Origin of the sequence: Gallibacterium genomosp. 1 (genome assembly GCF_001678575.1) — a bacterium.
Taxonomy (GTDB): domain Bacteria; phylum Pseudomonadota; class Gammaproteobacteria; order Enterobacterales; family Pasteurellaceae; genus Gallibacterium.
The window spans coordinates 1-114,801 of record NZ_JTJP01000037.1; the positions used below are offsets into that span (position 1 = coordinate 1).

99 protein-coding genes and 1 pseudogene are annotated in these 114,801 nt (G+C 38.2%); 60 read left to right on the forward strand and 40 right to left on the reverse strand.

Annotation, left to right across the window (positions count from 1 at the left end):
• Positions 1 to 72 precede the first annotated feature (72 nt).
• The 5 genes from QV04_RS07280 to QV04_RS07300 form a co-directional block, all read right to left on the reverse strand.
• Complete coding sequence (locus tag QV04_RS07280) at positions 73 to 783, reverse strand: OmpW family outer membrane protein (protein WP_039135829.1); 711 nt, start codon at positions 781 to 783, stop codon at positions 73 to 75.
• A 179-nt stretch (positions 784 to 962) separates the two neighbouring features.
• Positions 963 to 1,328, reverse strand: coding sequence for a DUF488 domain-containing protein (locus tag QV04_RS07285; RefSeq protein WP_039135828.1), 366 nt, complete (start codon positions 1,326 to 1,328; stop codon positions 963 to 965).
• 1 nt (position 1,329) lies between these two features.
• Positions 1,330 to 2,469 carry a hypothetical protein gene (locus QV04_RS07290; RefSeq protein WP_039135827.1) on the reverse strand — a complete coding sequence of 380 codons (1,140 nt, stop codon included), beginning with the start codon at positions 2,467 to 2,469 and terminating at the stop codon, positions 1,330 to 1,332.
• Positions 2,470 to 2,604: 135 nt separating this feature from the next.
• A complete protein-coding gene (locus QV04_RS07295) occupies positions 2,605 to 3,234 on the reverse strand; it encodes a response regulator (protein ID WP_039135826.1) in 630 nt (209 codons plus the stop codon).
• A 174-nt stretch (positions 3,235 to 3,408) separates the two neighbouring features.
• Entirely contained in the window at positions 3,409 to 5,880 is a 2,472-nt protein-coding gene (locus tag QV04_RS07300; RefSeq protein WP_065230711.1) for a class I adenylate cyclase, read from the reverse strand.
• A gap of 211 nt (positions 5,881 to 6,091) precedes the next feature.
• Here QV04_RS07300 and hemC point away from each other — a divergent pair, with 211 nt between their 5' ends.
• The 6 genes from hemC to QV04_RS07330 all read left to right on the forward strand — a co-directional run bounded on the left by hemC (position 6,092) and on the right by QV04_RS07330 (position 15,666).
• The gene (hemC, locus tag QV04_RS07305; RefSeq protein WP_065230712.1) at positions 6,092 to 7,021 is read left to right on the forward strand and encodes a hydroxymethylbilane synthase; all 930 of its coding nucleotides are present in this window, start codon (positions 6,092 to 6,094) and stop codon (positions 7,019 to 7,021) included.
• Positions 7,022 to 7,780 (forward strand): uroporphyrinogen-III synthase, encoded by a 759-nt coding sequence (locus QV04_RS07310; RefSeq protein WP_065230713.1) that lies wholly within the window; start codon positions 7,022 to 7,024, stop codon positions 7,778 to 7,780.
• A gap of 27 nt (positions 7,781 to 7,807) precedes the next feature.
• Positions 7,808 to 9,337: a uroporphyrinogen-III C-methyltransferase gene (locus tag QV04_RS07315; protein ID WP_065230714.1), complete on the forward strand. Its 1,530-nt coding sequence runs from the start codon at positions 7,808 to 7,810 to the stop codon at positions 9,335 to 9,337.
• A gap of 15 nt (positions 9,338 to 9,352) precedes the next feature.
• Positions 9,353 to 10,618 carry a heme biosynthesis protein HemY gene (locus tag QV04_RS07320; protein WP_065230715.1) on the forward strand — a complete coding sequence of 422 codons (1,266 nt, stop codon included), beginning with the start codon at positions 9,353 to 9,355 and terminating at the stop codon, positions 10,616 to 10,618.
• A gap of 110 nt (positions 10,619 to 10,728) precedes the next feature.
• Positions 10,729 to 12,591, forward strand: coding sequence for a site-specific DNA-methyltransferase (locus tag QV04_RS07325; RefSeq protein WP_231924864.1), 1,863 nt, complete (start codon positions 10,729 to 10,731; stop codon positions 12,589 to 12,591).
• A 9-nt stretch (positions 12,592 to 12,600) separates the two neighbouring features.
• Complete coding sequence (locus tag QV04_RS07330; RefSeq protein ID WP_065230716.1) at positions 12,601 to 15,666, forward strand: type III restriction-modification system endonuclease; 3,066 nt, start codon at positions 12,601 to 12,603, stop codon at positions 15,664 to 15,666.
• 84 nt (positions 15,667 to 15,750) lie between these two features.
• Here the strand turns inward: QV04_RS07330 and QV04_RS07335 are convergent, their stop codons facing one another.
• Positions 15,751 to 16,959, reverse strand: a complete 1,209-nt coding sequence (locus QV04_RS07335; RefSeq protein WP_039135819.1) for an aromatic amino acid transporter — start codon at positions 16,957 to 16,959, stop codon at positions 15,751 to 15,753.
• 243 nt (positions 16,960 to 17,202) lie between these two features.
• Here QV04_RS07335 and prfA point away from each other — a divergent pair, with 243 nt between their 5' ends.
• From prfA to aroG, 9 genes are all read left to right on the forward strand, one after another.
• Entirely contained in the window at positions 17,203 to 18,285 is a 1,083-nt protein-coding gene (gene prfA / locus QV04_RS07340; protein ID WP_039135818.1) for a peptide chain release factor 1, read from the forward strand.
• A gap of 7 nt (positions 18,286 to 18,292) precedes the next feature.
• On the forward strand, positions 18,293 to 19,159 hold the full coding sequence (gene prmC, locus QV04_RS07345; protein ID WP_197494812.1) for a peptide chain release factor N(5)-glutamine methyltransferase: 867 nt from the start codon (positions 18,293 to 18,295) through the stop codon (positions 19,157 to 19,159).
• Between the two features lies 1 nt (position 19,160).
• Entirely contained in the window at positions 19,161 to 20,003 is an 843-nt protein-coding gene (locus QV04_RS07350; RefSeq protein WP_039090390.1) for a SirB1 family protein, read from the forward strand.
• A gap of 16 nt (positions 20,004 to 20,019) precedes the next feature.
• Positions 20,020 to 20,874 carry a 3-deoxy-8-phosphooctulonate synthase gene (gene kdsA, locus QV04_RS07355; RefSeq protein ID WP_065230718.1) on the forward strand — a complete coding sequence of 285 codons (855 nt, stop codon included), beginning with the start codon at positions 20,020 to 20,022 and terminating at the stop codon, positions 20,872 to 20,874.
• Positions 20,875 to 20,969: 95 nt separating this feature from the next.
• Positions 20,970 to 21,911, forward strand: a complete 942-nt coding sequence (locus QV04_RS07360) for a 2-hydroxyacid dehydrogenase (RefSeq protein WP_065233346.1) — start codon at positions 20,970 to 20,972, stop codon at positions 21,909 to 21,911.
• Positions 21,912 to 22,020: 109 nt separating this feature from the next.
• Positions 22,021 to 23,205: a lipoprotein-releasing ABC transporter permease subunit gene (locus QV04_RS07365; protein WP_065230720.1), complete on the forward strand. Its 1,185-nt coding sequence runs from the start codon at positions 22,021 to 22,023 to the stop codon at positions 23,203 to 23,205.
• Positions 23,198 to 23,917: a lipoprotein-releasing ABC transporter ATP-binding protein LolD gene (gene lolD / locus QV04_RS07370; RefSeq protein WP_065230721.1), complete on the forward strand. Its 720-nt coding sequence runs from the start codon at positions 23,198 to 23,200 to the stop codon at positions 23,915 to 23,917. The genes QV04_RS07365 and lolD overlap by 8 nt, the downstream gene beginning before the upstream one ends.
• On the forward strand, positions 23,917 to 25,167 hold the full coding sequence (lolE, locus tag QV04_RS07375) for a lipoprotein-releasing ABC transporter permease subunit LolE (protein WP_065230743.1): 1,251 nt from the start codon (positions 23,917 to 23,919) through the stop codon (positions 25,165 to 25,167). Before lolD ends, lolE begins: the two co-directional genes overlap by 1 nt.
• A 77-nt stretch (positions 25,168 to 25,244) precedes the next feature.
• Positions 25,245 to 26,333 carry a 3-deoxy-7-phosphoheptulonate synthase AroG gene (aroG, locus tag QV04_RS07380; protein ID WP_065230722.1) on the forward strand — a complete coding sequence of 363 codons (1,089 nt, stop codon included), beginning with the start codon at positions 25,245 to 25,247 and terminating at the stop codon, positions 26,331 to 26,333.
• 267 nt (positions 26,334 to 26,600) lie between these two features.
• Here aroG and tsaB read toward each other — a convergent pair whose 3' ends face one another.
• Both tsaB and QV04_RS07390 read right to left on the reverse strand, forming a co-directional pair.
• Complete coding sequence (gene tsaB, locus QV04_RS07385; protein WP_039135813.1) at positions 26,601 to 27,314, reverse strand: tRNA (adenosine(37)-N6)-threonylcarbamoyltransferase complex dimerization subunit type 1 TsaB; 714 nt, start codon at positions 27,312 to 27,314, stop codon at positions 26,601 to 26,603.
• Entirely contained in the window at positions 27,311 to 29,245 is a 1,935-nt protein-coding gene (locus tag QV04_RS07390; RefSeq protein ID WP_065230723.1) for an ATP-dependent DNA helicase, read from the reverse strand. Before QV04_RS07390 ends, tsaB begins: the two co-directional genes overlap by 4 nt.
• A 135-nt stretch (positions 29,246 to 29,380) precedes the next feature.
• Here QV04_RS07390 and QV04_RS07395 point away from each other — a divergent pair, with 135 nt between their 5' ends.
• On the forward strand, positions 29,381 to 30,208 hold the full coding sequence (locus tag QV04_RS07395) for a D-hexose-6-phosphate mutarotase (RefSeq protein WP_065230724.1): 828 nt from the start codon (positions 29,381 to 29,383) through the stop codon (positions 30,206 to 30,208).
• A gap of 50 nt (positions 30,209 to 30,258) precedes the next feature.
• On the opposite strand, the gene QV04_RS07400 is transcribed toward QV04_RS07395, so the two are convergent.
• The 4 genes from QV04_RS07400 to ppc all read right to left on the reverse strand — a co-directional run bounded on the left by QV04_RS07400 (position 30,259) and on the right by ppc (position 34,411).
• A complete protein-coding gene (locus QV04_RS07400; RefSeq protein WP_039135810.1) occupies positions 30,259 to 30,579 on the reverse strand; it encodes an HI1450 family dsDNA-mimic protein in 321 nt (106 codons plus the stop codon).
• 22 nt (positions 30,580 to 30,601) lie between these two features.
• Positions 30,602 to 31,102 (reverse strand): GNAT family N-acetyltransferase, encoded by a 501-nt coding sequence (locus QV04_RS07405; RefSeq protein ID WP_065233347.1) that lies wholly within the window; start codon positions 31,100 to 31,102, stop codon positions 30,602 to 30,604.
• A 15-nt stretch (positions 31,103 to 31,117) separates the two neighbouring features.
• Positions 31,118 to 31,666, reverse strand: a complete 549-nt coding sequence (locus QV04_RS07410; RefSeq protein WP_065233348.1) for a PadR family transcriptional regulator — start codon at positions 31,664 to 31,666, stop codon at positions 31,118 to 31,120.
• 108 nt (positions 31,667 to 31,774) lie between these two features.
• On the reverse strand, positions 31,775 to 34,411 hold the full coding sequence (gene ppc, locus QV04_RS07415; RefSeq protein WP_065233349.1) for a phosphoenolpyruvate carboxylase: 2,637 nt from the start codon (positions 34,409 to 34,411) through the stop codon (positions 31,775 to 31,777).
• 195 nt (positions 34,412 to 34,606) lie between these two features.
• Here ppc and QV04_RS07420 point away from each other — a divergent pair, with 195 nt between their 5' ends.
• A complete protein-coding gene (locus QV04_RS07420) occupies positions 34,607 to 35,047 on the forward strand; it encodes a YcgN family cysteine cluster protein (protein ID WP_039135806.1) in 441 nt (146 codons plus the stop codon).
• A gap of 80 nt (positions 35,048 to 35,127) precedes the next feature.
• On the opposite strand, the gene QV04_RS07425 is transcribed toward QV04_RS07420, so the two are convergent.
• From QV04_RS07425 to purE, 3 genes are all read right to left on the reverse strand, one after another.
• Positions 35,128 to 36,318, reverse strand: a complete 1,191-nt coding sequence (locus tag QV04_RS07425) for an amino acid aminotransferase (RefSeq protein ID WP_065230728.1) — start codon at positions 36,316 to 36,318, stop codon at positions 35,128 to 35,130.
• Positions 36,319 to 36,415: 97 nt separating this feature from the next.
• Positions 36,416 to 37,504, reverse strand: a complete 1,089-nt coding sequence (gene purK / locus QV04_RS07430) for a 5-(carboxyamino)imidazole ribonucleotide synthase (protein WP_065230729.1) — start codon at positions 37,502 to 37,504, stop codon at positions 36,416 to 36,418.
• Positions 37,505 to 37,506: 2 nt separating this feature from the next.
• Positions 37,507 to 38,007, reverse strand: coding sequence for a 5-(carboxyamino)imidazole ribonucleotide mutase (gene purE, locus QV04_RS07435; RefSeq protein WP_065230730.1), 501 nt, complete (start codon positions 38,005 to 38,007; stop codon positions 37,507 to 37,509).
• Between the two features lie 205 nt (positions 38,008 to 38,212).
• Between purE and pepN the strand changes: the two genes are divergently transcribed.
• The 12 genes from pepN (at position 38,213) to nanA (ending at position 50,098) form a co-directional block, all read left to right on the forward strand.
• Positions 38,213 to 40,825 (forward strand): aminopeptidase N, encoded by a 2,613-nt coding sequence (pepN, locus tag QV04_RS07440; RefSeq protein ID WP_065230731.1) that lies wholly within the window; start codon positions 38,213 to 38,215, stop codon positions 40,823 to 40,825.
• Between the two features lie 73 nt (positions 40,826 to 40,898).
• Positions 40,899 to 41,915 carry a quinone-dependent dihydroorotate dehydrogenase gene (gene pyrD / locus QV04_RS07445; protein WP_065230732.1) on the forward strand — a complete coding sequence of 339 codons (1,017 nt, stop codon included), beginning with the start codon at positions 40,899 to 40,901 and terminating at the stop codon, positions 41,913 to 41,915.
• 102 nt (positions 41,916 to 42,017) lie between these two features.
• Entirely contained in the window at positions 42,018 to 42,563 is a 546-nt protein-coding gene (locus QV04_RS07450) for a cell division protein ZapC domain-containing protein (protein ID WP_065230733.1), read from the forward strand.
• 16 nt (positions 42,564 to 42,579) lie between these two features.
• Positions 42,580 to 43,419, forward strand: coding sequence for a PHP domain-containing protein (locus QV04_RS07455; RefSeq protein WP_065233350.1), 840 nt, complete (start codon positions 42,580 to 42,582; stop codon positions 43,417 to 43,419).
• A 77-nt stretch (positions 43,420 to 43,496) separates the two neighbouring features.
• Positions 43,497 to 44,120: an L-threonylcarbamoyladenylate synthase gene (locus tag QV04_RS07460; RefSeq protein WP_013747022.1), complete on the forward strand. Its 624-nt coding sequence runs from the start codon at positions 43,497 to 43,499 to the stop codon at positions 44,118 to 44,120.
• 34 nt (positions 44,121 to 44,154) lie between these two features.
• A complete protein-coding gene (gene rluB, locus QV04_RS07465) occupies positions 44,155 to 45,048 on the forward strand; it encodes a 23S rRNA pseudouridine(2605) synthase RluB (RefSeq protein WP_065233351.1) in 894 nt (297 codons plus the stop codon).
• Between the two features lie 21 nt (positions 45,049 to 45,069).
• A complete protein-coding gene (gene cysB / locus QV04_RS07470) occupies positions 45,070 to 46,041 on the forward strand; it encodes an HTH-type transcriptional regulator CysB (RefSeq protein WP_065233352.1) in 972 nt (323 codons plus the stop codon).
• A 211-nt stretch (positions 46,042 to 46,252) separates the two neighbouring features.
• On the forward strand, positions 46,253 to 46,939 hold the full coding sequence (locus QV04_RS07475) for an N-acetylmannosamine-6-phosphate 2-epimerase (protein ID WP_065233353.1): 687 nt from the start codon (positions 46,253 to 46,255) through the stop codon (positions 46,937 to 46,939).
• Positions 46,940 to 46,949: 10 nt separating this feature from the next.
• Positions 46,950 to 47,834: an N-acetylmannosamine kinase gene (locus QV04_RS07480; RefSeq protein WP_065233354.1), complete on the forward strand. Its 885-nt coding sequence runs from the start codon at positions 46,950 to 46,952 to the stop codon at positions 47,832 to 47,834.
• Between the two features lie 9 nt (positions 47,835 to 47,843).
• Positions 47,844 to 48,311 carry an N-acetylneuraminate anomerase gene (nanQ, locus tag QV04_RS07485; protein WP_039171332.1) on the forward strand — a complete coding sequence of 156 codons (468 nt, stop codon included), beginning with the start codon at positions 47,844 to 47,846 and terminating at the stop codon, positions 48,309 to 48,311.
• 15 nt (positions 48,312 to 48,326) lie between these two features.
• Complete coding sequence (locus QV04_RS07490; protein ID WP_039090359.1) at positions 48,327 to 49,193, forward strand: MurR/RpiR family transcriptional regulator; 867 nt, start codon at positions 48,327 to 48,329, stop codon at positions 49,191 to 49,193.
• A 23-nt stretch (positions 49,194 to 49,216) separates the two neighbouring features.
• A complete protein-coding gene (nanA, locus tag QV04_RS07495; RefSeq protein ID WP_039155013.1) occupies positions 49,217 to 50,098 on the forward strand; it encodes an N-acetylneuraminate lyase in 882 nt (293 codons plus the stop codon).
• A 137-nt stretch (positions 50,099 to 50,235) separates the two neighbouring features.
• Here the strand turns inward: nanA and QV04_RS07500 are convergent, their stop codons facing one another.
• Both QV04_RS07500 and QV04_RS07505 read right to left on the reverse strand, forming a co-directional pair.
• Complete coding sequence (locus QV04_RS07500; RefSeq protein WP_065233355.1) at positions 50,236 to 54,054, reverse strand: filamentous hemagglutinin N-terminal domain-containing protein; 3,819 nt, start codon at positions 54,052 to 54,054, stop codon at positions 50,236 to 50,238.
• Positions 54,055 to 54,098: 44 nt separating this feature from the next.
• The gene (locus QV04_RS07505) at positions 54,099 to 55,802 is read right to left on the reverse strand and encodes a ShlB/FhaC/HecB family hemolysin secretion/activation protein (protein WP_039138734.1); all 1,704 of its coding nucleotides are present in this window, start codon (positions 55,800 to 55,802) and stop codon (positions 54,099 to 54,101) included.
• 146 nt (positions 55,803 to 55,948) lie between these two features.
• Between QV04_RS07505 and QV04_RS07510 the strand changes: the two genes are divergently transcribed.
• Genes QV04_RS07510 through hutZ form a run of 3 tightly spaced genes read left to right on the forward strand, consistent with a single transcriptional unit; the run spans position 55,949 to position 59,124 of the window.
• Entirely contained in the window at positions 55,949 to 58,081 is a 2,133-nt protein-coding gene (locus QV04_RS07510) for a TonB-dependent hemoglobin/transferrin/lactoferrin family receptor (protein WP_065233356.1), read from the forward strand.
• A 21-nt stretch (positions 58,082 to 58,102) separates the two neighbouring features.
• On the forward strand, positions 58,103 to 58,612 hold the full coding sequence (gene hutX / locus QV04_RS07515; protein WP_039134946.1) for a heme utilization cystosolic carrier protein HutX: 510 nt from the start codon (positions 58,103 to 58,105) through the stop codon (positions 58,610 to 58,612).
• Positions 58,606 to 59,124, forward strand: a complete 519-nt coding sequence (gene hutZ, locus QV04_RS07520; protein ID WP_065233357.1) for a heme utilization protein HutZ — start codon at positions 58,606 to 58,608, stop codon at positions 59,122 to 59,124. The genes hutX and hutZ overlap by 7 nt, the downstream gene beginning before the upstream one ends.
• Before the next feature lie 181 nt (positions 59,125 to 59,305).
• On the opposite strand, the gene ruvB is transcribed toward hutZ, so the two are convergent.
• Positions 59,306 to 60,304 carry a Holliday junction branch migration DNA helicase RuvB gene (ruvB, locus tag QV04_RS07525; RefSeq protein WP_039095558.1) on the reverse strand — a complete coding sequence of 333 codons (999 nt, stop codon included), beginning with the start codon at positions 60,302 to 60,304 and terminating at the stop codon, positions 59,306 to 59,308.
• A 22-nt stretch (positions 60,305 to 60,326) separates the two neighbouring features.
• Positions 60,327 to 60,935, reverse strand: a complete 609-nt coding sequence (gene ruvA / locus QV04_RS07530) for a Holliday junction branch migration protein RuvA (protein WP_065233358.1) — start codon at positions 60,933 to 60,935, stop codon at positions 60,327 to 60,329.
• 212 nt (positions 60,936 to 61,147) lie between these two features.
• Between ruvA and QV04_RS07535 the strand changes: the two genes are divergently transcribed.
• The 4 genes from QV04_RS07535 (at position 61,148) to gorA (ending at position 64,944) form a co-directional block, all read left to right on the forward strand.
• Positions 61,148 to 62,035: a DMT family transporter gene (locus QV04_RS07535; protein WP_039134938.1), complete on the forward strand. Its 888-nt coding sequence runs from the start codon at positions 61,148 to 61,150 to the stop codon at positions 62,033 to 62,035.
• Between the two features lie 57 nt (positions 62,036 to 62,092).
• The gene (locus tag QV04_RS07540) at positions 62,093 to 62,635 is read left to right on the forward strand and encodes a methylated-DNA--[protein]-cysteine S-methyltransferase (protein WP_013747038.1); all 543 of its coding nucleotides are present in this window, start codon (positions 62,093 to 62,095) and stop codon (positions 62,633 to 62,635) included.
• 10 nt (positions 62,636 to 62,645) lie between these two features.
• Positions 62,646 to 63,488 carry a 23S rRNA (adenine(2030)-N(6))-methyltransferase RlmJ gene (locus QV04_RS07545; RefSeq protein WP_065233359.1) on the forward strand — a complete coding sequence of 281 codons (843 nt, stop codon included), beginning with the start codon at positions 62,646 to 62,648 and terminating at the stop codon, positions 63,486 to 63,488.
• A gap of 106 nt (positions 63,489 to 63,594) precedes the next feature.
• Positions 63,595 to 64,944: a glutathione-disulfide reductase gene (gene gorA / locus QV04_RS07550; protein WP_065231187.1), complete on the forward strand. Its 1,350-nt coding sequence runs from the start codon at positions 63,595 to 63,597 to the stop codon at positions 64,942 to 64,944.
• 67 nt (positions 64,945 to 65,011) lie between these two features.
• Here the strand turns inward: gorA and fbp are convergent, their stop codons facing one another.
• Both fbp and cdd read right to left on the reverse strand, forming a co-directional pair.
• Positions 65,012 to 66,016 (reverse strand): class 1 fructose-bisphosphatase, encoded by a 1,005-nt coding sequence (gene fbp, locus QV04_RS07555; RefSeq protein ID WP_039089781.1) that lies wholly within the window; start codon positions 66,014 to 66,016, stop codon positions 65,012 to 65,014.
• 133 nt (positions 66,017 to 66,149) lie between these two features.
• A complete protein-coding gene (gene cdd / locus QV04_RS07560; RefSeq protein WP_065231188.1) occupies positions 66,150 to 67,067 on the reverse strand; it encodes a cytidine deaminase in 918 nt (305 codons plus the stop codon).
• 199 nt (positions 67,068 to 67,266) lie between these two features.
• Here cdd and QV04_RS07565 point away from each other — a divergent pair, with 199 nt between their 5' ends.
• From QV04_RS07565 to QV04_RS07585, 5 genes are all read left to right on the forward strand, one after another.
• The gene (locus tag QV04_RS07565) at positions 67,267 to 67,965 is read left to right on the forward strand and encodes a TIGR01621 family pseudouridine synthase (RefSeq protein ID WP_039136276.1); all 699 of its coding nucleotides are present in this window, start codon (positions 67,267 to 67,269) and stop codon (positions 67,963 to 67,965) included.
• A 235-nt stretch (positions 67,966 to 68,200) separates the two neighbouring features.
• Positions 68,201 to 69,184: a phenylalanine--tRNA ligase subunit alpha gene (gene pheS / locus QV04_RS07570; RefSeq protein ID WP_039089775.1), complete on the forward strand. Its 984-nt coding sequence runs from the start codon at positions 68,201 to 68,203 to the stop codon at positions 69,182 to 69,184.
• Between the two features lie 23 nt (positions 69,185 to 69,207).
• The gene (gene pheT, locus QV04_RS07575) at positions 69,208 to 71,595 is read left to right on the forward strand and encodes a phenylalanine--tRNA ligase subunit beta (protein WP_065231189.1); all 2,388 of its coding nucleotides are present in this window, start codon (positions 69,208 to 69,210) and stop codon (positions 71,593 to 71,595) included.
• 3 nt (positions 71,596 to 71,598) lie between these two features.
• Positions 71,599 to 71,895 carry an integration host factor subunit alpha gene (locus QV04_RS07580; protein ID WP_018347353.1) on the forward strand — a complete coding sequence of 99 codons (297 nt, stop codon included), beginning with the start codon at positions 71,599 to 71,601 and terminating at the stop codon, positions 71,893 to 71,895.
• A 68-nt stretch (positions 71,896 to 71,963) separates the two neighbouring features.
• Positions 71,964 to 72,458: a C40 family peptidase gene (locus QV04_RS07585; RefSeq protein WP_013747047.1), complete on the forward strand. Its 495-nt coding sequence runs from the start codon at positions 71,964 to 71,966 to the stop codon at positions 72,456 to 72,458.
• Between the two features lie 87 nt (positions 72,459 to 72,545).
• On the opposite strand, the gene QV04_RS07590 is transcribed toward QV04_RS07585, so the two are convergent.
• The 4 genes from QV04_RS07590 to grpE form a co-directional block, all read right to left on the reverse strand.
• A complete protein-coding gene (locus QV04_RS07590) occupies positions 72,546 to 73,493 on the reverse strand; it encodes a ribose-phosphate pyrophosphokinase (RefSeq protein WP_039136268.1) in 948 nt (315 codons plus the stop codon).
• A gap of 53 nt (positions 73,494 to 73,546) precedes the next feature.
• Positions 73,547 to 74,425 carry a 4-(cytidine 5'-diphospho)-2-C-methyl-D-erythritol kinase gene (gene ispE / locus QV04_RS07595; RefSeq protein ID WP_065231190.1) on the reverse strand — a complete coding sequence of 293 codons (879 nt, stop codon included), beginning with the start codon at positions 74,423 to 74,425 and terminating at the stop codon, positions 73,547 to 73,549.
• The gene (lolB, locus tag QV04_RS07600) at positions 74,425 to 75,051 is read right to left on the reverse strand and encodes a lipoprotein insertase outer membrane protein LolB (protein WP_065231191.1); all 627 of its coding nucleotides are present in this window, start codon (positions 75,049 to 75,051) and stop codon (positions 74,425 to 74,427) included. Before lolB ends, ispE begins: the two co-directional genes overlap by 1 nt.
• A 633-nt stretch (positions 75,052 to 75,684) precedes the next feature.
• Positions 75,685 to 76,275: a nucleotide exchange factor GrpE gene (gene grpE / locus QV04_RS07605; RefSeq protein ID WP_065231192.1), complete on the reverse strand. Its 591-nt coding sequence runs from the start codon at positions 76,273 to 76,275 to the stop codon at positions 75,685 to 75,687.
• 180 nt (positions 76,276 to 76,455) lie between these two features.
• Here grpE and QV04_RS07610 point away from each other — a divergent pair, with 180 nt between their 5' ends.
• Together QV04_RS07610 and recN are read left to right on the forward strand one after the other, a co-directional pair.
• Positions 76,456 to 77,376: an NAD(+) kinase gene (locus QV04_RS07610; RefSeq protein ID WP_065231193.1), complete on the forward strand. Its 921-nt coding sequence runs from the start codon at positions 76,456 to 76,458 to the stop codon at positions 77,374 to 77,376.
• A 70-nt stretch (positions 77,377 to 77,446) separates the two neighbouring features.
• A complete protein-coding gene (gene recN / locus QV04_RS07615) occupies positions 77,447 to 79,123 on the forward strand; it encodes a DNA repair protein RecN (protein WP_065231194.1) in 1,677 nt (558 codons plus the stop codon).
• 370 nt (positions 79,124 to 79,493) lie between these two features.
• Here recN and ettA read toward each other — a convergent pair whose 3' ends face one another.
• The gene (gene ettA, locus QV04_RS07620; RefSeq protein WP_065231195.1) at positions 79,494 to 81,164 is read right to left on the reverse strand and encodes an energy-dependent translational throttle protein EttA; all 1,671 of its coding nucleotides are present in this window, start codon (positions 81,162 to 81,164) and stop codon (positions 79,494 to 79,496) included.
• Between the two features lie 272 nt (positions 81,165 to 81,436).
• On the opposite strand from ettA, the gene QV04_RS07625 reads away from it, so the two are divergent.
• From QV04_RS07625 to QV04_RS07645, 5 genes are all read left to right on the forward strand, one after another.
• Complete coding sequence (locus QV04_RS07625; protein ID WP_065233360.1) at positions 81,437 to 82,615, forward strand: ATP-grasp domain-containing protein; 1,179 nt, start codon at positions 81,437 to 81,439, stop codon at positions 82,613 to 82,615.
• A gap of 17 nt (positions 82,616 to 82,632) precedes the next feature.
• On the forward strand, positions 82,633 to 83,385 hold the full coding sequence (locus QV04_RS07630) for an esterase family protein (RefSeq protein WP_065231197.1): 753 nt from the start codon (positions 82,633 to 82,635) through the stop codon (positions 83,383 to 83,385).
• 549 nt (positions 83,386 to 83,934) lie between these two features.
• Complete coding sequence (exbB, locus tag QV04_RS07635; RefSeq protein WP_018347365.1) at positions 83,935 to 84,384, forward strand: TonB-system energizer ExbB; 450 nt, start codon at positions 83,935 to 83,937, stop codon at positions 84,382 to 84,384.
• A 9-nt stretch (positions 84,385 to 84,393) separates the two neighbouring features.
• On the forward strand, positions 84,394 to 84,783 hold the full coding sequence (exbD, locus tag QV04_RS07640) for a TonB system transport protein ExbD (RefSeq protein WP_039136244.1): 390 nt from the start codon (positions 84,394 to 84,396) through the stop codon (positions 84,781 to 84,783).
• On the forward strand, positions 84,784 to 85,515 hold the full coding sequence (locus QV04_RS07645) for an energy transducer TonB (RefSeq protein ID WP_065231198.1): 732 nt from the start codon (positions 84,784 to 84,786) through the stop codon (positions 85,513 to 85,515). It begins immediately after the preceding gene.
• Here the strand turns inward: QV04_RS07645 and plsY are convergent, their stop codons facing one another.
• Positions 85,516 to 86,124, reverse strand: coding sequence for a glycerol-3-phosphate 1-O-acyltransferase PlsY (plsY, locus tag QV04_RS07650; protein ID WP_065231199.1), 609 nt, complete (start codon positions 86,122 to 86,124; stop codon positions 85,516 to 85,518).
• A gap of 91 nt (positions 86,125 to 86,215) precedes the next feature.
• Between plsY and folB the strand changes: the two genes are divergently transcribed.
• On the forward strand, positions 86,216 to 86,575 hold the full coding sequence (gene folB / locus QV04_RS07655; RefSeq protein ID WP_039136238.1) for a dihydroneopterin aldolase: 360 nt from the start codon (positions 86,216 to 86,218) through the stop codon (positions 86,573 to 86,575).
• 23 nt (positions 86,576 to 86,598) lie between these two features.
• Here the strand turns inward: folB and QV04_RS11330 are convergent.
• The 7 genes and pseudogenes from QV04_RS11330 to QV04_RS07685 all read right to left on the reverse strand — a co-directional run bounded on the left by QV04_RS11330 (position 86,599) and on the right by QV04_RS07685 (position 94,527).
• Positions 86,599 to 87,031: pseudogene (locus QV04_RS11330) on the reverse strand (GNAT family N-acetyltransferase).
• Between the two features lie 7 nt (positions 87,032 to 87,038).
• Positions 87,039 to 88,508 (reverse strand): cardiolipin synthase, encoded by a 1,470-nt coding sequence (gene cls, locus QV04_RS07660; protein ID WP_065231200.1) that lies wholly within the window; start codon positions 88,506 to 88,508, stop codon positions 87,039 to 87,041.
• A gap of 85 nt (positions 88,509 to 88,593) precedes the next feature.
• Positions 88,594 to 89,763: an MFS transporter gene (locus tag QV04_RS07665; protein ID WP_065231201.1), complete on the reverse strand. Its 1,170-nt coding sequence runs from the start codon at positions 89,761 to 89,763 to the stop codon at positions 88,594 to 88,596.
• Between the two features lie 95 nt (positions 89,764 to 89,858).
• A complete protein-coding gene (locus tag QV04_RS07670) occupies positions 89,859 to 90,878 on the reverse strand; it encodes an extracellular solute-binding protein (protein ID WP_231924170.1) in 1,020 nt (339 codons plus the stop codon).
• Positions 90,879 to 91,273: 395 nt separating this feature from the next.
• Entirely contained in the window at positions 91,274 to 92,329 is a 1,056-nt protein-coding gene (locus tag QV04_RS07675) for a YcjF family protein (RefSeq protein WP_065231202.1), read from the reverse strand.
• The gene (locus QV04_RS07680; RefSeq protein WP_065231203.1) at positions 92,329 to 93,738 is read right to left on the reverse strand and encodes a YcjX family protein; all 1,410 of its coding nucleotides are present in this window, start codon (positions 93,736 to 93,738) and stop codon (positions 92,329 to 92,331) included. The genes QV04_RS07675 and QV04_RS07680 overlap by 1 nt, the downstream gene beginning before the upstream one ends.
• Positions 93,739 to 93,924: 186 nt before the next feature.
• The gene (locus QV04_RS07685) at positions 93,925 to 94,527 is read right to left on the reverse strand and encodes a YagU family protein (RefSeq protein WP_039135781.1); all 603 of its coding nucleotides are present in this window, start codon (positions 94,525 to 94,527) and stop codon (positions 93,925 to 93,927) included.
• A 409-nt stretch (positions 94,528 to 94,936) separates the two neighbouring features.
• Here QV04_RS07685 and QV04_RS07690 point away from each other — a divergent pair, with 409 nt between their 5' ends.
• From QV04_RS07690 to QV04_RS07710, 5 genes are read left to right on the forward strand one after another with little or no spacing between them, the layout of a single operon-like run.
• A complete protein-coding gene (locus tag QV04_RS07690; RefSeq protein ID WP_065231204.1) occupies positions 94,937 to 96,631 on the forward strand; it encodes an ABC transporter substrate-binding protein in 1,695 nt (564 codons plus the stop codon).
• Positions 96,628 to 97,587, forward strand: coding sequence for an ABC transporter permease (locus tag QV04_RS07695; RefSeq protein ID WP_039135779.1), 960 nt, complete (start codon positions 96,628 to 96,630; stop codon positions 97,585 to 97,587). The genes QV04_RS07690 and QV04_RS07695 overlap by 4 nt, the downstream gene beginning before the upstream one ends.
• Complete coding sequence (locus QV04_RS07700; RefSeq protein ID WP_065231205.1) at positions 97,580 to 98,467, forward strand: ABC transporter permease subunit; 888 nt, start codon at positions 97,580 to 97,582, stop codon at positions 98,465 to 98,467. The genes QV04_RS07695 and QV04_RS07700 overlap by 8 nt, the downstream gene beginning before the upstream one ends.
• A 13-nt stretch (positions 98,468 to 98,480) precedes the next feature.
• Positions 98,481 to 99,536, forward strand: a complete 1,056-nt coding sequence (locus QV04_RS07705) for an oligopeptide/dipeptide ABC transporter ATP-binding protein (protein ID WP_039171409.1) — start codon at positions 98,481 to 98,483, stop codon at positions 99,534 to 99,536.
• A gap of 4 nt (positions 99,537 to 99,540) precedes the next feature.
• Positions 99,541 to 100,302: an ATP-binding cassette domain-containing protein gene (locus tag QV04_RS07710; protein ID WP_065231206.1), complete on the forward strand. Its 762-nt coding sequence runs from the start codon at positions 99,541 to 99,543 to the stop codon at positions 100,300 to 100,302.
• Positions 100,303 to 100,345: 43 nt separating this feature from the next.
• Here QV04_RS07710 and QV04_RS07715 read toward each other — a convergent pair whose 3' ends face one another.
• From QV04_RS07715 to QV04_RS07725, 3 genes are all read right to left on the reverse strand, one after another.
• Positions 100,346 to 101,272 (reverse strand): mechanosensitive ion channel family protein, encoded by a 927-nt coding sequence (locus QV04_RS07715; RefSeq protein ID WP_065231207.1) that lies wholly within the window; start codon positions 101,270 to 101,272, stop codon positions 100,346 to 100,348.
• A 212-nt stretch (positions 101,273 to 101,484) separates the two neighbouring features.
• Complete coding sequence (gene fabA / locus QV04_RS07720) at positions 101,485 to 102,030, reverse strand: bifunctional 3-hydroxydecanoyl-ACP dehydratase/trans-2-decenoyl-ACP isomerase (RefSeq protein WP_039135774.1); 546 nt, start codon at positions 102,028 to 102,030, stop codon at positions 101,485 to 101,487.
• A gap of 136 nt (positions 102,031 to 102,166) precedes the next feature.
• Positions 102,167 to 103,960, reverse strand: coding sequence for an AAA family ATPase (locus QV04_RS07725; protein ID WP_082985586.1), 1,794 nt, complete (start codon positions 103,958 to 103,960; stop codon positions 102,167 to 102,169).
• Between the two features lie 181 nt (positions 103,961 to 104,141).
• Here QV04_RS07725 and QV04_RS07730 point away from each other — a divergent pair, with 181 nt between their 5' ends.
• From QV04_RS07730 to cydC, 4 genes are all read left to right on the forward strand, one after another.
• Positions 104,142 to 104,990, forward strand: a complete 849-nt coding sequence (locus QV04_RS07730) for a co-chaperone YbbN (protein WP_065231208.1) — start codon at positions 104,142 to 104,144, stop codon at positions 104,988 to 104,990.
• A 35-nt stretch (positions 104,991 to 105,025) separates the two neighbouring features.
• Positions 105,026 to 105,988, forward strand: coding sequence for a thioredoxin-disulfide reductase (gene trxB, locus QV04_RS07735; RefSeq protein ID WP_065231209.1), 963 nt, complete (start codon positions 105,026 to 105,028; stop codon positions 105,986 to 105,988).
• A gap of 61 nt (positions 105,989 to 106,049) precedes the next feature.
• Positions 106,050 to 107,804, forward strand: coding sequence for a heme ABC transporter permease/ATP-binding protein CydD (cydD, locus tag QV04_RS07740; protein WP_065231210.1), 1,755 nt, complete (start codon positions 106,050 to 106,052; stop codon positions 107,802 to 107,804).
• A 10-nt stretch (positions 107,805 to 107,814) separates the two neighbouring features.
• Entirely contained in the window at positions 107,815 to 109,557 is a 1,743-nt protein-coding gene (cydC, locus tag QV04_RS07745) for a heme ABC transporter ATP-binding protein/permease CydC (protein ID WP_065231211.1), read from the forward strand.
• Between the two features lie 222 nt (positions 109,558 to 109,779).
• On the opposite strand, the gene QV04_RS07750 is transcribed toward cydC, so the two are convergent.
• Positions 109,780 to 111,072, reverse strand: a complete 1,293-nt coding sequence (locus QV04_RS07750) for an ammonium transporter (RefSeq protein WP_065231212.1) — start codon at positions 111,070 to 111,072, stop codon at positions 109,780 to 109,782.
• A gap of 44 nt (positions 111,073 to 111,116) precedes the next feature.
• Positions 111,117 to 111,455, reverse strand: a complete 339-nt coding sequence (locus tag QV04_RS07755; RefSeq protein WP_021461778.1) for a P-II family nitrogen regulator — start codon at positions 111,453 to 111,455, stop codon at positions 111,117 to 111,119.
• A 312-nt stretch (positions 111,456 to 111,767) separates the two neighbouring features.
• On the opposite strand from QV04_RS07755, the gene QV04_RS07760 reads away from it, so the two are divergent.
• Positions 111,768 to 112,571 (forward strand): MOSC domain-containing protein, encoded by an 804-nt coding sequence (locus QV04_RS07760; RefSeq protein WP_065231213.1) that lies wholly within the window; start codon positions 111,768 to 111,770, stop codon positions 112,569 to 112,571.
• A 73-nt stretch (positions 112,572 to 112,644) separates the two neighbouring features.
• The gene (locus tag QV04_RS07765; RefSeq protein WP_039092605.1) at positions 112,645 to 113,835 is read left to right on the forward strand and encodes an MFS transporter; all 1,191 of its coding nucleotides are present in this window, start codon (positions 112,645 to 112,647) and stop codon (positions 113,833 to 113,835) included.
• 85 nt (positions 113,836 to 113,920) lie between these two features.
• Here the strand turns inward: QV04_RS07765 and QV04_RS07770 are convergent, their stop codons facing one another.
• Complete coding sequence (locus QV04_RS07770; RefSeq protein ID WP_065231214.1) at positions 113,921 to 114,526, reverse strand: hypothetical protein; 606 nt, start codon at positions 114,524 to 114,526, stop codon at positions 113,921 to 113,923.
• Between the last annotated feature and the right edge of the window lie 275 nt (positions 114,527 to 114,801).

Below are 114,801 nucleotides of genomic sequence, written 5' to 3' on the forward strand. Positions count from 1 at the left end.
ACTATGCCAACTTTTAGGGGTCAGATCATTTTGCTATGGCTTTAATTGGAATATTTAAATATTAACAGTAAATCAGAAACGATAACCTAAACCAACGAAGAAGATGGTTGGGTCAAGAGTAACACGTGCTTCTTGAGAGTGCATTTTACCATTAGCCTCTTTCAAATCGAAAGTCGCTTTGGTCTTAATTTTAGCCCACCATACAGAGGTGTTGAAGAATAATTTATCGGTAATATTGATATCAATACCAGCATTTACAACTGGACCCCAAGAATCCTTCAATTTAAGATTATGTGCAGTAACACCTAATCCCGCATTGTCGATTGTTGAATTAAAGTGAGTATCAAAGAAATGAGTATAATTAATACCTGCACCGACATATGGGCGAGCCGGAGAATTTGCATCTAAGAAATAGTATTGTAAATAGAGACTAGGTGGTAAATGTTTGGTTTTCGCAATAGTACCGACATCTTTAATATCATTATTACCTACAGAAAGTGTATTTAATTTAATTTCGTGGCTAAATGGAGATGCTGCCAATAATTCTACCCCAAGGTTATCGGTAATCATATAAGTACCGGTTAAACCAAGTTGTGCATTACTGTTTACATCAAAATCATAAGATAATGGAAGATCACTTTTATAGTTGTGAGTATCGGTATTTGGAACAGCTAAAATTGGACCACCACGAACAAAGAATTCACCGGCTTGGTGAGCCATTGCTGCGGAAGAAGCTGCTAATAATGCAGCGGAAGTTGCAAGTGCTAGTGCTAATTTTTTCATAAAACCCTCCTTGAAAATAGGTATCTGAGACACTGTCTTAATGACGAAAACAAAGATACCTCTTTTTAGTAGGTGTTTTTTTGATAAATATCAATGAATTTTTAATTAATGTGGAACTTTTGAAATATATCAAAAATCAGAGAGTTGGCAGAAAGTATAAACTTGAATTTAGATCAATTTCATTTTAATTGAGTCAATAACCACTGTTTTAATACCAATGCGTGATTATATAGAGGATCTTTAGCTGCATAGAGTAGCGTAACATTTTGCTGTGATATTTGTTGTTTGCATATCTCTACAAATTTAACACCATAAGGATTATTATTTAATTCAACGAGATAGTTCTGCTTGAACTGTTCAAATTTATCAGCTTCGTGATTGAACCATTTGCGTAATTGCGGTGAAGGCGTAATCTCTTTTGCCCATAAATTAATTTCCGCTTCGGCTTTTTTTATGCCACGAGGCCACAGTCTATCCACTAAAATACGAAACCCATCGTTTTGATCGATGGGTTGATAAATACGCTTAATTTCTAAATTATTCATATTAGCAATGATATTGTTTTAAGAATGGCAAAATTGGATCACATTCAATTGCCGGTTCGATTGGTTCTTCAGCATCTGGCTCTTGCGCTTTTGATTGTTCAGTGTCTGAATCTTCCTGCTGTGATTTTTTGCTATCCGTTGTTGTGTTCGTCTTTTCTTCATTCACAGCGTTTTTATCGTCTGTTTGCGTGTTTGTTGCTGTTGATTTTGTGTCTGTGTTAACAGTTTTGGTGTCTGCGCTAACAGATTGGGTTTTCATATCGGATTCCTTCATTTTTGATGCCTGATTTGCATCGGCACTCTTTTTAGTTATCTCTTGCGTTGAAGAGGTTCGTGGTTGCGATGACTTAATTTTACTCTCGACATCGCTCGTTGTTTGTTCTACCGCACTATTATCTTGTTTTCTAACCTTATTAGTTTCTACTGCTGATTTGTCGCTACCGTTAGCTTTAGTTGGTTTTTCTTCTTTTGTACTTGAACTGTGAGTACTGTTTACACTGGAGTTATCCGCTTTTACTTTTTCCTCTGTTTCAGGTGTTTTAGCAGATTGTTGTGTATTTTCGGTAGAATTGCTATCAGCAGTTTGTGTGCTTGAATTTGCTTTGGTTGCATCGGCATTTTCTGTTACGGTTGTTGCCGTCTGTTCTTCTTTCTTTTCACCTAATAAACGCGGTTGTAACTGCTTGAAACTGCTTGGAGAATCCAACCAAATGGCAATAAATTCTCGATTAAATGTGGGATCAAATCGTTCAGTTAAAATAGTGTCATTTAAAACAAAATAACCTTCGTTATCCAAGGCAATATAATTCAACACGTCGTCAGGTTTAAAATCGGGAAAATTCTTTATAAGGCGTTTTCTTAAATTTTCTGCTTGATCAGTTGGCATTTTATCCAATGCCATCTCTTTGAAGAGAGAAATTGCAAAGTTTTTTCCTTCAACAGGTTTGGCAAATTTAATTCTTAACATAAGTGGGCGTTGTTCACTGCTGTAAGTACCGTTTTCAGTGAATAGAGAAACGGTATAAATATGGAATGGTCCCCAGTTATATTCAGCTTTACCAACCTGTTTCCAATTAGCATTGGCAGTAGTGGTATATAAAAGCAACAGTAGACTAAAAAAGCAGAAAGAGAATAACTTCATTTATTTACCTAATCTTTCGATGTGTGGTGTTATATGGCGAGCTATTATATCAAGAATTTGTAAAGCGTAATCAGGGTTACAGTGAATTTGTCTAATTTTTATCGAAAGTAACCCATTTAGCCCGTCAATTAAGTTTTAATCTAAATGCCGGTGTTCCAGATAGAGTACTGTGGCGGCAACACGAGAATGTACATTCAGTTTGCGTAATAGATTTCGGATATGTACTTTAACAGTTTCTTCAGAAATAAATAATTGATTAGCAATCTGTTTATTAGATAAACCGGTAGCGATAAGTTTTAATACATCCATTTCACGTTCGGTCAATAGTTGTAATGGATCATTAGCGGAGTGATTGTCTAACAGGCGTTGTTTAACAGCATCGCTTAACACAACCTGTCCTTCAGCAATTTTTTTCAACTGTATTAATAAAGTGTCCGGTTCGGTGTCTTTTAATAGATAACCATCAGCGCCGGCTTCTATCAGTGCAAAAATATCAGAACGAGCATCAGAGACAGTTAAGACGGCAATACGAGCATCAATATCATCAAGTCGTAACGCTTTTAACACATCTAAACCGGACATCCCTTTCATATTGAGGTCTAGAATAATCATATCCGGTGAGAATTGTTTGGCTAATGCTAACCCTTCAGTGCCATTACTAGCTTCAGCTAATATTTCAAAAGAATCATCTAATTGTAAGAGTTGAGTAATGCCTCGACGCATTAATGGGTGATCATCAATCACTAAAACTGTTGTTTTCTTCATCTAAAATAACCCCATTTTTTCAAAAATACGATACATACTATCACAAGATGAATATGAAGAGTGTTATTTTGCTGGGGAAATTTTATCTTAATGAAGATAAATATTGATTTAGGTTAAATAAAACCTTTCCCTGTCTTAGCGAAATTGCCGTCATTTAGGGGGGGGGGAGAGAAACTACTCTGAATGATATGGAGTGATTGTTGTTTTTCCTTGTAGATGATTAATTTGATAAAACTGTGGGTAATTAAATTTATTTTTTGAAATTTGGAATGGTGTATTATTATCTCCGTTTGAAGCGGTACGATAGATTTGATTGATTTCTTCAATTTTCTGACTTTTAACACCGTCACAATGATAATAAGCTTCGAGCTGATTGCTTTCATCAAGAATATAAATATTAAACGTATTGTCATTATTATCTTCAAAAAAGAATTGAAGAAAGCCTTCATTTGAATAGAACTCTATTGCTTGAGGATATTTTAATTCACCTCCTGCGTGCGGTTTTTGAGCAATGGCGATATTTTTATGTTGGTTTTCATTCAGAATTTCTTCTGTAATATTGAATTCATTTTTATGAAAAAAATGATTCCACGCTTCGCTAGCAACGTGCAGAGTATTAAGCTGATTGCTATTGATTAAATTACTGGTTTGAATGTTAATGCAACGCTCTATCAGTTCACTTACAAAACGACTAAGAATATTCCGATAATGTCTGCTATAACAGAATACACTGACAGAGTTGATCGGTACGGAACTTCGATAAATTTTGTTAGATAATACTTTTAATGCACGAAAAATAGCGCTTGGGCCTTCAAAATGCAGTGTTCTGATCTCATTCCATAAATTACGATAAGTAAAATCAATACTGCCAATTAATTTTGTCTGTTTACTACTTAAATTATTGAACAGATGTTTAGGCTGTAAACGGAAATGGTGATCGAGTAGTGAGGCTTCTTCTGTAGGATCGTTCACTAAATTGACGATAACTGCTAAATTGCGAATTTCGCAAGGTTGATACAAATCGGCATTGGTTGCAGGTTTAACTTGTACCGGGAAGGTGTTTCTTAAATCTGCAATGAATTGTTTTAAAGTTTCCAATGACACATTTTTGCTGATAATGTTAAATTCTGTCTCTTCAGTTAATACACCATTAAAATAAGCCCAACAGACCAGTTTATTGAGCTGTGGATTGTACTCAACGTGGCGATATTTTGATAATGAAGAAATTTTCGGTGCTTGATTTAACAGATACCAACCTTTGCTCATTGCTGAATTGCCATCGGTTTCAACAAAAGTGAGTTCTTTTTCCGCAATATTGGTGGAAATATTAGGGTTAAACAAGGTTACTTTGCCTGGTAACTCTTCAAATGCAGCGTAAAGTTTTCGAGTTAAGATACTGATATCTTCAGGAATAATGCCTACTCCGGAAATATTATATTTACGAGCAAACTCCATTAATTGGCGATAACTACACATTAATAAATTAACAAGACTGTTGTAACTTTTTCTTATCTGTTTGATCCGCCAATATTTTTTTTGGTTTAATTCTTGAATAGTATCATTATCCCACTGCCACTGACGTGCTAGTTTCATTAATAGGGTAATGCGCCAATTACCGGTTAATTCATTATTATCAATGTCTTCAATTGATTTGATATAAAAACAGCGGCGTACATTATCAAGGCGTTCCAGATCATTGATGCGTAACAGATAGTCGGTTACTTTGTCCAACATTGCCATATAAGGGTCAAAATGATGAATGACATTGCGATCTAGTAATAAGTCTAGTTTAAATTGGTGTGAAATTAGTTTAGTGTTAGGAAACTCCCACGAATAGCATTCAAGTAATAAAATTTTGATAACCGCTTTATAAGGTGAATCAATGCCTTTATAGAGATTCCATAAGGTTGCGCCGAAATATTCATTAGCAGAAAGATTACCTAAACCACCGAAGTCTACCCACTCATTTGGGTTTAATTGACCGTTATTTATAAGTTGACGCACGGTTTCATCGTATTTTGATTCATCTTCGACTGCTAAATGTAGCCACAATAAAGGGCGACCCGCAAGTCGAATGGCAGAACGATAAAATTCATCTAGCAATAACATATATTGACTTGAACCGCAATTATCGGCAGAAAGTGGATCGGCAGTTTGTTTATAACGAAACCGATCCTGATCGACTAAAAACAGATTTAATTCCACGCCAACGTTATGTGCCCATTGACAAATAAGAGAAAATTTTTGTTGTAATTTTTGTTGTTGAATTAGGGTTAAGCTACGAGTGGCACAAACCCACAAATCTAGATCTGAGCGAGAAGTTTGTGTAATTGATCCTAAGCTACCCATTGCATAAACACCACAAATATCGGCTTTATGAGTGTTGTTATGATTAAGGTTATAACGTTCTAAATTGGATAGTGTTGAAGAAAGATAATTTTCTTGATAACGGTTGAAAGAAAAATTAACAATACCGAAAGGGGCATCTTCTACATATCCCGGTAGCTCGGGAATATTATGATGCAATAAAACACAAACTAAATTTAGAACATACTGAAACTCGTTTGGTGCTCCAGCAAGCGCCCGTTCTAAACGTAGTTTATCTAGCTGTTCAACTTTCTTTTTGGCGACATCCAGATTGTTCATCAACGGCCTATTATCTCTTATGATAAATGATCTCAATACATAATTTGACAAAAACTTTAACACTTTAACCTTTATTGGTAAATAGTAGACCTATCACAGATGCATAGTTTTTGATAAATCTCAATGAAGTTGCCAAGGGGAAACACTGACAATGTCGGGCAACAATGGTAGGATATAGAGTAAATAATAATTTGAAGAAAAAGAGTTAATTATGCAAAAAAATGTTCTCCGAATTGCAACGCGTCAAAGCCCTTTGGCATTATGGCAAGCCAATTATATTAAACATAAACTGCAAGTTTTATACCCTGAATTAAAAGTGGAATTGGTTACAATGGTGACCAAAGGTGATGTGCTTTTAGATACACCATTAGCAAAAATTGGTGGTAAAGGGCTATTTGTAAAAGAGTTGGAATTGGCATTACTGGAGGGGAGAGCTGATATTGCTGTTCACTCTATGAAAGATGTACCTATGCAATTTCCACAAGGATTACACCTTAGTGTTATTTGCGAACGTGAAGACGCGCGTGATGCTTTTGTTTCTAATCAATATGCCGGTTTGGATGAATTGCCACGAAATGCAGTAGTGGGAACATCAAGTTTAAGACGTCAATGTCAGTTGAAAGCACTTCGCCCTGATATTCAGTTAAAAACATTACGAGGCAATGTAGGCACAAGATTACGTAAATTGGATGAGGGTGAATATGATGCGATTATTTTAGCTTCAGCCGGATTAATCCGTTTAGGGGAACAGCAACGTATTCGTAGTTTTATTGAGCCAGAAGTTTCTTTGCCAGCGGTCGGACAAGGTGCGGTTGGTGTAGAGTGTCGTCAGGATGATGAATGGGTGAATCAATTATTAAAACCATTGTTACATCAAGCAACTTGGGATCGTGTTATTGCAGAAAGGGCAATGAACAATAGGTTACAGGGTGGTTGTCAAGTGCCGATTGCCGGTTATGCGATTTTGAATGGTGATCAACTCTTTTTGCGTGCATTGGTTGGTTCGATTGATGGTAGCAAGGTATTAAGAGCTGAAGCAACTGCAGCTCGGACACAAGCGGATCAGCTGGGTGTACAAGTGGCGGAGTTGCTGTTAGAACAAGGTGCAGAAGCTTTATTATTACAAGCGATGAAATCATAAATGGGTATTTTAGTCACAAGACCGGAAGATGCTGGTCAGCATCTAACGGAGATGTTAAATAAAGAGGGAGTAGCGGCAATTTATGCGCCTTTCATTAAAATTGAAACAGGTGAACAATTAAATGATGTGCCACAAAAATTGCAACAACTTGCTGCCGATGATTATGTAATATGTGTTTCGCAATATGCGGTACAATATGTTCATCAAGTGTTACAAAATACTGGTTTCGGGTGGCGTAAAGATGTGCATTATTTTGCAGTAGGGCGAAAAACTGCCGCTTTGTTAAGTGAGGCGACACAACAACCTGTGCATTATCCCTTTGCTAATGAGAATAGTGAGGGTTTATTAGCATTGCCACAAATGCAAAATTGTAATGGTCGACGTGTTATTATACTGAGAGGGCAAGCTGGTCGAGAATTGTTACCGCATCAGTTACCGGAACGTGGTGCAGTTGTGGAAACAGTGGCGTGTTATTGTCGCCGAACACAGCAGTTAAGTGAAGCTGAATTGAAATTTTTTTCTCGTGCTGGTATTGATACAATTGTGGTGACCAGTGGTGAAATTTTGCGGTATTTGCTGGATTTTATTCCAAAAAGTGAACATAATTGGTTGAAGAGTTGTAAATTGGTACTGATTAGTAATCGTCTGAAACAGCTTGCGTTGGATGCAGGTTGGCAACCAGATAAGATTATTCTCTCTGAAAAGGCAGATAATCTTAGTTTATTAAAAACAATATTATCCTTTTATCCCCATTCTTGAGATAAATAATAGATAAGGTGTGTAGTGATGAAAAAACAACATAACGAAACTGATATTCAAACCAGTGCGGAAATAAACGAAGGCGCGTCGTTGACTACAGATGAGAATAGCAGTAAGGATCCTGATAAAAGGGAGCAGGTAGATTCTCAAGCGGTGGAAGCAGAAAAAACGGCAGAAAAAATTGTTGTTACTGATGAGAAAAAGGCTTCTGCAAATAAGAAAGAGGATAAATTAGATAAAAGAGTGGAAGTGGATACCACTGTGGAAGAGGATAAAACTTCGGTTAATTCAACTTCAACACAAGCGGAAAAAGCAATGAAAACAACAGAAAATAAACAAAAATCCAGTGGCGGCAAAGGATTAGCTTTGTTGGCATTATTGGTCGCTTTGGGTGTCGGTGCCGGAGGCTATTATCTTGGGCAGCAACAGCTATCTAACTTGCAACAACAGGTTTCAGCATTGGAATCCAGTCAGCAAGTAGTGATAAAAGCAGCATCGTCAAATAGTGTCGATATGACAGAAGTCAACTCATTAAAAGAAGCATTAACGAAAACTGAACAGGAGCTGAATGCAACCAAATCAACATTAGATGTGTTACAACAAAATAAAGGTATTACCGACCAGCAGATTATTGCATTACAGACGCAGCTTAATAAAACTATGGCAGAAAGATCACAAACTCAGCCAAATGAGTGGCTAATGTCGGAAGCGGATTTTCTATTGAGTAATGCACAGCGTAAATTGATCATAGATAATGATTTAGGAACGGCTATTTCATTATTAAAAGAGGCTGATTTAGTACTCAATGATGTTACCGATCCTCGTGCAATTACCGTGCGTACCGCAATTGCACAAGATTTAAAACGGTTGGCAAACGTGAATGATGTTGATCAAAATGCCATTATGCAAAAATTATCACAACTAGCTAATTCTATTGATGATTTGGAATTATTGGATTTATCTGCTAGTAACAGTGATAGTGGAAATAGTGATGAGCCTTCAAACTCTATTAGTGATTGGAAAAGTAATATTGAAAAATCTGCCAATTCTTTCTTAAATCATTTTATCCGCATTCAACCACGAGATCCGGTTGAAAAAGCACTGCTTGCTCCAAATCAGGATATCTATTTACGTGAAAATATTCGTTTACGATTGCAGATTGCTATCCTAGCTGTGCCTCGCCAGCAGAATGAGCTTTATAAAAGTTCACTTGAAGCTGTTACTAGCTGGGTAAGAAGTTACTTTAATGTTGATAGTGCTTTAACACAAAAATTCTTACAACAGCTAGATGAGTTATCAGAACAGTCTATTTACGTTGATGCACCGAATACCTTTGAAAGTTTGACCGTTCTTGATGAAATACTACATAAACAGTCACATCAAATTGAGAAAGTTGATTTGAAAGCTAATTCACAAATTCTAGAAGAAAATAAAGAGGAAGAGAAAGCAGCAAAAGACGTTGTGCCTGAAGTCGCTACGGATGATAAAACAGCTACACCACAACAACCTGTATCGGAAAATCCGAATACAGAACAAATTCCGGAAAAAACAGAATAGTGGGAGAGATACGATATGTTCAGAGTATTATTCTTAATGATTATCCTGCTGGTTGGTTTTATTAGTGGGCCTTATATTTCGGGTAAACAGGGTTATGTGCGTATTTTGACAGAATCTCACAGTATTGAGATGAGCATTACAATGCTGGTGATATTTTTTGTTGTCGCATTGGCGCTTGTTTATGGTATTGAATGGGTGATTTCTCGATTTTTCCGTTTAAGTAGTGGTACTTATAATTGGTTCTCTGTGAGAAAACGTCGTAAAGCTCAGCAACAGATTTTGCAGGGGTTTGTGAAGATGGATGAAGGAAATTACGCTAAAGCCGAAAAATTGATTGGTAAAAATGCGAAACATTCATCCGAACCAATTTTGAATTTTGTTAAAGCAGCGGAAGCCGCGCAACAACGTGGTGATGAGTTCAGCGCTAATAAATACTTAATTGAAGCGACAGAACTTGCCGGTTCAGATAATTTAATTGTTGAATTGGCTCGTACTCGTATTCTGTTACAACAGAATAAATTACCGACGGCAAGAACAGCGGTGGACAGTTTGCTAGTGTTGGCGCCGAAAAATGTCGAAGTGTTGCGTTTGGCGGTGGAAATTTATCTTCGTTCTCACGCTTATTTGGCGTTGGATAATCTATTACCGAAGATTGGTAAAAGCGGTTTATATGCTGAAGCTGAATTTATGCAATTACAACATCAGGTTGTTGATGGTCTGCTTGATGAAAAAATGAATGAAGAGGGTATCGACGGTTTATTGAAATGGTGGGAAGATCAACCGCGTTCACGTCGTCAAAACAGCTATGCAATTGTTGGTATGATCCGTCGCTTAATTGATAGTGATGATCACGATTCAGCTTATCGATTGGTATTAGATTCATTTAAACGTATTGAAAGCAGCGAAATGTTGGCTTTTGTCACGCAAATTGCTCGCTTGCAAGTGGCTAACAGCAGCAAAATACTGAAGTGGTTAGAAAAATCGGCTAAATTGCAGACTGATGCTAAATTGAATTGTGCTTTTGTCCGAGCAATTGGTTATCTTTCATTACGTGCTAATGAATTTGATAAAGCTCGACAGGCGTTTGCAAAAATTTTAGCAACAGAAGATAAAGCCGATATTGAAGTTCAAGATTATACTGTTGCGGCTTATTTGGCTGAGAAAGCAAATGATATGACCGCAGCTCAACAAATCCGTCAGCAGTGTTTGAAAGATACAATGAAGATTGATGGTAATACTGAACTAACCACAGATGATGTGTTGAGTTTAGAGAAAAAATAGTTTCGTTTTATTTAAGATTTAAAAATACGCTTTGATCTGCATCCCAAAAGTTGGATTAATTAGCCAACTGAGTAAGGTGCAGATTTTTATGGTTATCAAGGAATTAACAAATGAACAATATAGATAAGCTAAAAATGCACAGCCCTAATCTGACGGACAAAAACATTGCAAAAATCGCCGAAATTTTCCCTAACTGCACCACTGAAGTTTTAGATGAAAATGGTAAACCCAAAATAGCCATTGATTTTGAACTGTTGCAACAAGAACTTTCCGGCAGTCTGGTCGGGGGGGGGGTAGAACGTTATCAGCTTAACTGGCCCGGTAAGCACGAAGCACTTTTGACTGCCAACGCACCCATCGCTAAAACCCTGCGTCCTGTGCGTGATGAAAGCGTACATTTTGACACCACTGAAAACCTCTTTATCGAAGGCGACAACCTAGATGCCCTCAAACTTTTGCAAGAAACATATCTTGGCAAAGTTAAAATGATTTATATCGACCCACCTTATAACACCGGCAAAGATTTCGTTTATGCCGATGATTTTGCCGAAAACACTGAAGATTATCTGCGTCGTTCCAACCAAAAAGATGAAGACGGCAACCGTATGGAAGTTAACAGCGAAAGCAATGGGCGTTTTCATTCCGACTGGCTGTCAATGATGTATCCGAGATTAAAACTGGCAAGAAATCTGTTGGCGGATAACGGCGTGATTTTTATCTCAATTGATGATAATGAACAGGCAAATTTAAAAAGATTATGTGATGAGGTATTTGGGGAAAGGAATTTTTTTGCAGATATGGTTGTTATTCGTTCTGAAGGCGGTGGGTTAGCAAAAAAAGTTATTAAAGGTCATGATAGCTTGCTAACCTATGTTAAAAATTTAGGCAGTTTTAAAGGTATTTTTAAACCGAAAGATATTAGAGGAAAAGTAGTTGAAAAGGATGGTATTCAATATTGGATTGAAGAAGATTGGTTGCGTAGAGAATTTGGGAAATACGGAACATTGCTTTATGAAGAAATTGAAGAGGTTAAGGGAATAGATAAAAAAATAGAAATAGATGAAGGAATAAGACAAGGAAGCTATATTTTGATTCCTAAAAATGGAAAACACATTGTCGGAAGATTGCGAAGAGTTGATGAAGATGGTACTAAATTCTATAGCATTCTGAAGCATTTAAACAAGGAAGGTGTTAAAGACTTAGAACAAATTAAATTAAATAAATTTTTTGAATATCCAAAACCGCTTAGTTTAGTAAAAGAGTTAATTCAAGGGACTAGTCTTTTCACAAAAAATAATAATGAAATATTTTTAGACTTTTTCGCAGGTTCAGGCACAACCGCTCACGCCGTAATGCAGCTCAATGCCGAAGACGGAGGCAATCGCCGTTTTATTTGTGTGCAGTTGCCTGAAAAAACAGAGGAAAAATCTGAAGCTTTTAAAGCAGGGTTTACCACCATTGCTGAAATTACCAAAGAACGCATTCGCCGTGCTACCGACAAAATTCGCAACGATTTTGCCGATAAACTGCCTGAAAACTGGGACGGCGGTTTTCGGGTGCTGAAAACCGACACCTCCAATATGGCGGACGTCTATTACACTCCTGAAGAAACCCTCAAAAAAATACAACAATCTCAACAGGATTGGCTGAACCAAGTGAGCGACAACATCAAACCCGACCGCACGCCTGAAGATTTATTATTCCAAGTGATGCTCGATTGGAGCGTGGATTTGTCGTTGCCGATTGAGATCAAACAAATTATGGGGCGTACTGTCTTTTTCGTTGACGGCAATACGCTGATCGCCTGCTTTGATAAACAGACAGTGGATAATGATTTCATCACTGCATTGACTAAATACCGACCTTTGCGAGCCGTCTTCCGTGATGACAGCTTTAAAGACGATGCAGCAAAAATCAATGCCGGACAAATTTTTCAACAATATTCCGAAAGTACGGAAGTGAAGACGATTTAAGGAATGGCGATGAAACTGAAATTCAAAATTCAAGCTTATCAAAGCGAAGCGGTAAAAGCGGTGGTGGATTGTTTTGCTCATCAACCGCAATATGGCGAAACCAACTTTCATTACCGTATGGATTTGGGTAAGAAGAAACGTGCCGGAAATTCGCAACTTGCGATGAATTTTAACGATAACAATAACAGTGCTGCCTACCGCAATGCCGACATTGAAATCCTTCCTGAACAATTATTGGACAATGTGCAAAATGTACAGCAGCGGCAAAATTTGCCTGTTTCCGAAAAGTTGGTGAAAAATAAAATTGCCCCTATCAATTTAGATATTGAAATGGAAACCGGCACAGGCAAAACTTATTGTTATATTAAAACGATGTTTGAGCTGAATCGGCGATATGGCTGGTGTAAGTTTATTATTGTGGTGCCAAGCATTGCCATTCGTGAAGGCGTGAAAAAAACGCTGGAAATTACCGCCGATCATTTTCAAGAAACTTACGGTAAAAAAGCAAAATTTTTTGTATATGATTCCAAGCAGCTGCACCATTTAGAGAGTTTTTCCAGTGATGCAGGCATTAACGTAATGGTGATTAACGTGCAAGCGTTTAATGCCACCGGGAAAGACAATCGCCGGATTTATGAGGAATTGGACGACTTTCAATCACGCCGTCCGATTGAGGTGATCAGTGCCAATCGTCCTATTTTGATTTTGGATGAACCGCAAAAGATGGAAGGTGATAAAACGCTGAAATCTTTGGAGCAGTTTAAGGCATTGATGGTGCTGCGTTATTCTGCCACCCATAAAACCACTTACAACAAGATTTTCCGGCTGGATGCATTGGATGCCTATAACCAAAAATTGGTGAAAAAAATTGCCGTGCGTGGCATCAGTGTCAAAGGTTTGGCAGGCACAGCAGGCTATTTGTATTTAGAAAAAATTGAGATTTCCCCGAAAAAACCGCCGGAAGCGGTGATCGAGTTTGAGCAAAAAAATGCTTCAGGCAATATCAAACGCATTTGCCGAAAATTCAAGAAAGGCGACAATTTGTTTGATCTTTCAGGTGGTTTGGAACAATACCGTACGGGCTTTGTTGTTTCAGACATCAACGCCAATATCGATAGTGTCAGTTTTCTCAATGGTATGGAATTAAAAACAGGCGAGGCGATCGGCGATATCAATGAAACGGTGTTGCGCCGTATTCAAATCCGTGAAGCGATTGCCGCCCATTTTGAGAAAGAGCGTCAGTTGTTTGTACGTGGAATTAAAGTGCTATCGCTGTTTTTTATTGATGAAGTGGCGAAATATCGTGATTATGATCAACCTGACGAAAAAGGTGAATACGCTCGCATTTTTGAAGAAGAGTACAAAGCCTGTTTAAATGAATTGCCGTGGCTGGAACTAGGCGATTACGGCGATTATTTAAAAGGTATTTCTAGCGAAAAAACGCATAACGGCTATTTTTCTATTGATAAGAACAAGCGTTTGATTGATCCCAAAGTGAAAAAGAACAATGGGAATGAAGCCGATGATGTTGATGCCTATGATCTGATTTTAAAAGATAAAGAACGCTTGCTCTCTTTTGAAGAACCTGTGCGCTTTATTTTTTCGCATTCCGCGTTGCGTGAGGGTTGGGATAACCCAAATGTTTTCGTGATTTGTACACTGAAACATAGTGATAACACCATCTCTCGCCGCCAGGAAGTAGGGCGTGGTTTGCGCCTTGCGGTCAATCAAACGGGTGAACGTATGGATAATCCTGCCACTGTGTATGATATTAATGTGCTGACTGTAGTGGCGAATGAGAGTTATCAAGATTTTGTCAAAGGCTTGCAAAAAGACATCAGCGAATCGCTTTCCGCTCGTCCACAAAAAGCCGAAATTGCTTATTTCACCGGTAAAACCATTGAAAATGTACAAGGCGAAAAAATCAAAGTGGATGAAAGAACGGCGAAAAAAATCTATCAGTATTTGGTTAAGAATGATTATGTCGATGAAAATGATCAAATCACTGAGCAATATCATTCAGCGAAAAAAGCTGGAAACCTTGCGTCTCTGCCTGAAGATTTACAGCCTTATGCGCCGAGTATTCGCCATCTGATTGACAACCTCTATAATGCCGAAGCCTTGAGTGCTTTGGTGGATGATGACCGTGCACCAAAACTTAATGCACTTAATGAAAATTTTAACAAACAAGCCTTTAAAGCATTGTGGCAGCGTATCAATCATAAAGCTGTCTATACTGTGCATTTTGATTCTAATGAGTTGGTTGAAAAAGCGATTGGAGCATTAAATAGTTTACACGTTGCACCGTTGCAATACCGCGTGGAAAAGGGTGAACAAAAAGCACAGATCGCTTATGAAGACCTGCAAGGCGGCAGAAGTTTTCAGCTCAAAGAAAGCACACCACAAGAGAGCTATCATTCAGCGTATTCTGCCGTGCGTTATGATTTGATTGGTAAAATCACTGAAGGTACGCAGTTGACACGACAAACGGTAGCAAAGATGCTGATGGGAATGAAAAAGATCGCATTGGCGAAGTTTGCAATCAATCCCGAGCAATTCATTACCGAAGCGATTCGCCTGATTAATGAACAAAAAGCCACGACGATTATTGAGCATCTTGCCTATGACACGATTGAAGAAAAATTTGATCCAAGCATTTTTACCTTAGGGCAAAATGCGTCCAAACTGCAAAATGCGCTTGCTACGCCAAGACATCATATTTATGACTATGTAGTTACTGATTCCAAAATTGAACGTGAATTTGCCCAACATTTGGAAACCAGTGCCGAAGTTGTGGTTTATGCCAAATTGCCACGTGGCTTCTTTATCCCTACGCCGGTAGGTGATTATAACCCCGATTGGGCAATCGCTTTTAAAGAAGGAACAGTGAAACACGTCTATTTTGTCGCTGAAACGAAGGGATCGATGTCGAGTATGGATTTGCGCACTATTGAGCAGAGCAAAATCGAATGTGCTAAAAAATTCTTTGCCGAAATGAATCGCCGTTTTACACCTGAAAAGGTGCAATATGATGTGGTAGAGAGTTTTGAAAAGTTAGTGGAAATTGTGCAGTGAAAACCACATGAAAAGCAGATGCTGCATAAAAAACAAAGACCGCAATGTTCTGCGGTCTTTGTGTCATTTATTTGAGGAAAGTCGTTAACCGGCAACTTTTGGTAAATAGCCGGCATCAATTAAGAATGGCACATTGATGATTAATAATCCTAGCACCAAGGCAACCAATAAACCGATATTACCGCCGATAACTCGATATGGTAAATCTGGATATTTGCGTCTTAACATCCACACCATACCAACTGGTAGTACCAAACCATAGAATGTGAACATTTGACCAGCATAAGTTAATACCGCTAAGAAATCGCGATAGAACAATGCAAATAACAGCGTCGGGACAAAGGTTAATAGGCTTAAAGTGAAGCGATTTGCTGTAATGTGAACGCGTTTTAACAAATCATCTAAACAGTCAACTAATGCTAACGATACACCTAGGAAAGAGGTGATTAATGCTAAAGTTGAGAAGGTACGCACCGCACCACTGATTAAATCACTACCAGTTGCTTTGTAAGTAGCGTTAACCAAGCCGTTTAATGTTGGGTCATCACGAATAATTTGCACAAATTGTGATTGCTCAAAAACACCGTGAGTTGCCATTTGCCACACAATATACGCCACCAACGGAATAGCGGTTCCGCCGATAATGGCAATACGTAAACGGCGAATATCTCCATCTAAATAGTTGTTGATACTTGGGATAACAACGTGGAAACCGAAGGAGGTGAAAAAGACCGGGCTGGCGGAGATAATTAAAAAGTAATTAAGCGGTAAAGCACCCAAATTTTCAGCGGTTACTTTTGGCAACATTAAGAACAGCACTAAGGCAAACGCCACCAGTTTAATCAGGAATAATAGGCGGGTAAAACCATCAACGGCGTTTGTACCGATAGTGACCGCAATCGCCAAAATAACCACGAAACCGATGATCGCCGCAGTGGAGGCGTGTTCACCGAAAATCGTTAAAAACGGTGCAAAAAGATCACCACCGCCCAAAGAATAGACGGTTAAGATAGCATACATAAAAATCACAAGGGATAAGGTGGCTAAAACCCTACCAACCATACCGAAATGTTGTTCAGCCAAGGTGGCTATTCCGGCATCTTTGCGTTCCGCTTTCTGATAAACCTCAACAAACAACAACGCACTATAAGAAAGCAAAGCCCAAAGGATAAAAAGTAATAATAAAGTGTAACCGAACCCCATTTCAGCGGATGTAATCGGCATCGCCAACATTCCTGCGCCGATGGTGGTTCCGGCGACGATTAAAGCACTACCTAACGTTTTATTTTTCATAATAAATTCTCTTTGAGAGTGGATGAGAGCCTTGATTGTATATAAAAAGGTTTACAATGTAATCTATTTTTTACAGTTTCCGATTTTCATTGTTTTAATAGCTTATTTTTTATTCTTTTTGTAACAAAAATCGGGACGAAACGAGCGAAAAGAATGATGTGATTTACCTGTTCATCATTATGATTATTCGTTAGAATAAGCAGATTTTTCAGTTCAAGTTATAACATTTATAAAAGGTGAATGATGAAAGCCTCTATTATCAGTAAATTAGAAACATTAGATGAGCGTTATGAAGAGTTGCAGGCATTGCTTGGCGATCCTTCAGTAATCAATGATCAGGAGAAATTCAGAGCATATTCAAAAGAGTATTCACAATTGGAAGAGGTGGTGAAATGTTTTGCTCGCTGGAAACAGCTTAATAGTGATTTGCAAGAGGCACAAATTCTACTTGATGACCCGAGTATGAAAGAGATGGCGGAAGAAGAAATTGCACATTGTACTCAAGGCATTGAAGAGAGCGAACAACAGTTACAGATTCTATTGTTACCGAAAGATCCGAATGATGAGTATAACTGTTATTTAGAAATTCGTGCTGGGACTGGTGGCGATGAAGCTGGAATTTTTGCTGGTGATTTGTTCAGAATGTACAGCCGTTATGCGGAAAGTAAGCGTTGGCGTACGGAGGTGTTGAGTGCGAATGAGAGCGAGCAGGGTGGTTATAAAGAGATTATCGTCAAAATCAGCGGTGAGAATGTTTATGGTCAATTAAAATTTGAATCCGGTGGTCATCGTGTGCAACGTGTGCCAAAAACTGAATCGCAAGGTCGAATTCATACTTCAGCCTGTACTGTGGCAGTAATGCCGGAATTGCCGGAATCCGCCTTGCCTGAAATTAATCCAGCCGATTTGCGTATTGATACTTATCGTTCATCCGGTGCCGGAGGACAGCACGTTAATACCACCGATTCTGCGGTGCGTATTACTCATATTCCAACCGGTATTGTGGTGGAATGTCAGGATGAACGTTCACAACATAAAAATAAAGCGAAAGCGATGTCAGTGTTGGCATCCAGATTAGTGCAGGCGGAAGAGGAGCGTAAAGCCGCAGAGCAAGCGGATACTCGACGTAGTTTGTTAGGATCGGGAGATCGTTCCGATAAAATTCGTACTTATAACTACCCACAAGGGCGTGTTACCGATCATCGCATCAATTTAACCTTATACCGTTTGGATGAAATTATGAACGGAAAAATTGATGACTTAATTCAACCTATTATCACCGAATATCAAGCGGAACAGCTTGCTGCTTTATCTGAAAATGAGTAATTCGCACTTGAATTATCAGCAATGGTTGCGACAGGCGGTTGCACGATTAAGTGCCGCACAGAGTAGCGAGGATGCGAAAATAGATGCAAATGCCTTATTGTGCTTTGTGACAGAGAAAAACAAAGCACAAATTATGGCATTTGCAGAAACAGGATTAAGTGAAGCACAGCAGCAACGCTTGGAACTGTTGCTGCAACGTCGTCTACAAGGCGAGCCGATCGCCTATATTCTTGGTGAAAAAGGATTTTGGAGTTTGGATTTATTGGTTTCGCCGGTAACGCTGATTCCAAGAGCCGATACCGAATGTTTGGTGGAAACAGCGTTATCGCTATTGCAGCACTATTCAATCGAAGTGGCGTTATCAATTTTAGATTTAGGCACAGGAACTGGGGCGATTGCGCTAGCGTTAGCATCTGAATTAACCCAACAAAAGCGAGATTATCGCATTATTGGCGTAGATCGTGTGGCAGAATCAGTGCTGTTGGCAAAACAAAATAGGCAACGTAACCATTTAACCAATGTTGAGTTTATGCAAAGTGACTGGTTTTCATCCTTGTCAACACAAAAATTTGATTTTATTGTCAGTAATCCACCTTATATTGCCGAAAATGATCCTCATCTTAAACAAGGGGATGTGCGTTTTGAGCCGTTATCCGCACTGGTAGCAAAAAAGGAAGGATTAGCGGATATTGAACGAATTATTGAGCAAGCAACTGCCTTTATGAATACCGGCGGATATTTGTTGATTGAGCACGGTTGGCAGCAGGCGGATGCAGTGCAGGCACTGTTTAAACGTTATAATTGGTGTGCAGTAAAAACCGTTTTAGATTATGGTGGCAATCAGCGTGTCACCTATGCAAAGTGGGATAGGTAGTATGGAAAAAAATAGAATAATAGATAATGATGAGGCGCTTAGAATCGCTTTAGAAAGAGAAAAAGCAGGGAAATATTTATTAAATCAACTTATCTCTTTTAACCAAATTATTGATGCCGATTTCAAGAAAAGCAGTATCTATTCCAGATTAGGGCATTTGATTCGTGAATTTGGCAAATTTATTGAAGGGGAAACAGATGTCAAAATGCGAGTACATCTGTTGCTTCAGTTTTTCTATGGAGAAAAAGGCTTTTTTTGTGATCGTGAAACCTATTTTCACGCCTCCAATCTGATGTTGCCTCACGTCTTTGCCACCAAAGAGGGAACGCCGGCAGTGTTAGGGTCAATATTACTTTTTATTGCCGCTAATTTTCATTTGCCGATACGTGGTGTGAATTTCCCAACACAATTTTTATTGCGGGTGGATGTGGATGATGAAGTTGCTTTTATCGACCCTTGGAACGGTAAATATGTTTCTCAGGAAACCATTCAAACGTGGTTGGAAGGCTATCTTGGCTTTGGCACACCGTTATCGGAAGAGTATGTTGGTGTAGGTGATTTAATTGATTTGGAAGATAGAATGTATCAAGTGCTAAAAAGCGCTTTAATTCGGGAAGGACGTAATGAACAGGCGTTAGCGTTGATTGAACATCGTTTATCGGAAACGCCAGATGATCCTTATGAAATTCGAGATCGAGGGGTGGTTTATGGCAATATGGAATGTTTTCATTTGGCAGTTCCAGATTTAACCTATTTTATTGAGCAGTGTCCGCAAGATCCGGTAGCTCCGTTAATCAGATTACAATTACAGGATTTAAAACATATTCCTTATTCATTTCAATAAGTTATAGGAAATATTTATGCAAAATAAGATTATACAAGTAGGTAATATAGAAATTGCGAATGACAAACCGTTTGTGCTGTTCGGCGGTATGAATGTGTTGGAAAGTCGTGATATGGCGATGCAAGTTTGTGAACAATATGTTAAAGTGACAGACAAGTTAAACGTGCCGTATATTTTTAAAGCTTCTTTTGATAAAGCGAACCGTTCTTCAATCCATTCTTATCGTGGCCCTGGAATGGAGGAAGGTTTAAAAATTTTTGAAGAATTAAAGCAAACTTTCGGTGTTAACATCATTACCGATGTTCACGAAGTTTATCAATGTCAACCGGTTGCTGAAGTGGTGGATATTATTCAATTGCCGGCGTTTTTAGCTCGCCAGACCGATTTAGTAGAAGCAATGGCACGCACCGGTGCTGTGATTAATGTGAAAAAACCGCAGTTTTTAAGTCCGGGGCAAATGGGAAATATCGTTGAAAAAATTAAAGAGTGTGGCAATGATAAAGTGATTTTGTGTGATCGAGGTACTAATTTTGGTTACGACAATTTAGTCGTGGATATGTTAGGTTTCAGTATTATGAAACAGGTGTCGAAAGGTTGCCCAGTTATTTTTGATGTAACGCATTCTTTACAGTGCAGAGATCCATTTGGTGCAGCATCAGGTGGTCGTCGCGCACAGGTTACTGAATTAGCAAGATCTGGTTTGGCAGTTGGTTTGGCAGGATTGTTTTTGGAGGCTCATCCAGAACCAGCAAAAGCAAAATGTGATGGGCCTTCCGCATTGCCTTTAGATAAACTTGAACCGTTTGTAGCGCAAATGAAAGCGGTGGATGATTTAGTGAAAAGTTTTGCGGAGTTAGATACTTCAAATTAAGACAATTTGCGATCAATGCGATAGAAATACGTTTACGTTTACTAGTAACGTTAAATAAAAAGTGTATCATTTCTGACTAATATAAGGAGCCGAATATGAAAATTGTATTTTTAGACAGTACCGCTATTCCTAAGCATATCCCGATTCCTCGTCCTAAGTTTGAACACGAATGGGTGGAATATGAATATACTTCGGCAGATCAGGTGATTGAACGAATGCATAATGCAGAAATTGCCGTTACCAGTAAGGTGATTTTTAGTCGAGAAGTGATGCAGCAATTACCAAAATTGAAACTGATTACGATCACAGCGACCGGAACTAATAATGTTGATCTTAATGCAGCAAAAGAATTGGGTATTACCGTTAAAAATGTTAGCGGATATTCTTCTGTTACCGTACCTGAACACGTTCTTGGTATGATTTATGCTTTACGCCACAGTTTGATGGGATGGTATCGTGATCAGCTCACCGATAAATGGGGGGAATGTAAGCAATTTTGTTATTTTGATTATCCGATAAAAGATGTAAAAGGCTCAGTATTAGGTATTTTGGGTCGTGGTAATTTGGGTCGTGAGGTTGGACGTTTGGCAGAATTGCTCGGAATGAAAGTATTGTTCGCTGAGCATCGTGGAGCAGAAACACTCCGAGCAGGTTATACCAAATTTGAAGATGTTTTGGCTCAAGCCGATATTATTACCTTGCATTGTCCATTGACTGAAACCACACAAAATTTAATCAATCGTGAAACATTGGCACTTTGTAAGGATGGTGCTTTATTGATCAATACCGGTCGTGGTCCGTTGGTGGATGAACAGGCAGTGTTTGAAGCACTATCTTCCGGAAAATTGTCAGGTGCAGCATTGGATGTGATGCGTCAAGAGCCACCGGAAAAAGGCAATGTTTTAATGGAGGCGGCGAAACGTTTACCAAATTTATTGATTACTCCACATATTGCGTGGGCATCAGATTCTGCGGTAACCACTTTGGTGAATAAGGTTACACAAAATATTGAAGAGTTTGTCGCAACAGGTAAATGAGTATTGACACTATAACAGATACGAATGAAATAATGGGTGTGTTTTTGCGCCCATAATTTTTATTAAATTTAAACAAAAGAGCTATTTAGGGTAAAAAATAAGGAAAATTATGTCGGTAAACGTCCCATTAATGGTGGCATTACGTTATTGGCGTTCTAAAAGCGGTGATCGTTTTGGTCGCTTAGTTACACGTTTGGCAGGTGTCGGAATTACTTTAGGCGTTATGGCATTAATTATTGTGTTATCGGTGATGAACGGATTGGAAAATTACCAGAAACAAAATGTACTAGAGAATATTCCGCAAGCGATCATTACTCCACAACAGTCGCCATTCTCTTTAACACAAGATCAACTGCCGAAATTACCAGATTTTGTTACTAAAGTTGTGCCGATTAATCGAGCAAATGTGATTATGCAAAGCAGTGATGGTTTAAGTGCAGCGCAATTAATTGGGGTACAACAGCGTCAGGATGACCTGTTATTAAGCGGTGTTGATGAGAAATTGGCAACACTGATACCACCGGGGGAGTTTAATCTGATCATCGGAGCACAACTTGCGCGTCAAAATAAATTGGTTGTCGGCGATAAAGTACGGTTATTGATTCCGGAAAACAGTGTTTATACGCCGTTAGGGCGTATGCCGATGCAGCGTCTGTTCACAGTGGCAGCGATTTATCCTGACTGGAGTGCAGATAATCAGATCTTTGCTGCTTTGCAGGATGTGGGTAGATTATTACGTTTAAAGCCTGATCAAGTGCAGGGGCAACGTCTGTTTTTACAAGATCCTTTCTTGATTACCGAGTTACCGAACTATTTCCCGAAAGATAAATGGCAGATTGATGATTGGCGCAGCCAAAAAGGGGAGTTTTTCCAATCGGTGAAAATGGAAAAAAATATGATGTCGCTGTTGGTCAGTCTTATCATTTTGGTTGCAATTGCGAATATTGTTACTTCGCTAAGCTTAATGGTATTGGATAAACAAAGTGAAATTGCCATTTTACAAACGCAAGGTTTTACTCGTTTGCAGGTGATGGCGATTTTTATCTATCAAGGGATGTTGATTGGGTTTTTAAGCACTCTTATTGGAGCAATATTGGGCATATTATCCGCCAATTACCTCACGCCTGTTCTTAGCTGGTTTGATTCGTTAAGTTTTCCGTTACCAACCGTAATAGATCCGGAACAAATTATCGTGATCATTTTATTTTCATTAACTTTATCTTTTATTTCAACGCTTTATCCGGCATATCGAGCAGCAAAAATTGAACCGGCGGAGGCGTTACGCTATGAGTAATTTTATGACAGATACTACTAATCAGACACAACCATTATTAGCTTGTCAGCAGCTTTCTAAAATTTATCAAGAGGGCGATAAGCCAATGACAGTGTTACAGAATGTCTCTTTTCAGTTATATCGAGGCGAATTAACGGCGATTGTAGGCAGCTCCGGATCAGGAAAAAGTACATTATTGCATCTGTTGGGCGGATTGGATAAACCCTCTTCGGGCGAGGTTTTTTTAAACGGTGAGCAATTATCTACACTTTCTGACCGACAAGTGGCACAGCTACGCAATCGCCATTTAGGATTCGTCTATCAATTTCACCATTTAATGGCAGATTTCACTGCATTAGAAAATGCAGCAATGCCAATGTTGATTGCTGGAAAAGATCGCCGAGAAGCTTATCAACAGGCGGAGGTTATGTTAACAGCAGTGGGATTGACCCATCGCATTAATCATCGTCCTTCGGCATTATCAGGCGGTGAACGACAACGAGTTGCTATCGCCAGAGCATTGGTGAATAATCCTGACTTAGTGTTGGCGGATGAACCAACTGGTAATCTTGATCAAAAAACAACAGAAAATATTTTTGAATTAATTCAACAACTTAATCAAGAAAAAAACATTGCATTTTTATTAGTGACACACGATCTATCATTAGCGGCAAAATTACAGAAAAGATATCTTATGCATGACGGGATACTTAGCATAGAGGAATGTTTATGATGAGTACGCCGTTTTTTATCAGCTGGCGTTATCAGCGAGCGAAACAGAAAAATCGCTTGGTTTCATTGATTTCGTGGTTTTCAACCTTAGGCATTGCGTTAGGTGTTGCTGTTTTAATTATTGGCTTAAGTGCAATGAACGGCTTTCAACGAGAATTGGATCAACGCATTTTGGCGGTTGTGCCACATATTGATATCAGTGGTTATCAAAAAGAGCCGATTCAAAATTGGCAAAAATTAGTACAAGCGTTGCAAACGAACAGAGAGATTAAAGGCATTTCACCTTATGTTACTTTCACTACTTTGGCGGAAGCCAGTGGTAAATTAAAAGTGATTCAAGTGAAAGGCGTTGAACCTAAATTATTGCAGCAAGTGAGTGCAGTTGGGCAATTTGTGTTGGATGGGCATTGGCAAACTTTTTCCGAAAAAAATCAAGGAATTATATTAGGTTATGGCATTGCTAAAGATCTCAATGTTAATGTCGGTGATTGGGTGTCATTATTGGTATCTAATCAAAATCAGCAAGAACTTAACAAAATGACACAACCTCAACGCCACCGTTTGCAGGTTGCTGGAATTTTGCGTTTAGACGGACAGCTAGATCACAGCTATGCGTTTATTCCATTAGCATTGGCGCAACAATATCTTGATTATCAACCTACACAGGTAAGTGGTGTTGAGGTTGCAGTTTATTCACCTTTTGCTGTCAATAATTTTGATTTTTCCTCACTAGCAGATTATCCACAAGTGTTAACAGCACATAGCTGGATAGAGCGTTTCGGTTATATGTATCGTGATATTTCGTTAATCAAAACCGTGATGTATCTTGCAATGGTGTTGGTGATTGGTATTGCTTGTTTTAATATTATTTCTACCTTAATTATGGCTGTGAAAGACAAACAGGGGGACATTGCCATTTTGCGTACATTAGGTGCTAACAGTGGTTTTATACGCCGAATTTTCCTCTGGTATGGCTTATTTTCCGGAATGAAAGGCTGTTTATGGGGGATTATTTTGGGTATTGTGGTGGCGCTGAATTTAACCGAGATTATTTACGTGATTGAAAAAATCTTCCATACTAAAATTTTATCGGATGGCGTTTATTTTATTGATTTTATGCCGAGTGAATTGCATTTCAGTGATGTTGGTTTGGTATTTGTTGCTACTTTGCTATTAAGTTTGCTTGCCTCACTTTATCCGGCAATTCGTGCAGCAAAATTACAACCGGCGAAAGTTTTAAATAATCATTAAAAAAGTGTTGAAAATAAAACATTATATGCTAGTATTTGCACTAGTTTAGTAGTACATAAAAGCAAGAGAGTATTTAAATGGCAGTGATTAAAAAAGATATTCGTATTGAAAACGATGATGTTCGTATTGCAAAAGTAGAGCAACTTCTTCCCCCGATTGCATTATTGGAAAAATATCCGGCAAGTAAAGTCGCAGCAAAAACCGTTAAACAGGCTCGCCAAGCAGTACATAATATTTTACACAAAGAAGATGATCGCTTATTGGTTGTTATTGGGCCTTGTTCAATTCACGATCCTGAAGCAGCATTGGATTATGCGAAACGTTTAAAAGTGTTGCGTGAAGAATTGAAAGGTGAACTGGAAGTGATTATGCGTGTCTATTTTGAAAAACCACGCACAACTGTGGGTTGGAAAGGTTTAATTAACGATCCTCATCTAGATCACACTTATGCTCTTAATGATGGCTTAAGAATGGCACGTAAATTATTATCAGATATTAATGATCTTGAAGTGCCATCAGCCGGTGAGTTTTTAGATATGATCACGCCACAATATATTGCTGATTTTATGAGCTGGGGGGCAATCGGCGCAAGAACCACTGAATCTCAAGTGCATCGTGAATTAGCCTCTGGTTTATCTTGTGCGGTTGGTTTCAAAAACGGTACTAACGGTGGTGTAAAAATTGCGTTAGATGCTATTGGTGCAGCAGAATCAGGACACTATTTCTTGTCTGTTACCAAATTTGGTCATTCTGCGATTGTGGCTACAAAAGGAAACAATGATTGTCATATTATTTTACGTGGTGGCGATAAAGGTCCGAATTACTCAAAAGAACACGTCTTAAAAGTGGCGAATGACATTGAAAAAAGTGGCAGAATCCCACACGTAATGATCGATTTTAGCCACGCAAACAGTTCAAAACAGTTCAAAAAACAACTTGAAGTGTGTGATGATGTTTGTCGTCAATTAAGCGAAGGTTCAACCCATATTTTCGGGGTAATGATTGAAAGCAACCTTGTTGAAGGTCGTCAGGATATTATTGATGGTAAAAACTCATTGGTTTATGGGCAAAGCGTCACTGATGCTTGTATTGGCTGGGAAGATACCGAAAAAGTGTTATATGATCTTGCCGAAGCAGTAAAAGCTAGACGTGCAAAACTTGCCTAATTATTCTCATGGGGTGAAATATTCACCCCAAATTTTTATCCGAATACAACGTAAAACCTCGCTCTTTATGGTAGAGTTAGCTGTTCTTTTAGTCTTTTCTAATCAGTATTTATTGTTTGATGGTTAGTTTGTTAAATATCAAAATGTATGAAGTTTTATAGAAAGAATAAAGAATATTTAGATGAATTTTCATTCTCCGGTGAGCAAATAAGTCTCTTAAAATTCAAAAAATGATGGTATGTAAATTAGCAACCATCATTTTTTTAATTATTCTCTTCCCGGAAGTTTTTTCCAAGTGACTTCATTGCGTAAATAGACCGGCTCTAGTGCGGTGGCAGATATGGACTCATTTTTTGCATATAATAATTTTGCTATAGATAACATATATTTAGCAGAAGGTAATATGATGTCGCTTTCCTTTGCGGAAACAACGGAAAGAGCAGGATATGCTGACCAACCGCTGCCGACTTTAAGGGTGTTCTTATAATCTCCTGTTAATTGTAAAAACAAATTTTGCGGAGCAATAACCTGTTCTTCAATAATAGTTTGCCAATGATCATATTGTACGCCGTCCAAAATAACTGCCTGATATTGCAGTTGTGAAAAATAGACTTCATTCATTCTGGCATCAATAGCACTTAACACGCTTTTTGCTTGTTGTTGCTCATAAGCGGCTTGTGCCATAGCGGTTAATGTTGAGACAGGGTAGAGCGGTAAATCTGCACCCAACGCCAACCCTTGCGCAACAGAAACGCCAACACGTACACCGGTAAAACTGCCGGGACCACGCCCTAATACAATACCATCAACTTGCGTTAATTTGATTCCGGATTGTTGCAGTAATTGATCTATCATCGGCAAAATACGTTGTGTATGTGTGCGTTGTGCGATTTCATCGAAAAAGGTGATTTCATCGTTAAAAAGTAATGCAACGGAACAGGCTTCGGTTGAAGTGTCTAATGCGAGTAAAGTAGGTTTCATTCTGTTTTATCCTTAATTTTTTGCAAAAAATTGATGACTTTAGTTAAATCCCGAGTACGCTTTGCTGGTGGGAGGCTTTGTAAAAATTGTTGTCCATAGGGGCGTGTTACAATACGAGAATCACAAATGATGATTGCACCGCGATCATTAATATCGCGAATTAAACGCCCTACACCCTGTTTTAAAGTAATAATGGTTTCAGGAATTTGAATATCATTAAACGGATCGCCGCCTTGTAAACGACAATCTTCAATTCGTGCTTTTAGTAGCGGTTCGTCCGGTGAAGCAAATGGCAATTTATCAATAATTACCAAAGAAAGTGCATCGCCACGAACATCAATGCCTTCCCAAAAACTTTGGGTTGCAACAAGAACAGTATGCTTGTTTTGCGTAAATTGTTGCAATAATTTGCTTTTGTTGGTTTCTCCTTGTAGTAACACATTTAAATGGCTATGTTGGCGAAAGTAATCAGCAAAGCCTTTCATCATAAAAATTGAGGTGCAAAGCACAAAACAATTCCCTTGATTAGCTTCAATAATCGGTAACAGCATTTGAGCTAATTGTTGTAGCGTATTGCCACGGTTGCTTGCCGGAAGATAACGTGGAATACAGAGTAGAGCTTGCTCTTCATAATTGAAAGGGCTATGCAAAATTTTCTTCTGTGCATTGATAATGCCTAACTCGGCAGCAAAATGGGAAAAATTATCGCCGGAATCTAGTGTGGCAGAAGTGAAAATCCACGCTGCTTGCTGTTTTTCCAGTTGTAGCTGAAATTTATCGGCAATAGTCAATGGGGTGATGTGTAGACTGAATTGTTTGCCAAACGTTTCAAACCAGTAACAGTAACCAACTTGTTGTACCTGTGCTAAACGGTCGCTTAATTTTATTAAATCTTCAATGCGTTCGATAATGCGATCCAATGTTTCGTTACGCTTTTCTCCTTTTTTTGCTACTTCCAGTAGAAATTTCAATTTATCTTGTAGTTGCTGAAAAGCTTTGACAATTTCATCTTTGGCAAAGAGTTGCCGTAAATCACCACGTTGGTTATCCAATCCAAAAGTTAAACGGAAATCTTGAGTAATTTTTTCCAATAAATCACTTGCTTTGCCTAATTGCGTCATATCTTTCAGTTCAGAGCGGTAAACTAGATTCACATCACGACAAAGTTCGAAAATTTGGCGAGAACTGAGCGTTTCACCAAAATATTGGCAGGCTACAGTAGGCAATTGGTGAGCTTCATCAAAAATAATAACATCGGCATTGGGAATGAGTTCTCCGAAACCGTTCTCCTTAATCGCCATATCAGCGAAAAAGAGATGATGATTGATGACGACTAAATCGGCTTCAATCGCTTTTTGACGAGCTTTTAACACAAAACACTCTTTATAAAACGGGCAATCCGCACCAAGGCAGCTTTCTGTGGTGCTGGTTAGTTGTGGAATAATGGCACTGTCTTCCGGCAGTGCATTACACTCGCTTAAATCGCCGGATTTTGTTGCATTGCGCCATTTTTGCACCGCTTTTAAATCTTTTAATAGCGAACGATCACCTAAAATACCGCGATGGTAGATTTTATCCAACCGATCTAAACAGAGATAATTTGCTCTTCCTTTAAGTAGAGCGATTTTACCATCAAACTTCATAGCCTTAATAATAGTGGGGAGATCACGCTGAAACAGCTGATCTTGCAAATTTTTAGAACCGGTGGAAATAATGGTTTTTTCTTTATTGAGCAGTGCTGGAATTAAATAGGCGAAAGTTTTGCCTGTGCCTGTGCCGGCTTCAACAATGAGTTGTGATTGTTTTTCTATTGTATTTAATACGGCTGTTGCCATCTCAAGCTGTTCAAGGCGAGGTTGAAATTTGGCGATAGATTTACTGAGTAAGCCATCAGTGGAGAAAATTTGTTGTAGTTGTTGGATTTTTGACATTTTTACCAGTAATTTTTTAGAAAAGTTTTAACTATCTCAATAAATGGGAGAATTTTCAGATTATAACTTTTTTTCACGCACTAATCGATCTATGCTAGCACCAATATTTTCCGATTATTTTTTGAGGTATAAATAATGACATTTTCGCTGTTAAACAAAATGCAGTTTATTGAACAGATTCATCCCAATATTTCTCTGCAACGCTATAATGAAATTTCGATGATTGTGGTGGAACACGAAACCGGTCGGGCGATTGTTTCGTTGCAGGGGGCGCAATTATTAAGCTGGCAACCTAAGTATGCGGCGCAGGATATATTATGGTTGAGTGATGCAGAACCTTTTAAACAAGGAATTGCAATTCGTGGTGGTATACCGATCTGTTATCCGTGGTTTGGTGCAAATGGCGAACCGGCACACGGTTTTGCGCGCTTGCGGCAATGGGTATTGAGTGATTGGCAAGTATCCGAACACGAAGTGAAGTTAATTTTTGGGTTATATTCTGAAAATAATATTGCGATTGCGCGAGTAAGAATGGCATTTTCTGAAGACTGCCGTGTTAAATTCACCCAATTGGATAACAGCGAAGCACAAGTGGCATTGCATACTTATTTTAATATTGGTGATATTGAGAAAACCACAATTTTTGGGTTGCCGAAACATTGTTTTGATTCAGTAGCCAAAGAGGAGATTGATGTAGCATCACCATTGTCTATTCATCAACATACTGATTATATATATTCTGGTGAAAACCGTATTAATCATATTGAAGATAAGGCAAATGCGCGTTTTATTGAGGTGGAACATCATAATGCGAGCAATGTTGTGGTATGGAATCCGTGGCATAAAGCGACCAGTGCGATGAACGAATATGGATACCGCACAATGCTTTGCGTGGAAACTGCACGGATTGATCAAAAAATTAAACAGGATGATTCAGTTGAAGTGCGTATTGCACAACAATAGTCAACAAAAATCTGTCTAACGGTTAACAGTTAGGCAGATTTTTATTTATATTATTCTTTCCAAATAATGTGATATTGACGATCCTGTTCTTGATGTGAAATCAAAATTTTGGCAAAAATATCATCCATTTCATCATTATCATTAATTAATCCAACCCAGACTTCAGCAAATTCATCAGGATCAATCAATACACCGATTTCATTGTCCCAATTATCACTGGTTTCAACCATTTCAACTGCACCACGTTGCTCAAATTGAAGGTTAAACAATATAATATCAGCAGGATCAAGATTTTCTGGCGCCATTTCAAGAAAAATATCATAGGCGATATCGATTGCTGTATCCGGATCGAGTTTTTGAATTTCAGTCATAAAAATACCTGTGTAAGTGAAATTAAACTAATAGTTCATAAATATGAACATCTAAAAATTGTTCGTGTTTGTAGCCGACCTGATGCAGTGTTCCGACTTTATTAAAACCAAATTTTTGGTGTAATGTAATACTTGCTAAATTGGTTCCTGTAATCAATGACACGATTAAATGGGTGGCGGCATCTTTTTTAGCCAGCTCAATAATGGCACTCATTAATTGTGAGGCGATACCTTGCCGTCTTGCTGATGGTGCAATATAAACAGAAAGTTCAACTGTTGAATTGTATGCTGCTTTTTCCGCATAGCGAGAGAGTGAGGCATAACCAAGCACTTCACCGTCACGTTCGGCAATCAATAGTGGATGATTATTTTTGTTATGTTCATCAAACCAATTTTGTCTTTCAATAAGTGACTTAGGCTGTAAATCAAAGGTGGCAACACCATTAATGATTTCGTGATTATAGATGTCTAATAATGCTGGTAAATCCTGCTGTTGTGCTGGTCTAATAATCGTAATAGGCATCTTTTTCTCCTTTTATTATTTCTGTTGCAACAACTGTAGCATAGGCAATAGATCCTGTTCTAACCATTGCAGATTGACATACTCTTGGCGAATGCTACGCTTTAGCAACAGAATCATTAACGTATCATAAAGTGTTTTTTCTTCAAGCAGTTCTAATTCTTGCATCAATTTTTGCATATTTTGGATATTTTGCTGATGAGCGAGCTGTCGTTTTTTTACTGCGCTGCATGCCATTTGCGGATGACATTTCAATGCTGCCAAAATGCGAGAGATAAACTCATCTCGTAAAATTCCGTTTGTTAGCGTGCTTTCCAATAGCCATTTTTTCAGCTGTTGTTCACCCTGATCGGTTAATTGATACTCTTTGCGATCAGGTTTCCCCTGTTGGAAATGCAACGAAAAAGAGATTAACCCCTGTTTTTCTAATAAATTTAATTCTCGATATACCTGCTGATGAGTTGCTTGCCAGATTAATCCATAAGTTTGTGAAAATTTTTTACTGATATCATAACCGGTGGCAGCTTGATGTGCCAAAATTGAAAGTATTGTATGAGATAACGCCATAACTGTTTAGGATAAATAAGAATGGCGATATTTTACTGAATTTAGGCAGATTTATATAGTTAAAAAACGGTAGTAAAATTCACCACCGTTTTATTTGTTTTGCTAAAATTATCCTGTATTACGCATTCCGGCAGCAATACCGGTAATGGTAATCATCAAAGCTTGTTCTAAAGCGTGGTTATTTTCACCACTACGTAATCGATGCAATAATTCCACCTGCAACAGATTGAGAGGATCGGTATAAATATTGCGCAATTTAATCGATTCAGCAATCCACGGTAGATCCGCCATTAAGCGGTCTTCGTGTGAAAGTGAAAGCAAGGTTTGAAGATCAGCTTTCAGTTGTTCACGTAATGATTCTCCTAAGTACCACAGATTTTCCGGTACTAAGCGTTGATCATAATATTCAGCTAACCATAAATCGGTTTTACTGAATACCATTTCGACCATTCCGATACGAGTAGAAAAAAATGGCCAGGATTTACACATCTCTTCAATGGTTTCTCTTTTACCTTGTTCAAATAACGTGCGTAATGATGCACCTACGCCAAGCCACGCTGGTAGCATTAAGCGATTTTGCATCCAAGCAAAAATCCAAGGAATAGCTCGTAAACTTTCGACACCACCGGTTGGGTTTCTTTTTGCGGGACGAGAACCAAGAGGTAATCTTGAAAGTTCTTGTTCTGGTGTTGCTGCACGGAAATAGGGTACAAAGTTGGCATTACTACGAACCACTTGTCGATAAATTTCACAAGAAGTGTCTGCAAGTTCATCCATAATTTCACGCCAAGTTTGTTTTGGGTTTGGTGGTGGTAATAGATTAGCTTCTAAAACAGCACTGGCATAAAGATCTAAGCTTTGTACGGCCACTTCTGGCAATCCTAATTTGAAACGAATCATTTCACCTTGTTCAGTCACGCGTAAACCATTTTTTAAAGATTTAGGTGGTTGAGAGAGCAGAGCAGCGTGAGCTGGAGCTCCGCCACGACCGATAGTACCACCACGTCCGTGGAACAGTGTTAACTCGATACCGCGATCTTCACAAAGATTGACCAATGCTTCTTGAGCGCGATATTGCGCCCAAGAAGCCGCCATCATTCCGGCATCTTTGGCAGAATCGGAATAGCCGATCATAATCATCTGTTTATTATTTATAATGCCCCGATACCAGCCGATATCAAATAATTGCTGCATTACAGTTTCAGCATTATCCAAATCATCCAAAGTTTCAAATAGTGGTACTACCGGCAATGCACGTTTAATGCCAGCTTCTTTTAGCAGAAGGTGAACAGCCAATACATCAGAAGCTGTGCGTGCCATTGAAATAATGTAGCAAGAGATAATACCTTGTGGCTGTTGTGCTACAATTTTGCAGGTATCTAAAGTTTCTTTTGTTTCTGCTGAAGGGTGCCAATCTTGCGGAATTAATGGGCGGCGAGAACTTAATTCACGAATCAGGAATGCCTGTTTATCATCTTCACTCCATTGTGAATAGTCACCTAGACCGATGTAGCGAGTAATTTCAGCAATAGCTTGTTCGTGGCGAGAACTTTCTTGACGAATATCCAAACGAGAGAGAGTAACACCAAAACAACGAATACGGCGTAAGCAGTCAAGTAATAAGCCGTTAGCAATAATCCGCATTCCGCAATCACATAGTGATTGATAGCAGTCGTATAGTGGCTGCCATAATTGTTCATCAGTAGTAATAATCTGTTCCAGATGAATTGTTGGTGTGCGGTTAGCCAATTTATCATCAAAATAATTTAGGGTGTTGTTAAGACGAACACGAAGATCTTTTACTACTGTTCGGTATGGTTCCTCGTGATCACCATATTTTTGTATAAATTCAGGAGAGCATTCAATCATAGAGAGTTCATCAGAAAGTTGCTGAATATCAGTGAGGAATAGTTCTGCTGCTTTCCAACGAGCTAAATATAAAACTTTTTGCGTAACTTCAGCTGTAACAAATGGATTGCCGTCACGGTCGCCACCCATCCAAGAGGAGAAGCGGACAGGTGCTAAATCAACTGGTAATTGAAATTGTAGATGTTGTTTCAAATCCTGATTTAATTGACGTAAAAATTGTGGCACAGCAGACCATAAGCTATTTTCAATAACTGCAAATCCCCATTTAGCTTCTTCAAATGGAGTAGGGCGTTGTGTACGGATTTCATTAGTGTGCCACGCCTGAGCAATCAATTGCAGAAGACGACGCTCAATTTGTTGGCGTTCAAGTGCGGTTAAATCGGCATTTTCCAATTTACGCAGACAGTTATTGATTTCGACATATTTATGCACTAAAGAACGGCGAGTGACTTCGGTCGGATGTGCGGTTAATACTAGTTCAACCAACAGTTGTTGAATGGCTTCAATTATCTGCTGTTTTGAAATGCTGCCATCTTGTTTTAAACGATCAAGCAAGGCGGCGATAGAACGTTCCGACATCACCTCATCAGTATGGTGGCGAGAAATAGTTTGGTATTGTTCAGCAATATTAGTGAGGTTTAAAAATTGGCTGAAGGCACGCGCTACTGGAATAATATTATTTGGGGAGATATTTTCTAGTGTTTGTAACAGCTGTTGGCGTGCCTGTTCATCGCCGGAACGAGAACTTTTTGATAAAATTCTTATTTTTTCAATAAGTTGAAGAATATCATTTCCTTGAGCATCGCTGATAGTTTCACCAAGTAGATGTCCAAGCATATTGATATTGTTGCGCATTGCGGAATATTGTTCGATCATTGTTGTACCTCATTTCACTTTCCATCGTTGTAGATATAACAAAAAAAGGAGAATAAGGTCAAACGATAATTAATTTATTTAATAAAAAAATTTATTTGTTAGATTATTTTTAATAAATGGTTTCTTTTTTTAGACATAATTTTATAAAAATTGCAATTTTAGTGGAGATTAAGATAAAAACGGAGTGGTTGAAAAATGGCACTAAGTGAACAGTTTTGGCAACAAAAAAGTTTATTGGAAATGAGTGACGAAGAATGGGAAGCGTTATGTGATGGTTGTGGTAAATGCTGTTATCGAAAGTTTATTGAAGGAAGAGGTAAACGGCAACGGTTCTATTTTACCCGTATTGCTTGTGATTTGTTGGATTTAGAAACTGGGCGCTGTCAAAATTATAGCCAACGTTTTAAATTGATGCCGGACTGTACTAAATTAACCAAGAAAAATTTACCTGATTTCACGTGGTTGCCGAAAACCTGTGCTTATCGATTACTGTATGAGGGCAAACCTTTACCGGAATGGCATCCGCTGTTAGTGGGGAATCAATCTGAAATGCATAAAGCCAAAGTGATGATCACAAACGGCATTCACGAACAGGATGTGATTGATTGGTTTGAGTTTGTGGTGGATGAGTTTTGACTCGGTTGAATTGTAAATTTTATATGCTGCTATGTCATAAAAAAGTCGCTCGATGAGGAGCGACTTGATCTAATCAGTGATTAAAGTACTTTCACAATACTTTCACATAAATAGTCGATATTTTGTTCGGTGATGCCAGCGACATTGATACGACCGGAACGAACAGCATAAATGGCAAATTCTTCTTTTAAGCGATCAACCTGTTCAGGGCTTAATCCACTAAAAGAGAACATCCCGTTTTGTTGAATAATAAAATCGAAATTCTGTTTTGCACCGTGTTTAGCCAGCAATTCCACAAATTTTTGACGCATTGCTTTGATTCTGCCACGCATTTCATCCAATTCAGCAATCCATTCCGCTTTTAGTTGTTCATCATTTAAAACGGTCGCAACTGCGCTCGCACCGTGAGATGATGGGTTAGAATAAAGTGTACGAATGATAACTTTAATTTGGCTAAATGCTTTAGTAGCAATTTCTTTATTAGCAGCAACAAGTGTGAATGCGCCGACACGTTCGTTGTATAAACCGAAGTTTTTGGAATAAGAACTGGCTACTAACAATTCTTGATGGTTTGCGGCAAAAGTGCGTAAGCCGACCGCATCTTCTTCCAAACCGTTAGCAAATCCTTGATAAGCAAAATCGAATAACGGCAACCAGCCTTTTTCAGCCGACATTTTTGCTAATGTTGCCCATTGTTCCGGTGTAGGATCGATACCGGTCGGGTTGTGGCAACAACCGTGGAATAATACTACATCACCTGCTTGTGCATTTTCTAAATCAGCAATCATTCCTTCCCAATCCAAGCCGTGAGTAACTTTATCATAATAGCGATAATCACAGATATTCATTCCGACCGCTTTAAAAATGGCGTTATGGTTTGGCCAGGTTGGCGCACTGATCCAGACATTTTTTGCAGAAGTTTGACGTTTAATAAATTCAGCTGCAATGCGTAATGCACCAGTACCGCCAAGGCTTTGTGCTGTTTTAGCACGTTTATTTTTTACAATATCGTGATCAGCACCAAATAATAAAATTTGCGTTTGGCGATTAAAATCAGCTAAACCGTCAATGCCGAGATAATTTTTGGTATTTTCGTTAGCAAGTAGGCGTTTTTCAGCCTCTTTTACCGCTTTGATGATAGGAGTTTGTCCGTTAGCATCTTTATAAACACCAATACCAAGATTGACTTTATTACTACGTGAATCAGCTTTAAATGCTTCACCTAAACCAAGAATTGGATCGGCCGGAGCGGCTTCAATATGTTCAAACATCAGATTTTCCTTCTACATAATTGTTGCGTTAACAGTGTGCTAGTTATACTGTTAAAGCGTTGACTTTGACAAGTGTTTCTAGCGATTTAATTTCATTTTATGCAATTCGTAATTGCTGTTTTGCCCAAGCTAAACCGGATTGGTAATCATCCGGCAGTAACGGTTCAAGTTGGTTTAAAATCTTTATCAGCTGCATATTATCAGGGTGTGCAATATTGATATGACCCAATTTTCTGCCGGCCCTCACCTCTTTTCCATACCAGTGTAGTTGAGAATAAGGCAATGCCAACCACTCTTTGTGATGTTCAGTGCCGATAATATTGACCATCACGGTTGGCATTCTTACGACTAATGGCGGAGTTGGTAAATTCAATAATGCACGTAGATGTAATTCAAATTGACTAATATTTGCTCCTAACTGTGTCCAGTGTCCGCTATTGTGGACACGTGGCGCGAGTTCATTGATCAACAATTTATCACTGACAACAAAACATTCCATCGCCATTACGCCAACATAATCCAGATGTTGCATAATTTTACCGAGCATATATTCCGCTTCAGTCTGCATCGGGTGCAGCTTGGTTGATGATATTACACTGTAACGTAGAATACCTTGTTGCTGTAAATTTTGTGTTATTGGATAAAAATAGGTGCGACCATCGGCGAATCTAGCTCCAACCAAAGAAACTTCGCTATCAAAAGGGATAAAAGCTTCAGCGATAGTTTGATCGAATAATTCTTTCGTAATAACATCAGTGTTATGTTGATCAACAATCCATTGACCTCGACCATCATAACCTCCGGTACGACGTTTCACTACCACTTTTTCACCAATACTTTGCCAAACCTGTTGCCACGAGGTTTGTGTCGTTAAATGTAGCCAAGGAGAAGTAGCAAGTTCAAGCTGATCAAGCAATTGTTTCTGGGTAAGACGATCTGCAAGATAAGCAAAAATATTTTTATTAATGAAATTTGGGTGAGAAGAAAGCTGTTCGGTTAATGGTGTTTGCTCCCAACGTTCAATTTCGGCTGTTATCAACGCTTGTTGCTCCAATTCAAACAGAGCTTGTTGGAATGCAAGAGGTACAACATTAATATCTAAAGGCGCACCGGCATAACATAACATTCGACCTAATTGTCCATTACCTAAAACGTAAATTGTTGGATAAAGAGAACTTTTTTGCATAATTATTGATCTATAACTCGTGGATCGGGATGATTTAATACATCATCAGTTTGTTGTTGGCGAAATTGACGTAAACGATTGCTTAAATCAGCATTAAAAACGGCAAGAATTTGTGTTGCAAGTAGCCCTGCGTTTGCCGCACCGGCAGGCCCAATTGCCAATGTACCGACCGGAATGCCTTTTGGCATCTGTACAATAGAATATAAACTATCTACACCACTCAACATTGAGCTTTTTACTGGCACGCCAAGTACAGGAACAAGAGTTTTAGCTGCTAACATTCCAGGCAAATGCGCCGCACCGCCAGCTCCAGCAATAATAACTTTATAGCCATTTTCAGCAGCAGTTTCAGCAAATTGGAATAATTTATCGGGAGTGCGGTGGGCGGAAACGATTTCAACGTGATAAGGAATTTGTAATTGATCGAGAATATTGGCGGCTTCTTGCATTGTATTCCAGTCACTTTTGGAACCCATTACAATCGCAATTTCAGTTTGAGGCATAACATAATTTCCTAGTAGTGAATTTGAGGGTATAAGGATAGCATTTATTGATGAGCAGTGAAATATGACAATCTTATTTGAATTAAAATCAAAGATAGCGACGATAGGAAGAAACCATTGAAAATCCTTGAAATCAGATTGCAACTTGAGGAATAAAACTTTATCCTAGCACACGTTTTTTTATGTTTTTATGGATGGAAGATTTATGTTACCAAAAGCTAAATATCGGAAAGATTATAAAAAGCCTGATTACACAATTAGTGATATTTTTCTTGAATTTCAACTCGATGCACAACAAACTAAAGTCACGGCAAAGAGCTTGGTGCATAAATTAAATCCAGAAGCGACCAAATTACATCTTGATGGACAAAGCTTAGATTTAGTTTCAATCAAACTGAACGATGAACCATTTTCTCAATATGAAAAAGTAAATGATGGTTTGATTTTAGATTTAGAAACGATTGTACGTGATAAATTTGAATTAGAGATTGTTACCTTAATTTCTCCAGCGAAAAATACATCGTTACAGGGTTTGTATCAATCTGGTGAAGCACTTTGTACCCAGTGTGAAGCGGAAGGTTTCCGTCAAATTACTTATATGTTGGATCGCCCTGATGTGTTGGCACGTTACAGCACACGCATTATTGCCGATAAAGCGCAATATCCGATTTTGCTTTCTAATGGTAATCGCGTTCGTCAAGGGGACTTGGATAATGGATTTCATTGGGTAGAATGGCAAGATCCTTTCCCGAAACCAAGCTATCTTTTTGCATTGGTGGCAGGTGATTTTGATGTGTTGCGTGATACTTTCACCACACGTAGCGGTCGTGAAGTGGCTCTGGAACTTTATGTTGATAAAGGTAATTTAAATCGTGCCGATTGGGCGATGGCAAGTTTGAAGAAAGCGATGAAATGGGATGAAGATCGTTTTGATCTCGAATATGATCTTGATATTTATATGATTGTCGCTGTTGATTTCTTCAATATGGGCGCAATGGAAAATAAAGGTTTAAATATCTTTAACTCTAAATTTGTATTGGCGAACCCACAAACTGCAACTGACAATGATTACCTTGACGTAGAAAGAGTTATTGCCCACGAATATTTTCATAACTGGACAGGTAACCGTATTACTTGTCGAGATTGGTTCCAACTCAGTTTAAAAGAGGGGTTGACTGTTTTCCGAGATCAAGAGTTTTCATCTGATACCGGTTCTCGTACTGTGAATCGAATTAATAATGTGAAATTCCTACGTGCAGTGCAATTTGCTGAAGATGCCAGTCCGATGGCACACCCGATTCGCCCAGAAAAAGTAATTGAAATGAACAATTTTTATACTGTTACTGTTTATGAAAAAGGGGCGGAAGTAATTCGTATGATTCATACGCTTCTAGGAGAAGAAAAATTCCAAGCAGGAATGAAATTGTATATTGCAGAAAATGATGGAACAGCAGCAACTTGTGAGGATTTTGTTTCTGCAATGGAGCGTGCTTCTGGGGTCGATTTAACTCAATTCCGTCGTTGGTATAGTCAATCTGGTACGCCGGAATTAAACATAACAGATGAATATGATACCAATACTTTGACCTATCGCCTGCATATCAATCAAATGACTCCGCCAACTTTGGATCAAATGGATAAAGTCAATCTACATATTCCGGTTCGTGTTTCCCTGTATGACGAAGCAGGACAATTGTTGCCATTGAAAGTGCAAGGTGTTGAATTAAGTTCCGATGTGCTGAATATTACACAATATGAACAGACTTTTGAATTTTCACCAGTATACAAAAAACCGGTTCCAGCATTATTAAACGAATTTTCTGCGCCGGTTAAATTAGAATTTCCTTATAGTAAACAACAGTTGATTACCTTAATGAAATTTGCGGAAAACGGTTTTATTCGTTGGGATGCTAGCCAGATGTTATTGGCTAATGAATTACGCCAAAATTTACAGCATTATCAACAAAATGAAACAATGCAACTTTCGGAGGAATTTATTCAGGCACTGCACTATTTGCTGGATAATTATAATCAAGATATTGAATTGATAGCATTAATTTTGACATTGCCGAAAGAAACTGAGTTTGCAGAGTTATTCAAAACCATTGATCCATCAGGTATCCGTGCAGTGCGTAGTTTTATGCAGAAAGAGATTGCTTCTACCTTGAAAGATCAACTATTGCGTTTATATAACTTTACACAGCAAGATGAATATCATATTGATCAGAAGAGTATCGCTTTACGTAGCTTCAATAATGTCTGTTTAAGTTATTTAGCCTTTACCGAATTAGGTAATACATTAGTGTATAAACATTATACCCACGCTAATAATATGACTGATACTTTGGCAGCATTATCTATGTCAACTCAAGCACAACTAGCTTGCCGTGATGAGTTATTGACAGATTTTGAGCAAAAATGGCAACACGATGGATTAGTGATGGATAAATGGTTTGCGCTGCAGGCAACTCGTCCGGATGAGGATGTGTTAGAAATTGTGCAGAATTTGATGAAACATCCAAGTTTTAATTTTAATAATCCGAATCGGTTACGTGCATTAGTAGGTAGTTTTTGTTCACAAAATCCAAGTGCATTCCACGCAATTGATGGTTCAGGCTATCGTTTCTTAGTTGATGTTTTGATTCGTTTAAATAGTTCAAATCCACAGGTGGCAGCACGTTTAATTGAACCATTAATTCGTTTGTCACGATATGACAATCAGCGACAAACCTTGATGAAGCGCGGTTTGGAACGTTTGAGAGAAGTAGAAAATCTTTCTCGTGATTTATTTGAGAAAATAGACAAGGCATTACAATAAACTAAAAGAGAGGCACTAGCCTCTCTTTTTCTATTAAAATATTACAGTTAACTATCCAGCGAGGTGTACGAGTATGTATCAAATAATCCGCAAAGCCCTATTTTCATTAGATGCGGAAAAAGCCCACGAATTAACAATTCATTTATTGGGGATGGTCGGTCGCAGTCCGGCAAAATGTTTGCTTGAGAAATATTTTCAAGTTACAGGAACACCAAAACAATGTATGGGAATTACTTTTAAAAATCCGATTGGATTAGCAGCAGGTGCAGATAAAAACGCTGAAGCAATTGACGGTTTCGGCACATTAGGTTTTGGTTTTATTGAGGTGGGAACGGTAACGCCATTACCGCAACCCGGTAATGCAAAACCTCGACAATTTCGTTTAATTTCTGCAGAAGGAATAATTAATCGAAACGGTTTTAATAACGATGGCGTGGATAAGGTGATCGAAAATATTAAGAGATCTCGCTATGACGGAGTATTGGGAATTAATATTGGTAAAAATACTTTTACACCTGTAGAAAAAGGACGAGATGATTATTTGCTCTGTTTAGAAAAAGTATATCCATATGCTGATTATATTACTGTCAATATTTCATCACCGAACTCTCCGGGATTGCGTCAATTACAATATGGCGAGTTATTGGAAGATTTATTAGGCGCATTAAAACAGAAACAAAAAATATTAGCAGCACAACAAAATAAATATGTTCCGATAGCTTTAAAAATTGCACCAGATTTAACAGAAGAAGAGTTGGTTGCGATTGCAGATAGCTTACGCCGTCATCAATTTGATGGCGTAATTGCCACTAATACTACTTTATCAAGAGATATGGTTACCGGCTTGGAAAATTCGGATCAACAGGGCGGATTAAGTGGTAAGCCATTACAAGATTTAAGCACTAAAATTATCGCGAGGTTATATCAAGAATTAAAAGGTGATATTCCAATTATCGGCAGTGGAGGCATTGATAGTGTGGAAAATGCTCAGCAAAAAATGGAAGCAGGTGCAGAATTATTGCAACTTTATTCCGGTTTAATTTATCACGGACCAAATTTGGTACAGGAATTAGTAAAAAATATTGCATAATAAAGGAAAATTTAGAGAAAAGTGTTATTTAAATCGCACTTTTCTCTTTTTTTATCATATAATCAACTACATTATTATTTTATTTTTAGGTAAGTTATTTTTATGGCATTCAATAATAAGTGTAAATGGAGCTATGATAGTGTGCGAGATCGCCTCACTGCAATATTACCTAATGATACAGTTGTTGAAACAACACTAAATAAAAATGTGCTGAATAGAGATGGAATGGGAAATAGCACTTTTGAAGTAGCTGATTTTGATTTAGTTAATCACTTTATTGATATCTTATCGCCATTGCAATTATCAGAAGAGGTTTGTCATCAATTAGCTTATAGTGCCGTTGCCTGTCGCCATTTTTTATTACCTAAACAGCAACAAAATTGGTTTTTTAGTTTACTTGAACAATCTCAAATGCCGACAAATATTGGGTTGGCAAAGTGCTTAATCTCGCAAAGTCAAATATGGGCAACATTATTAATTACCGATATTGAAGGGGGGATTGCTAGTGTGATTGTTTTAGATGAACAGATAAAATTACCGCATTCTCAACTTCAGTTCGGTGATGTTTTCCGGATTAATATTAATCGACTTGAATCGCTGATGATTGAAGTTTCCGCACCGCAAGCAATATTCCAACAGTACGCATAATTAAATTAAGAGCATAATGCAAAAGTTATCACAAATTTCTGCAACAAAAATTGATCTTCATTCCCACAGCAATGCTTCAGATGGCGTATTGTCGCCGACAGCACTCATTTTACGCGCCAAAGAACAAGGCGTTGAAGTGTTGGCATTGACCGATCACGATACGGTGGACGGCATTGCTGAAGCAAAAACGGTAGCTCAACAGCAACAGATTACCTTAATCAGCGGCGTTGAAATTTCGACCGTGTGGCAAGGCAAAACCATTCATATTGTCGGGCTTGATTTTGATGAAACACATCCGGCAATGACGGAGTTGTTACAGCGACAAGCGCAGTTGCGCTATGCCAGAGCGGTGGAAATTGGCGAAAGGTTTAAAAAATTTGGATTGGAAAATGCTTTTGCCGAAGCGCAGGCTTTGACCAGTGGTGAAGTAACACGAGCGCATTATGCACGTTATTTAGTCAATATCGGTATGGTAAGCAATGAAGGACAAGCCTTTAAGCGTTATCTTTCACAAGGAAAACCTTGCTATGTCAAAGCAAATTGGTGTGATATTCCGACCGCGATAGAGGTTATCCATCAAGCCGGCGGTATTGCGGTGGTGGCACATCCGATGCGTTATCAGATGACGAATAATAAAATCCGCACGCTGATTGAGGATTTCCAACAGTGGGGCGGTGATGCGGTCGAAATTGCCGGTGGTGTTGATCACAATCAGCAAAAAATGTTAATTCAGTGGTTGGACAAGTTATCACTGTCTGCTTCTGTCGGTTCAGACTTTCATTATCCGTGCGGTTGGATTGAATTAGGCAAAAACTTAACTATTCCTGAAAATGTTAAAACGGTTTGGCAACGATAGTGTAAATCTTTTGTGATTTTAAGATTGAATGCGTTATATAATAAGCCGTTTTTGTTGTCACAATACAGGAGAGTGTTATGAGCCAGTTTTTCTATATCCATCCGGACAATCCTCAACAACGTTTGATCAATCAGGCTGTCGATATTTTGCGTGACGGCGGTGTCATCGTTTATCCAACGGATTCCGGCTATGCGTTAGGTTGTATGCTCGGTGATAAACACGCAATGGATCGCATTATTCGCATTCGTAAATTGCCGGAAGGGCATAATTTTACTTTGGTGTGCAGTGATCTGTCGGAGTTATCCAATTATTCATTGGTGACCAATACCATTTATCGTTTGATCAAAAATAATACGCCGGGACGTTATACCTTTATTTTAACGGCAACTAAAGAGTTACCAAGACGTTTAATGACATCCAAACGTAAGACGATTGGTATTCGTGTGCCGGATAATAATATTGCGTTGGCATTATTGAAAACATTAGGTGAGCCGATTCTTTCCTGTTCATTGATGCTGCCGGGCGAGGAGTATTTCACCTTATCCGATCCGGAAGAAATTCGTAATTTGTTGGAAAATCAAGTGGATTTAATTATTCACGGCGGTTATCTTGGACAAGATCCGACCACAGTAGTTGATTTAACAGTTGAGCCGCCGGTGATTTTAAGAGAAGGCAGCGGCAGCATTGAACCTTTTATTTAATCATTAGACGTCTGTGAAGACGACAAGGAGATTTATGCAACTCAAGCAAGATGAGAAAAAAAACACAGGCAAAATTGTCGGTGAAAAATTACAAAAAATATTGGCTCGTACCGGTATCGGATCACGCCGTGAGGTGGAAACGATTATTGCGGCGGGGCGTGTAAGCGTGAATGGTAAAATTGCCTCATTAGGTGATCGTGTTGAAGTAAAAAACGATACCAAAATTCGTGTCGATGGACAGCTGGTTTCATTAATTGCTGCACGCAAAGATATTTGTCGCGTGTTGATGTATTACAAACCAGAAGGAGAACTATGTACCCGTCACGATCCTGAAGGACGAGCGACCGTTTTTGAGCGCTTACCTCGCATTAATAATGCTCGTTGGGTGTCGGTTGGACGTTTGGATATTAATACTTCAGGTTTATTATTATTTACTACGGATGGAGAATTAGCTAATCGCTTAATGCATCCTAGCAAAGAAGTTGAACGTGAATATTCAGTACGCGTATTTGGTCAGGTTACAGAGCAAATGCTGGCAAAATTGCGTAAAGGTGTGCAATTAGAAGATGGCCCTGCAAGTTTTAAAAAGATTTCTGCACAAGGTGGTCAAGGAATGAATCAATGGTTTTCCGTCACCTTAACGGAAGGTCGAAATCGTGAAGTCCGTCGATTATGGGAGTCACAAGGCATTCAGGTGAGTCGTTTAATCCGTACTCGTTACGGTAATATTGACTTGATGAAAGGCTTACCTCGTGGCGGTTGGGTTGAATTACCGTTAGAAAAAGTAAATTATTTGCGCCAGTTGGTTGATTTACCTCTCGAAACTGAAAGCAAAGTGGACAATAAAAATTCACGCTCATTCAAATCGAATCAAATTCGTAAAGCGGTTAAACAACATTCACTCAAAAAACGTTATCAAAAACGTTAATGTGGTCTTCGGGGAGGAAGAATGAAGTTACAACAATTACGTTATATTGTTGAAATTGCAAATAATAATTTAAACATTACTGATGCTGCAAAGTCACTTTATACTTCCCAACCCGGTATTAGTAAACAGGTTAAATTGTTAGAAGATGAGCTTGGATTATCAATTTTTGAACGTAACGGTAAACATATTCAAAGTTTAACACCTACCGGAGAAAAAATTATTGCAATTGCTCGTGAATTATTGGTGAAAGAACAGAGTATTAAAGCAATTGCCGATGAGCATAAACGCCCAGACGTCGGCACATTGCTCATTGCCACCACTAATACTCAGGCACGCTATAAATTGCCGGAAGTAGTAAAAACGTTTGTCAAACGTTATCCAGATGTTAGTTTGCATATTCATCAAGGCTCACCACAACAAATTTATGAATTGCTGCTTTCAGGTGAAATTGATTTGGCAATTATTACTGAAGCACAATATTTATTTGAAGATGCGATTTTATTGCCTTGTTATATGTGGAATCGTTCTGTGATTGTAAAAAAAGACCATCCATTAGTGGAAGTTGAACATTTAACCATAGAAGAGTTGGGGAAATATCCGCTCGTTACCTATATCTTCGGTTTTACTGGGCGTTCCGATCTTGATTATGCCTTTAATCGTGAGGGTATTTTGCCAAATACTGTTTTTACAGCAACAGACGCAGACGTGATCAAAACCTATGTACGTCTTGGTTTGGGTGTTGGCATTATGGCATCGATGGCTTATAGCGATCAGGATAGCGATTTGGTTGCAATTGATGCCAGCCATCTTTTCAAAGCCAGTATGACGCAAATTGCATTCAAAAAAGGCTCATTTTTACGCCGTTATACTTATGACTTTATTAATATTTTTGCACCACATCTAACACGCTCCCAAGTGGAAACTGCTGAACAGATTCGTGATAATGATGTTATCCGCAAAATGTTTGATGATGTTGAGTTGGAATATCTTTAAATCTTATAGCAGCAAATTATGCAGAGAATTTTACTCTGCATAATTTTTTAATTTTCTCCTCCATTTGATTGTAAAATCCCTCCATTTTTGCAAAAAAGTGAGATCTTGATCTCAAAAAAAAATTATTTTGCTTGTTCTTAAGATGACATAAGAGTAAATTACACCCATTATGAAGTCTAACTTCTATTTTAATAAAATTACTGGAGTTTATATGTCAAATTTAAATCAACAAGAAATTTTGGCAGCAATTAAGCACGGTTTAATTGCTTCTTGTCAACCGGTCGATGATGGTCCAATGGATCATCCTGAAATTGTCGCTGCAATGGCGCAGGCTTCAGTGATTGGCGGTGCCGCTGGTTTACGTATTGAGGGGATTGATAATTTAAAAGCAACAAGACCAACCGTCAATGTACCAATTATCGGCATTGTTAAACGCGATTTGCCGGACAGTCCGGTGCGAATTACCCCATTTTTAGACGATGTTGAGGCATTAGCAGCGGCAGGAGCGGATATTATCGCTTTTGACGGCACGTTCCGTACACGCCCGACAACGATTGAAGAAACAGTGAAAAGAATTAAAGCGCTGGGCAAACTTTCAATGGCAGATTGTTCCACTTTTGATGAAGGAATGTTCTGCCAAAAATTAGGTGTTGATTTGATTGGTAGCACAATGTCCGGTTATACCGGTGGTGCCGTGCCGTCAGAGCCGGATTATCAATTAGTGATTGATCTGACAAAAGCCGGTTGCCGCGTGATGGCGGAAGGGCGTTACAACACACCTGAATTGGCGAAAAAAGCGATTGAAATCGGCGCGCATTCAGTTACGGTCGGATCAGCATTGACTCGTTTGGAACATATTGTCAGCTGGTTTGCGGATGCAGTCAAATCAGCAAAATAGGGAGAAACCTATGCAAGTTTTAGCGTTAGATATCGGTGGCACCAAAATTGCAACAGCGTTGGTTAATAATGGGGCGGTAACTTGTCGTCGTCAAATCGCAACACCAACACAAAATGTGGTTGATGAGATGCATAAGGTCTTGGCGGAGATTGTACAGCAGTACCAAGGTCAATTTGACTGCGTGGCGGTTGCTTCCACCGGCATTATTAATAATGGCATCTTAACGGCATTAAATCCGAAAAATTTAGGCGGATTGGCAGAGTTTCCATTAAAGGAGAGTATTGCGCGTCATACCGACAAACCGATCGGTTTATTAAATGATGTGCAGGCGGCGGCTTGTGCTGAATATAAAGAGCAGAATGCCGATCAAGTGGAAAACTTTGTCTTTATTACCGTTTCTACCGGGGTTGGCGGTGGCATTATTTTACAGCGTCGCTTATTAACAGAACCGAACGGTGTGGCAGGACATATTGGTCATACATTGGCTGATCCGAACGGACCGATTTGTGGTTGCGGACGACAAGGCTGCGTTGAAGCGATTGCTTCCGGACGTGCGATTGAAGCGGCAGCCAGCGTTTGGGAACACCCTTGTTCACCAAAAGAGGTGTTTGAGCGTTTTCGTCAGCAGGATGAAAAAGCGATTGCATTGGTGCAGCGTTCAGCGAAAACTATCGCTAACTTAATTGCAGATTTAGTGATTGGATTGGATATTCAAAAAGTGGTTATCGGTGGTAGTGTCGGTTTGGCAGAAGGTTATTTACCACTGGTGAAAAGTTATTTGCAACAACAGCCTAAATTTTATCAATGTGCGGTCGAACGAGCATTTCACGGGCAGGATGCCGGCTTGATTGGCGCAGCGTGGTGGGTTGAGCAGAATTTAACAACATTAAAATAAGGAACAGATATGTTTATTGGAGATTTGACAAAAGCGGAATATAAATTGGGTTTGCCGAAAGTGATTGCAGAGGCTTTGGATCATTTGCAGACACTTGATTTAGCAGGTTTGGAATTGGGTAAACATAATATTACCGATCAAATTTATATGAATGTAATGGAGTTTGATACCACCGATGCCGGCAGTAAAAAAGCGGAAATTCATCGTCAATATTTAGATATTCAAGTTTTAATTAGCGGTAAAGAGGCCATTCAATGTAGCCCTGTTTATCCTGATTTATCACTTTATAGCGAATATGATGAAAAAGATGATTACCAATTAACACCGGATATTGATGCCAAAAGTGAAATTGTGTTGCGCCCGAAAATGTTTGCGATTTTTCTTCCTTATGAACCGCATAAACCGGGCTGTAATGTCGAAGGCAAAGTGCAACATTTGAAAAAATTGGTGGTAAAAATTCCGGTTACCTTGCTTTAAGTAAAGGGAGGCGTTATGTCTGAAAGCGGAAAAATTCTTGATACGATTGGAGCATTGCAAACCAGTTTGACGAAAACGGAAAAGCGAATTGCGGCGGCAATTTTGGCTTCACCGAATTTGTTAAGCCAATCTTCTTTGTCGGAAGTTTCGGAACAACTCAATGTTGGTGAAGCGACTTTTATTCGATTTTGTCGCACACTCGGGTTTAAAGGTTATACCGATTTCAAATTAGAGCTTGCCATTGAATTGGCAACACAAGAAAAACAGAACCAAACCTTGTTAGATACGGAAGTATCGGAAGAGGATAACGCATTTGAAATTGCCAAAAAATTACAAACTGCATTGGTGAATGTAGTAGGGGAAACCATCAATTTGCTTGATTTTGATCAGTTGGATCAAGTGGTTAATGAGCTTCATAAAGCCAAACGTATTTTTTTGTTCGGTGTCGGTTCATCAGGCATTACCGCTGAAGATGTAAAACATAAATTAATGCGTATCGGATTGCAGGTGGATGCAACCACGAATAACCATTTTATGTATATGCAAGCATCTCTTATGAAAGCAGGAGATGTTGTAATAGGTATTAGTCACTCCGGTTATTCAGAAGAGATTATCCGCTCATTACGCATCGCTAAGAAAGCTGGTGCAAAAACGGTAGCTTTAACGCACAATTTACGTTCTCCAATTACTGAAGAGGCAGATTATGTCTTGATTAACGGTAATCGCCAGGGACAAATGCAAGGAGATTCAATCGGCACAAAAATTGCGCAATTATTTGTAATGGATTTGATTTATGCATTATTGGTGCGTAAAGAAGAACAAAAAGCGATTAAAGCGAAACAGAAAACCATTAATGTTATTTTGGAACAACGAATTAAATAACTCTATTAATAAAGGAAATTTTTATGAAAAATTTAAAAGGTATCTTCAGTGCATTATTAGTTTCTTTTAATGCGGACGGCTCAATCAACGAAAAAGGTTTGCGTGAAATTATCCGTTACAACATTGATAAAATGAAAGTGAACGGTTTATATGTTGGTGGCAGCACTGGCGAAAACTTTATGCTTTCAACAGCTGAGAAAAAAGAGATTTTCCGCATCGCCAAAGATGAAGCGAAAGATGAGGTAGCATTAATCGCACAAGTGGGTAGCGTTAATTTACAAGAAGCGGTTGAATTAGGTAAATATGCAACTGAATTGGGCTATGACTCTCTTTCTGCAGTAACACCTTTCTATTACAAATTTAGTTTTGCTGAAATCAAAAACTATTACGACACTATCGTTGCTGAAACCGGTAATAATATGATCGTTTACTCTATTCCATTCTTAACCGGTGTTAATATCGGCGTTGAACAGTTTGGTGAACTTTATAAAAATCCAAAAATTATTGGCGTAAAATTCACTGCCGGTGATTTCTATTTATTGGAACGTGTACGTAAAGCTTATCCGAACCACCTTATCTGGGCAGGTTTTGATGAAATGATGCTTTCAGCGGCAGTATTGGGCGTGGACGGTGCCATCGGCAGTACCTTCAATGTCAATGGTGTGCGTGCAAGACAAATTTTTGAATTGGCTCAACAAGGTAAGATCGAAGAAGCTCGTCAAATTCAACACGTTACCAACGATTTGATCGAAGGCATTTTATCTAATGGACTTTATCTCACCATTAAAGAGTTGTTGAAATTGGACGGCGTGGATGCCGGTTATTGCCGTGAACCGATGACCAAAGAATTAACTCCGGAAAAAATCGCATTTGCGAAAGCGCTAAAAGCAAAATATCTTGCTTAATAGTGCCAGAAATAGAGAAGAAAACCGGTGGAAACACCGGTTTTTTGTTGGTTTGTGTATGTTAGTTTTTTATAAGATTTTTATGATTTTGCACGGTTAATGTGTAGAAGATCAGACTTGATCTTATACATATTATCTTACAAAATCTCTCCCACGCTGACTTTTCCATTCATCTTCGATGGAAGTGTAGAGCATTCTTGGCTGCTTGCATCACAAATTTCAACTTCACTTCGCTCTTCTGGTAAAGAAACATTTTGTATTATGTTATCTATTTGATTTAAAGAGGTTGGAAGGTTCGTGTTACTCGCTTGTTGTAAACCTAAATTGCTTGCTTTGACACCTTGAATTTGATCAATATTGCGTAGCATATCTCTTAAGCTCAGTGCCTGACTTTTGCCAGTAACAACATTTGAGGCAAGAGAAACAATGCGTGGTCGTTCAAAATAATTGAAGATAGCACTTTTCATTACTTTGATATTCGGAACATAATCTTTGCTAGAATTATCGTAAGATTTAAAGGCTCTTGCACCATTAGGGGCAAAAATATTAAATTCTAGATTACTTAATGTGGTACCCGATATAACATTCCCTTTTTCATCTCTTTGGATAATATCTCCCACATCAAAACCTATTCCTTCAATAAAGTAGTCCGCACTATTTGCACCAAATACGGAACCACTGTCTTTTGGATAAGGCCCAGTATGAATAACGGTAATGCGTAAATCTTTTGCCGAAGACTCTCCACTTAACGTTGTTTTTCCACTGGTTCGGATACTATACCCCTGATATGTTTTGGCATAAATACTGCTATTTTTACCAACAACATCACCAATTAAGAAAATACCAGCTGCACCCGGCATTGCGGATGTATTCAATCTATCCTCTCCGCTGACGAATAGGTGGCTATGATCTAATCGAATATTCTTCGCATTTATCCCTATTTTGCTGGCTTTAGGCATAAAATCATCATAAAGCGGTCGAGCATAATTGACCGTTAAACGGCTATTTTGAATATCGACATCTTTGGCAAGTAAATGCATAAATCCATCTTTACTGTTTAGTTGGCTATCTCGAATTGTGATTTTTGTGCCGTCAATATGCGAACGCTGGCTTGTGGCATCGCCTACCCATTCAGCAAAGGCTCTGTTTAATTCTCTATTTGCTGCACGGCTTGCTCTTTCGCTATGAGCAAGTTTGCGTGTAAATGGCGTATTATTTACATCCCAATTATATTGATTAAAATCATAACGTTCGTTTAAGACGGAAAAATTCCCTCGTGTAATACGTTCTTCCAAATTCGCAATAAGGTATTCATAGCCTTGCTTTTTCACATTTGCAGATAAATTAGTCTCTTTGCTGAAATAAGAACGCTGATTACCTGCATTGATATAGATTCCGATCTCATCTTTACTGGTAACTTTATTTAACTGCACTGTTTTAAATCCGTCCGCAATGATGAAGTCTTTACTTTTTTGGAAAGTGACTTCGTTTAGTTCAACGTTAAATGGGGCGTATTGATGAGCGGTAAGGCCTGGAATATTGGTGGTTTGTTTGGCAACTTCAATTTTTTTCCAACTTGAATTAATGGTATTGCCATCAGAAAATGTTGAGCGAGATAAAACGGTCTCCACTTGAGAGGGAAGTTTTTCTAACTTGTCTTGCACAAACGCCTTGAAATTCTCTTTTACAAAAGAATAAAAATTAACATTTTCAACATTCTTATTTTGAATTGTTGGATTTTCTACAAATTGCGTCCAAAGTTCAGGTAAAGAAATCTGCTGATTATCTTTAGTTTGGAATTTTGAGTTAAAATCATAAAACTTAATGTTTTTTAATAATTCATTTAGCGTTTTCTGTTTTAGAGATGTACCTGTTACATTGTATAAGGAAATCAATTGCCCGTTTTCTTGTTTTACTTGCAAGATATTTTCTTGTAAAGGCACAAATCCTGTTGTACTTCCAATGCCGAAAGCGCCTCCACCAAGATTAATATGGCTTCTTTGTAAACGAATCGTTGCTTCATTATCCTTGGAATTATTGGCTAAAATCATTACGTTATGTTTTCCGCCTTCAATATGATTGAAATCTGCATTTTGAATTTCAAGCTGAGTTTGTGTACTGATTGTTGTTAAAGGTAAGGCAATATTCTGTTTTAGCTTTTCCGATATACTCTGTGACACCATTAAAGGATAAATTTGTTTTTTCTCGTCATTCAGAAAGCCCGTTTTCGTTTTACTGTTGTCAATACCTTGAGAAACAGGACGACGATTATTCAAAATCGATGCTAATAATGTCAAATCTTCAAATTTTGCATCGGGTTTATTTTGTTGTACTTCTTTTAAAAGCTGAGTGACATTTGATTTTAATAAATAAACGGCTGGAGCAGTATAAACTCGTCCCTCAACTGTAACGGTTTGATCGCCCGATAAAAGAGATAACTGTTGCTCATTAATGCCCAGTTTATTAATAAGTTCTTGTTTTTGCTCCTCAATAACTTTTGCGGTTAAAGAATCCAATTCATTTTTCTTGAGGAAAGAAAAATCTTTTGCCTTAATCTTCTCTTCTAATATGTCAGCAATTTTACTGTTAATGGAATCAAGTTTATCATTACGTTTAATAATTTTGATATCGCTCAATTCACCATTTTTTTCGTTATAACCAATTTCTAAAATGCGTTCATCACGATAAGGCAAGCGTAATGCATCAAATTTCTTGTTAAACTCAGGTCTATAACCTCTCCTGTCTGTTTGATAGCCTCTATTTTTAGCACTAATCACAAAAACGACATCACTTTGATTGGCATAGCGTTTCCCATCATCTCCAATTAAACCATTCTCGGATTGTTCCGCTTTAGCAATCGTTTTTTTGTCCGCTGTATAAAGAATTTTTCCTTGTTCATCACGCGCCATTTTTCCTGATTGGAAACGATCATTGTGGTGATAAGTGGCTTGTTTAACTTTGTCTGTTTGTGCAAGTGCGGTAATTTTTCCGCCTATTTTTATGCTTGCATCTTTGTCTTTCCCCGTTTGTATAATTTTAAGGGTAGCCCCATTACGGCTATCTTTGCCATAGCGAATGTCCGATTGTTCCGTGAGAACAATTTTTCCGCCCTCAATGGCGATGTCATTGGCTTCCAGTAAGCCCGAATTATTTACCGCCGAATGCTTAAGCTGATCTCCCCCTTTGGCAGTAAGCAAAATGCGATCATTGGAAATAATCGCCCCCTTGTTTTCAATTAGCCCTGCTACCTGTTTACCCGTTAAGCTAATGCTGAAATTGGCTAAATCAAAGGTAAAACTATCCCCCGCCCCCAACAGCACCGTTTTATTTTTCACCGCTATGCCATCAAGATTGCCCGAATAATTCAGTTTAATTACCTCTTCAGGATTTCCCGTTAGGCGAAGCTCGCCGTTATTCACGACCTTATCGCCCACCAAATAAATGGCTTCTTCCGCCTGAATGACTCCCTCATTACGAATTTCGCCCTCTTGCTCCTTTTTCCGCTTAAAGCTGGCTTCATCTCGTGAATAACTGTATTTCGGTTTCTCCGCGAGTTTTTCCACCTCTTTCGTCGTGGCAAGAATCGCCCCCACGTTCACCTGTGCGTCTTTGGTAAAGATCACGCCGTTAGGGTTAGATAAAAACACTCGCCCATTGGCATTCAGTTTGCCTTGAATGGTGGAAACATCCGCCCCCGTTACACGGTTATAGGCGATACTTGAGGAAGCGGGCTGATTGAATGTAACACTGGCTTGTTTGCCAATATTAAAACTTTCCCAATCAATAGAAACGCGATCGCTTTTTTGATCGATAGTCATTGCATTGTTATTTTGTGAAATGCTGGCTTCGCCTTGAGTGAGTTTGTGATTTTTAGGTAACGCATTTACATCAATATTGTTAGCGATAGCTGAACTAGACAGTATGGCTAAAGAAATAAGGCTAAGAGAAGTTTTCATAGTTTAGCTCCTAAATGATTGTAAGACATTGATATTCCAATAACTTAAAACAATTTTAAGAATGACAATACAAATTGGTGATCTTTTTCATTTGCCAATTTGTGACCAATAGGGCGGCTATAGTACGCATTTATTGAATAATTATTCGGAGCAGAAAGCTGGAATCCCGCACCTATACTCTGTAATTTGATTTGATTTGTTTCTTCAGGACGTTGATTATAGGTACTGATCTTGTGGTATTTTTTACCCGCACCAATGTCATAAAATGCCGATGTCGTGAGTAAACTTTCTTTGAAAAGTGGGTAATAATGTTTGAGCGTAAATTGTCCAATGATGGCGTCAGACAAGGAAACCGCACCAGCTCGATATCCTCGCACAGCAGATTGACCGCCTAATAACATTTTTTGATTAGAAGAGAGGTTTCGATCACTTAATTGCCCTTTCACATTAATATCAAAGGCAAAATCATAAGGTAAGATCTGCTCGTGTCCTAATTCAATATTGGTTAAGGTAAATTTATTATTTTCTTGCCAATCTAGAGGACGATTTTGATAGGATTCTGACGTTTGATTATGTTCCTGCCCAATACTCATTGCCATATTAAAATAGGTCGTTCCCTTTGGTAGGCTATTCCAAACGCCATTTAATTCTAAATTAACGAGATTAATCCGAGTGTGATTTTCTACTTCTTGGCTTGCGACTTGGCTATCTGCAATACGATTATGTGAAAGTGTAAGTTTGGTATTAACGTGTAAATCAGGTTGGCGGATAGTTGGATGTAAAAGATAAATCCCTACATTTTGATTATATCCCTTAGCATTTAATGCAGCGAAATCACCGCCTAATTTATAGTTTAAATAGGAGAAGTAAGTACCGATTTTTGTTCCATATCCATCTAATAACGCCGAATATTCAATCCGAATATTTTTCAAACGACGGTTTTGGGAGCTTAACGCATTGATACTCAGCTCATCACCTAATCCGGCCAAATTGAACAATTTTCCACCCGCACTTATCCGATAGCGTCCTGTACTCGTTGAGCCTTGGTTATCGGAAAAAACATAAGCTTGCCAACGTTTGGCATCTTGCAAAAGGACATTAACATCTGTTGTGCCTGTCTTTTCCCCAGCCTGTACACTTAATTTAGATTTAATGCCTTGAATATCATTTAATAGTAATGCTAATTTTTCCGTTTCTGTTTGAGATAAATAACGTTGGCTATTAATACTTGTATTTGCCATTCGTCTGACAAAATTAGCGGATAATTTGCTTTGATTATCAATGTTAATTTTCCCAATATTCCCTTCCATCACGCCGATTGTAAGCTCACCATTTTCAATTTCTTGAGGTGGTAAGAAAGCTCGAGCAACTAAATAATTATGCTCACGGTAATATTGCGTAATTTTTTCTGTGAGTTGGTTTAAATCATCAAGTGTTATTGATTTGTTAAGATAAGGTTTAATTAAATGCGATAAATCTTGTTTTACTGGCGTTTCTAAACCTGTCTCATTGAGCAATTTAATATGTATCTGGTTTAACTCAAAACGCAGTGCATTATTGCTTTGCGAATGAATATGTACGGGTTGTTTGAATAACTGCCCATCAGGCTTTTCTAAACGTTTACGTTGTTGATTGAGTTCCTGTGAAATAGCCCCAGCCTGTTGCAATTGATCTTGAAAGCTTTCTTGAGCTTGAACATATAACGGTAAAGTAAGAATACAACCAAGTAGATAATTAGAATAACGCATAATATTCACCTAATAAAAAAGGGTTAAGAGTTTATTTCGAAAACGATCATACACAAATGAAAATTATTATCAATAGTATTGACTTTTTATTTTTTAACAAATACTATCAACTCAATTAACAAAACAGTGAATGAGAGGTTTTTTCAATGAAATTAAAGCGATCACCTATTTACTTTGCACTTTGTTCATTGCTGCCATCATTGGGATGGGCAGAAATGTTAGAGGAAATAGAAGTTTCTGCTTTACGAGATCCGACAGAGTATGCTCAAACACAAAATAAAATTGAACGTTTAGATCGAAATCAGTTAGAGGAAGCACAAGCAACAAGTGTCGCCCAAGCAATTTCATCTAAACCGAATATTTCAATCTCTGGAGGGAGTCGTCCACTTGCTCAAAAAGTAAATATACGAGGGCTTAGCGGAACCCGTGTTGTGCAAGTGATTGATGGCGTTCGACAAAATTTTAATTTGGAACATCGCGGATCTTATTTTCTTCCGCCAAGCACCTTGGGACAAATTGAAGTGGTGAAAGGTCCAAGTAGTGCCTTGTGGGGCAGTGGTGCATTAGGTGGCGTAATGGCAATGCGAACGCTTAATGCCTTTGACTTACTTAAAAATAATGAGCATTGGGGCGTGTTAGTCAAACAGGGCTACCAATCCGCCAGCTCCCTCAGCGAAACCCAAGTGGCAGCTTATGGTGCGAATGAAAAATTTGATGTGCTAGTTCAGGGTTTTCGCAATAAAAGTAATAATTTACGTTTGGGTGAAAGTTTGGGTGAGTTGCCTTACAGTGGCCTAACTCAACAAGGGGGCTTGTTGAAAGCGGGCTGGCAAATTAACGAAACTAACCGTCTTGAACTAAATTTCCGCCACACAGTCAATAAGCAACTCGCCCCAGCTAATAATGAAATGGCAGAGCCTTATACGCCTATTGATTTTTTTGATTATGTTAAGAAAAGCCGTGACACAGGTGGTAAAGTGGATTACAGCGAAGCGGGCGGAACAACAGATTTAGCACAGCAAAAAATTGTCGATACAGGGCTTTCTTTGCGTTATCTCTTTAATCCAGAATCAGACTGGATAAATAGTGAATTGACCCTCTACACTAACCGCACTAAAGAAACGGAGCAAAACCAACGCACCCTCGCTAATGACGAAACTCGTTATCGCACTTGGGGTTTTAATTTCCGCAATACCTCAGAATTTGAGCGAGCTGCCTTCATTTATGGGGTGGATTTTTATCAAGATCACGCCATTACCGCAAGGGAGAAAAAACAACTTGATGGGACTTGTGCCAATAATCCCCTCGCGGGCTGTAAAGATCTTGCGACCGCAAAATACCGCCCAAACCCTTACAATGCGAAAGCCAATGTGTGGGGAACCTATTTGCTTAGCCACTTGAAACTTGCAGAGCAATGGACGCTTTCCCCAGCGTTGCGATTTGATCATTACAAAACCTCAGAAGTCAGCTCACAAAGCTATCAAAAAAGCCATTTATCGCCTGCATTGACGCTCAGCTATCAGCCAATAGACTGGTTTGACATTAATGTAAAATATAACGAGGCTTTCCGTGCTCCGAGCCTGCAAGAACGTTATGTTTCGGGCAATCACTTTGGTTATGACAGAATGCTGGTTACTTCTTTCCAATCAAACCCGGATCTCAAGCCCGAAGTTGCCCGTAATAAAGAAATTAATGTTAACTTCCATTGGCAAAATCTGTGGAAAGCGGAAGATTCGTTAAAAATTAGCACCGCACTTTTCCAAAATGACGTGAAAGATTTTATTAATCTTGAAGTAATTAAATATAATGATGAAGCAAAAGATATTCCTGAAATATTTCAATACCGCAATGTTCAAAATGCCCGTTTGCGTGGGGTAGAATTCAGCACAGAATACCAAACGCCAAGTTGGTCGCTCTATGCCAATTATGGAATGCTCAGAGGAAAAGATCGTCAAACGGGTGAAGCCTTGGAAAATATTAATGCAGATAGGATCATTGTTGGCGGAAATTATGCCGTGGTGGCAGATAAATTTTCCGTTGGCGGTCGCTTAAGCCATTACTTTGCCCAAAAACGCTTACCAAGCAAAACCACGCAAGAATATCCCGCTTACACCCTTGTGGATCTCACCGCGACCTATGCACCAAAACAAGGGGAGTGGGAAAACTTACGTGTTGATTTTGCGATTGAAAATCTCTTTGACAAAGCCTACACCCAAGCATTCAGCCTCACGCCATCGGCAGGGCGAAATGTGAAAGTGAGCGTGGCTTATCAATTCTAACGTTCAATAAAAAGGAAAGTTATGACATTACAACAACAGATTGCTCAGGCGTTGGAGGCTCAGCCTGAGCTACACACCCTTGATTTAGCAGAGAAATTCCAACTTCCTGAAGGAAAAATTCTCAAAAATTTACCACCGCACTTTGTGTCTTTCTTTACGGGGCAAGTGGAAGCCCTGCTTGCGGAAATCCACACTTGGGGCGAGGTGGTTACAATAATCGAAAAAGCGGGTTCGATCTTTGAAGTGTCGGGCGTTTTCCCACAGGGTAAAACAGGCTACGGCTATTTCAATCTGAATATGGATAAACAGCCAGATATCGCCTTGCACGGGCATCTCAAATTAGACCGCGTAAAAGACATTGCCCTTATCAGCAAGCCATTTCGCGGCAAAGAAAGCTATGCCATCGCCTTTATTACCGAAGATGACAATATACTATTTAAAATTTATCTCGGCAGAGATACGCAACGCCAGCTTTTCCCTCATCAAGTAGAAAAATTTAACCAACTGAAAAATAAGGAAATTTTATGCTAGATCGCCAACAGCGTTTAAATCACCGCTTAAAACCTGAAATTGAAGAATTAAAACAACAATGCAAAACCCTGTTACTAGCCACCGTTGATGAAGCGGGAATGCCGAATGCGAGCTACGCCCCTTTCGCAGAGAGCGAGCAAGGCTACTACATTTTTATTTCCACCATCGCCAAGCACGCCCGCAATTTGAAACAAAATGGCAAGGTGTCTTTAATGTTGATTGAAGACGAGCAATCCAGCCGCCAAATTTTCGCCCGCCACCGCTTAACCGCCGAGGCAGAAGTGATTGAAGTTCCGCGAAACACTCCCGAATGGGAACTTGGCACAGGCTTACTGCAACAACGCCACGGCAATCTAATGAAGGAATTGGTGAAAATGCAAGATTTCTCCCTCTTCCACCTTATTCCGAAACAGGGGCTATTTGTAAAAGGATTTGGACAAGCCTTCCAAGTTGATGCCAATAATGAAATTGATATTGTGCATTTAGATCAGGGGCATATTGAGGAGTCGTAGTTTTTGAGGCTTAAATTGTCGAGCAAAATGCAATTCCTCGTCAAAATAAATTTCATAAGACGTTCGTTAACCTAAACATTTATGAGGTCGATGGTTCATTTCATCGGCTTTTGTTTGGACACCACATTACTACACATAGACTCCTTAAATATAGCAAAGCTTACATTGATAATAGGCTTTTTTATTTACTCACCCCAAAATGCTGATACGTATGCAGTGTGGCGATTCTACCTCGCGGTGTACGTTGTAAGAAACCTTGCTGGATTAAATAAGGCTCCAACACATCTTCTATTGTTTCTTTCTCTTCACCGATCGCCGCAGCTAAATTATCCAAACCGACCGGGCCGCCGTCAAAACGCTCAATAATCGCCATTAACAATTTACGATCCATAAAATCAAAGCCTTCTGAATCAATATCCAACATCGTTAATGCCAATTTCGCAATCTCTACCGAAATAAAACCGTCATTTTTTACATCGGCATAATCTCGCACACGACGCAATAATCGATTCACGATTCGAGGTGTACCGCGTGAACGGCGTGCAATTTCGTGTGCCGCTTGCTCATCAATCTGAAGATTGAGACAATTTGCGCTACGCACCACAATGGAGGTTAAATCTTCAATGGAATAAAATTCCAAGCGTTGCACAATGCCAAAACGATCTCGCAATGGCGAAGTCAATGATCCAGCACGAGTCGTTGCACCAACTAAAGTAAACGGTGGCAAATCCAATTTAATCGACCGTGCTGCTGGCCCTTCACCAATCATAATATCCAGCTGATAATCTTCCATTGCCGGATACAACACTTCCTCGATTGCCGGTGATAAACGATGAATCTCATCAATAAACAGCACATCATAAGGTTCTAAATTGGTCAACATTGCTGCCAAATCACCGGCTTTTTCCAACACCGGGCCGGAAGTGGTGCGAATATTCACTCCCATTTCATTGGCAACAATATTGGCTAATGTGGTTTTGCCCAAACCGGGAGGGCCAAAAATCAACAGATGATCAAGTGCATCATTACGCATTTTTGCCGCTTTGATAAAAATATCCATCTGTTCCCGAACGTGTGGCTGTCCAACATAATCTTGCAATAATTTTGGACGAATTGCGCGGTCGATATATTCTTCTTCCGCTTTTGCTGTAGGGCTGATAATACGGTCTGCTTCAATCATATCTCTTTGCTTCTATGTATTGTTATAAGGCATTCTTCAAGGCTTCACGAATCAACTGTTCGCTATCCCATTCCGGTTTTGCCACACGTTTCACCATTTTTTCTGCTTCTGCCGGTTTATAACCTAAAGCAACTAATGCAGAAATGGCATCATCTATTGCTGAAACTTTATCTATTTCAAATTTATTTTGTGTTGAATTCTGTTCAATAAAGAAATCATCGTGCTGATATGATTTAAATTTGCCTTTCAGTTCAACAATCAAACGCTCGGCAGTTTTCTTTCCTACACCGGGAATCTTCACCAATTTCGACAATTCTTCATGTTCTATCGCATAAGAAAATTCATTCACTGACATTGCAGATAAAATAGCTAAGGCTAATTTAGGACCTATGCCATTGGTTTTAATTAATTCTCTAAATAGTGTGCGATCCTGTTTATGGTAGAAACCGAATAAGAGGTGAGCATCTTCTCTCACTACTAAATGCGTATAAATGGATGCTTCCATATTAACTTCCGGTAAATGATAAAAACTGGTCATTGGTAATAAAACTTCATAACCTATACCGTTCACCTCTAATAAGATTTCTGGTGGTGATTTTTCCAATAGAATACCGCGTAAATGCCCAATCATAATTACCTCATTTTGTCTTCATAGAGCAGACTAGCGCTGCCCTATAAAAATTTGTTCGTTAGCATACCTTTAAACTGTATAAATATCCAGTTAATTGGAAAATTTTCCTAATTTATTATCTCATTATCTGTGATTGACTTGAAAAAAGTTTTACACTCTTTTCTTGAATGCTCATAATAGAAACATTATTCCTTATAAGAAGAAAGAAGTTTATGGCAAAAAAAGATGGCATTGGTGAAATTATTCTGTTTTTTGTATCCATTTTGGCAGCTTTGGGATGGTTTTTCTCAAAGTATGCTTTAGTCGGCTTTCCGCCTGTCGGTTTTATTGGATTGCGTTTTTTCTCTGCTGCTTTGTTATTCTTGCCATTTGCCTATCCACAATTTAAACGTTTAACTCGAATCGAAGTAATGCGTGCCAGCTCCACAGGGCTGTTATTCGCTGCTTTTATGGCAACTTGGATTATTGCTATTACTTATAGCAATAATCTTGGTGAGGGAGCTTTTTTGATGAGCATTTCAATGTTAATCGCACCATTGATTTCTTGGTTGGTGTTTCATAATAAACCGTTACGCTCATTTTGGATTGCTTTGCCGATTGCACTTTCCGGTGTTTATTTATTGGCGATTTCTAAAGGTGAATTGCATTTTTCGACTGACAGTCTATTCTATTTACTTGCCTCGCTATTCTCAGCAAGTTATTTTGTTTTACACAATCAATATTCAAAATCGATTCCGGCTTTAGCTTTAACTACATTGCAACTTTCCGTCGTTGGTGTGCTTTGCCTTAGTTACTCATTAATAGTTGAACCGTGGAAAAGTGAAGTGCCGACTTCAGCAATTATGTGGCTAACCATTAGCGTGCTAATCGGTACTAATTTCCGCTATATGTTGCAAACAATCGGGCAACGTTACTGCAATATTGCTAACGCTTCTATTATTATGTTGCTTGAACCGGTGTGGACAATGATAATGAGTGTTTGGTGGCTTGATGAACAATTAACAGCATTAAAATTGGCTGGTAGCGTATTAATCCTCGCCGCCTTATTAATTTATCGAATTAAAAATTTAATCGCATTTATTCGCCGTAAAAATTATTAACTTTTCTATTTCAACTGCTTCCAATACAATAGCGAGCTTTTAAAAAGGATTAATCAAATGGTAGATCATATTTATTGGCTGACAATGTCTTCTCCGATTGGCAATTTACAGCTTTTTGCTCAAGAACAACATTTAATTAGTGTATTGTTTGAACGCGAACAGGTACAGACACAGCAAAATTGGCGTTATGATGATCAACATCCGGTGTTGCAACAAACAAAAAACGCTTTAATACAATATTTCGCTGGACAAAGAACAGAATTTTCTGATCTGCCATTACATTTAATTGGTACGGAATTTCAACGTGCAGTTTGGCTTGCATTATTAAAAATCCCTTTTGGTCAAACTGCTAGTTATGCTGATATTGCTAATCAAATAAGAAAACCAAAAGCCGTGCGTGCGGTCGGTGGTGCTGTTGGTAGAAATCCTATCAGCATTATTGTGCCTTGTCATCGTATTCTCGGCAAACAACAGCAGCTCACCGGTTTTGGTGGCGGATTGCCGGCAAAACGCTATTTGTTACAACACGAAAACATCGCTTTTGTTGATAAAGGCATTGAATTTGTCAATCCGAAACATTGGCATCAATTAGAAAAATAAGAGGAAATTTATGTTAAGTTATCGCCACAGTTTTCATGCTGGCAATTTTGCCGATGTGCTGAAACATATTGTGCAACTTTTAATTATTGATGCGTTACAGCAAAAAGAGAAAGGTTTTCTCTATTTAGATACGCACGCCGGCGCTGGTCTTTATTCATTGCAAAGTTTTGAAGCAGAAAAAACAGCGGAATTTGAGCAAGGCATCGGTTATTTATGGCAACGCCAAGATCTTCCCGAAACGGTGAAATATTATCTGGATCAAGTTGCGAAAGTAAATTCCCAACAAAAACTTCGTTTTTATCCCGGTTCCCCGCTATTGGCGGCAAATTTATTGCGTCCGCAAGACAGAGCCATTTTAACGGAATTACATCCGAGCGATTATCCGTTATTACGCAAAAATATGCAGCCTTATAAAAATGTACAGGTTAAACGTGATGACGGTTTTCAGCAGTTGAAGGCAGTCTTGCCGCCAAAAGAACGGCGTGGATTTATTCTGATCGATCCGCCATATGAATTAAAAGAGGATTATCAGCTTGTAGTGGATGCCATTGTTGAGGGCTATAAACGTTTTGCTACCGGCACATACGCCATTTGGTATCCGGTTGTTTTACGTCAACAAATTAAGAAAATGGTACGTGCTTTAGAACAGACTAAGATCCGTAAAATCCTACAAGTTGAATTGGGAATTCGTCCTGATACCGCACAACGAGGAATGACGGCAAGCGGAATGATCGTGATTAATCCGCCTTGGAAATTAGAAGCACAAATGAAAGCCATTTTGCCTTATTTAGTTAACGTTTTAGCTCCGGAAGGTACCGGATATTGGGAGCTACATTGGATTTCGCCGGAATAAATATTGCTATTACCAATTAAACCAATTTATGTTAACAGTTGGCTTATTTTATTTAATTTCGTCAAAATAAACGACATTACAGTTTAAATTTAATGGGAGAACAAAAATGAGAGAATATGATTATATTGCTATTGGCGGTGGTAGCGGTGGTATCGCTTCGATTAACCGTGCTGCGAGCTATGGTCAAAAATGTGCTATTATTGAAGCCAAATATCTTGGTGGTACTTGTGTAAATGTGGGTTGTGTGCCGAAAAAAGTAATGTGGTACGGTGCGCAAATTGCTGAAGCAATTAATCTCTATGCGCCGGATTATGGTTTTGATGTTACCGTTAATCAATTTGATTTTGCAAAATTACGTGAAAGCCGTGAAGCCTATATTGATCGTATTCATCAATCCTATGAGCGCGTTCTTGGTAATAACAAAGTTGATGTTATTCGCGGTTTTGCAAAATTTGTTGATGCGCATACTGTTGAAGTCAACGGCGAATTAATCAAAGCAAAACATATTCTAATCGCAACCGGCGGTCGTCCAAGTCATCCAGACATTGAAGGAGCGGAGTACGGTATTGATTCTGATGGCGTATTTGCATTGACATCGTTGCCAAAACGTATTGCTGTAGTTGGTGCAGGTTATATTGCAGTGGAATTGGCGGGTGTTTTACATAGCTTAGGTGTTGAAACCCATCTATTTGTGCGTAAACACGCACCGTTGCGTAATTTTGATCCGTTAATTGTTGAAACTTTAGTAGAAACTATTAATAACGAAGGTCCAACTCTACATACTCAAGCTATTCCACAAAAAGTGGTGAAAAATGATGACGGCTCACTCACACTCTTTTTAGAAGATGGACGCTCACAAACCGTAGATTGCCTTGTCTGGGCGATCGGTCGTGTGCCGATGACCGATCAGCTCAATTTAGAAGCTGCTGGTGTGAAAACCAACAGCAAAGGCTTTATTGAAGTTGATAAATATCAGAATACCAATGTGCAGGGCATTTATGCAGTCGGCGATAATACCGGTGCGGTTGAATTAACACCGGTTGCAGTAGCAGCCGGTCGCCGTTTATCTGAACGTTTGTTCAATAATAAACCGACTGAACATTTAGATTATAACTTAATCCCAACTGTGGTTTTCAGTCACCCACCAATCGGCACGGTAGGATTGACCGAGCCACAAGCCATTGAACTATATGGCGCAGAAAATGTGAAAGTGTACAAATCAACCTTTACTTCTATGTATACCGCTGTAACGCAACACCGCCAACCTTGCCGAATGAAATTAGTTTGCATCGGCTCAGAAGAAAAAATTGTTGGTTTGCACGGTATTGGTTTTGGCGTAGATGAAATGATTCAAGGTTTTGCTGTTGCTATTAAAATGGGGGCAACTAAAAAAGATTTTGATAATACGGTGGCAATTCACCCGACAGGTTCGGAAGAATTTGTGACAATGCGTTAATTTTTTATAATAAAAATCCTCGTTATTTTGTTGAAATAGCGAGGATTTTTTGTTTTTGGGATAGAAATTATTCTTTAAAGTTTTTCATAAATTGACCGGCTTTTTCCACCATATTTTTTGATCCGATAAAGAGTGGTGTACGCTCGTGTAATGCAGTTGGTTGAATATCAAGAATACGGCGATAGCCGTCAGTTGCCATACCGCCAGCCTGTTCAGCAAGAAATGCCATTGGATTGCCTTCATATAATAGACGAAGTTTACCGTTTGGATAGCGAGTGGTAGTTGGGTAAATGTAAATACCTCCTTTCAACATATTACGGTGGAAATCAGAAACCAATGAGCCAATATAACGTGAAGTATAAGGACGATTGCTTGCTTCATCTTCTTCTTGGCAATATTTAATATATTTTTTCACGCCCATTGGGAACTTCAAATAATGCCCTTCGTTAATGGAGTAGCAAGTACCATCTTGTGGAATTTTGATATTTTCGTGGGAAAGAATAAATAGACCGAGAGAAGGATCGTAAGTAAAACCGTTTACGCCGTTACCAGTGGTGTAAACCAACATAGTGGATGAACCGTAAACGATATAACCGGCGGCAACTTGGCGATTACCTGGTTGCAAGAAATCTTCCAGAGTAACCGGTTGACCAATTGGTGAAACACGGCGGTAGATAGAGAAAATAGTACCAACGGCAACGTTTACATCGATATTAGATGAGCCGTCCAAAGGATCGGTTAAGATAATATATTTTGCATTGCGTGCACGTTCTGTATCGAAAGCAACGATATTTTCTTCTTCTTCCGAACCGAAGCCGGCAACTTCATCACGAGAAATAAGTGCTGCTTTCATTTTTTCGTGAGCGAATGCATCAAGTTTCATTTGTGCTTCGCCTTGTACATTTTGAACACCTGAATTTCCGATAATATCATTGGTTAAACCGGCTTTGTTAATATCACGGTGGATAATTTTAGCTACTAAACGAATAGATGAAAGAATACCGCTAAGTTCACCTTTAGCATTAGGGTATTCAGCTTGTTTTTCTACAATAAATTGACCTAGAGTTTTCATAATAAACCTTACTTTTAGTATGAGAAGTTATACTGTTAAAGATAACATTTTCTAATAAATGTTATAAAAATTTTTTAAAGTAAAATAAAAAAATGAGAAACAGATCACAAATTTATTTTACCTTTTGATTCAATTAGTTTATTTTCGCAATGAAATATTGAAATTTAATTTTTGGATTAATTGCTTGTAATAACTGTTTTGCCATTGTGCGCTGTTGCATTTTTGTCGGTAATTCAACCATTACTGCTGCTGTAATATCCTGATCTTGATGACCAGATAATCTCACTAAATTTATTGCGACCTGTAATGCCGGTAAACTTGGATTAAAAGCTGCATTTTCTGCATATCGACCGGTTAAAATGGTGTCGTCTTTTAATAAAAGGGCTACACCGCAATAAGCTTGACTATAAGGTGCGTGAGAACGATTTGCTGCTAACAATGCCTGTTGAGATAACGGTTCAAAATTTTCTATTATTAATTTGTTGTTATGTGGATCAAACAGACAAGTTTTTATATCAAGATCTTTCGGGCCGAAAGCATCGGGCAAATATTGATGTAAACGATTATTTTGAGCGTGTGGTAAATGAATATAAAGTTGTTCTGCACTGTTTAATTCATTCATAAATTGGCGACAATGTCCGCAAGGTGTGTAATTTACGGTGACAGCAGTAATGGTGGCTTCGTTATTCATCCAAGCGTGTGAGATTGCACTTTGTTCGGCGTGAATAGTCTGTTGCATACTGCTATCGCAAAACTCCTGATTTGCGCCAAAATAAAGTGCGCCGCTGATGCCGTGTGCCACAGCACCAACATTAAAATTGGAAATAGGAGTAACGGAATAACAAGCCGCGATAGGAAGTAATTGCAATGCCAAATGGTTTACGCTTATTTTAAAGTTTTTGCAGAGATCACTGACGATTTGTGGCGATAATTTTCCAACAAAATGTTGTTGAGAAAGGGCTTGATAAATGTCATTAGCAAGAATTTGATCATCCCACTGTGCGAGCTGCATCTGAATTGCTTTAATTTTTGGATTAGTTGTTGCCATCATAATATCCCTCTTATTTCTGACGTATGACATTATAATAAAACAAATCCTTTTATTCGGTTTAAATAACCTTCATTTTTGTGACGTAGGTAAAATTATTTGCGATAAATATTGTTTTTGAGCTAGTTTTGCTTGGAAAAATCGTGAATTTTGTAGGCGGTCATACCATTATTTTTGAAATCACTTATACTGGCTAACTTTTATGGTTATTGGAGAAGTGGTGTTAATGCATTTTCAGATTGTTGCTCAAACAGAAAATTTTGTAGTTATCAATAAGCCTTGTGGTGTCAGTGTGCATAAAGATGATAATGAACAGGGTTTAACGACACAGCTTGCCGAACAGATTGGTGTGGATCGGGTTTGGTTGATTCATCGCTTGGATAAAAGCACTTCCGGCTTATTATTGTTAGCATTGAATAGACAAGCGGCAGCTGAATTATCAACACAGTTTGCCGCACACCAAGTGCAAAAAATTTATCTGGCATTGGCAACGGAAAAACCGAAGAAAAAACAGGGATTGGTTAAGGGAGATATGGTGCGGAGTCGGCGTGGAATGTGGAAATTAGCACCAACCTATAGTAATCCTGCAATAACACGTTTTTATTCAATCAATTGTGAAAAAGGATTGCGTTTGTTTGTGTTAAAACCGCAAACTGGGAAAACTCATCAGTTGAGAGTAGCGATGAAAAGTTTGGGCAGCCCAATTTTGGGTGATCCTTTATATGGCGATAAATCGCTGACAGATCGATGTTATTTGCACGCAGCAATATTGGCGTTTTCATTTTCCGGAGAACGGTTTTGTTATTCGGTTTTACCACAAGGTGTTTATTTTGAACGAGAGTGTGTAAAAGTACAAATTGAGGCAGCATTACAACAAGAAATGACAGAAATACAACAATAAAACGTGATTTTTTAAGCGGTTAGTATTATCATTACTTCACTTTTAACTATTTCATTTCAGTTTAATTATGACCACATTATTTTTTAGTTTTCGATTTTTTTACTCTTAGTATCTAAGAGGCGATTAGTTTAACTAAAATATTGGCAATTAAACTGACAAGCCTCCTCGGTATGGAGGCTTTTTTTATGACAAATTTTGGACGATTATTGAGTTATTTAAATCACAGAGGAAAGGTATGCAAAACCTAGAACAGATTACAGAGCAAGCCTTAGCGGCGATTACAGCAGCTCAGGACGGAAAGGCATTAGAGGCTATTCGTGTTGAGTATTTCGGAAAAAAAGGGCCTTATACATTATTAATGCAGGGGCTTCGTGAACTATCCGCCGAAGAGCGTCCGGCGATGGGGGCGAAAATTAATGAAGCAAAACAGATAGCACAATCCGCATTGAATGCGAAAAAAGCTGAGTTGGAAGAGGCGGAGTTAAATACTAAATTGGCAAAAGAGCGGATTGATGTCACTTTACCGGGACGTAAATTAGAAAATGGTGGGTTTCATCCGGTGACATTAACAATTGAGCGCGTGGTGAAATTTTTCTCTGAACTCGGCTTTGCTGTGGAAACAGGTCCAGAAATTGAGACTGATCATTATAATTTCGATGCGTTGAATATTCCGGCACATCATCCGGCACGTGCTGATCACGATACATTTTGGTTTGATGCGGAACGTTTATTACGTACCCAAACTTCAGGCGTACAGATTCGGACAATGGAAAAACAGCGTCCTCCGATTCGTATTATTGCACCAGGTCGTGTTTATCGTAACGATTATGATCAAACACATACACCAATGTTTCATCAAATCGAATTATTGTTTGTTGATAAAAAGGCTAATTTCACTGAATTAAAAGGCTTGTTACACGATTTCTTGCGAAACTTCTTTGAAGAAGATTTGCAGGTGCGTTTTCGTCCTTCTTATTTCCCATTCACCGAACCTTCTGCGGAAGTGGATGTGATGAGAAAAAATGGAAAATGGTTGGAAGTGTTAGGTTGCGGAATGGTACACCCAAATGTGTTACGCAATGTCGGCATTGATCCGAATGAATATTCCGGTTTTGCGGTTGGTATGGGGGTAGAGCGTTTAACAATGTTGCGTTATAACGTGACTGATTTACGCGCTTTCTTCGAAAATGATCTACGTTTTTTAAAACAGTTTAACTAATTTGCAGGGAGATATTTGAAAAAATGAAATTCAATGAATCGTGGTTGAGAGAATGGGTTAATCCTGCGATTAGCACCGAACAGTTATGTGATCAAATCACAATGCTAGGTTTGGAAGTTGATGGCGTTGAACCGGTTGCTGGTGACTTTAGTAACGTGGTGGTTGGTGAAGTAGTTGAATGTGCACAACATCCGGATGCTGATAAACTGCGTGTAACTAAAGTGGATGTCGGTGATGGTGAGCTGTTAGATATTGTCTGTGGTGCACCAAATTGTCGTAAAGGATTAAAAGTGGCTTGTGCGAAAGTTGGTGCAGTGTTACCGGGTGATTTTAAAATCAAGAAAGCCAAGTTAAGAGGGCAACCTTCTGAAGGAATGTTATGTTCCTATGCTGAGTTGGCAATTTCAACTGACGGTAATGGCATCATTGAGTTACCGGCAGATGCTCCTATCGGTATGGATTTGCGTGAATATCTCAAATTAAATGATAAAGCGATTGAAATTAGTTTAACACCGAACCGTGCGGATTGTTTGAGTATCCGTGGAATTGCTCGAGAAGTGGCTGTGGTGAATAAATTAGCGATGAACCAATTGCAGTTTACGCCAGTAAAATCAACCATCAGTGATAAAGTAGCGATTGAATTAAATGCACCTGAGGCTTGCCCACGTTATTTATTGCGTATGGTAAGAAATGTTAATGTGCAAGCATCAACACCGATTTGGATGCAGGAAAAATTACGCCGTTGCGGTATTCGTTCTATCGATCCAGTGGTTGATGTTACCAATTATATTTTGTTGGAGTTAGGTCAGCCAATGCACGCGTTTGATGCGGATAAAGTTGCTCAACCTATTCAAGTCAGAATGGCGAAAACCGGCGAAAAATTAGTATTGTTGGACGGTACAACAGCAGAGTTAAAAGAGAATACATTGTTAATCGCTGATCAAAATGGGCCATTAGCAATGGCTGGAATTTTTGGCGGTGAAGCAAGCGGTGTGAGTGCAAATACAAAAAATGTGATTTTAGAATCTGCCTTTTTTGCTCCGTTGGCTATTACTGGGCGTGCTAGACAGTATGGTTTGCATACAGATTCTTCTCATCGTTTTGAGCGTGGTGTTGATTTTGAATTACAGCGTTATGCGATGGAGCGTGCTACTGCATTGTTAATTGAAATTTGTGGTGGTGAAGCTGGTGAAATTTGTGAGGTTGTTGATGAAAATGCATTACCAAAATTAAATCCGGTAACATTGCGTCGTGAAAAATTGGATCACTTGCTAGGTCATCATATTGAAACTGAAAGTGTTACTGATATTTTGCAGCGTTTAGGCTTCCAAGTTTCCTATGCAAATGATGTTTGGACTGTGGTGCCGACCAGCTGGCGTTTCGATATTGAAATCGAAGAGGATTTAATCGAAGAGGTGGCGCGTATTTACGGTTATAACACCATTCCGAATAATGCACCGTTGGCGCATTTGATGATGCGCGAACATAAAGAGTCGGATGTTTCATTAAGTCGCATTAAAACAGCGTTTGTTGAACACGATTATCAAGAAGCGGTCACTTATAGTTTTGTTGATCCGAAAGTGCAGCGTTTATTGCACCCTGAGCAAGAAGCGTTGATTTTGCCAAATCCGATCTCTGTTGAGATGTCAGCAATGCGCGTTTCCTTATTGAGCGGATTGCTTGGTGCAGTGGCATATAACCAAAATCGTCAACAATCTCGAATTCGTCTATTTGAAAGCGGTTTGCGTTTTGTTGTTGATGCCGATCATCCGATTGGGGTGCGTCAAGAGTTTGTGATTGGTGGGGTAATTTCAGGTAATCGTCATAATGAGCATTGGGCAATTAAGTCGGAAGCTGTCGACTTCTTTGATTTGAAAGGTGATTTAGAAAGTATTTTTGATCTCTCCAACGCTGGAAAAAATATTAAATTTGTTGCAAAATCGTATCCAGCCTTGCATCCGGGGCAATCAGCTGCCATTATGTTGGGTGATGAGGAGATCGGTTTTATCGGTACAATCCATCCTCGTGTAGCACAAAAATTGGATTTAAACGGAAAAGTTGTCGTGTTTGAAGTTTTATGGGATAAGATTTCACATAAAGATGTTATTCAAGCCAAAGAAATTTCCCGTTTCCCTGCTAACCGCCGCGATTTGGCGATTATTGTGGCAGAGAATGTGACTGCCGACGAGGTGTTGACGGTTTGTCGTGAGGCTGCCGGTGCACAATTAACACAAATTAATTTATTTGATGTTTATCAAGGTGCAGGGATTGCCGAAGGAATGAAGAGTTTAGCGATTAGCTTGATTTTACAAGATAATGAAAAAACGCTAAGTGATGAAGAAATTTCAGCAGTGGTAGATACCGTGTTATCTGCATTGAAAGAGAAATTAAACGCTTATTTGAGAGATTAATTTATGACACTAACAAAAGTAGAACTTGCTGAAAATTTGATTGAGAAATTCAATCTAAATAAAAATGATGCAAAAGAGTTGGTTGAATCATTTTTTGAAGAAATTCGTCAGGCGCTTGAGTCCGGTGAAGAGGTGAAGTTATCCGGTTTTGGAAACTTTGAATTGCGTGATAAAACATCACGTCCGGGTCGTAATCCTAAGACAGGTGAGTATGTGCCGATTACTGCGCGTCGTGTTGTAGTGTTCAAAGCAGGGCAAAAATTGCGGGCACGCGTTGAGAAATCTAAACCGAAAGATTAATTGAATAAAAAGAGTATTCCTTGAACAGGGGTACTCTTTATTTTATCTGTTTCTTGTAAGAATGGAGAATGTCCGTGTTAAAAATAAAACTAACATCTTCTGTTAAAACAAGTTTAATTATTGGTTTAGTCTTAGGATTGGCAGCTTGTTCATCACATCGTCATTCATATAACAGTCGGATGCCTGATCCGATTTATACGATGGCACAGCTCAGTGAGCAGCAGCACGAATGGTATCGCACTCCTTATCGGATAGGTGGCAATACGAAAAGTGGGGTTGATTGTTCCGGCTTTGTGATGAGAACGTTTTCGGATCGTTTTGCGATTCAATTACCACGCACAACTACGGCACAATCTAAAGTAGGCATTGAAGTTGGTTTGGATGAAATTCAAACCGGTGATTTGGTTTTTTTTAAAACCGGCAGAGGTCCTAACGGTTATCACGTTGGTATTTATGTGAAAAATAACCAATTTTTGCACGCTTCTACCAAAGGTGGTGTTATCTATTCCTCGCTGAATAATCCTTATTGGAATAAAGCATTTTGGCAAGTTCGTCGCTTGTAGCCGATTTTTTAAAATAAGCCAAGTAAAGATGAAAAAACCTGCTGAAAAAAGCAGGTTTTTTTGTGTTAATTATTATGGAAGCGTCAGTTATTTGAACATTGCTGAAATGGATTCTTCATTGCTGATACGTCGGATTGCTTCTGCTAACATACCAGACAGTGTCAATACCCTTACTTTATTCAACGCAATAATTTCTGGTCTAAGAGGGATAGTGTCAGTAACAACAATTTCATCTAATGCTGGGCTAGCAATATTTTTCGGTGCTGAACCAGAGAAAACAGCGTGCGTTGCATAAGCAAATACACGTTTTGCACCACGCTCTTTTAATGCTTCTGCCGCTTTACATAATGTACCACCGGTATCGATCATATCATCAACCAAGATACAATCACGATCAGCAACATCACCGATAATATGCATTACTTGAGAAACATTTGCACGAGGGCGACGTTTATCAATAATCGCCATATCGGTATCATTTAATAATTTGGCTACTGCACGAGCGCGAACTACACCACCGATATCCGGAGAAACAACGATAGGATTTTCCAAATCAGTTTTCTTCAAAATATCATCCAATAGAACCGGTGAACCGAAAACATTATCTACAGGCACATCAAAAAAACCTTGAATTTGTTCTGCGTGTAGGTCGCAGGTTAAAACACGGTCAACGCCGACATTAGATAAAATATCTGCTACCACTTTTGCTGTAATCGGCACACGGGAAGAGCGCACACGCCGGTCTTGACGAGCATAACCGAAATAAGGCACTACCGCAGTAATTCTTCCGGCAGATGCACGGCGAAGAGCATCAATCATTACCACTAATTCCATTAGATTATCATTAGTTGGTGCACAAGTGGATTGAACGATAAATACATCGGAACCACGTACATTTTCATTGATTTGGATTTGGATCTCACCATCACTGAAACGACCCACAATGGCATCGCTAAGTGAAGTATAAAGACGTTCAGAAATTTTTTTGGCTAGTTCTGGTGTTGCATTACCAGCAAACAGCTTAATGTCAGGCATTTTTAACCTCAGAGTTGGTTTTTTAATATTCAGATTGCAGTGCAATCCACACGTTAACAATTTTGTTGCATATTCTCAAGGACAAGGTATAACGGAGAACGATTTATCCCTTTAGCAACAAACCCTGATAAGTGGGTCGGGCGTTGTTGATATACGGCTATTGCTGCATCTTGCGAATCAAACTCGGCAAAAATGCACGCGCCAGTCCCTGTTAAACGGGTCGGTGCATATTGTACCAACCACTGAATAGCTTGTTCAACCTCAGGATAATGATCTCGCACAACTTTTTCGCAATCGTTTGTATAAACATCGGCTAATAATTGTGACAAAGATCGTTTTGGCGTATTTCTCGGCAATTTCGGATCTTGAAAGATTTTTGCGGTGGAAATCGCCACATTCGGTTTTAATACCACATAATATTTCTCATCCGGTTCACAATAGCTGATTTTTTCACCGACACCTTCGGCAAAAGCAGATTTACCGTGAACAAAAATCGGCACATCCGCACCGAGTTTTAAACCGAGTTCGGCTAATTGAGAGAGCGAAAGATTTGTTTGCCACAAATAATTCAAGGCGACTAATGTTGTTGCCGCATCGGATGAACCACCGCCAACGCCGCCACCCATCGGTAGCTTTTTCTCAATGGAGAGAGAAGCACCTAGCGAAGTTTGCGTGTATTGTTGTAATAATTTTGCGGCACGAAAAATAAGATTCTCTTCAAGAACAACGTTATCTAATTGATTTTCCAAAGTGATATTGCCACTGTTATTTATTGTTACCGTGAGCTGATCTGAAAAATCTAAAAATTGGAATAATGTTTGTAATTCGTGATAACCATCTTCACGTCGCCCATTAATATATAAAAAAAGATTTAATTTTGCTGGGCAAGGAAATGAAAAAGAACGATTTAAAAAAGAGTTATTTTTAACCATTAGAAAGTCCATTTTTTAATTTGAATTTTTAATGTTTTATCTGGGCTACTAATAAATAAATTTTGCGGCAACTTTGGAGATTGTTGATTATAATTTATATATTTCGCCTGCCATATTTCATTTTGCCATTGATAATCAAAATGGCTTAATAAACCCTGCTGATTCACAACATAATTTTGTGTATTTCCCGGTAACCCTTTTAACCAATTTGGAAATTGTTCTACCGGAAAATCAAAGCCGATAATATCTTGCAATAATTGATGAATATCCTTATCGACATAATAATTCCCTTTATTATCGAAAATTACGGTATTATTTGCTGTTTTTTCAATAGTTAATGTACTGCGACTTAATAAGGAAGAAAAATATAAACGATAATGTTGCTCATCTAAATATTGCCATTGAAAAGAGGAAGAAAAACGTTCTTTTTTACTGATATATCCTAATTGTCCTTCTGCTATATAATGGTTAATTGCATTTACCATTTGCTGATGGTGTAACCATACTGGATCATTGTGAGGTAATGTAACCTGAGGGGTAACGAATTGTCCATCATTTGCACAACCTATAAATAATAAGGTTAATCCCGATAATAAACCGAGCCGTACTGTCTTTTTAATATTCACTGTCTATTCCTGATATGAGAGATGAGAGTGATATTTTAATCAAAAGTGGATGGGATGGAAAGGAGAGCAATATTTAGGATAAAAAACGGCCAATTGAAGGTTGATTTTTCATCATTTTTATAGGGTATTTTCAGTAAGTTTTTATAAGAAAATAATTTAATAAGTTATCAAAGAGAAAAGTGTGCTCCATATCGCATAATGATGATTAAAAAAAGAAAATAGGGCTAAAATACAAATTTGTAATTTCGTTTTTTAGGGGGATTTTAGTATTATTATTTGTAACAAACTTTACAAAGGAGTAACTATGTCATTAGAAATTTCCTGCAAGATTGCGTTTGTTTCGCTCTATTAAGAAGCAACAAAATTTATCCCTTCAGAAGCTTGGAAACAAATAGAAAAGCATATCCCGATAACATTATTGGAGGCTATCAATGAATACCAATCTATTATCAAAGAGATTAATGTTGAAGCTAATCGGATTGTGCTGGGTTCGGAACAGTTAGTGGAGTAGCTTCAATCACAATTAACCTCTTTATTTGAAAATATCAATCTAACTTCTGATAGATACACTAATAAATAATATGAAAAAACCTCTTAGGCTGCTTGGTTCAGCTTAAGAGGTTTTTTGTTTTTTTAAGAGGCAACCATTACCATCGCAGGACGAATAACGCGTCCGTTTAGTAGATAGCCTTTTTGTAGAACGGTAGTGATTTGATTAGCGTTGAAGCCTTCGGTTGGTTGCATTGAGATTGCTTGGTGAAGATCTGGATTAAAAGTTTCACCTACAACGCCGACTGGTTCGATACCGAATTTAGCTACGGTAGAAAGGAGGTCTTTTAGGGTAAGTTCTACTCCATCAAAAAGAGCTTTTACGCTTTCATCTTCAGAGGTGTTTGGCGTTGCAGCAGCTCGCTCTAAATTATCAATTACATTAAGAATTTCTTTAGCAAATTTTTCTAAGCCAAATTTATGTGCTTTTTCTACATCCGATTCTGTACGACGGCGGATATTGTCAATTTCAGCACGAGCTCTTAACATAATATCCTGTTCTTTTTTTGCAGCTTCTTCTAATTGACTTTCTAAATCTTGGATTTTGGCAAGTGCTTCACTTAATGGATCGATTTCGGTGTTTTTTTCTTGCTCGTTCGTTTGTTCTGTTTCTATTGATTGTTGATTGACTTCTTCATTCATAACGTTTTGTTCATTGTTTTGTTGTTCAGACATAATATTCTCCAAAATCAAAAAGGGGCATTTTACGGCGACTAGTTTAACAAAAAACACTATTACCGCCAATTATTCGGCATGAGATATTAATTAAGTCAAAATTATCGCCGATAGTTATGTTAATATAAGCCTCATTTAGTGCAATTCAAGGATTGCGTTGTTATCAATTGGGTAATTGTTATGCAAGAATTTAGAATGAAACTGCAACAGCATACATTACATCGTTCGTTTCGTACGATTGGTGTTGTAGGGCAGCCTCGACACGATGATCGCCTGCAAATGCATCAAGATCTGTTTATTTGGTTAAAACATCGTGGTTATCACGTGTTGGTTGAGCCGGAAGTTGGTAAGGCTTTGCAATTAGAGGCAAAACATATTGCTATGTTGGATGAGATTGGCTCAATGGCAGAATTAGTGATTGTGATTGGCGGTGACGGCAATATGCTGGGGAAAGCACGCATACTTGCTCGTTATGATACAGCGTTGATTGGGATTAATCGTGGAAATTTGGGATTTTTAACTGATATTGACCCAGATCAGGTGTATCAACAGTTATCATCCTGTTTGGATCGTGGCGAATTTTTTGTGGAAGAACGCTTTTTATTGGATGTGAATGTGGAACGAGAAGGACAGGTTATTGCGTCAAATCAAGCGATTAATGAGGTTGTGATTCATCCAGCAAAAATTGCACATATGATTGATTTTCAAGTTTATATTAATGATAAATTTTGTTTTTCGCAGCGCTCTGACGGCTTGATTATTGCTACACCGACCGGCTCAACCGCTTATTCATTGTCTGCCGGTGGACCGATTTTAACGCCATTATTAAATGCAATTACATTGGTACCGATGTTCCCTCATACTCTATCTTCTCGTCCGTTGGTGGTGGATGGCGACAGCAAATTGCACTTTCGTTTTGCACAGTATAACGTGCGGCAGTTAGAGGTGAGTTGTGATAGTCAGGTGAATATCCCTTTTTGTATTGATGATGTGATTGTGGTGAAAAAGAGCGATTTGCGGATGAAATTACTGCATTTACAAGATTATAACTACTATAACATCCTCAGTTCTAAATTAGGTTGGCTAAAAAAATTATTTTAAATTTCAAGAAACACTTTACTGTATAAAAAAACAGTATATACTGATATTTATACAGTATTGGAGGTTTCTTATGCTCACTCAATTACGCATCAATAATTTTGCTATTGTTAATCGTCTTACCTTAGATTTTGCACAAGGAATGTCTGTTATTACCGGTGAAACCGGTGCCGGCAAGTCAATTGCATTGGATGCCTTAGAGGTCTGTTTGGGGCAGCGTGCGGAGAGCGGAATGTTGCGTTCCGGTGAATCAAGAGCGGATGTTAGTGCGTTGTTTTCATTGCAAAATAATTCTGAGGCACAGCAATGGTTGCAAGCACACGAATTGGATGATGAGGAAAATCCGGAAGAGTGTGTTTTGCGCCGTACAATTAGTGCGGATGGTCGCTCAAAAGGATTTATTAATAATCAACCGGTGCCTGCCGCTCAATTACGTGAGTTAGGTGCATTATTGGTGCAAATCAGCGGGCAGCACTGTTCTCAACAATTATTGAAGCCTGAATATCAATTACAACTATTGGATACCTTTTGTCATAACCAAAGTTTATTACAGCAGTTAAATCATCAATTTCATTTGTGGAAGCAACAACAACAAAAATTGGCGGATTTTCGTCAACAATGTGCGGAAAACGAGGCAAGAAAACAGCTATTACATTATCAAATTGAAGAATTGAATGAATTTGCCTTAAAACAGGGGGAGTTTGAGGAGCTGGATTCTACACAAAAACGATTGGCAAATAGTGAATTGTTAAGCCGTGGTTCGCAATCCGTTTTACAGTTGTTGTCGGAAAATGAAACCGCGAATATCGAAAATTTATTAAATAAAACAGTAAGCTATTTAGATGAATTGGTTGAGGCGGATGAGCAATTTAAAGAGGCACAACAATTAATTCAACAGGCGCAGATCTACGTTCAAGAAGCTTTTTCTGAAGTGCAGCATCTTGCTTATCGTATCGAGGATGATCCGGAGTTATTGGCTAATACGGAAATGCGTTTAAAACAGGCGTTACAATTAGCACAAAAACATCGGGTTAATGTTTCAGAATTACCGGTTTATCATCAGCAATTAAAGCGTGAATATGAGCAGTTAGCGGAATATATTGATGGTGAAGATCTGTTAGTCGAAGCGGAACAGCAGGCTTATCAGCAGGCAATGAAAATTGCAAAACAGCTGTCAGAGCGTCGACAGCAAGGGGCTATTTTATTAGCTAAAGCAGTAACGGCGGAAATTAAACAGTTAGCAATGGAAAATGCTGAATTCGATATTCAATGTACGACGGAATCGCAGAAATTATCCAATAAAGGCATAGATCAAATTACGTTTATGTTGTTAAGTAATCTGGGTGAAAGTTTTCAGCCATTGCACAAAAATGCTTCCGGCGGTGAATTATCTCGAATCGCATTGGTGTTACAAACATTAACTTCTGATCAAAGTGCTGTTCCAACTGTGATTTTTGATGAAATTGATGTAGGTATCAGTGGCGCAACCGCCAATATTGTCGGTAAACTTTTACGGTCATTAGGTGAAAAAGTGCAGATTTTATGTATTACGCATTTGCCGCAAGTTGCATCACACGGGCATCAACATTATAAAGTTGAAAAATATTGCAAAGCCGGAAAAACAGAAACACAGGTTAGTTTATTAAATGCGGAGGAACGAGTAAAAGAGTTGGGCAGACTGCTTGGTGGCAGTGAAGTAACGCCATTATCGTTGGCTAATGCGGAAGAAATGCTGGCGTTAGCAAGTTAAGCGTTAATGGCAGAAAGAGCAGTTTTTTATTCATATCTCAAAAAGAGGGCTTAAAGCCTTGTACTATAAGGTTTTAAGCCACTTTTTAGCAACAATTTTGTCTACTATGCCTATTTTGTCCTATATGCCTTTTGTTTACTATGGCTTTTGCTCTATATGTCATTTTTTCAATGAAAAAAGCGGATAAAACCAACGATTTTGTCCATTAGAACGAGAAGGTAAGCAAAATAAAGCTAGGCAAAATAAAAGAAAAAACAACATTTTTTCTATGTCGTTGCCGTGATGGTAAAAGAGGCTTTGAAGAGGGATAGATACCGCCTATCTGATGCTTTATCGAGCCATATAGGCGGTATGTCTTTGGCGAAAAAATTTATTTCGCAATACGTTTATATTTTATACGTTTTGGTTGTATAGATTCAGCACCGAAAGTTTTTTTCTTCCATTCTTCATAATCAGAGAAATTACCTTCATAGAAAGTGACCTTGCCTTCATCTCCATAATCCAAAATGTGCGTAGCAATACGATCCAAGAACCAGCGGTCGTGTGAGATAACCAGCACGCAGCCAGGGAATTCCAAAATGGCATTTTCCAATGCTCGCAAGGTTTCTACGTCAAGATCATTGGTTGGTTCATCAAGGAGAAGCACATTCCCTCCACGTTGCAATAATTTTGCTAAATGCAAACGTCCACGTTCACCTCCGGATAATTCACCAACACGTTTTTGTTGATCAACACCTTTAAAGTTGAAACGCCCCACATAAGCACGGCTTGGGATTTCAAAATTACCTATCTTCATAATATCTAAACCGCCGGATACTTCTTCCCACACGGTTTTACTATTGTCCATTTTATCGCGGAATTGTTCGACTGAAGAAAGGACAACAGTATCACCTAACGTGATAGAACCGCTATCAGGCTGTTCCTGTCCAGATAACATTTTGAATAGAGTGGATTTTCCAGCTCCGTTTGCTCCGATAATACCGATAATTGCACCTTTAGGAATATTAAAAGATAGATTATCAATTAAAGTACGATCACCATATGATTTGGATAAATTTTCCACTTCAATGACTTTATCTCCTAAGCGAGGACCAGGTGGGATAAAAAGTTCGTTGGTTTCATTACGTTTTTGATAATCGCTACTATTTAATTCTTCAAATCTAGCCATACGGGCTTTACTTTTCGCCTGACGACCTTTTGGATTTTGGCGAACCCACTCAAGTTCTTTTTCAATCGATTTTTGGCGAGCAGATTCAGTAGCAGCTTCTTGTGCTAAGCGTTTCTCTTTTTGCTCCAACCAAGAAGAGTAATTGCCTTGCCAAGGAATGCCTTCCCCACGATCAAGCTCTAAAATCCAACCGGCAACATTATCCAAGAAGTAGCGGTCGTGGGTAATAGCCACAACCGTGCCTTCATAATCGTGTAAGAAACGTTCCAACCAAGCCACAGATTCCGCATCAAGATGGTTTGTTGGTTCGTCCAATAACAGCATATCCGGCTTTTCTAATAGCAGACGGCAAAGTGCAACACGACGGCGTTCACCACCGGATAAATGTTCGATTTTACTGTCCCAATCAGGTAAACGTAAGGCATCTGCTGCACGCTCTAATTGATTCTGTAAGTTATGACCGTCGTGAGCTTGGATAATCGCTTCTAATTCAGCTTGTTCTGCTGCTAATTTATCAAAATCCGCATCTGGATCAGCATATAGTGCATAAACTTCATCTAATCGGGTTAATGCATTTTTCACTTCGTGAACTGCTTCTTCAATCGCTTCTCGCACGGTCTGTTGTGGTTCTAGTTTTGGTTCTTGTGGCAAATAACCGATTTTAATGCCAGGTTGTGGACGGGCTTCCCCTTCAAATTCTTTATCTACGCCTGCCATAATGCGCAATAAGGTAGATTTACCGGCACCGTTTAAACCTAGTACACCGATTTTTGCACCGGGAAAGAAACTTAACGAAATATCTTTTAAAATTTGACGCTTCGGTGGCACAACTTTGCTCACGCGATGCATTGTAAAAACAAATTGTGTGGACATAGTTCTCGCTGTTTGTTTTGTGATTGGATAAAAGCATTATTCTACTGGAAATTATTGCTTTTGACTATTTCACGATGAAAATTTCAGTAACACCGAAAAAATGAAAAGATCTGATGAATCATATTGGCTGAATAAAACATAAAAATATGCTTTTATATACAAAATATGATTGCAACAAGGAATGTTGGAATAGTAATATCAATCAGACTATTTATATAAATAGTACACCACAGCATTATATTTAATTACCATTGCTATTTGAGGAATCTTTGATGTCAAGACCAATAAATTTTGTAATGATTTCACCCCATTTTCCCACCAATTTTGAAACGTTTGCACATAGGTTGCGTGAAAACGGTTTTAATACATTAGGAATTGCTGATGCTCCTTATGAATCATTAAGCGAAGGACTACGCAATTCACTAACAGAATATTATCGTGTTGATAATATGGAGGATTATGATCAAGTTTATCGTGCAGTTGGCTATTTTGCACATAAGTATGGACGGATTGATCGTATTGAATCGCATAATGAATATTGGTTGGAGTTGGATGCAAAACTTCGTACTGATTTTAATGTGTTTGGTTATAAAAACGAAGATATGAAAATGATTAAAACCAAATCACAAATGAAAGAAGTGTTTAAAGAAGCAGGGTTGAAAGTGGCGAAAGGGCGTGTTTTTTCTGATGAAGAGGATGCTCATCGTTTGGCTGCAGAATTAAAATTGCCAGTGATTATTAAACCGAATTCCGGTGTAGGGGCAAGCGATACTTATAAAATTCGTACAGAACAGGATTTGCACCATTTCTTTGAACATAAATCGCCAAATGTTGAATATATTATGGAGGAATTTATCGATGGAGATATTGTGACGTTTGATGGTTTAGCCGATCACAATGGGAATATCGTATTCTATTCCAGTTTAGAATATTCTGAAGCAGTGTTAGATACAGTGGAGAAAGACGGTGATATGTTCTATTTTGTGCCACGTGAAATTTCACCAAAATTAATTGAGCTAGGTAAAGTTTGCGTAGAGGCATTTAATGTTAAAGAACGTTTTTTCCATTTTGAGTTTTTCCGTGTTAAGGGCAGCAATGAAATATTACCCCTTGAAATTAACTGCCGTCCACCAGGTGGTTTGACCATTGATATGTGGAATTATGCCAACGATTTTGATGTATTTAATGAATACGCCAACATCGTGAAAGAGAACCGGTTCTATTCCCACATCACGCATCCGTGGAATGTGGTTTATATTTCGCGTAAAGCAAATAAAAATTATGTGAACACAACGCAGGCGATTTGTGAGAAGTTCGGTAACAGCATTATCAGTGTGCAACAAGTGCCGGGCATTTTTGCGAAAATTATGGGCGAAGAAGGGATTTTAGCGAGAACTGAAACTCTGAAGCAGATGCGGGAAATTATTCAATTTGCACATCAAAAACAATAATTGAGAGGAAGTGAATTATGCATTTTGAGAGAAGAAGTCATTGGAGCGGTGAACTAGGGCGTGAAATGTATTTTAATGTGTATGGTCACGCCGGTAAACCGGTAATTGTGTTTCCATCCTCAGGCGGTGATCAAAATGAATATGGTAATTTCGGGATGATTGAAGCCTGCCGTTCTTTTATAGATCGTGGATTACTGAAGTTTTATACGCCTGATTCTTACGATAAAGAGTCGTGGTTGGCAACTTACAAATCCGGCCACGATATGGCATTAGCACACGATGCTTATGATCGTTATATCGTCAATGAATTGGTGCCGTTAATTCGGCACGAATCGCAATGGAGCGGCGCAATGATGGCGACCGGTTGCAGTATGGGGGCGTTTCATACGATCAATTTTGCATTGCGTCATCCGGATTTGTTTGATGTGGCGATTGCGTTAAGTGGCGTTTATGATGCCCGTTTCTTTACCGGTGAGTTTTATGGCGATCAGGCGATATATTTCAATTCGCCGATAGATTATCTTTGGGGACAGCAGGATAGTTGGTTTTTAGATCGTTATCGACAAAATCACTACATTGTGGCAGTGGGACAAGGTGCTTGGGAAGAGCAGCACGTTGCAGATACAGCACGTTTGCAAGAGGCTTTTCAGGCGAAAGGCATTGTAGCTTGGTTTGATTTTTGGGGATACGATGTTGATCACGATTGGCCGTGGTGGAAGAAACAGATGCCATTTTTCCTTAGCAAGTTGGAAGAGCAAGGCATAATTTAATCAGCATAGTTATTCGTTTTTTATTTTTGCCGACAGGATTGATTCTTTCAAAGATAAATGGAGTATAAAATTCGTCGGCATAAAAAAGTAAAATCTCTTCATCAGTGCTTCTTTTATCACTATATACACCTAATCTTTCTTATAAATTCTATAAAAAACTTACAAAATGATCTCATTCTAATCCTTTGCAAGAAAATGATAATAATTCCTAAAAAGATCTTGAAAGCAATAAATTTTTTATTGATAATAGTTCTTATTAATTTAATTGATAGTTTTTAATCCTCAATAACCTAAGGAGAATTTTGGAATGAAGAAAACCTCATTTGTATTATTACCGCTCGCTGCTTTTTCAAGCAACTAAATATTATGCAGCTTCAGATAATGAACTCGGTCGTAATTATAAATTCACCGTTTCTTATAAATTCTAAGTAATGGTTTGACTTTCCGCCAACCTTTAAATAAAGGCGGAAAGTCTTTATTCCTCTGTGTTAATTAATATAAGTACATCGCAATGATGCCTTATATTTGTTGTTTTTAAAGGGTTGGAAAATGGATGCATTATTTGATTTCTTACAACAATATGTTGATTACATTATTTTAGGTTTGTTGGCGTTGATGAGCTTTGTAATGGTCTGGATGGTGATTGAGCGCTTATTGTTTTTACATAAAATTAACATTAAAAATTATCAGAATATCCACGATCTTGAAATTGATCTTACACGGCACTTAACCATTATTTCCTCTATTGGTGCAAACGCACCATATGTGGGATTGTTGGGAACAGTCATTGGTATTTTGCTCACTTTCTACCAGTTAGGGCAATCGGGTGGCGACATTGATGCTAGTGCCATTATGCTTCATTTGTCATTAGCACTGAAAGCAACTGCTGTGGGAATTTTAGTCGCTATTCCGTCAATGATGTTTTACAACGGTTTAGGGCGTAAAGTGGAAGTGAAACGCTTACAGTGGAAATCTTTACAGGCGGAACAATCAAGATAGGAATGAGATATGAAGAAGTTCGATGAAATTAATATCATTCCTTTCATTGATATTATGTTAGTACTGTTGGCAATTGTTTTGATTACTGCATCTTTTATTTCGCAAGGTAAAATTAAGGTGAATGTACCAAAAGCAAGTAGCACGGTAGCATTTAAATCGGATGAACTTGCGAAACTGCTCACTATCACTAAAGATGGTGAGCTTTATTTCAATGATAAGCCGATCAATAGAACCGATTTAGAGAAAGAGATGGCGAGTTGGGATAAATCACAAAAAGTAACATTAAAAGTAGATTCTGAAGCTACTTTCCAAGAATTTGTCAGTATTACCGACTTATTAGGTAAAAATGAGATCAAAAATGTTGCCATTGTTACTGTAAAGGATAAAGGAGGCAATTAAGTGCATTACACCAAGCCTGCTTTTTATGTTACCACTGCTATTTATAGTGCATTATTTGCCGGTGCGGTTTGGTCATTTGATGGAACGCAACAGTCAGCAAATAGTATAAATGGAGAAATTTCACCGATCATTTCAATGGAATTGCTTTCTGCCAATATTGTTGAGGAACCTCAACCAGAACCTCAACCTGAAACAGAAATCAAGCCTGAACCAGAAAAGATAGTTGAAACTCAGAAACAAGAAGTTGTTCCTGATCCGATAATAAAAAAAGAATCGAAACAGCCTAAAAAAGAGATTAAAAAAGAAGTTGTAGAGCGTAAAAAGGAACATAAAAAACATCGTGATCATAAGAAAAATCATCGCCCTGTTTCGCAGGCAGTACAATCTAAAGCACAGGGTGCACCTGTTACAACACAGCAACAAAATTTACAAGGAACAGGAACAAATAGTGATGAGCTTGCAGCATATCGTTCTGCATTACGGCGAGAAATTGAAAAACATAAACGTTATTCGCAACGAGCAAAAATGTTGCATCGTCAAGGTACTGTCATAGTGCAGTTTACTTTGATGGATGACGGAACAATCCAAAATGTGCGGTTACATCGTTCTTCTGGTTATGAAGATTTGGATAAGTCGGCAATGGATGCAGTAGCGAAAGCTAATAGTGTTGGCATACGTCCGGCAGGTTTAGCTACAGAACAGAAAATCCCGATTAAATTTATGCTGAGATAATTATTTCTTCTTTTTATTTTTTAATTTATCCCACATTTTGTCTTCTTGTCCACGCCATAAACGTTGAATATTGTCGTGGTGGCGGTAGATAAGAAGACAACAAACTAATGCGGTTGGAAAGGTGAATTCGGGGCGAAACCACCAGACATAAAATGGGATGGTTAATGCGGCAATTACTGCACTGAGAGAAGAGTAACCGGTGAGTAGGAAAACACATAACCAGATACCAAGCATAAATCCGGCTACAGACCAGCCAATCGGTGCAATTGCACCGAATGCGGTTGCTACACCTTTGCCACCACGAAAGTGATAATAAATTGGGAAAATATGCCCTAGACAGGCACCTAAAGCCACCATTCCTAATTCAAACTGCGTTAGTTGTAGGTAATAACCGAGCCAAACTGGTAACATTCCTTTAAGAATATCAAAAATTAGCACCAGTAATGCTGGCAAACGTCCACCAATTCGTAACACATTGGTTGCTCCGGGGTTATGAGAACCGTTTTCTCGAGGATCAGGAAGATGAAAGAGTTTGCATAAAATGATCGCGCTCGAAATAGAACCTATCAAATAGGCAATTAGCATATAAAAAATAGCAAATAGACTCATAACTTTTCCTTTTCACTCATTTGGGCTTTTGTTTATTGTAACCAAAATTGTTAGTATAGCTACAATTAATTCATTAAACGGCGAAATTTATATGACGAAAGAATTTATTTTTATTGAAGAGTTAACTATTTTTACCACTATTGGCGTTTATGCTTGGGAACAACAGATTAAACAAAAATTAGTGTTTGATTTAGAAATGGCGTGGGATAGTGAGCAGGCGGCACGGACAGATGATGTTCAATTTTGTCTAAATTATGCAGAGGTTAGCGAATTTATCATTGATTATGTCAGTAACCGATCATTTGCATTGATTGAAAGAGTAGCATATGAGGTGGTGGATCAATTACATCAGCGTTTTCAAATCTCACAAATTCGTTTAAAACTAAGTAAGCCCAGTGCCGTTGCTCAAGCAAAATCGGTTGGTATTGTGGTGGAAAAAAGGTTTGGTTAATGATTGATGGCAGAAGAATGCCATCAAAATTTACGCATATCAATATGTGGGATATTGTCTTCCAGATAGATATCTGAAACCACAACAAAACCGAATATTTCTGATAAAATTCTTGCAAATAGTGTTGTGCCTGAATTTCAATGGGATAGTTTGGAAATTGCTGTTGAATAAAAGCTAATGTGCTTCTTAATAGTGTTTGAGCATAGCCTTTGCCACGAAAATCTGGCATTACTAAAACGCGTCCAAAATGAACGTACTCATTTTGGAAAAAATACGAGTATAAGCGACAAGATGTTGCTGTTCCGATAGCTAGAGATGAAATGCGCATAGATCAATTTCATCCACTTCCTGATATGGACATTGTTGTTCAACGACAAAAACTGCCGTACGAGCCTGATAAATCTGAAAAAGCTCCCGTGTAGTCAATTGATTAAATGTTCTAACTTGTTGTTGCATAATGTTTTTACAAAAGTGGGCTGAAAAAGAAAAATAAGCGTTCAAAAAAGCGTTGCCATAAAGGGCGCTGTTGCCATTGTTGATAATCGATGGTTTCAGTTTGCTGATAATAATTATGGTGCAGTTGCATAATTTCTTTGGCGAAATCGCGATCTTCTACAATCATCATTACTTCAAAATTAAGCATAAAACTGCGAATATCCATATTAACGCTACCGACTAATGCTAATCGTTGATCAATCAAAATACTTTTAGTATGTAATAATCCGCCTTTAAATCGATGAATTTTTACTCCGGCTGCTAATAAATTATCGAAAAGTGCACGACTTGCCCATTGCACCATAGTTGAGTCATTCTTTTTCGGCAAAATAATATTCACTTCTACGCCACGTTGCGCTGCGATTTTTAAAGCATCCTCAATGCTTTGGTTTGGCACGAAGTAAGGTGAGGTGATTGTGATTGATTTTCTAGCAGAAAATATGGCTACTGAAAGTGTTTGCGACATTAAATCATCCGGGAAACCGGGACCTGTGGCAACAATTTGTACAGCGTGCGAATTATCTTTTTCAATCGGCAATAATGGGCAAAGCGCAAAAGCAAAAGGTTGTTGTTGCTCAGTTTCTATTTCCCAATCCCACGCGTGTAGATGATTAAGAATAGAGGAAACCGGCCCGTCAATTCTAACCATAATATCAATCCATTGCCCAACGTTAGCATCCTGTTTAAATTCACTTGGGTCAACCATATTCATACTGCCGGTATAGGCAATTTGATTATCGATCACTACAATTTTGCGATGTTGACGAAGATCAATACGCTCTAAAAACATTCGTAATGGATTAGCGTGTAATGCTTCTAAAAATTCAATTCCTTGGTCGCGTAATTGTTGGCAATGCTTACTTAACAGAAAATCTCGACTACCTACAGAATCAAGTAGAATATGAATTTGCACACCACGTTGTTTAGCTTTTAATAATGCTTGTTCAACTTGAGTGATAAGCCCTCCACTTTGCCAAATATAAAAAGTCATATTGATAGAAAAATTAGCCTGCTCAATATCTTTAATAATACTTTGAATAATGGATTGTGGTGTTTGCAAAATATGTAGATCATTTCCAATAATACAAGGAATGTTTTGGCGACGTTGACAAAGATCAAACAGTGATTTGTATCGTAATGCCTCTTTATTTTCGACAAGATTTTTATAATCTTTATATTGATTAAACCAAGCGACATATTTAGGTCTTAATTGGTGGAAAAGTTTGGCACGGCGAGAACCTAATTTGATTTCACCGAAAATAAAGTAAGCAATGATACCAACAATTGGCACGATATAAACAATTAATAACCACGATAAGGTAACCGACATTGCCTGCTGTTTGAATAACAGACGTAAAGTGATAGAAACTTGACAAATCCAGATAGTGATAGGAATAGTATATTGTAAAATAGTAATAATATCAGTGGTAATAATCATAACATCATCAATAACCTAATTAAGGAAACGTTATTTTAACAAAGAAAATCGACATCGCGATTTAATTTATGCGATGTCGATTGAATTAGATAATTTTGTCTGTTTTTTCAATAAACCACGCTGCGATAGCCATTACTAATACTAAACCGCAAAGAACCCAGATTTGTGGTAACCAGCTATGCCAAATACCATAGCCGTAACCGAATAATACCGGCCCACAGGCAGCTAAGAGATATCCTCCGGATTGAACAACCCCTGATAATCTAGCCGTATTGGTTGGTGAGGTAGTTTTTACAGATAGCATTGTTAAAAGATAAGGGAATAATGCACCACCTGCTAATCCGGTAAAAATATTGACAAATAGCCAATAGGTAATGCTTTGGTAATTTAATAACATCATCATTACGCCAAGTAAAGCGATTAACATAAAAAGTATAATAACGATTTGGCGTTTTTGGCTTGACCAACGGATAAAAGCAGTGGGTAAAAACAGCATTAATGGAATTGTTACCAACATAAAAACACCAAGCAAATAGCCGGTTGTGTTGGCAGACAGACCGGCCTGTTGCCCCATTGTTGGTAACCACGCTAACGTAGTATAGAAATAAAGCGATTGTAAGCCACCGAAAATCACGAAACACCATACATATTTATTTCTCCATAGTGTCGGATTATTTTGGTTTTTATTGTGCATTTCTAAATAGTGGTTATGTTTGATATTAGGCAACCAAACCAACAATGCAATCAGCAAAATAGCAGAAAGCAGCAGAATCATAGTTTGCCAACTGTAAGCTGTAGTAATTGGCATTGCTAATGATGAGCCGATGATAGTGGCAAAGGTCATTGATAGAGAATAGAGTGAAGTGAGTTTGCCTAAGCGGTTTGGTTGGTTCGCCATAATAGTGCTTGGTAACAGTACATTGAGTACTGCAATGCTGATACCGATTAGTACGGTGCCAGTAAAGAGCAGTGATAAAGAGAAAATTCTTAATGTAGAGCCAATTAACATTAAAACCAACGCCATTGCAAATAGTTTTTCTAAACCGAAGCGTTGACCGAGTTTTGCCGCAAAAGGCGAAACTAAAGCAAACATAATAAGTGGTAAGGTTGTTAGTATACCAAGTTGACTGATTGGAATAGAAAATTCAGTAGCAATTTCATGCAGAATAGGCGGAATAGCAGTAAATGGCATTCTTAGCACTACGCCAATCATCATAATGCCTAAAATTAAAAAAGTGGTATTTCTTTGTTTCATTTTAATAAATTAGGAAATAGATTTTAAATCAAAAAGTAGAAATAACACGCCCTCAAAAATGAGGGCGTTAATTAAAAAGTTTATTGTTATATCACTTATTCAGCTGCTTTTAATTGTTGATAATAGTTTTCGTAATATTGAATTGCATCACCAACATCGTCTTGCCAATAACTGTTTTTCAATACATCTGTTGGTGGGTAGATGCTTGGATCTTCAGTAATTTCTTTTGGCAATAATTCTTTTGCTTTCAAGTTGGTTGTTGGGTAACCAATTTCGGTTGCCAAACGAGCAGCAACTTTAGGACTTAATAAATAGTTAATTAATTTATGTGCAGCATCAGGATTTTTAGATGTTTTAGGAATAGCTAAAGTATCTACCCATAAAACTGGGCCTTCTTTCGGATAAACCGCATTGATTGGCGCATTTTCTTTTTTCGCAATACGAATAGAACCGTTCCATAATTGACCCAGTTCCACTTCACCGGCGATAAAGGAGTTTGCCGGATTGTCAGAATTAAATGCCAATACATTTGGACGAAGTTTTAATAACTCTTCATATGCTTTTTTGATAATGGCCGGATCTTTAGTGTTTGGATCTTCACCAAGTTTTAATAAAGCGATGTTAAAGACTTCACGGGCATCATCCAATAATTGCACTTTACCTTTATATTCAGGCTTCCAAAGATCCGCCCAAGAGGTGAATTGTTCCGCTTTGTAGGTGTCAGTATTGAAGGCAATTTCAGGTGCGCCTAACAATTGAGGAAGAGAATATTTATTACCTGGATCATATGGTTTATCCAACATATTTGGATCAAGGTCTTTAATCACAGGTAATTTACTGTGATCTAAAGGTTGTAACATCCCTTCTTTTGCCATTTTGGATACAAAGTAATTTGATGGCGCAATGACATCATAAGTTGCACTATCACCCAAAGTTTTTAACTTAGCGTACATTGTTTCGTTGGATTCAAGACTGGAAACATTGACTTTAATGCCTGTTTCTTTAGTAAAGTCATCCAACAAACCGTCAGGTACGTATTCTGTCCAAGTATAAAGGTAAACGGTGTCCGCATCAGCGTGAACAGCCGTATTGATACCAAGAGCAAGTGCGCTAATACCTAATAAAGTAGTGATTTTTTTCACAAAATTCTCCATTACAGTAGTGAGTTAATGCCATAGCTCGACCAATGCCAAGCGACTAAAAAATCTTACGATTTTTATTGGTACTTGAACAATGTGTAAATGTTTCAACTCATCAAACAGTGCATTAAATGGAACTCATTTGATGCACTATTCTGACTTCGAAGTGAGATTCACTTCTAGTGAAGCATTCTACCCGAAAGGGTGAAGAAGAGTTTCAATGAAACCACATTTAGACAAGGTAAGCTATTCTATAAAGTGTGGACAAATAAGGCAACAACTAATACGGATAAATATAAATTAGTTATAGGGCAACCTTCATATGTTGCCCATCAAAAAAATGTTAGTCATCATGCCACTAGGTAATAATATTAACGTGCTTCTTTTTCTGCGGTTTTGAAAATATTATCTTTAATCACATTTTTAACTTCAGTAATTAATAATTTATGAATGGTATGTAATCTTGGTTTCTCTTTTGCAGTGAAAGGAACGGGGCGACAAAATTCCATCGTTTTAATGCCTAATCGTGCTGTAAGCAGACCGACACCAATGCCTTGTGCTACGCGTGCTGACAGCTTTGCAGTAAGATCTTGTGAAATCCAATCCATTCCAATATCCCGAATAACATCAGTTGCGCCGGCGAAAGCAATATTGAACAACACCATTCTGATTAATCGGATGCGACTAAAATAACCCAATTTAACCCCATATAATGCTGCCAATTTGTTGATTAAACGTAGATGCCGCCAAGCAACAAATGCCATATCCACCAGTGCTAATGGACTAATTGCTACAATCATTGTTGCTTCAATGGCTTGTTTATTGACTATTTTTTGTGCTTGTTGATCGAGCGGATGCAGAAATTCTTCACTGAATAGTTTGAGCAATTCTGATGAATTATAACCTTGATTTGCATACTGCAGCCACTGTTGGTATTGCGGTTGCTGTGGTGATATTTGCATATAGTTTAGTAATTGCTTTGTCAGCTTAGTACTATCTTCTATGTTGCTGATTGGCGAATTAAGCTGCAAGTGTTGACTCTGTTGTTGTAATATTGCTAGCTTTTTTAGTTGTCGTAATTGACGAAACTCTTTTACTACGGCACTGATACCAAAGACGACAATGGAAGCAAAAACGATTGCAAAGGCGAAATTAATCCATTGGTGCTGTTGCCAAGCATCGATTAACCACTGAATTGCTTGTGCAATGGTTGCCGCGCCAAATAACGCAATAGTACCGATTACTCCTTTTTGCCACCAAGAAAGCGGATGCTGAATGGCTCGTTGTAATTGTTGCTCCATTTCACCCTCTTCCTGATATGCGCTTTGATCGAGTTCAACTTGAGTCGGGTGAAATTCTCGTTTTGTTCTTAGCTGTTCCGATTGTGATTCGCTATTTTGTTGTTGAAATAAATGTTTATCATTCATTATGTTAATTTGTCTCCTAATAAATATTCTAAAACTGAATCAAACCGTAAATGTGGTAATGGTTCACCTTCAATCGTAGTTTGTGGTTCAAATTGATCAAACTCAAAAGTTGAATTTTCCCAAAATTCGGTACTTGGTAATCGTTGTGGTACTGAACCGGGAAAGAGTGTTACCGATTTTTTATCTATACTTCTAATGCCTTGAATGGCTTTAAATTGTTGACCGTGTTCTTCGACAATAACTTGTTGTGTGGCACGAATTGCAGCAAATGCAGTGAAATCAATATCAATATGTGAAAATTGTAGATGCTCACCTTCTGACTGAACTAATTGTCGTAACAGACTGATCAAATTGGGAATTTGATCGGTTGTAATATGATCCGCTTTAGTTGCGGCAAACAACAATTTGTCGATTTTTGGCGAAAACAGACGGCTGAAAAAATTGCGTTGCCCGTAATGAAAACTTTGGAATAAAGCCCGTAATGCCATTTGCATATCAATAAACGCTTGATGGCTATGATTAAGCGCTGTTAGACAATCAGCCAGAATAATTTGACGATCAAAACGTGAAAAATGTTGCTGGTAAAAGGTTTTGACAATTTGATCTCTGTAATAGCAATAACGTTGTTGCAACACCGAAAAATAACTCTGTTTGTCGGCATTTTTTTGTAACTGTTGCCACTGTTGTTCAGAAAGATGAACCAATGGAAAAAATTGCAAAGCGATTGCGCCTTCCGCTTCTCCGGGAAGAATAAAGCGTCCCGGTTGAATAAAGTAAAAACCGGCGGATTTACATTGATGCAAATAGTCAGTGTAATCTTTGGCAAGTTGAGCTAAAAAGTGTTCATCTGCGGTCTGTGTAAGATCGAGTTTTTGTAATTTTTCCAACCAAGGTTGCGCCAGTTGTTTTCGTTCCCCTTGCAACAGTTGGTGCATCGCTTGCGACCAACGCTGAAAATCCTGTGATAATAAAGGCAAATCAAGCAGCCATTCTCCGGGATAGTCAAAAATATCCAAATAAAGCACACCGTTTGCTTTAATATGACGTAATAAACTCTGGCTATGTTGGTAATGAATTTCTAATCTGGTTTCACTTAATCCACGAGTTGATTGAGGCCATTGTGGTGGTGATTTTTGCAGTGATAGCAAATTATCTTCATATTCAAAACGGGGAAGCTCCCAATTTTTTTGAGTTAGGCGCTTAACACCTAAAATGCGGTGATGACGAGCAGCATTGAATAATGGCAATTGAGGGTGTTCTACCGTATTTAATGATAATAGTTGATTGATAAATCCGGTGATAAATGTAGTTTTCCCACTTTGGCTTAAGCCGGTTACCGCCAGACGTAAAGTTTGATCCAAGCTGCGTTCAATCAAATTATCTAGTTCGTTTTGTAACGTTTTTAGCATAATAGACTTAAATTTATTTAATTGTTGTTAGTGTAGCTGATTTTTTAGAAGTGAAAAAAGTATTTGTTGTGATATATAACGATGAATTGCGTTTTATCAAGAGAACGATTTTTAAGAAAGATTAAAGAAAAATACGTTTTAACATAATGTTAAAACGTATTTTCAAAAGGAGGTTTTTTAATCAGATTAGCGATTTTCACCAAGTGGGACTTCTGCATCCGGTTCGTGAGTGATACGGTTACGTAAATCACGGCGGATAATTTCAATAGTCCAGAACCAGAAGATATGACCGACAAATTCTGAAACGTGTTCGTAGAATGGCCATTCTGCTACCGGTGGAGTTAAACCAAGCAAAGGGAAAGTAATATAGTGAACACAGATATCACAGATAATACCAGCCAATACACCTTGCCATAATTTGACTTTAGGGAAGCGTTCCGCAACTACACAATAAGCGATAGCAAAAACGAGAGAGAATATAATGTGAGTTACACCAATCCAGTTAAATGCTTGATCTGCAAAGGTAAATGCTGGTGCAGTCGGATCGATACCTAAATAATCTCTTAAGAAGACGTGCGGTGGATTTAAGAAAGCACGTGAACAAACCTCAAGTGCTTGAGACGGATCTTGACACGCTGCCACGAAAAGATCTAACGGGCTACGAGGTGGGAAAGGATGTTCTGCTCCCCATTTTACAAATGCTGAAATAATACCGGCAATGATACCGACAAAAATCGCCACACCATAACGACGGCGACTCGGTTCTGTTTGTTGAAATAGATTAATCATAAAAATTTCCTAATTTTATCAATAAGATATAGTGTTTTTTACTATTAGCTTTCATTTTGTTGAAATGATAACTGACGAAATGATAAAACAAAAATATTTTATACAATAAAAAAATAATCAATAGGAGTTATTTGGTTAAAAATTACACCAATTTTATTAAAGCTAAATCGGTTTAGTGATAATTTTTTATAAATTAAGGAATGAAATTTATTCTGTTTGGAGTATTTTAATTAAGATTATGATATTTTTTGTATCTAGAATTAAAAACAAAGTATTGATTAAGATCGTGATTTTGATGATTTAATAGACTATTAACGATAATATCCTTTTACAAAGGAGCAATCGCTAGTTAATATGCTGGTTTGCTGAATTTAGATGAGAATAGATTAGTAAGTAAGCTGGTTTTTCAATGGCTTTGATTAAATATATTACAATTTTTATCTGCTTTATCTTCGTACAGACGGCATTTTCGGCACCAAGAGTTCCAAAAGAGGTGTTGAATAATGGTTTAGTTTATTGTACACACGATTTACCTGTGTCGTTGAATCCACAAACGGCAGAGATTGGTAGTCATACCAATATTGTTGCTGATCAGATATATAATAAATTATTTGAACTGACGGGAAATGATAATCAGGTCGTACCTTCGTTGGCAACTTCGTATCACATCTCAGCGGACGGTAAACATATTTTGATTAATTTACGTCGAGGTGTGAAATTTCACAGTACAGGTTGGTTTACGCCAACAAGAGATTTTAATGCGGAAGATGTTGTTTTTTCTTTAAATCGTATTTTAGGGAAAAATGACGGTATTTTGCCTGTGAATGATGATTTTGATGAGGAAAACAGTAAAATTTCGCAATATCAGTTGTTCAATGAGAAAGCAAAAAATAAACATTTCCCCTATTTTGAAAGTATTAAATTAAGGAATAAAATTAATTCGGTTGTCGCTTTAAATCCTTATCAAGTTCAGATTAATCTGGTTTCCCCAGATGCTTCAGTGCTTTCCCATCTTTCCGGACCTAATGCCGTGATTTTGTCGTATGAATATGCTCTACAACTCAATGCTGATGATAATTTGGCACAATTGGATATTTTGCCTATCGGTACTGGGCCTTATCAATTAAAGAGTTATTTTCGTGATAAAAATATTCGCTTAGTAAGAAATGATGGTTATTGGGGAGAAAAAGCGAATATTAAAAATATTGTCATTGATGTTTCAACAACAAAAACAGGACGCTTGGCAAGGTTTTTAAATGGTGAATGTGATATTGTCGCATTTCCAGATGCAAGCCAGCTCAAATTATTAAATGAACGTTTGCCTAGTGTGCAAATAAGTTCTTCCGATAGTATGAATTTATCTTTTTTAGCATTAAATATGAAGCGCCCAATTATGCAAAATATTGATGTAAGACGAGGGATAGCTTATGCAATTAATCGACCTCGGATTATTAAACATATTTTTTATGATACGGCTAAAATTGCACAAAGTATTATTCCGCAAATTTCGTGGGCTTCGCGTTTTAATGCGACTTCATTTGAATATAATTATGATCCAATAAAGGCAAAATCATTATTATCTGATAAATTACTTAATCTCTCTCTTTGGGTAATTAATGAAGAGCAAGTTTATGATCCTAATCCAGTCAAGTTAGCAGAAATGATAAAATATGATTTGGAACAATTAGGTATAAAATTGAATGTAAAAGTGGTGTCTTATAATTTTCTGAAAAAGAGTATGGAGGATGGCACAGATAATTACGATATGATTTTAACCGGCTGGATTACCAATAATTTAGATCCGGATAGTTTCCTAAGACCGATACTAAGTTGTGCATCACAAAATACTATCTCTAATTTAAGTAATTGGTGTCATCCACCGCTTGATGCATTATTAATTAGGGCATTGCAAACTAATGTACAGTTATTAAGAGCATTGGACTATGATATGGCACAGCAATTAATTATTAGACAAGTGCCGATTATCCCGATTGCTACAGTAAATAATGTATTAGTTTCAAATAATCGGGTAATAGGATTAAATATGACGTCATTTGGAAATATTCATTTTTCGTCATTGTCTTTAAATGAGGGTAAAAAATGATTATTGCTTTGATTAGACGACTATTACTGATTTTTATCTCTTTAGTGATTTTATCAATATTAGCATATACCATTATGTTGAAAGATCCTCTTAATCAAGTCTTATTTGAAGGTTCAACCCTTCAAGGATATTTGCAGTATATTGAAAAATTAGCAAATGCAGATTTTGGTATTACATATATCGGTGGTGAACTCTTAAGAGATCAAATTTTATCTGTTTTACCTTCAACTTTAGAATTATGTATTGCTGCGATGATTTTGGCTTTGTTATTTGGAATTCCATTAGGGTTTATAGGAGCATTAAGTAATCGTTCTGTTAGTAAATTCATACGAGGTTTTTCTTCAGTAGGGCTATCTATTCCAGTTTATTGGATTGGTTTAATTTTATTATATTTGGCAGCAATTTATAATTGGGAAATTTCATCAGTTGGTCAATATAATGCATTATATGAAATTAAACCGGTAACCGGTTTTGCGATTATTGATGTTTGGTTTGTGGAAGAACCGTATAAAATTAAAATTGTGCAAAGTGTATTGCAACATTTGGTATTGCCGACATTAGTTTTAATGATTATGCCGATGATGGAGATTATCCGATTAACACAGCATAGGGCGGAGCAGGTTATTTCGGCCAATTATACTAAGACTGCTTTAACTCGTGGTTGGTCAAAATTTAAGATTCTTCGTGTTTATTTATTACGTAACACATTAGCACCTATATTGCCTTATATTATTCGTACATTTACTTTGACACTAGCAGCTTGTATGTTGATTGAAAATATTTTTAATTGGTCTGGCATAGGTCAGTGGTTAATTGCTGCACTTTCTGAACAGGATTATAATGCGGTAGCAAGTGGGGTTATTGTAATTGGAATAGTGGTATTATTTATTAATTTATTAGCAGATTTAAGTGAATTTATTTTAGATCCGTTTAAGAAAAAGGCTTGGTATGATTGAGCAAAGGGTGGAAGATTTCCGAAATACAAAAGCGAAAAAAGCAATTTGGAAAATATTCAGCAAAGATCGTATTGCTTTATTCAGTTTATTCTGTTTTTCCGGGTTGGTAGCTATTGCTATTTTAGTACCATTTTTATCGCCATATTCTCCGGATCAACAATTTATAGGTAATGAATTAATGCCACCGTTTTGGGATAAAAGTGGTAATTTAGTTTTTTTATTGGGAACTGATGATATCGGACGAGATTTATTTAGTCGTATTTTATGGGGAGTTCATTATACATTCGGTTCTGCATTGATTATTGTGTTAGCAATTTTAATAATTGGTGGTGGTCTAGGGTTAATCATTGGAATTAATCAAGGGGTAAAATCTAGAACATTAAAATATCTTGGTGATGTATTTTTATCCATTCCAATTTTATTGGTCGCTATTATTATTTCGGCATTAATTAATAGTGGGTTAACCAATGCAATGTTGGCTATTTTTTTAGCTTTATTACCTCATTTTATTCATCAAATAGATAATGCTGTACAACAGGAATTACAAAAAGATTATGTATTATTACTTCGTTTGGAAGGTATTTCAAAATATATTTTATTAAAAGAAACTATTTTACCTAATATTTTTCCGGTTTTTGTCAGAGAGACAGCTAGAATATTTATTCTAGCAATTATGGATGTGAGTGCATTAAGCTTTATTTCTTTGGGAGCATCATCAACAATGCCGGAATGGGGAGCGATGATAAGAGATTCGGTTGATTTATTATATATTGCGCCTTGGGCGGTTGTGTTACCAGGAACTGCGATAATGTTTTCTATTTTGGTCATTAACGTATTAAGTAACAGCTTATTACGATCCTTCTATAAATATTATTCATAGGAGGGAGAAAATAATGGCTTTATTGGATATTCGTAATTTATGTATTGATATTAAAACAGCAAATGGAAAAATTCGCATTGTTGATAATGTGAACTTAACTATTAATGAAGAAGATATTTATGCATTAGTTGGGGAATCGGGTTCAGGGAAAAGTTTAATTGCTAAAGTAATTTGTAATGCTGTAAAAGATGATTGGATTATTAGTGCGGATCGGTTCCGTTTTAATGATATTGAATTATTAAAACTTTCACCGGCAAAGAGACGTAAACTGGTTGGCAGAGAAATTTCACTAATTTATCAAGATCCTTTGACTTATCTCGACCCAAGTAAAACCATTGGAGATCAGCTGATTCAATCTATTCCAAATTGGACTTTCAAAGGCAAATGGTGGCGTTGGTTTGGTTGGAAAAAGCGGCGTGTTGTGGAATTGTTGCATCGTGTTGGTATTCGTGATCATAAAGATATTATGCGAAGTTATCCTAACGAAATTACGGAAGGTGAAGGACAAAAAGTGATGATCGCAATGGCAATTGCTAATCAGCCCCGTTTATTGATTGCTGACGAAGCAACAACCGCACTAGGAACTAATACACAAAGTCAAATTTACCGTCTTTTATTAGCAATGAATCAAAATCACGGTACTACGATTTTATTTTTAAGCAGTGATTTAGTTTCTGTCAGCGAATGGTGTGAAACAATTAATGTTTTGTATTGTGGTCAATCAGTGGAAAGTGGACCGAAAGAGATTATTATGAATTCGCCATTTCATCCATATACAATGGCGTTAATGAATTCCAATCCGGATTATAATATTCCGTTGGCGCCTAAAACTCAGCTTAATGCATTACCGGGAATGGTACCTTTATTAACGAATATTCCGATTGGTTGTCGTTTAGGGCCACGATGCCCATTCTCTCAACGTAAATGTGTAATAAAACCACCGTTGCGGAAATTAAAACAACACGAATATGCTTGTTATTATCCGTTAAATATTCGTGTTCATTCTGAAACAAAAGAGAAAGTGGAGCCGATTACGATCCAAGCAACATTAACTGGAAAAGAAGAGTAATAAGATGGGTGAAGTAGTATTACGCATTGAGAATTTGACTAAAACCTTCCCGACTAGCGGCAAATCCTTATTTAATCGAGCTTTTGATGCAGTTAGAGATATTTCATTTCAATTGGAACAAAAGCAAACATTAGCAATTATTGGCGAAAACAGTTCGGGTAAATCAACTTTGGCAAAAATGATTATGGGCATTACTGAGCCAAGCCGAGGTGAAATTTATTTTAAAAATAAATTGCTGAAATTTGGTGACTATTCATTTCGTTCTAAACATATCCGTATGTTATTCCAAGATCCGAACTCAACATTTAATACACATTTAAATGTGGGACAGACATTAGATTTACCGTTAAGATTAGCAACACCGCTTTCGGAACGCGAGCGGAATCGGAAAATTTTTCATACATTACGTTTAGTCGGGTTATCACCGAATCATACCAATATTCGTTTCAGTGATTTAACGATCAGTCAAAAACAACGGGTAGCACTGGCAAGAACAGTAATTTTAGAGCCGGAAGTTATTATTGTCGATGATGCACTTAATTTTCTTGACTCTTTAGTACGCGCTCAATTAATTAATTTATTACTGAAATTACAGGAACAATTAGGTATCGCTTATATTTATATTGGGCAAAATATTGGAATTATTAAACATATTTCTGATCAATTATTAGTGTTGCAGGATGGGCAAATCATTGAATATGGAGATACATTAGAAATAATTTCTGATCCACAGACCGAATATACCAAACGATTATTGCAACAATAAAGGCGTGCTAATTTGAACACGCCTTGATTTTTGGAATTAAAGTTTATTTATTTTCTGAATTTTGCTTAATAATTTCTACTGCTTTTTCAGGAAAATTAATATCCAGTTGATTAAACGGAATATCGATACCAGCTTCATCAAACTCTAATTTTACTTTTTCCATAATATCAAAATGTACACCCCAGTAATCAGCAGTTTTTACCCAAGGACGAACAAATAACTGAACACTACTTGCCGCTAATGCACCCACTGCGATTAATGGTGCTGGTTCTTTTAATACACGAGGTTCTTCTTGCAAACAACGTGCAATAATTTCTTTTGCTTTGGTAATATCCGATTCGTAAGAAATATCAAAAATAAAGTCAATACGGCGAGTCGAATTTAAAGAATAATTGGTAATTTTTTGTGTGAAAATTTGATTATTCGGCACTAATACAGTTTTATTATCTCCAGTTCTTAGTTCCAGCATTAATAAACCAATTTGTGTTACTGTTCCGGAACCACTGGCAACTTCGATAAAGTCCCCTTTACGGAAAGGTTTAAATATCAAAATCATCACACCAGCAGCAAAATTTTGCAGTGAATTTTGTAGGGATAAACCGATAGCTAAACCGGCAGCACCAATTAATGCTACCAAAGAGGTAGTATTAATGCCTAGTTGAGAGAGTGATGCGATTACTACAATTAATAATAAAGCAAAATAGGCAATTGATCGAATAAATTCACTTAACATCTCATCTTTTACTGTGCGAAGAATCATTGTTGCTAATAATTTACTAATAAATTTTGCTAGTCGCTTCCCAACCAAGAAAATAACGATAGCTAATAAAATTTTAATTGAATAAGGAACAATCCAGCCATTAAAAATATTAAGTAAATGTCGTTCATCTAATAATGAATGCCAATCAACATTTTGTAAATCTAAAGCATTGCTAACTTGATTGTTAACATGTTCTGTATTTTGTGACATAGCTTCTCCTGTTAATTGATAAAAGGAAACTATTATAATGAGATAATTTAAAAAATTAAAGAATGAGATTTATAAGAAAATATGATTTTTAGTAATCATTATTATAATTTTTGTCAGTATGTCATTAGAAAATAGGTTTGATATTTAATAACTAAAAATAATTTTTATAATAATAAAGATGGAAAATTTCCCATCTTTATTTGATTTGATTATTAGAACATTGTTGTATCTTGGAATAATCCTACTTTTAGATCAGTCGCAGTATAAATAATACGACCGTCAACTTCTACTTCTCCGTCTGCTAATCCCATAATTAGTTTGCGGTTAATTACACGTTTTAAATGGATGCGATAAGTTACCTTTTGAGCAGTAGGCAAAATTTGTCCAGTGAATTTTACTTCACCTACTCCTAATGCTCGTCCTTTACCTTCACCACCGATCCACCCTAAGAAGAAACCGACTAATTGCCACATTGCATCTAAACCTAAGCAGCCGGGCATTACGGGATCGCCAATAAAATGACAACCGAAAAATGGTAAATCTGGGCGTATATCAAGTTCAGCTTCAATATAACCTTTGCCAAATCGACCTTTATATTCATCCATTTCGACAATACGATCCATCATTAACATTGATGGTGCTGGTAGTTGCGGTCCTTTTTCGCCGAATAATTCGCCTCGACCGGAAGCTAATAAGTCTTCATAATTAAATGATTTCTGAGCGGTAAAATTTCTTTTTTGTGTACTTGTGTTAGGCATACTGATCTCCTGCGATATGCATAAAAAGATTTTTCCAAAAAGGGAAAACGAGATGTGAACTATTTTAGCAAGGAAAAATACTTTTTAAAATAGCTTACATCTGTTAGCTGAATGGTCGGATCAGTTTTTGTTCGTTTTATGCTTTTTTCATCGCACTTAACCAGGAAAACCACTTTGAGCAACCTGATTTATGTTCTGATTTTTGTTCGATATTCTGCAAAATGAGTTGATTTAACGGACGATTATCGGTGTGATAAATTTTATCCGGCATTTCGATTAAATCACGTTGTAATAAAATTTGTAATGCTTGTGCCGCATCCTCCACAATCCAAAGATGGAATTGTTGATTTCTCACCGCATCAATCACTTCTTGATTTAGGCTGAGTTGATTGCAGACAACGGCAGGAATAATAACGCCTTGGCGACCATTTAAACCACGTTGTTGGCAAATGGCGAAGAAGCCTTCAATTTTTTGATTGACGCCGCCAACAGCGTGAACTAAGCCGAATTGATCGATAGCGCCTGTTACCGAGATATTTTGCGGTAACGGTAATTCGGCAAGCGCACTGACAAGCACACATAACATGGCTAATGAGGCACTGTCGCCGTCAATTTCAGTGTACGACTGTTCAAAAACCAGTGAAGCGGAGAAGGGAAGTTGACTCGGTAATTGCAAAATATTGCTTAAACAAGATTGTGCAATCATCATTCCTTTACTGTGAATATTGCCGGCCAATTCATTTTTGCGATCAACATCGACAATTTCACCTCCTTCGCCGATTTGCACTAAACAACTGATACGGGACGGTTCACCGAAACTATAAGGAACACCCGGATATTCAATCACGGATAGGCCATTGATTTGTCCGATTTCTTCGCCCTCAGTGTCGATGTAAACCTGTTCAGCAAGAATGCTTTGATAACTGCGTTGCTGCAACAGATCGCGTTGATAACACTGTTGCTGATAGAATTGTTCCACCATTTCCGCATTAATGATGTTATCGTTGCTGTTTGCTTGATAACTTAATGCACCTTTCAGAATAGTGATAAGCTGTGTTGGTGAATTGGCGATTAAATGCCGATCTTCACTTTCTCTGGTCAGCCATTGATAAATCCGATTAATGGCGGAAAGATCGAGTTCACATTGCAGCTCATTTTGTGCCAAATTGCATAGATAGCTTGTCCATTGTTGCTGCTGTGCTTGATCTTCAATGTCCGTATAAGCGGCAATTTCAGCATAATCTGCTAATTGATAAAGATCGGTCTGAAAAGTTTCAAATTCGGCAAGATTATCTCGACTGCCTACAATAATTAATTTTAATTTCAATGGCATCGGCGGAATAACGCAGATTTGACGCTGTAAAATATCATCCAATTGCCAATGAAATTGTTGCTGTTGCAGAATGCTTAATAAACGTTGCCAAAGGTCAAACTGAGAGAGTAACTGCGCAGCAGACAAAATGAGGATACCACCGTTCACTTGGTGAATTAAACCCGGTATCAGTTGGATTTTATTACTGTTAACCAGTTGCAACACTTGCCCAAAAAGATATTGTGGAGAGAGATAATCGGCACATTTCACCCAATACCGTTGAGCAAAGTTATCTTGTACGGATTGCGCCGGACGCATCTCAATTGTCGGAAAATCATTGGCATCAGGCTGCTGAAATTGGTAATGCACGCCATTCACTGTTACAGGTTTATCGGCAAAATAATGCTCTATTAAATAGTGTTGCAGTCTTAGCAAATCGACAAACTGCTCTTCGCCTTTTAGCACTAAAATTGCATTGCTATTTTGTGCCAGCCAATTATCAATAGCGGCAGTGGCTCTTGGCTGAAGATCCCAAAAAGTTTGTTGCGGCTCTACAGATTGTTGAGAAAAAGAGAAGGTAGGTGCCAATGCTTGCCATTTTAGTTTTAATAAATCCATAATCGTTCTCATAATAAATTTAACCGGCAAATTATACACAAAAGTACTTATAACTTCTTTCTTGATTAAGTGTTCCGCTGAAAAATCCTACAATAGATGGAATCATTCTAAATTGATACTGCGAATGTATTTGCTTTTTGTTAAACTTTAATAACTTTTGTTGGAAGAGCAGGGATAATATATGCAACAAATTATTGAAGTAAACGAGCAAAATTTGGCAGAAGTGCTGGATATGGGGAAAACTCACCCACTGGTATTTCTGTTTTATGCACCTTCGGATCGTACTTCGCTTGATTTTGTCGCAACAATGGAACAGTTTGCTGCAAAATATGCAGGGCAGTTTATTATTGCGAAGGTTAATTGCGAAACGGAACAGATGATTGCTGCGCAATTTCGTATTCAAGCGCTGCCTACCACCTATCTTTTTAAAGATGGCGCACCGGTGGATGGTTTTCAAGGTATGTTACCAGAGGCGGAATTGGAACAACGTTTGCAAGTAATTTTGCCGAAAGAGGACGAAATCAAATTTAATCAAGCGTTGGATTATTTAGCAGTAGAAAATTATGAACAAGCATTACCGCTGTTAAAACAGGCGTGGGAACTTTCCGATAAGAAAAACAGTGAGGTTGCGCTGTTATATGCTGAAACCTATATTGCAATGAAAAAGGTTGAGCCGGCACAGGAAATTCTTAATCAGATTCCATTACAAGATAGGGATAGTCGTTGGCAAGGTTTGCAATCACAAATCGAATTATTAATTCAAGCGGCAGATACACCGGAAATTCAGCAGTTACAGCAGGATTATCAAAAAAATCCGACAGCGGAAATTGCGATTAAATTAGCGGTACAACTGCATCAAGCGAATCGTAATGAAGAAGCATTGAATTTGTTATTATCAATTTTACAAAAAGATCTAAATGCTGAAGAGGGAGAGGTTAAACGTCAATATTTGGCGATTTTATCAGCTTTAGGAAATAGTGATCCGTTAACGAATAAATATCGTCGGTTAGTATATTCATTGTTGTATTAACGGCGTTTTTGTAAGAACAAGAGTAGAGGCAAAAAATGGAAACAAAACATAGTAAATTATTAATTTTAGGTTCCGGCCCAGCAGGTTACACTGCTGCAATTTATGCAGCGCGTGCAAATTTAAAACCAGTATTGGTAACCGGTTTACAACAAGGTGGACAATTAACTACAACCAATGAAATTGAAAATTGGCCAGGTGATGCAGGTGAAACCACAGGCCCCGAATTAATGCAAAGAATGTTGGAACACGCTGAAAAATTTGAAGCAGAAATTGTGTTCGATCATATTAATAAAGTTGATCTCGCCAAGCGTCCATTCACTTTATATGGTGATAGCCAAACATTTACTTGTGATGCCCTAATTATTGCTACTGGAGCATCGGCAAAATATTTAGGCTTACCATCGGAAGAGAATTATAAAGGTCGCGGTGTATCAGCTTGTGCTACTTGTGATGGTTTCTTCTATCGCAATAAGCCGGTAGCTGTGATTGGTGGTGGTAATACTGCTGTAGAAGAGGCGTTATATTTAGCTAATATTGCGTCCACTGTACATTTAGTGCATCGTCGTGATGAATTTCGTAGCGAAAAAATTCTCTTGGATCGTCTAATGAAGAAGGTGGAAGAAGGGAAAATCGTGTTGCACACTAATCGTACTTTAGCGGAGGTTTGTGGGGACAATATGGGGGTTACTCACTTACAGTTAAAAGACACACAATCTGAACAACAAGAAACTTTGAGTGTAGATGGTGTTTTTGTAGCGATTGGTCACGCACCGAATACCGATATTTTTGCTGGTCAATTAGCGTTAAATAATGGTTATATTGTGGTGAAATCAGGCTTACAAGGCAATGCAACTGCTACTTCCGTTGAGGGGGTATTTGCTGCCGGCGATGTGATGGATCAACATTATCGTCAAGCAATTACTTCAGCGGGAACCGGATGTATGGCAGCGTTGGATGCTGAACGTTATCTTGATGCACAATCAGCGAAAGGTGCTTAATGATGTCATTCTCCTCAATCTTTTGAGGGGATTTTGTTTCTCTTTTTGTCTTTAAACCGTTATGGAAAAATCACGCCAAAAGCAATTACAAAACTGGTTAAAACAGCAAAATAAACTGATTCGCAAGCCTTTAAGATTAAACCTTCTATTTGCGATTATTTCAACAATTCTATTAGTTGTTCAAACTTGGTTATTGGCAGGATTACTGCACGACCTCATTATTGCACAGTTACCGCGTGAACAGCTTTTACCTTCATTTATTGTATTGCCGATTATTTTTCTTGTTAGGGCAGGGTTGCTTTATGCTCGAGAGAAAGTTGGCTTTTACAGCGGGAAATTGTTACGTCAGCATTTACGCCAACAGATTTTAAATAAATTACAACAAGTCGGACCGGCAACATTGGCTTATAGACCGGTAGGTAGTTGGGCAACACTGGCTTTGGAGCAGGTAGAGAATCTACATAATTTTTATGCGCGTTATTTACCTCAACAATATTTGTCGGTTGCGGCACCATTGATCCTATTGATCGCTATTTTTCCGGTAAATTGGGCGGCAGGTTTGATTTTATTGTTGACGGCACCATTGATTCCTATTTTTATGGCGTTGGTGGGTATGAAGGCAGCGGAAGCCAATCAGCGTAATATCACTATGCTTTCTCGCCTAAGTGGTCAATTTTTAGATCGTTTACAGGGATTGGAAAATTTACGTATTTTTAACCGAACGCATCAACAGACGGAACAAATTGAAGATAGTACTGAAGATTTCCGTGAAACAACGATGGATGTATTGAAAATCGCTTTTCTCTCTTCAGCAGTACTTGAATTTTTCACTTCAATTTCTATTGCCTTGACGGCAGTTTATTTCGGTTTCAGTTATTTAGGTCAAATCGAATTCGGTAGTTATGATACGGGGGTAACATTGTTTGCAGGCTTTTTCTGCTTGATTTTAGCTCCGGAGTTTTATCAACCATTGCGTGATCTCGGCACTTATTATCACGACAAAGCGGCTGCAATTGGGGCAGCAGATACAATAGAAGAGTTCCTTACTCAGGATTTTTTAATCGCACAGCAAGGAAGTGAAACAATTAATAGCAACACGATTCATATCGAAGCAAAAGCGTTAGAGGTGTTGTCTCCGGCAGGTAAGGCATTGACTAAACCATTAACTTTCACCATTAATGCAGGTGAAAATATCGCATTGGTAGGGCAAAGCGGTGCTGGAAAAACCTCACTGATGAATGTGTTATTGGGATTTTTACCTTATCGAGGAAGTTTATTGATTAATGGTATTGAACTGAATCAACTGGATTTGAATGTATGGCGACAAAAACTGGCTTGGGTTGGGCAAAATCCATTATTGTTGCAAGGCACGATTCGTGAAAATTTATGTCTTGCTAATCAGAATGCTAGCAATGAACAACTCAAATCTGCTTTGCAACAGGCTTATGTTGAAGAACTGATCCCTTTATTGGATAAACCATTACAGGATGGTGGTTTTGGGGTATCAGTTGGGCAAGCACAACGTTTAGCGGTGGCAAGAGCGTTATTGAAGCAGGATACGCCATTATTGCTATTGGACGAGCCGACCGCCAGTTTGGATGCCCGTTCTGAGAATCAGGTGTTGAACAGTTTACAACAATTAGGCAAAGCGAAAACTACATTAATGATCACCCATCGCATTGAGGATTTGAAACAATCCGATAGTATTTTAGTGATGCAAGCAGGGGAAATTGTGCAACAGGGACAATTTACTCAGTTACAACATCAAGGATTTTTTGCTGAATTATTGGCACAACGACAAACGGAAGTGAATTAAGGATAAAGTGATGCGATCATTATTACCATTTTTAGCGATGTTTAAACATTCACCGGCACGTTTGGTGTTAGGCATTATTTTGATGTTGACCGGTTTGGCGGCGAGTATTGGTTTATTAACTCTTTCCGGCTGGTTCTTAGCTGCAGCGGCTATTGCCGGCGTGTCGTTAATGTTTAATTTTTTCTATCCCTCTGCCGGAGTAAGGGGATTGGCGGTTGGACGTACGGTGGCACGTTATTTTGAGAAAATAGTAACCCACGATGTGACCTTTGAAATTTTGGCAAAATTACGTGTAATGATTTTTTCCAAAATTATTCCGTTAAGTCCGGCAGTGTTGAGCCGTTATCGTAATAGCGAATTATTGAATCGGTTAGTAGCGGATGTGGATACGCTGGATACCCTTTATTTACGGTTGTTTGCACCGTTCGTCAGTGCAGTTTTGATGATTCTTTTTATCGGCATTGGCTTAAGTTTTCTCGATAAAACTATTGCCTGTTTCATTGCAAGCACGCTTTTATTGTTATTAGTGGTGTTACCAACCATTTTTTATCGTTTGGGTAGAAAGTTCGGGGCAAAACTGACGGCAACCCGAGCGCAATACCGCAGTCAATTTGTTGAATATATCCAAGCTCAAGCTGAATTATTGCTGTTTAATGCCAGCGATAATTTAAAACAACAATTAGCAACAACAGAAAAAAGTTGGTTGCAATATCAACAAAAAGAGGCACAGTTATCAGGCTTGTCCAGTGCGATTTTGTTGTTTATCAATGGCTTAATGATTGTTTGCACATTATGGATGGCGGCAGCAACGCCAATGGGCAATGATGAATTTAAATTGGCATTGATTGCCTTGGTCACTTTTTCTGCGTTAGCCTCGTTTGAAATTTTAATGCCGATTGGTGCGGCATTCTTACACTTAGGGCAGGTTATTGCTTCGGCGGAACGTGTAAATGATATTATTACGCAGCAGCCGTTAGTCACATTTGACGGCAACCTTGAACAAATCAACCTAAGCCACACAGATAAATTATTAACATTTCAAGATGTTCATTTTCATTATCCGGATCGTACCGAACAGGCGTTATCAGGCATTAATCTCACTTTCACCGCACAACAAAAAATAGCCATTTTGGGAAAAACCGGTAGTGGTAAATCAACATTATTGCAGCTTCTGATTCGTAATTATGATGCAACACAGGGGCAAATTTTGTTGGCAGGTGAACCGATAGCGGCTTATAGTGAGCCAACATTGCGTTCACAGATGATCCTACTGACACAACGTGTTCATATTTTTAGTGATACGTTACGTCAAAATTTGTTACTGGCAAATCCTAATGCCGATGATCAAAAGCTTAATGAGGTGATTAAGCAAGTGGGGTTAGAGTATCTGCTTGAACAAGAGCAGGGGTTGGATAGCTGGCTTGGTGATGGTGGCAGAACGTTATCTGGTGGTGAACAACGCCGTTTGGGGATTGCACGAGTTTTATTATCATCTGCTCCGATAATTTTATTAGATGAACCGACGGAGGGCTTGGATCGTGAAACGGAACGTCATATTCTTGCCCTGTTATTGCAACACTGCCGAGATAAAACATTGATTATGGTGACCCACCGGTTAAGCGGTTTGGAACAGTTTGATCAACTTGTAGTAATGGATAATGCCCAAGTGGTTGAGCAAGGCGATTTCCAAACGTTGGCAAGTCGTCAGGAAACCATTTTTTATAAATTATTAAACCGAATTAATGAAAATTAAATAATGCTAAAAGGCGCGTACCAACGCGCTTTTTGGTTATTGGGAGTTTGGTATGAAACAAAAAGATTATCTTACTTCATCTAATTTACAGACGATTTTACATTCTAAACGGGCTAATCTTTATTAAACTTACTGCTGAATAAGCAGAATTGAGAAAGGTGCCGATCAAAAAAGCTGCACCTTTTTTCATCGGTGCAGCAATAGGTTAGTGACTGGAGGTTATTATTCTAAACGTTCGCCGTGAGAAACAAGGTCTAAACCTTGGCGTTCTTCATCGGTTGAAACGCGGATGTCTGTAAATTTGCTCATTACCCAAAGGATGATGACAGACATTACACTACTGTAGATTAAAGTAATTACGACACTTTCTACTTGAGCCAATACGCTGGCATCGCCGCCGGTAATATCGGTTGAAACAAAGACACCTGTCAATACCGCACCTACAATACCGCCGATACCGTGAATCCCGAATGCATCCAGCGAATCATCATAGCCTAATTTGTATTTAATTTTGGTGACTGCCACGAAGCAGAATACACTGGTAATTAAGCCGATTAACACTGCACTTTGTGCGGAGACGAAACCTGCTGCCGGGGTAATACCAACTAATCCTGCCACTGCGCCGGATGCCAAACCTAATGCGGACGGTTTATGTTTGTTGATTACTTCGCAAAGCATCCAAGTTAATGCGGCAACTGCGGCAGCAATTTGTGTGGTGGCTAATGCCATTCCGGCACGGCTGTCGGCAGCAAGGGCAGAACCAGCGTTAAAACCGAACCAACCAATCCAAAGCATCGCACAACCGATTAAGGTTAATGTAAGGTTGTATGGAGGCATTGCATCTTTGCCATAACCAATACGTTTGCCGATAAAGAGCGCAGCACATAATCCAGCAACACCGGCGTTAATATGGATAACGGTTCCACCTGCGTAGTCGAGAACACCGTCTTCCGCTAACCAACCGCCGATACTCCATACCCAGTGGGCAGTCGGGACGTAAACCAATAATGTCCAGATTCCGACAAAAACCAAAACCGCACCAAATTTAATTCTTTCAGCAAAAGCACCGGTAATAATCGCGCCGGCAATGATGGCGAACGCCATTTGGAATACCATAAATACTGATTCCGGAATTGAGCCTGCACCCGGATAAATAGTGAGTTTTTCTTGTTCAGTAAAAACGTTTAATCCGTTTAGGAATAGGCGATCTAAGCCACCAATAAAGGCGTTGTTCGGTGTAAAGGCTAAACTGTATCCGCAGACTAACCAAATCACTGCTACTAAGCAGCAAACAGCGAAACTTTGTACCATTGTGGCAAGGATATTTTTCTTACGAACCATTCCGGCATAAAAGAGTGCTAACCCCGGAATAGTCATAAATAGCACTAAAATGGCGGCTAACATAACCCAAGCGGTATCTCCGGCACTGATGGCGGAGATTGGTTGTATCCAATCAGTAAGTTCTGCGTGAGCCGTGATTGGCAGGAATGCCAATAACCAACGATATTTTTTCATTTTCATTTCCCCTAAGTGTGTTGTGTTTGCATTATTGAATGAATTTAGAGTGCATCATCTCCGGTTTCTCGTGTGCGAATACGGACAACTTGTTCAAGTGGCAATACAAAAATTTTGCCATCGCCGACACGACCGGTTTGGGCGGCTTCCACAATGGTTTCAATCACGTTTTCCACTAAATCATCGCCGACAGCAATATCGATCTGAATTTTTGGTAAAAAGTCGATGGTATATTCGCTGCCACGATAAATTTCAGTATGCCCTTTTTGGCGACCGAAACCTTTGACTTCACTAACCGTGATACCGTGTACACCAATGTCGGTCAAGGCTTCACGAACTTCATCCAAACGGAACGGTTGAATAATTGCACTAACGAGTTTCATAACTTTCTCCTGTATGTTTTTATAAGAATCTATGTAGTAAGTGTGATTTTTTCTAACAAACTCTAATTTTTATTAGATGTTTTTTATAAAAATCAGCTTTTATTTAAATTGTGTATAGATAATAAAATTAAAAATTAGATGGTGTCAAACAATTTTTTATAATTTTTGTAAAAAAATTAAGATATCACGATTTTTTCTGTTTAATCGTTATAAGATCTGCTTAAAGGGTATGTTTTTATTAAAAATATGGCTTTTAAGTTGAAAACGTTATAGATTAATGTCGATACAGGCGCAAAAAAGAGGAGAAGCAAAATGAATCAAGTACAAAAAATCACCCTATTCCCAATCAAATCGACACAGCCCTATTTTGTGCAACAAGCGTATGTACAGCCGCACGGTTTGAATTTTGATCGTGAATTTATGTTGACGGATGTTAATGGAAAATTTATTACTGCGCGTAAGCACGGTGCCTTATATCAACTTTCTGCATTTCCGGTGGCTCAAGGGTTGATTGTGCGTCATTGTGATGGTTCGCAAATTGTAGTACGTTATCGTGATTTTAATGTGCAGGAAAGCTGTGAAGTGTGGGGAACGCATTTCCCTTCATTTGTTGCGCCGGCGCATATTAATCGTTGGTTTAGCGAAAAACTGCAGGAAGAGGTGGTATTACGTTGGTTAGGGGAAGTGGATCAACGTTTTGTGAAAAAAATGCCTGAAAATAGTGTTTCATTCGCGGATGGTTACCCATTGTTGTTGGCTACTCAACGTTCTTTTGATGCGGTACAGGCAGCGTGCCCAACAGCAATTAGTATTGATCAATTTCGTGCTAATTTGGTGGTAACGGGCGAGGAGGCATTTGCTGAAGAGCAGTGGTTAAAAATTAAGATTGGTGAAGTGGAATTTTTCCACGCCAAGCCATCATCTCGTTGCATTTTAACAACCAGAAATTTGCAAAGTGGAGAATTGGATGCAAAATGCGAGCCTTTCCGTACTTTAAAGAAAATGCATACCAATGCTGATGGTGAGCCGTTATTTGGTATTAATTTGGTGCCGTTGAATAGTGGCGTAGTGCGAGTCGGGGATAAAGTGACAGTGTTACAATATTGTGCAGAATAAAATGTTTGTAAAAGAAATGTTAAAGGATTAAGATAAAATCATACTTTCCTAAATCCTAAAATGATACAGCATTATGATTACACTCCGTTCTCGAGAATTCTATTTTGCCAGTGCAGCACTGGCATTCTCTTCTTTCTTAGTGTTCTGTAATTTATATTCAGCACAACCGATTCTGGCAGAGTTTGCGAAAACTTATCAGGTGTCGATTACTCTGTCGAATTGGATCTTTGCCGGTGCTTCATTAGGGTTAAGTTTGAGTTTAATTCCGTGGGCTTTATTGGCGGATCGTTTCGGACGGCGACTAATGATGATGATTAGCCTAATTTTAACGGCGATTTTGGGCATCATTCTTTATTTTGCTGATAGTGTCAGTAGTTGGATCACATTGCGTGTTATTCAAGGGGTAACCTTAGGCGGATTGCCGGCAGTTGCGGTGGCTTATATTAGTGAGGAATTTGAACCGCGTTCGATTACTTCGGTTGTCGGTTCATATATCGCTGCGAACTCATTAGGCGGCATTTCAGGGCGTTTATTGGGCGGGTTTCTTGCTGATCATTTCGGGCTGAATATGCCGATGCTGTTTTGCGGAATATTGGCGGTTATCGGCGCACTGCTGATTATTTATTGTTTACCTAAAGAGCAGCATTTCCAAAAGCAAACATTAGAATTTACGAATTTAAAAAATAATTTGTGCGGACATATCCGTAATCCGAAATTATGGCGAACATTTTTTATTGGAGGGTTAGGGTTCGGTGTCTTTATCAATCTGTATTCTGTAGTGAGTTTACGTCTGCTAAGCGAACCTTATAATTTTTCGACCACACAAGTTTCTTTGCTTTTCTTATGCTATTTAAGCGGCACCTTTGCCGCCAGTTTGACCGGAAAATTAACACAACGTTATTCCTCTTTACAAGGAATGTTTTTTGGCTGGTGCGTGTTGATTGTTGGGGTGTTATGGTTGTTGGTGTCATCATTGCCATTAATTATTATGGGGTTATTAATCTGTAGCGTTGGTTTTTTTACAACACACGCATTGGCAAGCGGTTGGGTCGGCAAACAGGCTAAACAGGCAAGAGCATTAGCCTCAGCGTTATATCTCTCGTTTTATTATTTCGGCTCAAGTGTTGTCGGCTTTTATCTGATTTTCTTATGGCGACATTTTGCTTGGCAGAGTGTTATTTTAGGTTCACTGGTGTTGCTAGCCTTTATTCCGTTATGTATCTGGGGAATGCGTCAGGTAGAATTGCAACAACGCCGAAAATAATTTTCTTTTATCCAAAAATATCCCAACGCAAGTTCCAATTAATTTTCTTTCTTGCGTTGGGTTGGTTGCTATTGTAATCAACGAACTAAAATTGATACTTCAAAATCGCTTCGTGATTGCAGCCGTGAGGATTGATTTCATCCACGGAAATAAATTTAAGTTGCGGATGCTCCTGTTTGATGCTATCTACCAGTGCAGCAGCGTCATAAGTTCTTGTAAAATCCTGGGGTTCTAACAGATCGATTTCAACGCCATTGAGAATAAAGTGTTGTAACGTTTTCACTAATCTGATAATGGCATTGCGATATTGCTGTTTAGGAAAAATCAAACGCAATATGCCTTCAGGAATTTCGGCATAAGGCAAGGATAAAATGGCGCGATAATGGGTTATATCCAAATCCCAATAAATATATTCTTTAATATGAGTGAGTAAGATGGGAGCAGTAATGCCAACATCGTCAGCATACCCACATTCACAGGTCAAAAGATAGCTTTTAGCTGGAGGACTTATTTTTAGAGAGGCTACTAATTCGTGAATATCCAAGACTACACAATCGTCAGCAATGTCTTGATTATAGCTGAGGAAAGCAGGTGTAGCTTGCAAGGTAATTTCAATATCATCTTCGTTCCAAAAGGTAAACATAGATGCACGAATTTTATATTTAAATTCAGTCAATAATTCAATAGGCATAATAAATCTCTTATGATTTAAATTAATTTAAATGGTACCAAAGCCTTCGATAACTATAACACTAGATATAATACAACGACTGAAATTTCATTACATCGTTTAAAAGATTTGAAATAGGCAGATTTAAAGGCGTCAGACAAATAATTATTGGGGAGGGGAGTATTGTGAAGGTTGAGTAATTTTGATTGGTGTATAGTGATATCCTAATTTTGCAGTCCTCAATAGGTGGTAAACTATCACAAAAAAGGATATTAAGATGAGAAGAACATTTAGCC

Bases quoted from the DNA above. Each gene is read 5' to 3' on its own strand.
- QV04_RS07280 (WP_039135829.1), bottom strand. From the start codon at position 783: ATGAAAAAATTAGCACTAGCACTTGCAACTTCCGCTGCATTATTAGCA.
- QV04_RS07285 (WP_039135828.1), bottom strand. From the start codon at position 1,328: ATGAATAATTTAGAAATTAAGCGTATTTATCAACCCATCGATCAAAAC.
- QV04_RS07290 (WP_039135827.1), bottom strand. From the start codon at position 2,469: ATGAAGTTATTCTCTTTCTGCTTTTTTAGTCTACTGTTGCTTTTATAT.
- QV04_RS07295 (WP_039135826.1), bottom strand. From the start codon at position 3,234: ATGAAGAAAACAACAGTTTTAGTGATTGATGATCACCCATTAATGCGT.
- QV04_RS07300 (WP_065230711.1), bottom strand. From the start codon at position 5,880: ATGAACAATCTGGATGTCGCCAAAAAGAAAGTTGAACAGCTAGATAAA.
- hemC (WP_065230712.1), top strand. From the start codon at position 6,092: ATGCAAAAAAATGTTCTCCGAATTGCAACGCGTCAAAGCCCTTTGGCA.
- QV04_RS07310 (WP_065230713.1), top strand. From the start codon at position 7,022: ATGGGTATTTTAGTCACAAGACCGGAAGATGCTGGTCAGCATCTAACG.
- QV04_RS07315 (WP_065230714.1), top strand. From the start codon at position 7,808: ATGAAAAAACAACATAACGAAACTGATATTCAAACCAGTGCGGAAATA.
- QV04_RS07320 (WP_065230715.1), top strand. From the start codon at position 9,353: ATGTTCAGAGTATTATTCTTAATGATTATCCTGCTGGTTGGTTTTATT.
- QV04_RS07325 (WP_231924864.1), top strand. From the start codon at position 10,729: ATGAACAATATAGATAAGCTAAAAATGCACAGCCCTAATCTGACGGAC.
- QV04_RS07330 (WP_065230716.1), top strand. From the start codon at position 12,601: ATGAAACTGAAATTCAAAATTCAAGCTTATCAAAGCGAAGCGGTAAAA.
- QV04_RS07335 (WP_039135819.1), bottom strand. From the start codon at position 16,959: ATGAAAAATAAAACGTTAGGTAGTGCTTTAATCGTCGCCGGAACCACC.
- prfA (WP_039135818.1), top strand. From the start codon at position 17,203: ATGAAAGCCTCTATTATCAGTAAATTAGAAACATTAGATGAGCGTTAT.
- QV04_RS07350 (WP_039090390.1), top strand. From the start codon at position 19,161: ATGGAAAAAAATAGAATAATAGATAATGATGAGGCGCTTAGAATCGCT.
- kdsA (WP_065230718.1), top strand. From the start codon at position 20,020: ATGCAAAATAAGATTATACAAGTAGGTAATATAGAAATTGCGAATGAC.
- QV04_RS07360 (WP_065233346.1), top strand. From the start codon at position 20,970: ATGAAAATTGTATTTTTAGACAGTACCGCTATTCCTAAGCATATCCCG.
- QV04_RS07365 (WP_065230720.1), top strand. From the start codon at position 22,021: ATGTCGGTAAACGTCCCATTAATGGTGGCATTACGTTATTGGCGTTCT.
- lolD (WP_065230721.1), top strand. From the start codon at position 23,198: ATGAGTAATTTTATGACAGATACTACTAATCAGACACAACCATTATTA.
- lolE (WP_065230743.1), top strand. From the start codon at position 23,917: ATGAGTACGCCGTTTTTTATCAGCTGGCGTTATCAGCGAGCGAAACAG.
- aroG (WP_065230722.1), top strand. From the start codon at position 25,245: ATGGCAGTGATTAAAAAAGATATTCGTATTGAAAACGATGATGTTCGT.
- tsaB (WP_039135813.1), bottom strand. From the start codon at position 27,314: ATGAAACCTACTTTACTCGCATTAGACACTTCAACCGAAGCCTGTTCC.
- QV04_RS07390 (WP_065230723.1), bottom strand. From the start codon at position 29,245: ATGTCAAAAATCCAACAACTACAACAAATTTTCTCCACTGATGGCTTA.
- QV04_RS07395 (WP_065230724.1), top strand. From the start codon at position 29,381: ATGACATTTTCGCTGTTAAACAAAATGCAGTTTATTGAACAGATTCAT.
- QV04_RS07400 (WP_039135810.1), bottom strand. From the start codon at position 30,579: ATGACTGAAATTCAAAAACTCGATCCGGATACAGCAATCGATATCGCC.
- QV04_RS07405 (WP_065233347.1), bottom strand. From the start codon at position 31,102: ATGCCTATTACGATTATTAGACCAGCACAACAGCAGGATTTACCAGCA.
- QV04_RS07410 (WP_065233348.1), bottom strand. From the start codon at position 31,666: ATGGCGTTATCTCATACAATACTTTCAATTTTGGCACATCAAGCTGCC.
- ppc (WP_065233349.1), bottom strand. From the start codon at position 34,411: ATGATCGAACAATATTCCGCAATGCGCAACAATATCAATATGCTTGGA.
- QV04_RS07420 (WP_039135806.1), top strand. From the start codon at position 34,607: ATGGCACTAAGTGAACAGTTTTGGCAACAAAAAAGTTTATTGGAAATG.
- QV04_RS07425 (WP_065230728.1), bottom strand. From the start codon at position 36,318: ATGTTTGAACATATTGAAGCCGCTCCGGCCGATCCAATTCTTGGTTTA.
- purK (WP_065230729.1), bottom strand. From the start codon at position 37,504: ATGCAAAAAAGTTCTCTTTATCCAACAATTTACGTTTTAGGTAATGGA.
- purE (WP_065230730.1), bottom strand. From the start codon at position 38,007: ATGCCTCAAACTGAAATTGCGATTGTAATGGGTTCCAAAAGTGACTGG.
- pepN (WP_065230731.1), top strand. From the start codon at position 38,213: ATGTTACCAAAAGCTAAATATCGGAAAGATTATAAAAAGCCTGATTAC.
- pyrD (WP_065230732.1), top strand. From the start codon at position 40,899: ATGTATCAAATAATCCGCAAAGCCCTATTTTCATTAGATGCGGAAAAA.
- QV04_RS07450 (WP_065230733.1), top strand. From the start codon at position 42,018: ATGGCATTCAATAATAAGTGTAAATGGAGCTATGATAGTGTGCGAGAT.
- QV04_RS07455 (WP_065233350.1), top strand. From the start codon at position 42,580: ATGCAAAAGTTATCACAAATTTCTGCAACAAAAATTGATCTTCATTCC.
- QV04_RS07460 (WP_013747022.1), top strand. From the start codon at position 43,497: ATGAGCCAGTTTTTCTATATCCATCCGGACAATCCTCAACAACGTTTG.
- rluB (WP_065233351.1), top strand. From the start codon at position 44,155: ATGCAACTCAAGCAAGATGAGAAAAAAAACACAGGCAAAATTGTCGGT.
- cysB (WP_065233352.1), top strand. From the start codon at position 45,070: ATGAAGTTACAACAATTACGTTATATTGTTGAAATTGCAAATAATAAT.
- QV04_RS07475 (WP_065233353.1), top strand. From the start codon at position 46,253: ATGTCAAATTTAAATCAACAAGAAATTTTGGCAGCAATTAAGCACGGT.
- QV04_RS07480 (WP_065233354.1), top strand. From the start codon at position 46,950: ATGCAAGTTTTAGCGTTAGATATCGGTGGCACCAAAATTGCAACAGCG.
- nanQ (WP_039171332.1), top strand. From the start codon at position 47,844: ATGTTTATTGGAGATTTGACAAAAGCGGAATATAAATTGGGTTTGCCG.
- QV04_RS07490 (WP_039090359.1), top strand. From the start codon at position 48,327: ATGTCTGAAAGCGGAAAAATTCTTGATACGATTGGAGCATTGCAAACC.
- nanA (WP_039155013.1), top strand. From the start codon at position 49,217: ATGAAAAATTTAAAAGGTATCTTCAGTGCATTATTAGTTTCTTTTAAT.
- QV04_RS07500 (WP_065233355.1), bottom strand. From the start codon at position 54,054: ATGAAAACTTCTCTTAGCCTTATTTCTTTAGCCATACTGTCTAGTTCA.
- QV04_RS07505 (WP_039138734.1), bottom strand. From the start codon at position 55,802: ATGCGTTATTCTAATTATCTACTTGGTTGTATTCTTACTTTACCGTTA.
- QV04_RS07510 (WP_065233356.1), top strand. From the start codon at position 55,949: ATGAAATTAAAGCGATCACCTATTTACTTTGCACTTTGTTCATTGCTG.
- hutX (WP_039134946.1), top strand. From the start codon at position 58,103: ATGACATTACAACAACAGATTGCTCAGGCGTTGGAGGCTCAGCCTGAG.
- hutZ (WP_065233357.1), top strand. From the start codon at position 58,606: ATGCTAGATCGCCAACAGCGTTTAAATCACCGCTTAAAACCTGAAATT.
- ruvB (WP_039095558.1), bottom strand. From the start codon at position 60,304: ATGATTGAAGCAGACCGTATTATCAGCCCTACAGCAAAAGCGGAAGAA.
- ruvA (WP_065233358.1), bottom strand. From the start codon at position 60,935: ATGATTGGGCATTTACGCGGTATTCTATTGGAAAAATCACCACCAGAA.
- QV04_RS07535 (WP_039134938.1), top strand. From the start codon at position 61,148: ATGGCAAAAAAAGATGGCATTGGTGAAATTATTCTGTTTTTTGTATCC.
- QV04_RS07540 (WP_013747038.1), top strand. From the start codon at position 62,093: ATGGTAGATCATATTTATTGGCTGACAATGTCTTCTCCGATTGGCAAT.
- QV04_RS07545 (WP_065233359.1), top strand. From the start codon at position 62,646: ATGTTAAGTTATCGCCACAGTTTTCATGCTGGCAATTTTGCCGATGTG.
- gorA (WP_065231187.1), top strand. From the start codon at position 63,595: ATGAGAGAATATGATTATATTGCTATTGGCGGTGGTAGCGGTGGTATC.
- fbp (WP_039089781.1), bottom strand. From the start codon at position 66,016: ATGAAAACTCTAGGTCAATTTATTGTAGAAAAACAAGCTGAATACCCT.
- cdd (WP_065231188.1), bottom strand. From the start codon at position 67,067: ATGATGGCAACAACTAATCCAAAAATTAAAGCAATTCAGATGCAGCTC.
- QV04_RS07565 (WP_039136276.1), top strand. From the start codon at position 67,267: ATGGTTATTGGAGAAGTGGTGTTAATGCATTTTCAGATTGTTGCTCAA.
- pheS (WP_039089775.1), top strand. From the start codon at position 68,201: ATGCAAAACCTAGAACAGATTACAGAGCAAGCCTTAGCGGCGATTACA.
- pheT (WP_065231189.1), top strand. From the start codon at position 69,208: ATGAAATTCAATGAATCGTGGTTGAGAGAATGGGTTAATCCTGCGATT.
- QV04_RS07580 (WP_018347353.1), top strand. From the start codon at position 71,599: ATGACACTAACAAAAGTAGAACTTGCTGAAAATTTGATTGAGAAATTC.
- QV04_RS07585 (WP_013747047.1), top strand. From the start codon at position 71,964: ATGTCCGTGTTAAAAATAAAACTAACATCTTCTGTTAAAACAAGTTTA.
- QV04_RS07590 (WP_039136268.1), bottom strand. From the start codon at position 73,493: ATGCCTGACATTAAGCTGTTTGCTGGTAATGCAACACCAGAACTAGCC.
- ispE (WP_065231190.1), bottom strand. From the start codon at position 74,425: ATGGTTAAAAATAACTCTTTTTTAAATCGTTCTTTTTCATTTCCTTGC.
- grpE (WP_065231192.1), bottom strand. From the start codon at position 76,275: ATGTCTGAACAACAAAACAATGAACAAAACGTTATGAATGAAGAAGTC.
- QV04_RS07610 (WP_065231193.1), top strand. From the start codon at position 76,456: ATGCAAGAATTTAGAATGAAACTGCAACAGCATACATTACATCGTTCG.
- recN (WP_065231194.1), top strand. From the start codon at position 77,447: ATGCTCACTCAATTACGCATCAATAATTTTGCTATTGTTAATCGTCTT.
- ettA (WP_065231195.1), bottom strand. From the start codon at position 81,164: ATGTCCACACAATTTGTTTTTACAATGCATCGCGTGAGCAAAGTTGTG.
- QV04_RS07625 (WP_065233360.1), top strand. From the start codon at position 81,437: ATGTCAAGACCAATAAATTTTGTAATGATTTCACCCCATTTTCCCACC.
- QV04_RS07630 (WP_065231197.1), top strand. From the start codon at position 82,633: ATGCATTTTGAGAGAAGAAGTCATTGGAGCGGTGAACTAGGGCGTGAA.
- exbB (WP_018347365.1), top strand. From the start codon at position 83,935: ATGGATGCATTATTTGATTTCTTACAACAATATGTTGATTACATTATT.
- exbD (WP_039136244.1), top strand. From the start codon at position 84,394: ATGAAGAAGTTCGATGAAATTAATATCATTCCTTTCATTGATATTATG.
- plsY (WP_065231199.1), bottom strand. From the start codon at position 86,124: ATGAGTCTATTTGCTATTTTTTATATGCTAATTGCCTATTTGATAGGT.
- folB (WP_039136238.1), top strand. From the start codon at position 86,216: ATGACGAAAGAATTTATTTTTATTGAAGAGTTAACTATTTTTACCACT.
- cls (WP_065231200.1), bottom strand. From the start codon at position 88,508: ATGATTATTACCACTGATATTATTACTATTTTACAATATACTATTCCT.
- QV04_RS07665 (WP_065231201.1), bottom strand. From the start codon at position 89,763: ATGAAACAAAGAAATACCACTTTTTTAATTTTAGGCATTATGATGATT.
- QV04_RS07675 (WP_065231202.1), bottom strand. From the start codon at position 92,329: ATGAATGATAAACATTTATTTCAACAACAAAATAGCGAATCACAATCG.
- QV04_RS07680 (WP_065231203.1), bottom strand. From the start codon at position 93,738: ATGCTAAAAACGTTACAAAACGAACTAGATAATTTGATTGAACGCAGC.
- QV04_RS07685 (WP_039135781.1), bottom strand. From the start codon at position 94,527: ATGATTAATCTATTTCAACAAACAGAACCGAGTCGCCGTCGTTATGGT.
- QV04_RS07690 (WP_065231204.1), top strand. From the start codon at position 94,937: ATGGCTTTGATTAAATATATTACAATTTTTATCTGCTTTATCTTCGTA.
- QV04_RS07695 (WP_039135779.1), top strand. From the start codon at position 96,628: ATGATTATTGCTTTGATTAGACGACTATTACTGATTTTTATCTCTTTA.
- QV04_RS07700 (WP_065231205.1), top strand. From the start codon at position 97,580: ATGATTGAGCAAAGGGTGGAAGATTTCCGAAATACAAAAGCGAAAAAA.
- QV04_RS07705 (WP_039171409.1), top strand. From the start codon at position 98,481: ATGGCTTTATTGGATATTCGTAATTTATGTATTGATATTAAAACAGCA.
- QV04_RS07710 (WP_065231206.1), top strand. From the start codon at position 99,541: ATGGGTGAAGTAGTATTACGCATTGAGAATTTGACTAAAACCTTCCCG.
- QV04_RS07715 (WP_065231207.1), bottom strand. From the start codon at position 101,272: ATGTCACAAAATACAGAACATGTTAACAATCAAGTTAGCAATGCTTTA.
- fabA (WP_039135774.1), bottom strand. From the start codon at position 102,030: ATGCCTAACACAAGTACACAAAAAAGAAATTTTACCGCTCAGAAATCA.
- QV04_RS07725 (WP_082985586.1), bottom strand. From the start codon at position 103,960: ATGGATTTATTAAAACTAAAATGGCAAGCATTGGCACCTACCTTCTCT.
- QV04_RS07730 (WP_065231208.1), top strand. From the start codon at position 104,142: ATGCAACAAATTATTGAAGTAAACGAGCAAAATTTGGCAGAAGTGCTG.
- trxB (WP_065231209.1), top strand. From the start codon at position 105,026: ATGGAAACAAAACATAGTAAATTATTAATTTTAGGTTCCGGCCCAGCA.
- cydD (WP_065231210.1), top strand. From the start codon at position 106,050: ATGGAAAAATCACGCCAAAAGCAATTACAAAACTGGTTAAAACAGCAA.
- cydC (WP_065231211.1), top strand. From the start codon at position 107,815: ATGCGATCATTATTACCATTTTTAGCGATGTTTAAACATTCACCGGCA.
- QV04_RS07750 (WP_065231212.1), bottom strand. From the start codon at position 111,072: ATGAAAAAATATCGTTGGTTATTGGCATTCCTGCCAATCACGGCTCAC.
- QV04_RS07755 (WP_021461778.1), bottom strand. From the start codon at position 111,455: ATGAAACTCGTTAGTGCAATTATTCAACCGTTCCGTTTGGATGAAGTT.
- QV04_RS07760 (WP_065231213.1), top strand. From the start codon at position 111,768: ATGAATCAAGTACAAAAAATCACCCTATTCCCAATCAAATCGACACAG.
- QV04_RS07765 (WP_039092605.1), top strand. From the start codon at position 112,645: ATGATTACACTCCGTTCTCGAGAATTCTATTTTGCCAGTGCAGCACTG.
- QV04_RS07770 (WP_065231214.1), bottom strand. From the start codon at position 114,526: ATGCCTATTGAATTATTGACTGAATTTAAATATAAAATTCGTGCATCT.